At 72.7% G+C, this 112,717-nt stretch carries 102 protein-coding genes (2 of these 102 only partly in view); 49 read left to right on the top strand and 53 right to left on the bottom strand.

Going from position 1 to position 112,717, the window contains the following annotated elements; translation table 11 throughout:
- Positions 1–1,179, bottom strand: the 5' portion of a protein-coding gene (locus ACFYUS_RS31425) for an MFS transporter (RefSeq protein WP_388859750.1). It extends 42 nt beyond the left edge of the window; the window shows 1,179 of its 1,221 coding nt (coding positions 1–1,179); its start codon is at positions 1,177–1,179; its stop codon lies off the left edge, out of view.
- A 90-nt stretch (positions 1,180–1,269) separates the two neighbouring features.
- Here ACFYUS_RS31425 and treY point away from each other — a divergent pair, with 90 nt between their 5' ends.
- Together treY and ACFYUS_RS31415 are read left to right on the top strand one after the other, a co-directional pair.
- Positions 1,270–3,597 carry a malto-oligosyltrehalose synthase gene (treY, locus tag ACFYUS_RS31420; protein ID WP_388859660.1) on the top strand — a complete coding sequence of 776 codons (2,328 nt, stop codon included), beginning with the start codon at positions 1,270–1,272 and terminating at the stop codon, positions 3,595–3,597.
- A 34-nt stretch (positions 3,598–3,631) separates the two neighbouring features.
- Positions 3,632–4,186: a hypothetical protein gene (locus ACFYUS_RS31415; protein WP_388859657.1), complete on the top strand. Its 555-nt coding sequence runs from the start codon at positions 3,632–3,634 to the stop codon at positions 4,184–4,186.
- Here the strand turns inward: ACFYUS_RS31415 and ACFYUS_RS31410 are convergent.
- The 3 genes from ACFYUS_RS31410 to ACFYUS_RS31400 all read right to left on the bottom strand — a co-directional run bounded on the left by ACFYUS_RS31410 (position 4,164) and on the right by ACFYUS_RS31400 (position 6,610).
- A complete protein-coding gene (locus tag ACFYUS_RS31410) occupies positions 4,164–4,643 on the bottom strand; it encodes a hypothetical protein (RefSeq protein WP_388859654.1) in 480 nt (159 codons plus the stop codon). The genes ACFYUS_RS31415 and ACFYUS_RS31410 overlap by 23 nt on opposite strands.
- Before the next feature lie 86 nt (positions 4,644–4,729).
- Positions 4,730–5,821 (bottom strand): cytochrome P450, encoded by a 1,092-nt coding sequence (locus ACFYUS_RS31405; RefSeq protein WP_388859651.1) that lies wholly within the window; start codon positions 5,819–5,821, stop codon positions 4,730–4,732.
- 240 nt (positions 5,822–6,061) lie between these two features.
- Positions 6,062–6,610, bottom strand: coding sequence for an FHA domain-containing protein (locus ACFYUS_RS31400; RefSeq protein ID WP_388859648.1), 549 nt, complete (start codon positions 6,608–6,610; stop codon positions 6,062–6,064).
- 136 nt (positions 6,611–6,746) lie between these two features.
- Between ACFYUS_RS31400 and ACFYUS_RS31395 the strand changes: the two genes are divergently transcribed.
- Positions 6,747–7,736: a GNAT family N-acetyltransferase gene (locus ACFYUS_RS31395; RefSeq protein WP_388859645.1), complete on the top strand. Its 990-nt coding sequence runs from the start codon at positions 6,747–6,749 to the stop codon at positions 7,734–7,736.
- 55 nt (positions 7,737–7,791) lie between these two features.
- Positions 7,792–9,543 carry a malto-oligosyltrehalose trehalohydrolase gene (gene treZ / locus ACFYUS_RS31390; RefSeq protein ID WP_388859747.1) on the top strand — a complete coding sequence of 584 codons (1,752 nt, stop codon included), beginning with the start codon at positions 7,792–7,794 and terminating at the stop codon, positions 9,541–9,543.
- A 16-nt stretch (positions 9,544–9,559) separates the two neighbouring features.
- Here the strand turns inward: treZ and ACFYUS_RS31385 are convergent, their stop codons facing one another.
- From ACFYUS_RS31385 to ACFYUS_RS31370, 4 genes are all read right to left on the bottom strand, one after another.
- Positions 9,560–10,687: an aminopeptidase P family protein gene (locus ACFYUS_RS31385; RefSeq protein ID WP_388859642.1), complete on the bottom strand. Its 1,128-nt coding sequence runs from the start codon at positions 10,685–10,687 to the stop codon at positions 9,560–9,562.
- 102 nt (positions 10,688–10,789) lie between these two features.
- A complete protein-coding gene (locus ACFYUS_RS31380) occupies positions 10,790–11,749 on the bottom strand; it encodes a hypothetical protein (RefSeq protein ID WP_388859639.1) in 960 nt (319 codons plus the stop codon).
- A gap of 49 nt (positions 11,750–11,798) precedes the next feature.
- Complete coding sequence (locus ACFYUS_RS31375) at positions 11,799–12,680, bottom strand: LysR family transcriptional regulator (protein WP_388859636.1); 882 nt, start codon at positions 12,678–12,680, stop codon at positions 11,799–11,801.
- 7 nt (positions 12,681–12,687) lie between these two features.
- Positions 12,688–13,212, bottom strand: a complete 525-nt coding sequence (locus ACFYUS_RS31370) for a tetratricopeptide repeat protein (RefSeq protein WP_388859633.1) — start codon at positions 13,210–13,212, stop codon at positions 12,688–12,690.
- A gap of 96 nt (positions 13,213–13,308) precedes the next feature.
- Here ACFYUS_RS31370 and ACFYUS_RS31365 point away from each other — a divergent pair, with 96 nt between their 5' ends.
- Both ACFYUS_RS31365 and ACFYUS_RS31360 read left to right on the top strand, forming a co-directional pair.
- Positions 13,309–14,049, top strand: a complete 741-nt coding sequence (locus ACFYUS_RS31365; protein WP_388859630.1) for a hypothetical protein — start codon at positions 13,309–13,311, stop codon at positions 14,047–14,049.
- 68 nt (positions 14,050–14,117) lie between these two features.
- Positions 14,118–14,648 carry a hypothetical protein gene (locus ACFYUS_RS31360; RefSeq protein WP_388859627.1) on the top strand — a complete coding sequence of 177 codons (531 nt, stop codon included), beginning with the start codon at positions 14,118–14,120 and terminating at the stop codon, positions 14,646–14,648.
- 13 nt (positions 14,649–14,661) lie between these two features.
- Here the strand turns inward: ACFYUS_RS31360 and ACFYUS_RS31355 are convergent, their stop codons facing one another.
- From ACFYUS_RS31355 to ACFYUS_RS31330, 6 genes are all read right to left on the bottom strand, one after another.
- Positions 14,662–15,279 (bottom strand): HAD family hydrolase, encoded by a 618-nt coding sequence (locus tag ACFYUS_RS31355; protein WP_388859624.1) that lies wholly within the window; start codon positions 15,277–15,279, stop codon positions 14,662–14,664.
- 80 nt (positions 15,280–15,359) lie between these two features.
- On the bottom strand, positions 15,360–15,638 hold the full coding sequence (locus ACFYUS_RS31350; protein WP_388859621.1) for a hypothetical protein: 279 nt from the start codon (positions 15,636–15,638) through the stop codon (positions 15,360–15,362).
- A gap of 99 nt (positions 15,639–15,737) precedes the next feature.
- The gene (locus tag ACFYUS_RS31345) at positions 15,738–17,018 is read right to left on the bottom strand and encodes an MFS transporter (RefSeq protein ID WP_388859618.1); all 1,281 of its coding nucleotides are present in this window, start codon (positions 17,016–17,018) and stop codon (positions 15,738–15,740) included.
- Between the two features lie 41 nt (positions 17,019–17,059).
- Complete coding sequence (locus tag ACFYUS_RS31340; RefSeq protein WP_388859615.1) at positions 17,060–17,557, bottom strand: YcxB family protein; 498 nt, start codon at positions 17,555–17,557, stop codon at positions 17,060–17,062.
- 59 nt (positions 17,558–17,616) lie between these two features.
- The gene (locus ACFYUS_RS31335; protein WP_388859612.1) at positions 17,617–18,252 is read right to left on the bottom strand and encodes a nucleoside/nucleotide kinase family protein; all 636 of its coding nucleotides are present in this window, start codon (positions 18,250–18,252) and stop codon (positions 17,617–17,619) included.
- 28 nt (positions 18,253–18,280) lie between these two features.
- Positions 18,281–19,666 carry a YhgE/Pip domain-containing protein gene (locus ACFYUS_RS31330; protein WP_388859609.1) on the bottom strand — a complete coding sequence of 462 codons (1,386 nt, stop codon included), beginning with the start codon at positions 19,664–19,666 and terminating at the stop codon, positions 18,281–18,283.
- A 156-nt stretch (positions 19,667–19,822) separates the two neighbouring features.
- Here ACFYUS_RS31330 and ACFYUS_RS31325 point away from each other — a divergent pair, with 156 nt between their 5' ends.
- The 3 genes from ACFYUS_RS31325 to fusA all read left to right on the top strand — a co-directional run bounded on the left by ACFYUS_RS31325 (position 19,823) and on the right by fusA (position 23,412).
- Positions 19,823–20,503 (top strand): MerR family transcriptional regulator, encoded by a 681-nt coding sequence (locus ACFYUS_RS31325; RefSeq protein ID WP_388859606.1) that lies wholly within the window; start codon positions 19,823–19,825, stop codon positions 20,501–20,503.
- A 245-nt stretch (positions 20,504–20,748) separates the two neighbouring features.
- Complete coding sequence (locus tag ACFYUS_RS31320; RefSeq protein ID WP_388859603.1) at positions 20,749–21,156, top strand: VOC family protein; 408 nt, start codon at positions 20,749–20,751, stop codon at positions 21,154–21,156.
- A gap of 261 nt (positions 21,157–21,417) precedes the next feature.
- Entirely contained in the window at positions 21,418–23,412 is a 1,995-nt protein-coding gene (fusA, locus tag ACFYUS_RS31315) for an elongation factor G (protein WP_388859600.1), read from the top strand.
- Between the two features lie 58 nt (positions 23,413–23,470).
- Here the strand turns inward: fusA and ACFYUS_RS31310 are convergent, their stop codons facing one another.
- The gene (locus ACFYUS_RS31310; RefSeq protein WP_388859597.1) at positions 23,471–24,514 is read right to left on the bottom strand and encodes an SGNH/GDSL hydrolase family protein; all 1,044 of its coding nucleotides are present in this window, start codon (positions 24,512–24,514) and stop codon (positions 23,471–23,473) included.
- A gap of 167 nt (positions 24,515–24,681) precedes the next feature.
- Complete coding sequence (locus ACFYUS_RS31305; RefSeq protein ID WP_388859594.1) at positions 24,682–24,987, bottom strand: hypothetical protein; 306 nt, start codon at positions 24,985–24,987, stop codon at positions 24,682–24,684.
- 149 nt (positions 24,988–25,136) lie between these two features.
- On the opposite strand from ACFYUS_RS31305, the gene ACFYUS_RS31300 reads away from it, so the two are divergent.
- The 3 genes from ACFYUS_RS31300 (at position 25,137) to ACFYUS_RS31290 (ending at position 27,121) form a co-directional block, all read left to right on the top strand.
- Positions 25,137–25,970 (top strand): Scr1 family TA system antitoxin-like transcriptional regulator, encoded by an 834-nt coding sequence (locus ACFYUS_RS31300; protein ID WP_388859591.1) that lies wholly within the window; start codon positions 25,137–25,139, stop codon positions 25,968–25,970.
- Positions 25,967–26,206, top strand: coding sequence for a DUF397 domain-containing protein (locus tag ACFYUS_RS31295; RefSeq protein ID WP_388859588.1), 240 nt, complete (start codon positions 25,967–25,969; stop codon positions 26,204–26,206). The genes ACFYUS_RS31300 and ACFYUS_RS31295 overlap by 4 nt, the downstream gene beginning before the upstream one ends.
- A gap of 129 nt (positions 26,207–26,335) precedes the next feature.
- Positions 26,336–27,121, top strand: coding sequence for an SDR family NAD(P)-dependent oxidoreductase (locus ACFYUS_RS31290; RefSeq protein ID WP_388859585.1), 786 nt, complete (start codon positions 26,336–26,338; stop codon positions 27,119–27,121).
- Positions 27,122–27,135: 14 nt separating this feature from the next.
- On the opposite strand, the gene ACFYUS_RS31285 is transcribed toward ACFYUS_RS31290, so the two are convergent.
- Positions 27,136–27,609, bottom strand: coding sequence for an SUKH-3 domain-containing protein (locus ACFYUS_RS31285; RefSeq protein WP_388859582.1), 474 nt, complete (start codon positions 27,607–27,609; stop codon positions 27,136–27,138).
- A 55-nt stretch (positions 27,610–27,664) separates the two neighbouring features.
- A complete protein-coding gene (locus ACFYUS_RS31280; RefSeq protein WP_388859579.1) occupies positions 27,665–28,297 on the bottom strand; it encodes a hypothetical protein in 633 nt (210 codons plus the stop codon).
- 588 nt (positions 28,298–28,885) lie between these two features.
- On the opposite strand from ACFYUS_RS31280, the gene ACFYUS_RS31275 reads away from it, so the two are divergent.
- The 8 genes from ACFYUS_RS31275 to ACFYUS_RS31240 all read left to right on the top strand — a co-directional run bounded on the left by ACFYUS_RS31275 (position 28,886) and on the right by ACFYUS_RS31240 (position 37,717).
- On the top strand, positions 28,886–29,284 hold the full coding sequence (locus ACFYUS_RS31275) for a hypothetical protein (protein WP_388859576.1): 399 nt from the start codon (positions 28,886–28,888) through the stop codon (positions 29,282–29,284).
- 95 nt (positions 29,285–29,379) lie between these two features.
- Complete coding sequence (locus tag ACFYUS_RS31270) at positions 29,380–31,629, top strand: hypothetical protein (RefSeq protein WP_388859573.1); 2,250 nt, start codon at positions 29,380–29,382, stop codon at positions 31,627–31,629.
- 44 nt (positions 31,630–31,673) lie between these two features.
- Complete coding sequence (locus tag ACFYUS_RS31265; protein ID WP_388859570.1) at positions 31,674–32,912, top strand: hypothetical protein; 1,239 nt, start codon at positions 31,674–31,676, stop codon at positions 32,910–32,912.
- 209 nt (positions 32,913–33,121) lie between these two features.
- On the top strand, positions 33,122–34,237 hold the full coding sequence (locus ACFYUS_RS31260; RefSeq protein WP_388859567.1) for a serine/threonine protein phosphatase: 1,116 nt from the start codon (positions 33,122–33,124) through the stop codon (positions 34,235–34,237).
- A complete protein-coding gene (locus ACFYUS_RS31255) occupies positions 34,234–35,388 on the top strand; it encodes a protein kinase (RefSeq protein WP_388859563.1) in 1,155 nt (384 codons plus the stop codon). The genes ACFYUS_RS31260 and ACFYUS_RS31255 overlap by 4 nt, the downstream gene beginning before the upstream one ends.
- Positions 35,389–35,403: 15 nt before the next feature.
- Positions 35,404–36,114 (top strand): vWA domain-containing protein, encoded by a 711-nt coding sequence (locus tag ACFYUS_RS31250; protein WP_388859560.1) that lies wholly within the window; start codon positions 35,404–35,406, stop codon positions 36,112–36,114.
- Positions 36,111–36,662, top strand: a complete 552-nt coding sequence (locus ACFYUS_RS31245) for a hypothetical protein (protein WP_388859557.1) — start codon at positions 36,111–36,113, stop codon at positions 36,660–36,662. Before ACFYUS_RS31250 ends, ACFYUS_RS31245 begins: the two co-directional genes overlap by 4 nt.
- 20 nt (positions 36,663–36,682) lie before the next feature.
- A complete protein-coding gene (locus tag ACFYUS_RS31240) occupies positions 36,683–37,717 on the top strand; it encodes a hypothetical protein (protein WP_388859554.1) in 1,035 nt (344 codons plus the stop codon).
- Between the two features lie 26 nt (positions 37,718–37,743).
- Here ACFYUS_RS31240 and msrB read toward each other — a convergent pair whose 3' ends face one another.
- The 4 genes from msrB to ACFYUS_RS31220 form a co-directional block, all read right to left on the bottom strand.
- Positions 37,744–38,148, bottom strand: a complete 405-nt coding sequence (msrB, locus tag ACFYUS_RS31235) for a peptide-methionine (R)-S-oxide reductase MsrB (RefSeq protein WP_388859551.1) — start codon at positions 38,146–38,148, stop codon at positions 37,744–37,746.
- A 15-nt stretch (positions 38,149–38,163) separates the two neighbouring features.
- Entirely contained in the window at positions 38,164–39,555 is a 1,392-nt protein-coding gene (gene murC, locus ACFYUS_RS31230) for a UDP-N-acetylmuramate--L-alanine ligase (RefSeq protein ID WP_388859548.1), read from the bottom strand.
- 172 nt (positions 39,556–39,727) lie between these two features.
- Entirely contained in the window at positions 39,728–40,198 is a 471-nt protein-coding gene (locus tag ACFYUS_RS31225) for an indole-3-glycerol phosphate synthase (RefSeq protein ID WP_388859545.1), read from the bottom strand.
- A gap of 106 nt (positions 40,199–40,304) precedes the next feature.
- Entirely contained in the window at positions 40,305–41,066 is a 762-nt protein-coding gene (locus tag ACFYUS_RS31220) for a pyrimidine reductase family protein (protein WP_388859542.1), read from the bottom strand.
- A 36-nt stretch (positions 41,067–41,102) separates the two neighbouring features.
- On the opposite strand from ACFYUS_RS31220, the gene zapE reads away from it, so the two are divergent.
- The 4 genes from zapE to ACFYUS_RS31200 all read left to right on the top strand — a co-directional run bounded on the left by zapE (position 41,103) and on the right by ACFYUS_RS31200 (position 45,149).
- The gene (gene zapE, locus ACFYUS_RS31215; protein ID WP_388859539.1) at positions 41,103–42,188 is read left to right on the top strand and encodes a cell division protein ZapE; all 1,086 of its coding nucleotides are present in this window, start codon (positions 41,103–41,105) and stop codon (positions 42,186–42,188) included.
- 34 nt (positions 42,189–42,222) lie between these two features.
- A complete protein-coding gene (locus ACFYUS_RS31210; protein WP_123455978.1) occupies positions 42,223–42,648 on the top strand; it encodes an OsmC family protein in 426 nt (141 codons plus the stop codon).
- Positions 42,649–42,819: 171 nt separating this feature from the next.
- Complete coding sequence (locus ACFYUS_RS31205; protein WP_388859535.1) at positions 42,820–44,181, top strand: alkaline phosphatase PhoX; 1,362 nt, start codon at positions 42,820–42,822, stop codon at positions 44,179–44,181.
- Positions 44,182–44,264: 83 nt separating this feature from the next.
- Positions 44,265–45,149 (top strand): PPK2 family polyphosphate kinase, encoded by an 885-nt coding sequence (locus ACFYUS_RS31200; protein WP_388859532.1) that lies wholly within the window; start codon positions 44,265–44,267, stop codon positions 45,147–45,149.
- Here the strand turns inward: ACFYUS_RS31200 and ACFYUS_RS31195 are convergent.
- Positions 45,135–46,610 carry a helix-turn-helix domain-containing protein gene (locus ACFYUS_RS31195; protein ID WP_388859529.1) on the bottom strand — a complete coding sequence of 492 codons (1,476 nt, stop codon included), beginning with the start codon at positions 46,608–46,610 and terminating at the stop codon, positions 45,135–45,137. The two genes, ACFYUS_RS31200 and ACFYUS_RS31195, sit on opposite strands and share 15 nt — an antisense overlap.
- 112 nt (positions 46,611–46,722) lie before the next feature.
- Here ACFYUS_RS31195 and ACFYUS_RS31190 point away from each other — a divergent pair, with 112 nt between their 5' ends.
- Both ACFYUS_RS31190 and ACFYUS_RS31185 read left to right on the top strand, forming a co-directional pair.
- Positions 46,723–46,920, top strand: coding sequence for a hypothetical protein (locus ACFYUS_RS31190; RefSeq protein WP_369147173.1), 198 nt, complete (start codon positions 46,723–46,725; stop codon positions 46,918–46,920).
- 47 nt (positions 46,921–46,967) lie between these two features.
- Positions 46,968–47,831, top strand: a complete 864-nt coding sequence (locus tag ACFYUS_RS31185; RefSeq protein WP_388859744.1) for a polysaccharide deacetylase family protein — start codon at positions 46,968–46,970, stop codon at positions 47,829–47,831.
- Between the two features lie 12 nt (positions 47,832–47,843).
- Here ACFYUS_RS31185 and ACFYUS_RS31180 read toward each other — a convergent pair whose 3' ends face one another.
- Genes ACFYUS_RS31180 through ACFYUS_RS31170 form a run of 3 tightly spaced genes read right to left on the bottom strand, consistent with a single transcriptional unit; the run spans position 47,844 to position 50,232 of the window.
- Positions 47,844–48,494, bottom strand: a complete 651-nt coding sequence (locus ACFYUS_RS31180) for an ABC transporter (RefSeq protein ID WP_388859526.1) — start codon at positions 48,492–48,494, stop codon at positions 47,844–47,846.
- Positions 48,491–49,543, bottom strand: coding sequence for an ATP-binding cassette domain-containing protein (locus ACFYUS_RS31175; protein WP_388859523.1), 1,053 nt, complete (start codon positions 49,541–49,543; stop codon positions 48,491–48,493). The genes ACFYUS_RS31180 and ACFYUS_RS31175 overlap by 4 nt, the downstream gene beginning before the upstream one ends.
- Positions 49,544–49,554: 11 nt before the next feature.
- Positions 49,555–50,232, bottom strand: a complete 678-nt coding sequence (locus ACFYUS_RS31170; protein ID WP_388859520.1) for an AIM24 family protein — start codon at positions 50,230–50,232, stop codon at positions 49,555–49,557.
- Between the two features lie 71 nt (positions 50,233–50,303).
- Here ACFYUS_RS31170 and ACFYUS_RS31165 point away from each other — a divergent pair, with 71 nt between their 5' ends.
- The 5 genes from ACFYUS_RS31165 to ACFYUS_RS31145 all read left to right on the top strand — a co-directional run bounded on the left by ACFYUS_RS31165 (position 50,304) and on the right by ACFYUS_RS31145 (position 55,824).
- Positions 50,304–51,014: a peptidyl-tRNA hydrolase gene (locus tag ACFYUS_RS31165; RefSeq protein ID WP_388859517.1), complete on the top strand. Its 711-nt coding sequence runs from the start codon at positions 50,304–50,306 to the stop codon at positions 51,012–51,014.
- Positions 51,015–51,080: 66 nt separating this feature from the next.
- On the top strand, positions 51,081–52,235 hold the full coding sequence (locus tag ACFYUS_RS31160) for a hypothetical protein (protein ID WP_388859514.1): 1,155 nt from the start codon (positions 51,081–51,083) through the stop codon (positions 52,233–52,235).
- 318 nt (positions 52,236–52,553) lie between these two features.
- Positions 52,554–53,951, top strand: coding sequence for a DUF692 domain-containing protein (locus ACFYUS_RS31155; protein WP_388859511.1), 1,398 nt, complete (start codon positions 52,554–52,556; stop codon positions 53,949–53,951).
- A gap of 7 nt (positions 53,952–53,958) precedes the next feature.
- Positions 53,959–55,035 (top strand): TIGR04222 domain-containing membrane protein, encoded by a 1,077-nt coding sequence (locus ACFYUS_RS31150; protein WP_388859508.1) that lies wholly within the window; start codon positions 53,959–53,961, stop codon positions 55,033–55,035.
- A 48-nt stretch (positions 55,036–55,083) separates the two neighbouring features.
- A complete protein-coding gene (locus ACFYUS_RS31145; protein WP_388859505.1) occupies positions 55,084–55,824 on the top strand; it encodes a TIGR04222 domain-containing membrane protein in 741 nt (246 codons plus the stop codon).
- A gap of 348 nt (positions 55,825–56,172) precedes the next feature.
- Here ACFYUS_RS31145 and hemQ read toward each other — a convergent pair whose 3' ends face one another.
- Both hemQ and hemG read right to left on the bottom strand, forming a co-directional pair.
- Positions 56,173–56,886: a hydrogen peroxide-dependent heme synthase gene (gene hemQ, locus ACFYUS_RS31140; protein WP_041131776.1), complete on the bottom strand. Its 714-nt coding sequence runs from the start codon at positions 56,884–56,886 to the stop codon at positions 56,173–56,175.
- Positions 56,887–56,903: 17 nt separating this feature from the next.
- A complete protein-coding gene (gene hemG, locus ACFYUS_RS31135) occupies positions 56,904–58,391 on the bottom strand; it encodes a protoporphyrinogen oxidase (protein WP_388859502.1) in 1,488 nt (495 codons plus the stop codon).
- A gap of 139 nt (positions 58,392–58,530) precedes the next feature.
- Between hemG and ACFYUS_RS31130 the strand changes: the two genes are divergently transcribed.
- The 3 genes from ACFYUS_RS31130 to ACFYUS_RS31120 all read left to right on the top strand — a co-directional run bounded on the left by ACFYUS_RS31130 (position 58,531) and on the right by ACFYUS_RS31120 (position 61,527).
- Entirely contained in the window at positions 58,531–59,589 is a 1,059-nt protein-coding gene (locus ACFYUS_RS31130) for a DUF4349 domain-containing protein (protein WP_388859499.1), read from the top strand.
- A 9-nt stretch (positions 59,590–59,598) separates the two neighbouring features.
- Positions 59,599–61,020, top strand: a complete 1,422-nt coding sequence (locus ACFYUS_RS31125; RefSeq protein WP_388859496.1) for an FAD-dependent oxidoreductase — start codon at positions 59,599–59,601, stop codon at positions 61,018–61,020.
- Positions 61,021–61,086: 66 nt separating this feature from the next.
- Positions 61,087–61,527, top strand: coding sequence for a hypothetical protein (locus ACFYUS_RS31120; protein ID WP_388859493.1), 441 nt, complete (start codon positions 61,087–61,089; stop codon positions 61,525–61,527).
- A 24-nt stretch (positions 61,528–61,551) separates the two neighbouring features.
- Here ACFYUS_RS31120 and hemE read toward each other — a convergent pair whose 3' ends face one another.
- Positions 61,552–62,628, bottom strand: coding sequence for a uroporphyrinogen decarboxylase (gene hemE / locus ACFYUS_RS31115; RefSeq protein ID WP_388859490.1), 1,077 nt, complete (start codon positions 62,626–62,628; stop codon positions 61,552–61,554).
- A 90-nt stretch (positions 62,629–62,718) separates the two neighbouring features.
- On the opposite strand from hemE, the gene ACFYUS_RS31110 reads away from it, so the two are divergent.
- From ACFYUS_RS31110 to ACFYUS_RS31100, 3 genes are all read left to right on the top strand, one after another.
- On the top strand, positions 62,719–63,411 hold the full coding sequence (locus tag ACFYUS_RS31110) for a DUF3000 domain-containing protein (RefSeq protein ID WP_388859487.1): 693 nt from the start codon (positions 62,719–62,721) through the stop codon (positions 63,409–63,411).
- 230 nt (positions 63,412–63,641) lie between these two features.
- Positions 63,642–64,307 (top strand): response regulator transcription factor, encoded by a 666-nt coding sequence (locus tag ACFYUS_RS31105; protein WP_017242457.1) that lies wholly within the window; start codon positions 63,642–63,644, stop codon positions 64,305–64,307.
- Between the two features lie 80 nt (positions 64,308–64,387).
- Positions 64,388–65,671 carry a ribonuclease D gene (locus tag ACFYUS_RS31100; protein WP_388859484.1) on the top strand — a complete coding sequence of 428 codons (1,284 nt, stop codon included), beginning with the start codon at positions 64,388–64,390 and terminating at the stop codon, positions 65,669–65,671.
- A 49-nt stretch (positions 65,672–65,720) separates the two neighbouring features.
- Here the strand turns inward: ACFYUS_RS31100 and ACFYUS_RS31095 are convergent, their stop codons facing one another.
- Positions 65,721–66,845 carry an alpha/beta hydrolase gene (locus tag ACFYUS_RS31095; RefSeq protein WP_376594341.1) on the bottom strand — a complete coding sequence of 375 codons (1,125 nt, stop codon included), beginning with the start codon at positions 66,843–66,845 and terminating at the stop codon, positions 65,721–65,723.
- On the opposite strand from ACFYUS_RS31095, the gene ACFYUS_RS31090 reads away from it, so the two are divergent.
- From ACFYUS_RS31090 to ACFYUS_RS31075, 4 genes are all read left to right on the top strand, one after another.
- Entirely contained in the window at positions 66,832–67,185 is a 354-nt protein-coding gene (locus tag ACFYUS_RS31090) for a hypothetical protein (RefSeq protein ID WP_388859481.1), read from the top strand. The two genes, ACFYUS_RS31095 and ACFYUS_RS31090, sit on opposite strands and share 14 nt — an antisense overlap.
- 210 nt (positions 67,186–67,395) lie before the next feature.
- On the top strand, positions 67,396–71,025 hold the full coding sequence (locus ACFYUS_RS31085; protein ID WP_388859478.1) for a beta-galactosidase: 3,630 nt from the start codon (positions 67,396–67,398) through the stop codon (positions 71,023–71,025).
- A gap of 183 nt (positions 71,026–71,208) precedes the next feature.
- Positions 71,209–72,423 carry a thiolase family protein gene (locus ACFYUS_RS31080; RefSeq protein WP_388859475.1) on the top strand — a complete coding sequence of 405 codons (1,215 nt, stop codon included), beginning with the start codon at positions 71,209–71,211 and terminating at the stop codon, positions 72,421–72,423.
- Positions 72,420–74,558 carry a 3-hydroxyacyl-CoA dehydrogenase NAD-binding domain-containing protein gene (locus ACFYUS_RS31075; protein ID WP_388859472.1) on the top strand — a complete coding sequence of 713 codons (2,139 nt, stop codon included), beginning with the start codon at positions 72,420–72,422 and terminating at the stop codon, positions 74,556–74,558. The genes ACFYUS_RS31080 and ACFYUS_RS31075 overlap by 4 nt, the downstream gene beginning before the upstream one ends.
- 73 nt (positions 74,559–74,631) lie before the next feature.
- On the opposite strand, the gene ACFYUS_RS31070 is transcribed toward ACFYUS_RS31075, so the two are convergent.
- From ACFYUS_RS31070 to ngcE, 10 genes are all read right to left on the bottom strand, one after another.
- On the bottom strand, positions 74,632–75,714 hold the full coding sequence (locus ACFYUS_RS31070) for a hypothetical protein (protein WP_388859469.1): 1,083 nt from the start codon (positions 75,712–75,714) through the stop codon (positions 74,632–74,634).
- Positions 75,715–75,813: 99 nt separating this feature from the next.
- Positions 75,814–77,328, bottom strand: a complete 1,515-nt coding sequence (locus tag ACFYUS_RS31065; RefSeq protein ID WP_388859465.1) for an amino acid permease — start codon at positions 77,326–77,328, stop codon at positions 75,814–75,816.
- A gap of 119 nt (positions 77,329–77,447) precedes the next feature.
- The gene (gene dxs / locus ACFYUS_RS31060) at positions 77,448–79,367 is read right to left on the bottom strand and encodes a 1-deoxy-D-xylulose-5-phosphate synthase (RefSeq protein ID WP_388859462.1); all 1,920 of its coding nucleotides are present in this window, start codon (positions 79,365–79,367) and stop codon (positions 77,448–77,450) included.
- A gap of 233 nt (positions 79,368–79,600) precedes the next feature.
- Positions 79,601–80,890 (bottom strand): sugar ABC transporter permease, encoded by a 1,290-nt coding sequence (locus tag ACFYUS_RS31055; protein WP_388859459.1) that lies wholly within the window; start codon positions 80,888–80,890, stop codon positions 79,601–79,603.
- A complete protein-coding gene (locus ACFYUS_RS31050) occupies positions 80,887–81,675 on the bottom strand; it encodes an ATP-binding cassette domain-containing protein (protein ID WP_167352215.1) in 789 nt (262 codons plus the stop codon). Before ACFYUS_RS31050 ends, ACFYUS_RS31055 begins: the two co-directional genes overlap by 4 nt.
- A 277-nt stretch (positions 81,676–81,952) precedes the next feature.
- Entirely contained in the window at positions 81,953–83,017 is a 1,065-nt protein-coding gene (locus ACFYUS_RS31045) for a sugar ABC transporter substrate-binding protein (protein WP_388859455.1), read from the bottom strand.
- Positions 83,018–83,139: 122 nt separating this feature from the next.
- Positions 83,140–84,351, bottom strand: coding sequence for an ROK family protein (locus ACFYUS_RS31040; protein ID WP_388859452.1), 1,212 nt, complete (start codon positions 84,349–84,351; stop codon positions 83,140–83,142).
- A 162-nt stretch (positions 84,352–84,513) separates the two neighbouring features.
- On the bottom strand, positions 84,514–85,452 hold the full coding sequence (locus ACFYUS_RS31035; RefSeq protein WP_388859449.1) for a carbohydrate ABC transporter permease: 939 nt from the start codon (positions 85,450–85,452) through the stop codon (positions 84,514–84,516).
- Positions 85,452–86,381 carry a carbohydrate ABC transporter permease gene (locus ACFYUS_RS31030; protein WP_388859446.1) on the bottom strand — a complete coding sequence of 310 codons (930 nt, stop codon included), beginning with the start codon at positions 86,379–86,381 and terminating at the stop codon, positions 85,452–85,454. The genes ACFYUS_RS31035 and ACFYUS_RS31030 overlap by 1 nt, the downstream gene beginning before the upstream one ends.
- A 105-nt stretch (positions 86,382–86,486) precedes the next feature.
- Positions 86,487–87,929, bottom strand: a complete 1,443-nt coding sequence (ngcE, locus tag ACFYUS_RS31025; RefSeq protein WP_388859443.1) for an N-acetylglucosamine/diacetylchitobiose ABC transporter substrate-binding protein — start codon at positions 87,927–87,929, stop codon at positions 86,487–86,489.
- Positions 87,930–88,460: 531 nt separating this feature from the next.
- On the opposite strand from ngcE, the gene ACFYUS_RS31020 reads away from it, so the two are divergent.
- On the top strand, positions 88,461–89,378 hold the full coding sequence (locus tag ACFYUS_RS31020) for an FG-GAP repeat domain-containing protein (protein ID WP_388859440.1): 918 nt from the start codon (positions 88,461–88,463) through the stop codon (positions 89,376–89,378).
- Between the two features lie 109 nt (positions 89,379–89,487).
- On the opposite strand, the gene acnA is transcribed toward ACFYUS_RS31020, so the two are convergent.
- On the bottom strand, positions 89,488–92,202 hold the full coding sequence (gene acnA, locus ACFYUS_RS31015) for an aconitate hydratase AcnA (protein ID WP_388859437.1): 2,715 nt from the start codon (positions 92,200–92,202) through the stop codon (positions 89,488–89,490).
- Positions 92,203–92,470: 268 nt separating this feature from the next.
- On the opposite strand from acnA, the gene ACFYUS_RS31010 reads away from it, so the two are divergent.
- Both ACFYUS_RS31010 and ACFYUS_RS31005 read left to right on the top strand, forming a co-directional pair.
- Complete coding sequence (locus ACFYUS_RS31010; RefSeq protein ID WP_388859434.1) at positions 92,471–92,827, top strand: VOC family protein; 357 nt, start codon at positions 92,471–92,473, stop codon at positions 92,825–92,827.
- A gap of 50 nt (positions 92,828–92,877) precedes the next feature.
- A complete protein-coding gene (locus ACFYUS_RS31005; RefSeq protein ID WP_388859431.1) occupies positions 92,878–94,407 on the top strand; it encodes a helix-turn-helix domain-containing protein in 1,530 nt (509 codons plus the stop codon).
- A 62-nt stretch (positions 94,408–94,469) separates the two neighbouring features.
- Here the strand turns inward: ACFYUS_RS31005 and ACFYUS_RS31000 are convergent, their stop codons facing one another.
- The 3 genes from ACFYUS_RS31000 to ACFYUS_RS30990 form a co-directional block, all read right to left on the bottom strand.
- Positions 94,470–96,026 carry an MFS transporter gene (locus tag ACFYUS_RS31000; RefSeq protein WP_388859428.1) on the bottom strand — a complete coding sequence of 519 codons (1,557 nt, stop codon included), beginning with the start codon at positions 96,024–96,026 and terminating at the stop codon, positions 94,470–94,472.
- A 121-nt stretch (positions 96,027–96,147) separates the two neighbouring features.
- Entirely contained in the window at positions 96,148–96,546 is a 399-nt protein-coding gene (locus ACFYUS_RS30995; RefSeq protein WP_388859425.1) for a RidA family protein, read from the bottom strand.
- Positions 96,543–97,766 carry an acyl-CoA dehydrogenase family protein gene (locus ACFYUS_RS30990; RefSeq protein WP_388859422.1) on the bottom strand — a complete coding sequence of 408 codons (1,224 nt, stop codon included), beginning with the start codon at positions 97,764–97,766 and terminating at the stop codon, positions 96,543–96,545. The genes ACFYUS_RS30995 and ACFYUS_RS30990 overlap by 4 nt, the downstream gene beginning before the upstream one ends.
- Before the next feature lie 162 nt (positions 97,767–97,928).
- Between ACFYUS_RS30990 and ACFYUS_RS30985 the strand changes: the two genes are divergently transcribed.
- Positions 97,929–99,557, top strand: a complete 1,629-nt coding sequence (locus tag ACFYUS_RS30985) for an AMP-binding protein (RefSeq protein WP_388859419.1) — start codon at positions 97,929–97,931, stop codon at positions 99,555–99,557.
- Positions 99,558–99,582: 25 nt separating this feature from the next.
- Entirely contained in the window at positions 99,583–100,404 is an 822-nt protein-coding gene (locus tag ACFYUS_RS30980) for a PaaX family transcriptional regulator C-terminal domain-containing protein (RefSeq protein ID WP_388859416.1), read from the top strand.
- Here the strand turns inward: ACFYUS_RS30980 and ACFYUS_RS30975 are convergent.
- A complete protein-coding gene (locus ACFYUS_RS30975; protein WP_388859413.1) occupies positions 100,401–100,916 on the bottom strand; it encodes a hypothetical protein in 516 nt (171 codons plus the stop codon). The genes ACFYUS_RS30980 and ACFYUS_RS30975 overlap by 4 nt on opposite strands.
- Complete coding sequence (locus tag ACFYUS_RS30970; protein WP_388859409.1) at positions 100,913–101,827, bottom strand: arginase family protein; 915 nt, start codon at positions 101,825–101,827, stop codon at positions 100,913–100,915. Before ACFYUS_RS30970 ends, ACFYUS_RS30975 begins: the two co-directional genes overlap by 4 nt.
- A 141-nt stretch (positions 101,828–101,968) precedes the next feature.
- On the opposite strand from ACFYUS_RS30970, the gene ACFYUS_RS30965 reads away from it, so the two are divergent.
- Positions 101,969–102,619, top strand: a complete 651-nt coding sequence (locus ACFYUS_RS30965) for a CGNR zinc finger domain-containing protein (RefSeq protein WP_388859406.1) — start codon at positions 101,969–101,971, stop codon at positions 102,617–102,619.
- A 4-nt stretch (positions 102,620–102,623) separates the two neighbouring features.
- Here the strand turns inward: ACFYUS_RS30965 and ACFYUS_RS30960 are convergent, their stop codons facing one another.
- Positions 102,624–103,199 (bottom strand): ester cyclase, encoded by a 576-nt coding sequence (locus ACFYUS_RS30960; RefSeq protein ID WP_388859403.1) that lies wholly within the window; start codon positions 103,197–103,199, stop codon positions 102,624–102,626.
- A 105-nt stretch (positions 103,200–103,304) separates the two neighbouring features.
- Here ACFYUS_RS30960 and ACFYUS_RS30955 point away from each other — a divergent pair, with 105 nt between their 5' ends.
- On the top strand, positions 103,305–103,922 hold the full coding sequence (locus ACFYUS_RS30955) for a TetR/AcrR family transcriptional regulator (RefSeq protein WP_388859400.1): 618 nt from the start codon (positions 103,305–103,307) through the stop codon (positions 103,920–103,922).
- 9 nt (positions 103,923–103,931) lie between these two features.
- Here the strand turns inward: ACFYUS_RS30955 and ACFYUS_RS30950 are convergent, their stop codons facing one another.
- Both ACFYUS_RS30950 and ACFYUS_RS30945 read right to left on the bottom strand, forming a co-directional pair.
- Entirely contained in the window at positions 103,932–106,202 is a 2,271-nt protein-coding gene (locus ACFYUS_RS30950) for a bifunctional salicylyl-CoA 5-hydroxylase/oxidoreductase (protein WP_388859397.1), read from the bottom strand.
- Positions 106,187–107,014, bottom strand: a complete 828-nt coding sequence (locus tag ACFYUS_RS30945; protein WP_388859394.1) for an enoyl-CoA hydratase family protein — start codon at positions 107,012–107,014, stop codon at positions 106,187–106,189. The genes ACFYUS_RS30950 and ACFYUS_RS30945 overlap by 16 nt, the downstream gene beginning before the upstream one ends.
- Positions 107,015–107,242: 228 nt before the next feature.
- Here ACFYUS_RS30945 and ACFYUS_RS30940 point away from each other — a divergent pair, with 228 nt between their 5' ends.
- Positions 107,243–107,749, top strand: coding sequence for an ATP-binding protein (locus ACFYUS_RS30940; protein ID WP_388859391.1), 507 nt, complete (start codon positions 107,243–107,245; stop codon positions 107,747–107,749).
- A gap of 3 nt (positions 107,750–107,752) precedes the next feature.
- Here ACFYUS_RS30940 and argF read toward each other — a convergent pair whose 3' ends face one another.
- The 4 genes from argF to ACFYUS_RS30920 form a co-directional block, all read right to left on the bottom strand.
- Positions 107,753–108,766, bottom strand: a complete 1,014-nt coding sequence (gene argF, locus ACFYUS_RS30935; RefSeq protein ID WP_388859388.1) for an ornithine carbamoyltransferase — start codon at positions 108,764–108,766, stop codon at positions 107,753–107,755.
- A gap of 116 nt (positions 108,767–108,882) precedes the next feature.
- Entirely contained in the window at positions 108,883–110,115 is a 1,233-nt protein-coding gene (locus tag ACFYUS_RS30930) for an arginine deiminase (RefSeq protein ID WP_388859385.1), read from the bottom strand.
- Positions 110,116–110,164: 49 nt separating this feature from the next.
- A complete protein-coding gene (locus tag ACFYUS_RS30925; protein WP_388859382.1) occupies positions 110,165–112,243 on the bottom strand; it encodes a hypothetical protein in 2,079 nt (692 codons plus the stop codon).
- Positions 112,240–112,717 carry the 3' end of a hypothetical protein gene (locus ACFYUS_RS30920; RefSeq protein WP_388859379.1) on the bottom strand. 1,787 nt of this gene lie beyond the right edge of the window, so the window shows 478 of its 2,265 coding nt (coding positions 1,788–2,265); the start codon falls outside the window, past its right edge; it ends in the stop codon at positions 112,240–112,242. The genes ACFYUS_RS30925 and ACFYUS_RS30920 overlap by 4 nt, the downstream gene beginning before the upstream one ends.

Here is a 112,717-nt window from a genome sequence, read left to right as displayed (position 1 = left end):
GGGCCCGGCCACCCGCACCGACCAGGAGAGGGCCGCGCAGGCCGCGGCCGCCCCCACCGCCACCGCGAAGGCGGCGGGGGCGCCCTCGCCCTCGGCGAGCCGGCCCGAGACGGCGAGGGCGAGGGCCTGACCGCCCACGATGCCGCTGGTGAGGAAGGCCATCGACTCGGCGAGCCGGGCGGCCGGCACGGTCCGCTCGGTGAGCCCGAAGACGGTGATCAGATGCGGGGCGTAGGCGGCGCCGAGGACGACGACGACCGCGTACAGCGCGCCCAGGGAGCCGACGAACGGCAGCGGTACGGACAGGACGACGAGCCCGGCGGTCGCGGCCCGCCAGCGGGTCGTGAGCCCGATCCGGGCGGGCACGGCGGCCATGGAGAGGCCTACGGCGGCGCTCATGACGCCCATGGCGGCGTAGACGAGCCCGGCCTGGGCGGGGACGCCGAGCCGCTCGGTGAGGGCGGTGATCCCGGCCTGCGAGGCGCCGAACATGGCGCCCTGGAGGACCATCGTGGCGCGCAGGGCGTACGCGGATCCCGGCAGCCGCGTCCGTTCGGCGGCACTCGTACGGGTGGATGTCACCGGTGCCGCCGCCCGGGCCGTCGGATGGAGGGCGAAGGCCGTCCCGCAGGCGGCCAGCAGGAGCGCCGCCAGGAGCAGCGCGGCGGCCGGGTGGGCGAGGGCGGCGGCGAGGCCGACGAGGGCGGGGCCGAGGACGAAGGAGACCTCGTCGAGGGTGCCCTCGAAGGAGAGCACCGCGCCGACGAGCCGGTCGTCCGCGCCGGAGCGTCGGGCGAGGGCCACGGAGCGGGTCCGGGCGAGCGGCCCGACCTGCGGGACGGTGGCCCCGGCGAGCGCCCCCAGCACCATGAGCGGGCCGGTGGCGGCGCCGGCGAGGGCGGCGAGGACCAGGGCGGTGACGGCGACCGCGTTGGCGAGGGAGGCCGCGAGGACCACCCCGCGCTGGCCGTGCCGGTCGGCGAGCCGGCCGATGACGGGCCCGGCGACGGTCTGCCCGGCGGCGAGCGCTCCGCCCGTGAGCCCGGCGGTGGCGAGCGAGCCGCTCGTCTCGGCGACCAGGAGGAGGCTGCCGAGCTGGCACATGGCGGTGGGCAGCCGGCCGAGGAACGAGACGACGGGCAGGGCCGGTCCGAGCAGGGACAGCGTGTCGCGATACATCCGGAGCATCACGCGAACGTAACGCGATGCACTCGAACGGGTGCATGGGGCGATGACACAGAAGCCTTCCGGCGGGGTACGTACGTTCGCATGACGCCCATTCCACCCACGTCGACCTACCGGCTCCAGCTCCAGCCGGAGTTCCCGTTCGCGGCCGCCGAGCGCGCCGTGCCGTACCTGGCCGGCCTCGGCGTCTCGCATCTGCACCTGTCCCCGGTCCTGGAGGCGGTGCCCGGCTCGACCCACGGCTACGACGTGACCGACCACGGCTCCGTACGGGCCGAACTGGGCGGCGAGGAGGGGCTGCGGGCGCTCGCGGCGACCGCGCGGGCGCACGGCCTCGGTCTGGTCGTGGACCTGGTGCCCAACCACATGGCGGCCTCCCCCCGGCACAACCGCGCGCTGCGCGCCGTCCTCAGAGACGGCCCGGACTCGCCGTACGCCCGCTGGTTCGACATCGACTGGCGGGCCGGGGACGGGCGGCTGCTGCTCCCGGTGCTGCCCGCGCGGCTCCCGGAGGTGCGGGACCGGTTCCGGGTCTCGGGCGGCTCCCTGCACCTGGACGGCCAGGAGTTCCCGCTCCGCCCGGGCACCGAGGACCTGCCGCCGGACGAGCTGCTCGACGCCCAGTGGTACCGGCTCGGCTGGTGGCGGCTGGCCCGCACCGAGCTCAACTACCGGCGCTTCTTCACCGTCTCGGAGCTCATCGGGGTGCGGGTGGAGCACCCCGAGGTGTTCGCGGCGAGCCACGCGAAGATCGTGGAGCTGGTCGCGGACGGGGTGATCGAGGGGCTGCGCATCGACCACCCGGACGGACTCGCCGACCCGCAGGGCTACTTGGAGGACCTGGCGGCGGCGACCGGCGGGCGCTGCTGGACGGTCGTCGAGAAGATCCTCACGGGCGCGGAGACGCTGCCCGCCGCCTGGCCGGTCGCGGGCACCACCGGGTACGACGCGCTCCGGCAGCTCGACGGGGTGTTCACCGACCCGGTCGGAGCCGACGAACTCACCGATTCCTACCGGGAGTTCGTCGGCAAGGCCGGGGACCGGGGCGGCCACTGGGAGGCGACCGGGCGCCGCGCGGCGTACGAGGTGGTCACCCATGACCTGGCGTCCGAGACGGCCGCGCTGACCCGGATCGCCGGCCGGATCTGCGCCGCCGACCCCGCGCTGCGGGACCACGCCCCCTGGGCGCTGCGCACCGCGATCCGCGAGCTCCTCGTCCGCGTCCCCGTCTACCGGACCTACCGGACCGGCGGCAAGGAGGTGCTGACCCCGGAGGCGGCGCGCGGCGCGAAGGCCGCGTTCGCGGTGCCGGAGGAGGCGACGGCGGTCGACCTCGTACGGGACCTGGCGCTCGGCACGCTCGGCAACGGTCCCGAACACCGTTCTTTCCGCGCGCGGTTCGCGCAGACGTCCTCCGCGCTGCGGGCCAAGTCCGTGGAGGACACGGCCTTCTACCGGTACACGCCGCTGCTCTCGGCGAACGAGGTCGGCGGGGACGCGGGCCGTCCGGCGGTGCCGGTGGAGGAGTTCCACGCGTACTGCCTGCGGATCGCCCGGGACTGGCCGGGCACCGGCACCGTGCTCTCCACGCACGACACCAAGCGCAGCGCGGACGTCCGGGCCGCGATCGCGGTGCTCGCCCAGTGCCCCGAGGTGTGGGCGGAGCTCCTCGCGGAGGTCTCGGGGGTGCCCGCGCCCGATCCGCACGTGGCGTGGACGGCCTGGCAGACGGCCTTCGGCTTCGGCACCCCGGACCCGGACCGGCTCGGCCCCGCGATCCTCAAGTCCGTACGGGAGGCGGGGCTGCGGACCAGCTGGACCGAGCCGGACGCGGCGTACGAGCGGGCGGTGGCCGAGTTCGCGGCGGCCGGGCCCGGCCGGATCCCGCTCCGGGCGGCCTCGGCGGCGGCCTTCGCCCTGGAGCCGCACATCCGGGCGCACGCCCTCGGCGCGGCACTCGCGCAGCTGACGATGCCGGGGGTGCCGGAGCTGTACCAGAACACGGAGCGGGAGTACCGGGCGCTCGTCGACCCGGACAACCGGGCGCCCTTCGCGGTCGGCCCGGACGACGAGCGCACGGCCCTGGTCCGGGCGGCGCTGCGGCTGCGGCGCGCGCATCCGGAGGCCTTCGGCCCGGGCGGCACGTACGTCCCGCTGGCGGCGGAGGGCCCGGCGGCCGCGCACTGTCTGGCCTTCGCCCGCTCCGGCCGGGTGATCACGGCCGTGACCCGGCTCTCCCTGCGGCTCGCCCGGGCGGGCGGCTGGCAGGACACGGAGCTGGTGCTGCCCGAGGGGCGCTGGACCGACGCGCTCGACGGCGTGCGGGAGTTCACGGGCGGCCCGGCGACGGAGGTCAAGCTGGCGGAGCTGTTCGCGGAGCGGCCGGTGGCGCTGCTGGTCCGGGGGGAGTGAGTCTTGATGCCACGGCCATGACAAGCTGACGATCATGACGAAAGATCAGACCGGGCGGATCATCGGCGCCGCGTTCGGACTCGTGTTCATCCAGGCCAACGCGGTCGCCCTGCCGACGGCGGTCGCCGCGCCGCTGCGGCTGCTGTCCCTCGCCGCGTTCCTCTGGGTGGCCGTCCTCGGGCGGCGCGGCCGGGCGACGGCGACGGCACCGGCCGAATCCGGCACCCGGTTCGGCCGGCGCTACTGGTACGTGGTGGCGGTCGAGGTGGCCGGCCTCGCGGCCGGACTCTTCGTGATCGCCCGCGTGCTGCACACCCCGGCGGCGTCCGTGGGCTGGATCGCCTTCGTCGTCGGCGTGCACTTCTCCGGCCTGGCGGTCGCCTGGCGCAGGCCCGCGCTCCATGTGCTCGGAGCCTCGATCGCGGTCTGCGGCGCGGCGGGCGTGGCGCTCGCGGCCTTCGACCTCCCGGTCGTCGCGGTCAGGACCGTCGCCGGGGTCCTCCCCGGCGTCCTGCTGCTCGCCTCGGTGCTGCGGCCGGGCCGCACGAGCCCGGCCGCGGCCGAGGTCAGGAGCGGGACGCCCGCGTGACCCAGCACTCGGTGTACTCGGAGGCGTCGCCGGTTCCGGGGTACCGGGTGGACACGTCGACGCTCTTGGAGGCGCCCGCGGCGACCGCGACGGCGGTCGTCCTCGCGGTCGCCGGGGTGACGCCGGCGCCCGTGTCGCCCTTGAACTCCGTCGTGAAGTCGTAGTCGTAGTCGAACGTGTTGTCGTTCTTGATGGTGACCCGGGCGACCAGGTTCTTGCTCGCCGGGTCGTACGTGCACGAGTCGATGGTCAGATCGCGAACGGCCTTGTCGGAGCTGCCGGTGCTGCCGGACACGGAGCCGCTGTCCGAGGTGCTGTCGTTGTCGCTGTGGTTGCTGCCGCTGCTGTGGCTGCCGGAGCTGTGGCCGCCGCCGCAGCTGCCGCCGTGCGAGCCGCGGGCACCGGTCAGGGCGACGACCGCGATGCCGAAGACGGCGATGGCACGGACATGGCGCATGTTCATATGTAAATCCCCGTGAAAAGTGGCGGTTCGAGCGTCCGTTTGACGGGCGCACGTCACCCTAGCAGCGGGGGCGGGGCCCCTCAGCCGCCCGGCCGGACGATGAGACTGCGGGGAGCGCGGGTGATGAGGCCCGTGGACACGGGACGGAAGCCGTCGGCGAGGCGCAGGCGGGGCATGGCCGTGAAGAGGGCGCGCAGGGCGTACTCGGCCTCGAATCCGGCCAGGAGGACCGCCGGGCAGAAGCCCGCCCCGTAGGTGAGCTGGCCCGGGTCGTTGCGAAAGGGATCGAAACGATCGGGCGCGCGGAAGCGCTCCGGGTCGCGTCCCGCCGAGCCGACGAGCAGGGCGACGGACGCGCCCGCCGGCACGACACCGCCGCTCACCGGCACCTCGGCGGCGGTGCGGCGCACCGCGATCTGCACGGGCGGGTCCCGGCGCAGCGACTCGGTCCAGGCGCGGGAGACGAGTCCGGCGGGCGCGTCGCGGAGGGCGGCGACCTGGTCGGGATCGGCGAGGACGTTGCCGAGGAAGGAGGCGAGCGCCTTCTCCCGTACGGCGATCTGGGCGCCGCACTCCCCCGCGAGCGCGCCCGCCGCCCGGCCGCGGACGAGCCGCATCATGTCGCGGTAGGGCACGCCGACGGCCGCGGCGACGGTTCCGGCGGGCAGCCAGTGGCAGAAGTCGGCGACCAGGTCGGCCTGGGGCCGTTCGGCGATCCGGCGGGCCAGGACGTAGGCCGTTCGTTCGGTGACCGCGCGCAGGGTCTCGACGTCGACGTCGACGTGGGCCCGCGCGCAGGGCGGGTCGCCGGGCCGGTGCCCGTGCGTGAAGCGTTCGTCGGTGAGGGCGGCGGCCACGTCCGCGTACCGGCTGAGGACCCAGGCCCGCAGCAGCGGGTCGTACGTGAGCGGGAACTCCTCGCGCAGGGTGCGGTGGATCCCGTGCGGGTCGCGTGAGGCGCCGGGGTCGAGGGGGCTGGGCGCGACGGTCCGCCCGCCGGGCGGGACGGGTCCGGCGGCGGCCCGGTCGGCGAGGGTCCGGACGCGCCCGGGGGCGGGGGACCCCGGGGCGGCTCCGGCCGGCGGCGGCGCCGGTGCCATCGACGGCAGTCGTGTCCAGGGGTCCCCGGAAGGCAGGCCGTTCCCCGTGCCCCGCTTCGGCTCGTCGCTCATCGCGCCCCCTGTCGGTCGGCGGTGGGTGCCGCGGCCGGAGATCGTGGCGCGCGTCTGCCCAGCCCATCATCGCGCGGGCCCCACCGCCCGCCGCGTACCGCCGAACGGGTGAACGCCCACGTCGTGCGATTCAGCCCACGCCATGCGATGCGGACTCGGCCCACGCCGCGCTCGGGCTCAGCCCACGTCGTGCTCGGGCTCAGCCCACGTCGTGCTCGGGCTCGGCCCGCGTCGTGCGATTCAGTCGTGCGACAGCCGGAAGGACATCTGGCCGAAGCCGACCACGTCCCCCGGCCGGACCGCCACGGCGCCGGTGACCCGCCGCCCGTTGACGGTGGTGCCGTTCGTCGAGCCGAGGTCGCGCAGCACCCACGTCCCGCCCTGGAGCGAGAGTTCGGCGTGCAGCCGCGAGGCCGTCTCGTGGCTGAGCCGCAGGCCGTTGACCGGGTCGCGGCCGATCCGCAGCGGATACGGGCCGGGGTGCGGAAGGAGCAGCTTCGGCAGCCGCTCGGCGGTCCAGGCGCGTCCGATCCGCGCCGTGAACGCGGACATCTTCTCGACCGCCCCGACGACGCGCCGGGTCCAGGTGCCGTCGGTCCTCAGGTCGGCGGTGAGCAGGGCGAGTTCGTCGGGCCGGCGGGCCTGGAGCGCGCGCTCCATCCGGAAGAGGAAGGTGTCGTGCGAGAGGCGGCCCTGAGCGGCGCCCTCACGGAGCAGCCCCAGCGCCCGGTCCCGCTCGGCGTCGGTCAGCCGAGGGGAGTTCGCGGGAAGCTCGAAAGGGGTCGTCACGCGAGTGATTGTCCGCCGGTCGGGCCCGAGGTGTCCAGAAGGACCCCGGACCTGGGGAAACTCCGTACCGGTACGGCGACATCGCTGTTACGGTCTGCGGGCTCGACGACGACAGACTTCCCGGGGGAACCACGACGTGACCACGTCTTCCGCACCGTCCACCACCGACCTCACCGTCCGCCCGCTCACCGGGCCGGAGGAACTCGACCTGTTCCTCCGCCTCACGTACTCGCTCGACCACGAACTCGCCGACGACCTCGCCACCGGCCGCCGTCTCCCCGGGTGGATGTGGGTGGCGCTCGACGGCGACCGGCTCCTCGGCCGGCTCTCCTGGTGGACGGGCACGCCGGGGGCCGAGCCGCAGGCGCTCGACTTCTTCGACCTCGCCCCGGAGCTGGACGCCGAGGAGCGCGCCGAGGTCGGTCTGCGGCTCCTGGAGACGGCGACGGCCGCGGTGGTCCCGGCGGGGGCGCGGCGCCCCGAGTTCGGACGGTTCATGCCGGCGGACTGGCGCGAGGTGCCGGAGACCCGGTCGCTCCTGGAGTCGGTGTTCTCCGTCCTGGAGCGCACGGGCGCGCGCCCGCTGGTCGAGCGGCTGCGTCTGGAGTGGCGGCCCGGCACCCCCGTACCGGAGCCGAAGGGCCGTCTGGAGTTCCGTCCCGTGCGGGACCGGGAGGATCTGGTCGCGCTGATGACGCCGGTGATGGAGGGCACGCTCGACGCGCACGGGCAGGCCGATCTGGCCTCGGGCCTGTCGGCGCGGGAGGCGGCGGAGCTGCACTTCGACGAGGAGCTCGGGACCTACTCCTCGCCCCGCGCGTGGTGGCGGGTCGCCCAGCTGCCGGAGAGCGGCGAGCCGGTCGGCTTCGTCGTCCCCGCGCGGAACAACTACCACCACACGATCGCGTACATCGGTGTGCTGCCCGCCCACCGCGGGCACGGACACGTCGACGACATCCTGGCGGAGGGGACCCGGGTCCTGGCCGCCGCCGACGTGCCGCGGATCCGGGCGGCGACGGACCTGGGGAACGTGCCGATGGCGGCGGCGTTCGCCCGCGCGGGCTACGTGACGTTCGAGCACGCGATCAACTACGTGTGGGACGTGCCGGGCGCGTCGGGGTCCTGACTGCCAGGATGGTCGCGGTAGCCGTGCTGGAGTGACCGTCGACGAGGGGATTCCCGTGCTCTTCGAGGTGTGGGCGCCGAGCGCCCGTGACCGGGTGACGCTGGAGCTGAACGGCTCCGACCATCCCCTGGACCGGGACGCGGAACGGGACGGCTGGTGGTCGGGCGTGGTGCCCGCCGGGGACGGCGACCGGTACGGCTTCTCGCTCGACGGCGGGCCCGTGCTCCCCGACCCCCGCTCGCGCCGGCTGCCCGACGGGCCCGACGGGCTGAGCGCGGTCGTCGACCACTCGGCGTACGCCTGGCGCCACGAGTCCCCGCGGCTGCGGCTGCGCGGCGCCGTCCTGTACGAGCTGCACGTCGGCACCTTCACCCCGGAGGGCACGCTCGACGCGGCGGCCGCGCGCCTCGGGGAGCTCGCGGGCCTCGGCATCACCCATGTGGAGCTGATGCCGCTGTGCCCGTTCCCCGGGGTGCGGGGCTGGGGGTACGACGGGGTGGCGCCGTGGGCGGTCCACGAGCCGTACGGCGGTCCGCAGGCGCTGAAGCGGTTCACGGACGCGGCGCACGGGCTCGGCATGGGCGTGGTCCTCGACGTGGTGCACAACCACCTGGGCCCGTCGGGAAACCATCTCCCGTCCTTCGGGCCGTACTTCACGGACACCCACCACACGCCGTGGGGCGCGGCGGTGAACCTGGACGCGCCGGGCTCGGACGAGGTGCGGGCGTACTTCCTGGGGAGCGCGCTCGCCTGGCTGCGGGACTACCGGATCGACGGGCTGCGGCTCGACGCGGTGCACGCCCTCGCCGACACGCGGGCGCTGACCTTCCTGGAGGAACTCTCCGCCGCCGTCGACGAGTTGGCGAAGGAGCAGGGCCGCCAGCACTTCCTGATCGGCGAGTCCGACCTCGCGGACCCGCGCACGACGACCCCGCGCACGCTCGGCGGCCTCGGTGTGCACGCCCAGTGGAACGACGACTTCCACCACGCCCTGCACACCGCCCTGACGGGCGAATCGCAGGGCTACTACGGCGACTTCGCGCGCGCCCCGATGGCGGCGCTCGCCAAGACCCTCACCCGGGTCTTCTTCCACGACGGCACGTACTCCACCTTCCGGGGCCGCCACCACGGCCGTCCGGTGGACCGGGAGCGCACCCCCGCCCACCGCTTCCTCGGCTATGCGCAGACCCACGACCAGATCGGCAACCGGGCCCTCGGCGACCGCCTCTCGGCCTCGCTCTCCCCCGGCCTGCTGGCCTGCGCGGCGACGCTCGTCCTGACCGGCCCTTCGGTGCCGATGCTGTTCATGGGCGAGGAGTGGGGGGCGGGCACGCCCTGGATGTACTTCACCGACCACACCGACCCGGAGCTCGCGGAGGCCGTACGGCGGGGCAGGAAGCGGGAGTTCGCGGCGCACGGCTGGTCCGAGGACGAGGTCCCCGACCCGCAGGAGCCGGCCACCCGCGACCGCTCGGTCCTCGACCGGACCGAACGCGAGCGGGACCCGCACAAGCGGCTCCTCGCCTGGCACCGCCAGCTCATCGCGCTGCGCCGCACCCTGCCGGACCTGACGGACCCGGACCTGGCGGGCGTGAAGGTCGCCTTCGACGAGGAGGCCCGCTGGATGGTCTTCCGGCGCGGGGACCTGCGGGTGGCCGTGAACATGGGCGGGGATCCCGCGGTGATCCCGCTCGGCTCCAACGGCCGCGACCGGGTCCTGGCCTCCTGGGACCCGGTCGACGCCCCGGCGGCGGACGGTGTCCTCCGCCTCCCGGCCGAGTCGGCGATCGTCCTGACGGACGGCTGATCCGGCCGGTACGGCGCTACTCGACGATCGCCATCTCGCGCGGGGTGTTGTTGAAGCGGCGGCCCCCGCCGTCCTCCGTGGCCGTGACGATGTCCTCGATGCGGACGCCGAAGCGGCCCGGGAGGTAGACGCCGGGTTCGATGGAGAAGCACATGCCGGGGACGATGGGGAGTTCCTCGCCCTCGATCATGTACGGGGGTTCGTGGGTGGTGACGCCGATGCCGTGGCCGGTGCGGTGGATGAAGTACTCGCCGTAGCCGGCGTCCGTGATGACCTTGCGGGCCGCGCGGTCGACCTCCTGGCAGGCGACGCCGGGGCGGACGGCCTCGAAGCCGGCCTGCTGGGCCTCGCGGACGAGGTCGTGGACGCGGCGCTCCTCGTCGGTGGGTTCGCCGACGTGGACGGTGCGGGTGGTGTCGGAGCCGTAGCCGTGCTTGAGGCCGCCGAAGTCGAGGACGACCATGTCGCCGCGCTCGATGGTCCGGTCGCCGGCCTCGTGGTGCGGGTTGGCGCCGTTGGGGCCGGAGCCGACGACGGTGAAGTCGACCTGGGAGTGGCCGAACTCCATGAGGAGCCGGGCGAGGTCGGCGGCGACGTCGGTCTCCTTGCGGCCGGCGAAGCGGACCTTGAGGATCTCGCCGTACGCCTGGTCGGCGGCGGCCCCGGCGGCCGCGATCCGGGCCAGCTCGTGGGCGTCCTTGACGCCCCGGAGCATCGGCAGGGCCTCGGTGAGGGAGACGTACGAGGTGCCGGGCAGGGCCTGCTGGAGGCCGAGGAGGTGCATGGCCCAGGCGTTGTCGCTGACGCCGAAGCGGCCGTCGGCGTCGAGGAGGGGGGCGGTGACGGCGTACGGGTCCGTGCCGTCGGTCCAGTCGCGCAGGGCGAGCGCGGCGGAGCCGACGGCCTTCTCGGCGTCGGGGGCCTCCAGGGTGGGGACGACGAGGACGGGTTCCTGGCCGGCGGCGAGGACGAGGACGGTGAGCCGCTCGGTGATCGCGGTCGGCTGGTAGCCGGTGAGGTAGACGAGGTCGGGGCCGGGGGCGACGAGCACGCCCGCGAGTCCGGCGTCGGCGGCGGATTCGGCGGCGCGGGCCATCCGGGCCCGGTAGTCGTCCGCGGTGAAGGGCACGACCTGTTCCGACATGGTGGCTTCTCCTCGACGTCTTCGTCTGCGTCCGGTGCGACGTACAGCATCCTGCCGGGCGGGGGCGCGGGCCGCGACCGGATACCGGAGCGGGGTGACCGGTCAGCGGCGGTCGGGGCCCTGCGCGATGAGCCGTTCCAGGAGCGCGTGGAAGTCGTCGCCGACGACGATCCGCAGCTCGCCGTGCTCCTCGTCGTGCTCGCTGAGCTGGGTGAGGGTGCCGCCGCGCCACCAGAAGACGTACGGGCTGATGGCGCCCGGCACGTCCTCGTACCCGGCGGCGGCGAAGGAGGCCATCGCGCCGAGGGCCGGGATGATCGAGGTGTCCCGGATGGGGTGGAAGGCGAGCTGGTGCCGGAAGGGCAGGGCGACGAGGGCGCCGTGCTCGCCGAGCGGGAGGCCGGTGACGCGCCGGACGACGCCGTCGAGGTCGAGGACGCGGCTGGCGGTGTAGAAGGAGTCGCCGAGGATGACCTCGAAGCACATGCCGTCGGCGTCGCGGACGGTCTCGTGCTCCTCGACGGGCAGCCCGCGCAGGTTGCGCAGGGCCCGGTCGCGGAGCTGCGCGTGGTCGCCGAGCCGTTCGAGGGCCTCGTCGGTGAGCATCATGACGCTCTCCGGCAGGTCGAGGGCGAGGACCTCGTAGAGGTTGGGGGCGACGGTCCTGGCGTAGCCGAAGGCGCCGGCGTCGATGCCGTCGCCGCTGACGACCCGGGGGTAGAGCTGGGCGCGGATCTGCTCGGGCGGCAGGGTGTCGAGCGCGGAGGGGCCGTCCATGGCGCGGACGACGAGGCCGACGTGGCGGTGGATCAGGCCGGGCCAGACGCGGGGGCCGCGCCGGTCCTGGTGGCAGACGGCGGCGAGGTTGCCGAGGCCGAAGCGGCGGGCCTTGTCGTCGACGACGTGGCCGGCGTAGACGGTGACCTCCAGGCCGAGTTCGGCGAAGGTCTCGCGGACCCGGCCGCGGAAGAGCGCGGCCTCGCGCTGGGAGAAGTACGCGAACTCGGGGTCCCTCGGTGCGTCGTCGCCGTCCCGCCTGGGTCCTCGTCGCAGCCACCCCACGCCCGTCCGCCTTCCGTCGCCGTTGGGCACAGGGTAGCGACTGCGGATGTCAGCGCTTGAGCCGTCGTACGAACTCGGCCACGGGCCCGGAGGGTTCGCGGCCCGCTCCCGCCGGGAGGAGGAGTTCGGTGCGGTGGACGAGGCGGGGCGCGACCAGGGGGACGGCCGCCGCGCCGGGGACGCCCCGCGCGGCGGGCAGCGGCAGGAGGGCCAGGCCGTGCCCGGCGGCGGCGAGGGCCGCGAGGGTGCGGGTGTCGGTGCCCTCGTAGCGCAGGGCGTCGCGGAAGCCGCGCCCGGCGGGCCCGCCGTGGACGGCCCGCAGCCGGTCGAGGGGGATGCCCGCGTCGGGCGCGTCCAGCCAGCGGGCGTCGACGAGGTCGTCGAGGCGGAGGCCGGGGCGTCCGGCGAGCGGATGGTGGGCGGGCAGGACGACGACGAGCGGTTCCTCGGCGACGCCGGTCGCGGCGAGCGGGGCGACGTCGGTGAGCCGCAGCGGGTCGCTGGGGGACGCGATGCCGTCGACGAGTCCGGCGTCGGCCTCGCCGGTGGCGACGGCGGCGGGCACCCGCTCGCGGGGCAGCCCGCGCAGGGTGGCCCCGGTGGCGGGCAGGGCGGCGAGGGTGTGGGGGGTGAGGGCGAGCGGGGAGGCGGCGACGTCCAGGGTCGCGCGGGGCGCGGCGGCGAACCGGTCGAGGTCGGCGCGGGCCGCGTCGAGGCGGAGCAGCAGCGCCCCGGCGTGTTCGAGGAGCCGTTCCCCGGCCGGGGTGGGGGCGACGGGCCGCCGGGTGAGCAGGGGCAGTCCGAGGTCGGTCTCCAGGGCGGCGATGTGCTGGGAGACGGCGGACTGGGTGTAGCCGAGGTCGCGCGCGGCGTCGGAGAAGGACGCGAGGCGGGCGACGGTGACGAAGGTGCGGAGGAGGTGCGGGTCCATGCGGCGGTCAGGACCCGAAGGGGGTCTTCAGGAGGTCCTTGGCGTAGTACGCGAGGGAGCGGTTGTAGCGGGGCAGGAGGGGTGCGAGGGCGCCGAGGGCGAGGGAGGCGGCCTCGCGGTCGCGGCCGGTGTCGGCGAGGGCGAGGGCGAGGAAGGCGTCGACGGCGCCGGAGAGGGCCTGCTCGTCGGCGTCGAGCTGTTCGGCGGGGAGGGCGCGCTCGGCGGTGAGGAGTTCGACGCCGAGGTCGGGGCGGCCGAGGTTGCGCAGGCTGCTGGCGAGCTGGATGACGGCCCGGCGGCGGCGCAGTCCGGTGAGGCCGAGGTCGAGGGCCCGCCGGTAGTGGACGACGGCCTCCTCGGGCATGCCGGTGGAGTCGTGGGCGGCGCCCAGCTCGAAGACGGCGGCCGCGTCGTCGGAGGACCGCTCGGCGGCGAGCTCGGCGACGCGGGCGCGGAAGTCGGCGGGCTCGTGCTCGTCGAGGCGCTCCCAGAGGGCGGTGACGCGGGCTTCCCAGTCGTGATCGTTCGTCATGCGCCCACCCTAGCCGGAGGGGCATAAGCATCCGTGATGGAAAGTGCAGCAATCATCGTTGGACGTGAACGAGGGGCGCCGCCCAGCATGGTGGCCATGACCACGAACACGCACACCCCCCGGATCGCCCTGGTCGGCGACCGCTCCCCGCACGTCCGCTCGCACGTCCGCATCCCGGTCCTCCTGGACGCCCTCGCCGAGCGGGACGACCTCGCCCTCGACGCGTACTGGATCCCGACGGTCGACGCGGAGGCCCCCGGCGCGGTGAAGGGCTTCGACGCGGTGTGGGTGCTGCCGGGCAGCCCGTACGCGAGCGAGGCGGGGGCCCTGGCGGCGATCCGTACGGCCCGCGAGGACCGCATCCCCTTCCTCGGCACCTGCGCCGGCTTCCAGCACACCCTGATCGAGTACGCGCGGGACGTCTGCGGTCTGGAGCGGGCGGCGCACGCCGAGAACGACCCCGCGGCCGACCCGGACGACCTGCTGATCGCGCCGCTCGCCTGCTCGCTCGTGGGCCACGAGGGCGTCGTACGGGTCACCCCGGGCTCGCTCGCCGAGAGGGCGCTCGGCGCGGAGCGGACGACGGAGCGGTACCACTGCAACTACGGCGCGGACAGCCGCCACCTGGACACCCTGCGGGCGCACGGCCTCCGCTTCACGGGCGCCGACGAGGAGGGCGGGATCCGGATCGCCGAACTCCCCTCGCACCCCTTCTTCCTGGCGACCCTCTTCCAGCCGGAGCTGTCGGGCGACGGCACCCGCCCGCACCCGCTGATCCGGGCGCTGGCGGTGGCGGCGACGGAACACGCGGGCGTCGGAGTCCTCCAGGCCCGCTAGACCCCGTCCGTGGATCATGCTCCGACGGCCGGCCGTAGGCTGTCGGCATGCTACTGATCCACGACGGAATGACAGCCGCCGATGCGCCCGTCCCGCGCACCGGCGGCCTCCCGCTCGTTCCGGACGGCTTCGTCTGGCCCCGGTGCCGCACGTGCGACGGGGCCATGCAGTTCCTCGTCCACCTACCGCTGCCGTTCGGCGTGGTGGCGGTCTTCTTCTGCCAGAACGACCCCGGCATGTGCGACGACTGGGACGCCACCTCCGGGGACAACGCCGCCTTCCTCTTCCGCGGCGACCTCTCCCCGGCCACCGCCCCGCCCCACGGCGAGACCACCCTCGGCGCGGTCACCGCCCTCCTCCCCCACCCCGAGCACACCCCCACCCGCCGCCCCGTCCTGGGCCGCCTGGGCGGCACCCCGGACTGGCTCCAGGACGACGAGACCCCCGTCTGCCCCGCCTGCGCCCGCCCCATGGCCTTCACCGCGCAACTGGAGGAGGGCCACGACTACGCCACCGCCGCCAACTTCGGCGGTGGCGGCCTCGGCTACGTCTTCAGCTGCCAGCACTGCGGCGAGGCCGCGTTCCTCTGGCAGCGCTGAGACCGCGGGACGGTCACACCCCCAGTGCCGCCGTGACACGACGGAGCCCGTCGACACCCCGGTAGTGGTGGCCGGTCAGCCCGGCCACCCGGGCGGCGGCCACGTGGCCGGCGGTGTCGTCGACGAACAGACACCGGTCCGCTTCGGCACCGACGCTCCGGGCCGCGATCTCGAAGACCCGGTGTTCGGGCTTGGCGACTCCGACACGGGCGGTGTTGACCACCGCGTCGAAGGCATCGGCCAGGCCAAGGGCGGCGAGATCGGCCTCCAGCCGTGTGGTGGCGTTCGACACCAGGACCACGGGCACCCGGCCACGGACCTCGGTCAGGAGTTCCAGGACGGCGGTGTCGACGCGGCCGGTCGACGCCGACCAGTCGCCGACGAGGCGCTGGGCGCGGTCCGGGGAACCGCAGACCTCGGCGAGGTCGTCGGCGACCCGCCGCCGCCACTGCTCGTCGCTGATCCGCCCCGTGACGGCCGCGTCCAGAAGCGCGGGGCGGAAGGCGGCACGCGCGAGCGTGCCCTCCGCCAGTCCGGCCGCCCGGTCGAGCGCGGTCATCCCGTCGGGGTCCCACAGGCGCAGGACCCCGTCGAAGTCGCACAGCACGGCGTCGATCGGCGAATCGCTCATGCACCCGATCTTGTCAGACGGCCCCGAGCAGCGGATTCACCGGGCCGTCGGACGAAGAGGCGGGCGCCGCAACCGGGTTGTCACGGTGTCGAGACCTGGAAGCAGGCCACGTCGTACTGGGAGACGGAGTGGGGGTTGACGGAGTTCTGGGGCTGTTCGCCCGCGTAGTGGGTGCCGGCGGTGCCGTCGGGGTTGAAGGCGGAACCGGGGGCGGACTGGGACTGGCCGGGGCGGGTGGGCTGGTCTTCGCAGGACTGGTTGGGCTGGCCGGCGAAGGCGGGGGCCGCCGAGACTCCCGCGGCGCCCGCCAGGAGGACGGCGGAGGCCAGCGCGAGGGCCGTGCGCTTCAGGGGATTCATGATCACCCCTCCTTTCACGGAGTGCCGGGGCATCCGGTGCAGGGGTTCCTGTTCAGTGGTACGTGCGCCGCGCGGAAAGGGATTGCCCGTCGGCCGCCACTAGGCGGCGTCGGGCTGTTCCTGGGTCGCGCGGGCCGTGTCGGGGTGGGGGCGGCGGGTGCGTTCCGCCCAGGCGGCCACCGGCGGGCCCGCCGCGCCGACGGCCGCGAAGAAGGCGCCGAGGAGCAGCCAGCCCGTGTGTCCGAGGCCGAGGACGACGGTCGTGAGGACCACCGGGGCGACGGCCTGTCCGGCGGCGAAGCCGATGCCGAAGAAGCCCTGGTACTGGCCCTGGGCGTGGTCGGGGGCGAGGTCGAAGGCGAGCGTGTAGCCGCCGGAGGACTCCCAGACCTCTCCGAGGCTGTGGACGCAGACGGCGAGGACGGCGAGGACCGGCGCGACCCAGACCGGGACGTCCGCCGTGAGGGCCATCAGGGGGCAGCTGACCAGGAAGAGCAGCCCGGCGATGCGGAACGCCCGGCCGCCCTGGCGCGGTGTCTCCACGCGGGAGCCGATCCTGCTCTGGAGCAGGACGCACACCCCGCTGTTGACCGCGTAGACCGCCGCGACGGTCCAGTGGGGGGCGTCGGTGTGGGCGGAGAGCCAGATCGGCAGGAGCAGGGAGACGGTCTGGTACTGGAGGCCCATGGCGCCGTAGAGCGCGGTGAAGGTCACGTACGGCCGGTCCTTCAGGACGGCCCAGCGGTGGTGCTCCTCGGGCCGGGGCAGGGGCCGGTAGTTCGGGACGCCGAGGAGGGCGACCAGGGCGGCGCCGGCGAAGCTGGCGGCGTTGGCGAGGATGAGCACGGTGTACGCGGCGCGGGTGTCGACCGAGACGGCGAAGGCGGCGCCGAGGGTGCCCAGGACCACGCCGAGGTTCACGAACGTGCGGAGCCTCGCCCGGAACGCGGCGGGACGTTCGCCGCCGGCGCGGGCGACGAGCGCGCCGCCCGCCGCGCCGCCCGCCGTCGCCGCCAGCCGGTCGAGGGTGGCGACGAGCGTGAACGTGAACCAGCTGTCGATGAGGACGAACGCGGCCATGGTCACGGCCTGGACGACGAAGGCCGTCAGGCAGACCGTGCGGGGCCCGTACCGGTCGGCCAGGTTCCCGGCCGGGATCCCGGCGAGCAGTCCGACGAGCCCGGCGATCGTGAGGCCGAGGCCGACCTGCGCGGCGGGCAGGTGCACCACCAGCGTGAAGTAGAGCACCGAGGCGGTGTTGAACAGGCCGTTGCCCACCCGGCTGATGAAGCTCGAGACGATGAGGGCGCGCTGCGGACCGCTCGACCCCGTTAAGCCGGATGTGCCAGATATGCGGAACCCCGCGCGTTTCCCGATCATGCCGAGCAGGCTAACAGCGCCCTCCGCGCACCCCCGGACCGTCAGAGACGGGGCAACTGCCCGTCCATCAGCGCCCGCAGCCGCTCCGCGTCCTCGGGCGCGCGCAGCCCGCGCAGCGGCAGCACCTCCACGAGCAGGATGTTCGGGTCGCGGCTGAGCAGGACGAGGTGGTCGCGGGTCTCACGGTAGCCGCGGAAGACCGACCAGCGCTGGAGGAGCGTCACGTGCGCGGTCTCGGCCGTGATCCCCTGCTCGCCCACGGACGTGCGGTACTCGCCCTGCCAGGAGACCGTACGCAGCGCGTGGTGCGCCTGGAGGTGGGGCATCGCCCAGATCAGGACGGCACAGAACACGGCGAGTACGAACGACACGGCGGAGGCCTGCCGCGCCGCCAGGGACAGCAGGGCGGCCGCGCCGAAGAGCGCCGTGAAGCCCCACCGGACGAGGTGGAGGCGGCGGAGGCGCTCGCGCACCAGGATCCCGGCGAGGATGTCGGCCCGCGTGGGCCGGTAGGTCAGCTCGATCATGTCCACGTCCATGGGACGGGGATCGTAGCCGTACCGCCGCCCCGCCCTCACGGCCAGGGGGGCACGGTCCCTCAGCCCATCCTCACGACCAGGTGGGCGCGGTCCCTTCCGAGGGCCACCAGCCGGGCGTTGACCTCGTCGGAGTCGTGGACCCAGCGTTCGGCGTGGGCCCGGTCCTTGCCGAAGCGGACGTGCCGCTCGACGAGCCGGGGGACGCGGCGGCGGGCGTCCAGGTCGAGGTACCAGGCCTCGTCGAGCAGGGGCAGGACGCCGGCCCAGGCCCCCTCGTCGTGCAGCAGGTAGTTCCCCTCGGTGACGACGAGCGGCACCTCGGGCGCGACGGGGATCGCCCCGGCGACGGGCTCCTCCAGGGAGCGGTCGAAGGCCGGGGCGTAGACGGTGGTGCCGGGGACGGGGGTACGGAGCCGGACGAGGAGCGCGGTGTACCCGGCGGCGTCGAAGGTGTCCGGCGCGCCCTTCCTCCCGGCCCGCCCGAGGCGCTCCAGCTCGGCCTGCGCCAGATGGAACCCGTCCATCGGCACGAGCACGGCGAGCCCGTCGAGCCGGGCGACGAGCCGCGCGGCGAGCGTGGACTTCCCGGCGCCGGGCGCCCCGGCGAGCCCGAGGACCCGCCGCCGCCCGGGCGAGGCGAGTCCTCGCGCCCGGGCGGCGAGCCGGTCGAACTCCTGCGCGTCCATGCGGGGCATTGTCGCATCGGGGCCCCGCACCGGACGTTCAGCCGACGGGGGCCGACTGCACCAGGTGCGGGGTCGAGCGGTGCAGGCCCCGGCGGTCGTACAGGCGGGTGAAGACGAGGCCGAGGACGAGCGAGACGGCGAAGCCGATGCCGACCATGGTCCAGGCGCGGCCGAGTCCGGCGTCGGTCTGGGCCCCGAAGTAGAGGATGGACCGGACGCCGTCGACGACCTGCCGGAACGGTTCGAACTCGGCCAGGAAGCGGTAGAAGTCCGGAAGCGCCTGGATCGGGATGGTGGCGCCGGCCGACGGGATGGCCAGGCCGATCAGGACCAGCATGGAGACGATGGGGCCCGGGGTGCCGAAGACGGCGAGCAGGGCGAGCGCGGTGACGCCCATGGCGGCCGTGGCGCAGGTCCCGAAGAGCCACAGCATCGGCAGGTGGGAGGCGTCGATGCCGATGACGCCGACGGCCGCGGCCATGGCGAGCGCGGAGGTCAGCATCGACAGGACGACCATGAGCACCGAGCCGACCAGGAAGTGGTGCACCCGGCTGGCGTGCTGGAGGGGCTTGACGATGCGGAACGGCCCCTTGTCGTTGGCGACGTAGCCGAGTGCGGCGTCCAGCTGCATGTGGATGACGTTGGCGCCGAGCATGCCGCCGAGGACGAGGATGAGCGCGTAGAAGAAGGCGCTCAGACCGAGGCCGCTGTGCTGTCCGAGGGGGTGCCCCTCCTGGACGGAGACGTGGATGGGGTCGGCGATCGTCAACTGCGCGGCGGCGGCGCCGGGCGTGGCGGGGGTGGCCTGCGCGGGGGCGGAGTGTCCGGCTGCGGTGTGCGCGGCGGCGGCCTGCGCCTTGGCGGCCTGCTCCGCCTGCTGCGCGGCCGCCTGCCCCAGCTGCTTGCCCACTTCCGCGGAGGTGTGCGCGACGACCCCGCGGTTGATCTCGGTGGCCATGGCGGAGCCGAAGCTTCCCGCGGCCGGGTTGGTGAGGACCGTCATGGTCGGCGGGTGCGGCGTGCGCTGCGCGGGCCCGGCGAGCGCGGCCACGGAGGCGGAGAAGTCGTCGGGGATGACGAGGGCGCCGAACACCTTGCCGCGGGCGAGCAGGTCGTCGGCGGTGCGGCGGTCGACCTGCTTCCAGTCGACCTTCTCCTTGAGGTCGGCCGCTCCGGTGACCTTCGCGGTGATCTGCGCGCCCAGGTCGATCCGCTTGCCGGCGACCTGGACGCCCTTGTCCGCGTTGACCAGGGCGATCGGCAGGTCCTTCGTGTAGCCGACCGGGTCGTTGTTGGCGCCCAGGTAGAGCAGCGACAGGACGAACGACAGCAGGCCGAGGATCACCGCCGACGGCAGCCACACGCCGCGCCGGCTCAGCAGCCCGCGTGCGCTCACGCGCAGCGGGTGGGGGGATTCGGACATGGCAGGGGCTCCCGCTTCGATGGAGTGTCGTCGCAGCTCGACGACACATTAGAAACCTTAACTTTCCAGCTAGAGAGTGGCACTATCTAACGGAGGTGTCCATCTGAGCCCCTGCGAGACTGCTCACACACGGAACTGCTTCGAGCGAGAGTGCCCATGAAGATCTCTGACCTGAGCCGTCTGTCCGGAACGCCGGTCGGAACGATCAAGTACTACCTGCGGGAAGGCCTGCTGCCGCCCGGCCGCCCGCTCGGGGCCACGCTGACCCTGTACGGCGACGAGCACGTCCAGCGCCTGCGCCTGATCCGCGCCCTGACCTCCCGCGGCGGCCTGTCCATCGCCGCCACCCGCGACGTCCTCGCGGCGATCGACGAGCCGCTCGACCCGCTCGCCACGCTCGGCGTCGTGCACTACGCGCTGCCGACGCCCGTCGACGCCGCCGAGACGGACGCGGTGGAGGAGCAGGCGCCCCGGGTCGACGAGCTCGTACGCGCCATGGGCTGGGACGTCTCCGCGGACTCCCCGCACCGCCGCGCACTCGCCGCGAGCCTCATGGACCTCAGCCGCCTCGGCGTCGAGTACGGCACCGAGGACCTGCTCCCGTACGCCGAGCTGGCCGCGGCCGCCGCGAAGCTCGACGTCGACCGGGTCGAGGAGCTCGACGACGCCGAGGACCGGCTCAGGCTCGCCGAGCACGCCGCCATCGTCGTCCTCCTGCTGGAACCGGTCCTGGCCCTGCTGCGTCGTATGGCGCAGGAGAACGAGACCCGCCGCCGGGCCGCGTGGGCGCGCACGCCCGGGAAGACCGCCGCGAACCCGTCGGCCGCCCCGCACTGACGGCCCCGCGCCGCGCGGGACCGCCCCCACGGACCGCCCTCGGAGCGCCCTCGCCGACGCGCCCGCGCCGCGCGGGCGGACCCTCGCCGACGCGCCCGCGCCGCGCGGGGCCGACCCCTCGGGCCGACCCTCCCCCACCCCTCCCCCGGACCCTCGTTCGCACCCTCCCCCCGCAAGGGTCGTCCCGGCCACGACGCGGGTCGAGGCGAATAGATTCCACCGGTTCCGCGCATTACGTTGGGGTAATGCCGTCCATCGCACTCGTCACTCTCGTCGTCCGTGACTACGACGAGGCCATCGCCTTCTACACCGACGCCCTCGGCTTCGAGCTCGTCGAGGACACCGACCGGGGCGACGGAAGCCGCTGGGTCGTCGTCCGCCCGCGCGGCGCGGCCGGCGTCGGCGGCCTCGGGAACACCGGACTGCTCCTGGCCCGCGCGAAGAACGAGGAGCAGGAGGCCTCGGTCGGCAACCAGACGGGCGGCCGGGTCGGCTTCTTCCTGCACACCGAGGACTTCGCCGGCGACCACGAGCGCATGACGGCGGCGGGCGTGAAGTTCCTGGAGGAGCCGCGCCACGAGCCGTACGGCTCGGTCGCCGTCTTCGAGGACCTCTACGGCAACCGCTGGGACCTCCTCCAGCCCGCGGCCTGAAGAACCGCAGCCTGAAAAACCGCTGTCGCCCGCTCCCCCCGGCTCCCTACACTCGCGGCACGGCGCACCGACCGGTGTGCCGTGCCGCGAGTGTCCACCGAGGAGAGCCGACCGTGCGTACGCGCCGCTTCGACGTGATCCTCGCCTCTCGCTCCGGCCGGTGGCGGCTGCGCGCCCGCCATCGCCGACCCGTGACGTGACCTGACCGTCCCGGGAATCGCGCTGCCCGTTCCTCTCCACGCAGCAGCGAAAGGCACCACCATGCGTACCCACAGCGTCCGCAACCTCGGCATCCTCGCCCACGTCGACGCCGGCAAGACCACCGTCACCGAGCGCGTCCTCTACCTCACCGGCGCCACCCACAAGCGCGGCGAGGTCCACGACGGCACGACCGTCACGGACTTCGACCCGCAGGAGCGGGACCGGGGCATCACGATCTTCGCGGCGGCCGTCAGCTGCGACTGGGCGGACCACCGGATCAACCTGATCGACACGCCCGGTCACGTCGACTTCTCCGACGAGGTCGAGCGCTCGCTGCGCGTCCTCGACGGCGCCGTCGCCGTCTTCGACGCCGTCGCGGGCGTCGAGCCGCAGAGCGAGACCGTGTGGCGCCAGGCCGACCGCCACGGCGTCCCGAGGATCGCGTTCGTCAACAAGCTGGACCGCGCGGGCGCGGAGCTCGACGGCGCCGTCGAGTCGATCCGCACCCGCCTCGGCACGGTCCCGCTCCCCGTCCAGCTCCCCATCGGCCGCGAGGGCGGCTTCACGGGCGTCGTGGACCTGGTCGGGATGCGGGCGTACGTGTGGGCCGACGGCGCCGACACGTACACCGGGCGGGAAGTCCCCCACGAACTCCGGGAGGAGGCCCTGCGCCGCCGCCACCGCCTGGTGGAGACGGTCGCGGAGCTGCACCCCGGCGCCCTGGAGGAGTTCTACGCACACGACACCCTCTCCGAGGAGACCCTGACGGCCGCCCTCCGCGACCTCACCCTCTCCGGGGACGCCGTGGTCGTGCTGTGCGGCTCGGCGTACCGCAACCGTGGCATCGAGCCGCTGCTCGACGCCGTCGTCGCGTACCTCCCGGCCCCGTCGGACATGCCGCCGGTGCGCGGCGAGGTCCCGGCGGACCCGCAAGCCCCGTTCACCGCGCTCGCCTTCAAGGTGAACGCGACCGCCACCGGCCGCATGACCTACCTCCGCGTCTACGCGGGCACGCTCAGGAAGGGGGACACCGTGCTCGACGCCACCACCACCCGCACCGAACGGATCGCCCGCATCCTCCGCGTCCAGGCCGACCGCGCGACCGAGGTGGACGAGGCGCGCGCCGGCGACATCGTCGCCGTCGTCGGCCCGAAGTCCGCCCGCGCCGGAGCGACCCTGTGCGCCCCGGACGCGCCGCTCGTCCTCGAACCCCCGACGACCGCCGACCCGGTCGTCTCGGTCGCCGTCGAGGCCCGCCGCAGCACGGACACGGGCCGCCTCGCGACGGCCCTCGCCCGGATGACGGAGGAGGACCCGTCACTGGTGGTGCGCTCGGATCCGGAGACGGGCCAGACGGTCCTGTCCGGCCTCGGCGAACTCCACCTGGAGGTCGCGGTGGAGAAGCTCCGGCGCGACCGTGACCTCGAGGTCACGGTCGGCCGCCCCCAGGTCGCGTACCGGGAAACGGTCACGAAGGGCGTCACCGGCCTCCTCTACCGCCATGTCAAACAGGACGGCGGAGCAGGCCAGTTCGCCCACGTGGTCATCGACATCGAACCCACGACCGACGGAGAGGAGTTCACCTTCGTGTCCACCGTCACGGGCGGCCGCGTCCCGCAGGAGTACATCCGCGCGGTCGAGGCCGGCTGCCGGGACGCCCTCGTCGAGGGCCCCCTAGGCGGCCACCCGGTCACGGGCGTCCGCGTCACGCTCACGGACGGCGCCACCCATCCGAAGGACTCCTCGGAGATGGCGTTCCGCACAGCGGGCCGCTTCGCCCTGCGCGAGGCGCTCCGCGCGAGCGTCATGACCCTCCTGGAGCCGGTGGCCGAGGTGACGGTCACCGTCCCCGCCGAGTCCGTCGGCTCCGTCCTCGGCGACCTCGCGGCCCGCCGCGGCCGGGTCACGGACTCCACGACCCGCTCCGGCACGGCCGTGGTCTCGGCGACGGTCCCGCTGGCCGAACTCTTCGGCTACGCGTCCCGCCTCCGCGGCCGCACCCAGGGCCGGGGCACCTTCACCACCCGTCCCGCGGGGTACGCCCCGGCGCCGTAGGACCGTCCGAAGGCCGCCGCCGGGCCCGCACGAGCAGTGCGGGCCCGGCGGTGGCCGGTCAGCGTTCGAGCAGGGCGATGCGGATCGCCCGCTCGACGTGGGCGGCGGTGTTGGCGTGCCCTGCGGCGTTGGGGTGGACCAGGGTGACGCGCTTGCCGATGACACCGCAGTTCAGCAGCGTGCCGGGGAGCTTGGCGGGCCAGTAGTCCTCGGCGTCGCCGCAGATCCCCTCCACCCACTTGGTGTCCGCGGGCTGGCAGGCGTCGTGGCCCACGCTGGAGGAGTAGACGTCGACGTAGCGGTCGCCGAAGAAGTTCGTGACCCGCTGGATCGTGCTGTTCAGCGGCTCGAGGACGTCGTCACGGAGCCAGTCGACGTCGGCGTGGGTGACGGAACCGAGCTCCGTGAGGGACGCGCGGTTGCAGGAGCTGCCCTCCTCCGGCAGGACGGCCGGGTAGCCGACCGTGATCACCTTGGCGTTGGGCGCGGCCTGGTGCACCAGGGCCAGCATCTCGACGTACTCGTCCTGGACCCGGGCGAGCTTGTCCTGGATGCCCTCCTCGCCCTCGGGCGGGTTGGTGTAGTACTCGCGGCAGGACTTGCCGACCAGGCCCCGTTCGAGGCACTTGAGGAGCATCCCGCCGAAGGGCAGGCTGTTGCCGCCGACACCGATGGTGACGACGTCGGTCGAGTCGTCGAGCTTCGCCCGCGTGATCTGCGGGTCCACCGCGGGCCAGCCGCCTTCGGGGGCCTGGACCGGGCTGATCGGCGTCTGCTTGGTCTTGGCGATGTCGGCGATGGTGGCGGCACCGCAGCTGACGTCGGTCAGGTGGACGGGCCTACCCGGCGGGAACTCGGCGAGCTCCCGGTCGACCAGGTCGGGGTAGGAGTTGGTGGTGCGGTCGCAGCCGTCGCGCGACGCGTCGCCCAGCGCGGGCCGCGGATCCCCGACGAAGACACCGGCGGTGTACGAGTCACCCAGCGCGGCCCATTCGTACTGATCGGCCGCACCGGCGGAGCCGGCGGGCGCGAGTGTGGCCGCGGCCAGCACGAGCCCGACGGCCAGGGCTCGCGTGCGCAGGCGGGAGACAGGGTGTCGCATGGATCCTCCAGGATGGGCGGAAGACGCCCGGGACCGGAACGTGGCACCGGGCGGAGGCACCTCGCCCAAGATCATCCATACCGTCGACCCGCCCCTTCGACCATTCGGGCTTACCGCCCCCGATCGAGCTAAATGATCAGATCTTTCGTGTCGGCGAGAGCGCCGGCTCACCGCCGGGCGAGGTCGAGCTCGGCCCGTACGGTCTTCCCGACCGGCACGCGGTCGAGCACCTCCCACCGCGAAGCCAGCGCCTCGACGAGCAACAGCCCCCGCCCACCCTCGTCGAGCGCGGCGAGCTCGGCGACGAGCAGCCCGGTGGTGTCGGAGGTCTCGGAGCCGTACGGGAGCCGCCAGCGGTCGAGTTGATGGAGAGCCAGCCGACGGGCGAGGCGGGCGCCGCGTGGAGTTGAGCTGAATCGCTGGGTGAACACACGTACGGTAACCGCGTGTTCGCGGGTCACGGGGGAGGTCATGGGGCCAATGTGGCGCCGCCCGGGGCCGGTTACCAGGTCAGAAACCCGTACGCTGCGCAGCGTACGGGTTCACGCTCTGGACTGTACCGGTGACTATCGGTGAGCCTTGTTCCGTTCAGCGCGAGCACACGGGTGCGGGAGGTGGCGGGGTGACGGACGAGGTCCCGAAGGGAAGCGAACCGGAGACGTCGGAGAGCCTGAGGGCTTTCGGGGAAGTGGTCAAGGCCTTCCGCAAACGGGCGGGCCTGACACAGGAACAGTTCGCCCCGATGGTGGGCTACTCGGTTCCGATGATCGCCTCGATCGAACAGGGGCGGCGTCTGCCCTCGAAGGGGTTCGTGGACCAGGCGGAGGAGGTGCTGGACGCGTTCGGGGTGATCCGGGCGGCGGCGAAGCATCTGACGCGCAAGGCGGGGCTCGCGAAGTGGTTCGAGGCGTGGGCGGAGCTGGAGCCGCTGGCGGTGACGCTGTACACCTACGAGCCTCGACTTGCGCCAGGGCTACTCCAGACAACCCCATACGCCCGGACGCTCTTCGAAAAGCAGCTCCCGGCGATGAGCGACGACAAAATCGAGTCGAACCTCGTCGCGCGTATGGAGCGGACGCGCATCCTCACCGAGCGCCCGGAGACGATCTTCAGCTTCATCATCGAGGAGCACGCGCTGCGCCGCCAGGTGGCCACCCCGGAGGTCATGCGCGAGCAGATCGACCACATCATCGAACTCAGCGAACGGCGCAACATCGACATCCAGATCATGCCGCTATCGCGCGGGCACCACGCGGGGCTCGACGGCCCCTTGTGTCTCCTGGAGACCGAGGAGAACACCTGGTACGCGTACAGCGAAGGCCAGGGCACCGGCCAGCTCACCTCCGACCCCAAAGAGGTCAGCATCTTCCAGCAGCGATATGCCAGGATGCGGGCACAGGCCCTGTCCGTAGAGGCGACCGTGGGCCTGTTGCGGGAGATCCGAGGAGCACTATGAGCACGACTGAACTGGCCTGGTTCAAGAGCAGCTACAGCACCGGCGACGGCGGCAACTGCGTCGAAGTCGCCCTCTCCTGGCACAAGTCCAGCTACAGCGGCGGCAGCGGCGACAACTGCGTCGAGGTCGCCTCCTGCCCCACCACCGTCCACGTCCGCGACTCCAAGCGCCCCACCGGCCCCCAGCTCGCCCTCTCCCCCGCCACCTGGACGGAGTTCCTCGGCCGGCTGGCCTGACGTCCTCCGCGCAGTCGCACCGGGCGGCCGCCGGTCCAGGCGAGCCGTCCGGTGCGCGAACGCGTGTGCCAGGATGCGTGTACCTGCCCGTCAACGGGCTTGTCGCCGCCGACACGAGGAGCGATCTCGATGAGCAGCACCCCCGCCGGTTACCTCTCCGAGCTGTTCTCGCTCGAAGGGCGTACGGCCCTTGTGACGGGCGGCAGTTCGGGGATCGGCAAGGCCATCGCCGGGGCTCTGGCGCGGGCGGGGGCGAGCGTGGTGGTCATGGCCCGCAAGGAGGCGGAGCTCGTCGCGACCGTCGACGAGCTGACGGCCGCCGGCTGCCGGGCGGCGTGGGTGAGCGCGGACCTGAGCACGCGGGAGGGCATCAAGGCCGGGGCGGAGGCGGCGACGGCCGTCTTCGGGGAGCCGGACATCCTGGTGAACTCGGCCGGGATCAACCTGCGTCCGGCGTTCGGGGAGCTGGGCGAGGAGGTGTGGGACACGACGATGACGGTGAACCTGGAGGCGCCGTTCCTGCTCGGTCAGCGGTTCGGTCCGGGGATGGCCGAGCGGGGCTTCGGGCGGATCATCCACATCACGTCTCAGCAGGCGCACCGCGCGTTCGTGCAGAGCGGGGCGTACGGGGTGTCCAAGGGGGCCCTGGAGTCGCTGGCCCGCTCGCAGGCCGAGGCCTGGTCGCCGTACGGGGTCACCGCCAACACCCTGGTGCCCGGCTTCGTGATGACCCCGCTCAACCAGCGTCTCTCCTCCGACCCGGAGAAGGTCGCGGCCCTGGCCGCCCGCACGATGGTCGGGCGCAACGGCCTGGCCGGGGACTTCGCGGGTGCGGCCGTCTTCCTGGCGAGCGCCTCCTCGGCGTACGTCACGGGTCAGTCCCTGTTCGTGGACGGCGGCTTCTCCGTCCACTGAGGGCCCCTGCCGGATCAGGCGTAGAAGTCCTCCGCGTCCTGCATGGGAAACGCGTAGAGGTCGATCATCGCCTCGTACTTGCCGGTGCCCATGTAGTAGTTGCCGGTGTGGTGCATGCAGAAGAACCGGCTCCGCTCGTCCATGACGATCACCTCCCCCTCCGAGGAGTCCCAGCCCACGGGGAAGAGACGCACGCCCAGGTTGCGGCTCAGCTCCGCGATCTCCTCGGAGGTGCCGCCCCAGACGACGCGCGGCGTGAAGTGCAGGTACTCCTCGCGGCGCGCGTCGATGGTCAGGCGGAGCCCCTCGTGCTCGGTGAGGAAGGCGGTGGCGGCGGCGAACGGCTCGACCGGAAACCCGTCGTTCCGGGTCTCCTCGACGACCTCCGCCATGCGTGCCGCGGCCTGCTCGGCGACGTTCCGCCCGGGGAACCAGCCGTGTTCGGCGAACCAGGCGTCGACGTCCGCGGGGACCTTGGGACGAGGCATGGGGGCGCTCCCGGGTCGGGGTCTTCGGGCAAGGCTCCCACACCCGGGGGCGGTGTCAGCCGCGGTTGATCGTCTCGCAGGTGTTCGTGACCGTGTCCAGGGCCGCGAGGTCCGCCGTGACGGTGTCGTTGCCGCCCTCGCACTCGACGCGGTCGTAACCGCCGTTGCGGCTGATGATGGTGTCGTTGCCGGCGAGGCCGCGGAAGGTGGCCTGGGTGGGGCGGGTCGGCCAGCCGTCGGGGTCCGTCAGGTGGTCGTCGGCCGTACCGCCGACGAGGATGTCCCGGCCGGGGCCTCCGTCGAAGTCGACGGGGATGTTGAGGTCCGCCCCGGCCGCGAGCCGGTCGTCCCCGTCTCCGCCGTCGGCGTGGATGCCGGTGATGCCGGCGATCTCCCCGCAGGTCGCCGTCTGCGGGCTGGTCTGGGTGCAGCCGGGGCCCGCCGTGATCCCGCCCGGGTCGGAGACCCGCAGGAGCGGGGCCGTGGCGACGTAGAAGGTGACCCGGTTGGCCGCACCCGCCACCGGCACGAACGTGACGGTCCCACCGGAGCGGCTGACCGTACCGGTGCCCGAGACGGGGTCGGGGCCGGGGCACGCCACGGCGGGGGTCGCGGACAGCAGGGGGATGGCCAGTGCTGCGGCCAGCGCGGGCATGACGACGCCACGGCGCCCACGGTCGGTACACAAGCGCATTCCTGACTCCTATCCAGATGTCCGAGATCTCCTGAAATGCACTCTTGATGGGCCGTCGGGGGATGTCAAACGCAGGCGGGCCATGTGACGGCCCGCCATTCGCGCGCCGCCGAGCACGGACACATGTCCGTCAGACCGTCGCGAACCGTCCCGCCGAGGAGCCAGGACCCTCCGGGACCGAGCATCAGGAGCCGGTCGCGCCCGGCGAGGGGGCCGGCGGCGAACGGCTCGATCGGGAACCCGGCGTTCCGGGTCTCCTCGACCGCCTCCCGCCACGAACACCGCGGCCCGCTCGGCCACGCCGCGTCCGGGAAACCAGCCGTGCTCGCCGAACCAGGCGTCGACGTCCGCGGGAGTCCGGGGCGGGGCATGCGCGGCTCCTGAGCTGCGCGGGCCGTGACGCCCCTCCTGTCCCTTCACGGACGACAACCCCGCGGAGGGCACACTCCACCGGGCAGATTCGGCCACATGCGCCCCCGGCGCCCCTACAATTTTCGGTCATTGTCGCCCGATCCCCTGGCGGTGCCCGCGTGGACCACTTGAATGGCCTCACTCGTGTGCGGAGAACAATCGGGGGTGCACATGGATCCACTGACCGCCATCGCGGCCGCGGGCGTCGCGCTCGTCGTCAAGGGCGCTCTTGAGGCCACCGGCCAGGAGGCCGGCCGCAGCGGCTGGAACGGCGGCGCCCGGCTCGTGGAGCGGATCAGGGCGCGGTTCCGCGGGGACACGGAGGCCGAGGCCGCGCTGGAGCGTGTCACCGAGGCGCCGGACGACGAGTCCCGGCAGCAGGTCCTGGAGCGGATGCTCGCGGCCCACATGCTGCGGGACCGGCAGTTCGAGGACGACCTGCGGCGCATCGTCGACGAGGCCGTGGCCGCCGGTGGGCACGGCGGTGCGCAGGTCAGCGCCGCCCTGATCAAGAACGCCCAGGTCTTCAACGAGAAGGTCGAGATCAAGGGCGACTGGAACGTCTCCTGACGGTGTGACCGGCGACGGCGGCGACGGGCGCCACCCGGTCATGCCGTCGTGCCGTCTCCCGTCGTACCGCCATCCCTCCCGGAAGTCCGTGTGCCATGAGTGAGGAAGCCACCGCCCCGTCCGGCGGGGCGAAGCCGGGCCCCGAGCCCTCCCCGAAGCCCCCCGCCTCCTCCCCCGCCCCCGAGGCCGGGAAGGCCGCGCCGGAGGACGAGCGACGGAGCGACGGACCGGAACAGGACGGTCCTGTCAGCGAGTCCGACGCACTGCGCTCCCTCGCCGAGGGCAGCGGGACCGACGACCCCGAACGTTCCGAGGCGCAGCGCGCGGGCGCCATCGCGGACCTGATCGCCCAGCGCCTCAGCGCCGACGCCTCCGGCACCCGGATCGGCACCCTGGCCCTCTTCAACGACACGGTCAGCTTCGGTGGCGGCTTCCACACGGACGGCGGGCGGGGCGCCCCCCGCCGCGGCGGCGGCTCCGTGTCGGCGCTCACCTCCGCCGAACTGACCGACCACACCGAGCTGTTCGTTCCGCCGGAGGGCTACGACTCCGCGCTCGCCACCCTCTGCGAGCGGCGGCTCCTGGTCCTCACCGGCCGTTCCGGCAGCGGCCGCGAGGCCGCCGCGGTCAACCTGCTCGCCGAGGCCCTCGTCCTGAGCGGGGCCGAGGGCGGTGGGATCTGCCACCGCCTCCTCGACCCCGCCGCCGTACTCACGCCCGGCTGGGAACCGCCGGTCAGGAACAGCGGCTACCTGGCCCTCGTCGAGGACGGGCCCGCCGGCGCGCGGGACTTCACGGCACTCCCGCGACACCTGCACGCCGTCGTGGCCGCCCTGCGCGCCCACGGCTGTCACCTGGTGCTCACCGGTGGCCAGGACCTCGCCGTCGCCGTGCGCGGCGACGGCGGCGAGTCCGTCCCGGAGCACGTCCTCACGCCCGTCGACCCGCTGGCCGTCCTCGAACGGCGGGTGCTCGGACACGGCGCCGCGCCGGAGGCCCGTACGAGACTGCATGCCGAGCTCGCCTCCGGCGGGGTCGTCGACACCCTGCGGGAGATGCCCGCCGCCCGGCACGCCGCCCGCCTGGCCGCCGACATCGCCGCCGGACGGGACGTGCCCGCCGCCGCGGCCGCGCTGCGCGACCCCAGCGACCAGGTCAGGGCCTGGTTCGACCGGCACCGGAACCCCGAGGCCGTGGCCTTCGCGCTCGCCGCGGCCGTCCTGGAGGACAGCGGATACCTCACCGTCGCCGAAGCCGCCGTCAGGCTCCGGGCCACCCTCGCGACACCCGAACCGGCACCGCCCGACGTCCGGTTCAGGGACCGGCTCGGCGACGAGCAGCAGTGGATCCGCCTCGACGCCGACGGCTTCGGCCCGCCCCGGGTCCGCTTCCGCGGCGCGATGCTGGGGCAGGCCGTCCTCGCATACGCCTGGACCCGTCTCGACGGCTGGCGCGAGCCGCTGCTCGCCTGGCTGCGCCGGCTCCTCGACCACAGCGACCTGGAGGTCCGCGCCCGGGCCGCCATCGCCGCCGGGGTGCTCGTCTGGGCCGACCACCACTACGCGGTGCACCGCTTCCTCACCGCCTGGGCCGCCGAGACGTCCTGGCCGCTGCGCCAGGCCGCCGCGACCGCGCTCGGCGTGGCCGGCAGCCGGGGCGAATCGGCCGAGGCCGTCTGGGAACTGCTGCACGGCTGGGCACGCGGCGGAAGCTCGGCGCGGCAGCGGCGGCTCGCCGGGACCGCCGCCAACGCGGCGGGCGGGCTCCTCGGCCGTGCGGCGCCCGAGCGTGCCGTGGCCGTGCTGCACGACGCCCTGGACCGCGACGACGACTGGGGCACCCTCCCCTCCGTGGCCTGGGGAGGGGTCCACCTCCTCCACCAGGGGCAGGCGGGGCCGCTCCTCGACGCCTACCTGGAGTGGTCCGAACCGCAGGACCTCTCCCCCATGGTCGTGAAGTCGCTCTCCGCCTTCCTCTTCGCCACGAGCCGGCCGTACGAAGGAGGAGTCGACGGCCCCGTGGACGGTGTGCCGGGGGTGCCTCTCCTGCTGAGCGGACTGCCCGCGCACCGACGCGCCGTCGGAGAGCTGTGGGCTCGGTGCCTCGCGCGCCGCCCGATGCAGGACACGGCCCTCCTCGCGCTGCGCGACTGGATCGACGTGTACGCCGACGAAGGCCGTCCGGGCACGCTCGACGCCCTGGGCGGTCTGCTCCGCGACATCGCCCACAAGCCCGGCTCGCACCGCGAACGGCTCGCGTGGTGGCTGAACAAGTGGGCGCACGACCGCGATCGCCCCTCCCGCAACGCGGCCCTGCTCCACCGCCGCCTGACGGCGCCGGCCTGACCCGAACGACGACCTCGAAGCTTCCGAGAAGGGAGGAGGAGCCCGTGGAACAGCAGACCTACGACCCGGTGCTGTCCAGTGAGGAGCTGCCCAAGTGGCGGCTGACGAAACCGGTGCGGCCGCCCGAGCCGGGGCGTGCGCTCGTCCTCGTCAGGGACAGCGGCTCCTCCCTGACGATCCGCAGCGGCGAGGAGATCCCGTCCTCGCGCTTCGGCGCGTACAGCGGGATGTTCACCGTCGACATGACCGAGCACCGGCTCGTCCTCGACATCCCCCTGCTCAGCCGCGACCCCGTGTTCTCGTTCCGCAGCCGCGTCGATCTGGTGTGCCGGGTCGCCGACCCGGCACAGGTCGTCTCGCGCGGCATCCGGGACATGAGCGGAGCCCTCCTCGGCTATCTGCGCAGGACGCTCCGCGAGGTGGCCCGCGACTACGACATCGCCGAGTTCCACCAGGCCGAACGGGCGCTGAACGCGACACTGGCCGGCTTCAGCGGCGACGACGCGATCCGGCTCCGGAACGTGCAGGTCGAACTCCTCGTCGACGAGGACGAGATCGCCACCAGCGGACGCGAGTACCGGGACGTCGTACGGGAGTCCCGGCTCGCCGGCATGCGCCGCGCACGCCACCTCGACATGATCCGCGAGGAGGGCCTCGACGGTCTCATCGCCGAGATCATGGAGAAGGAGGGGGCCCGGGCCGCGCTGACCTGGATCGAGAAGAACGAGGCCGAGAAGCGCGAGGTGAAGCGCGAGATCATGCGCCTCGTCCTGGAGCGCGGCGACGCCGACCGGGAACCCTTCGAGCAGGCCGAGCTGGAGCGCACCGTCCTGGAGGAGGTGCTGCGCGAGAGCGACGGCCTCTTCGACGGCGCCGCCCGGCGAGGGCGCCTGCGCGGCTCCCTCGCCCGCACCCCGGACCCGGCTCCGGCGCTCGGACCGGCCCCGGAGGACGACCGCGCGGAGCCCCGCCGGCCCCTGCGCGGCGAAGTGCTGCGGGAGGAGGGCCCTCGGGGCGGCCGGGGAGCGGGGGCGTACGGCTCCGGCCCCCGTGGCGCCGGGCGCTCGGGGCCACCGGAGGACGAACCCCTGCCGGACACCCGATCGGCCACGGACGGGGGTCGCGCCGGAGCGGGGTCCGTCCCTCCCGCGCGCCCCGCCCCGACGCCCGAAGGTCCGTCCGCCACCCCTCCCGCGGACCGGCCGGCACCCCGGGTGAGCAGGGTGAAGGGCACCACCAAGCGGGACACCCCTCGCCGCCCCGGACCCGACAGGGAGCGTTGATGCCAGAGCACGAGCACAGGGCACGGTACGCCGTCGGCAGACACCGCGCGGAGAGGGGGCCGCACGCAGCGGCGCCCTCTGGGCCACCCGTACCCTCCGAACACGGGGAACCGGGCGGCGCCCCGGCGGCGCCGGACACCGCGCCCGGAGTCGCCCTCGCCCCGGGGCAGGCTCCGACGGCCTCGAAGGGATCACCGGGCGTCCCGTCGATGCCGGGCCGGGAACCGGATCCGGTCTCCCCTCCCCGGCCCCGCCAGATGGTCTGGTCGACCCCCGGGGGCCTCCAGGGCGTCCACGCGCTCTCCGTGTGGACCGAGCAGGTGCACGGTCTCGGCGAGGACGCCGAGCCGTTGGTCGCACATCACTGGGATACCCAGCAGGGCATGATCGCCGTGTTCGACGGCTCCGGCGGCGCGGGCGCCACCCCCGCCTGGCAGGGGCCGGACGGCGGCTGGCGCACCGGGGCCTGGGTCGCGTCCCGGGTCGCCCGCCTGGCCACCGAATGCTGGTTCCGCGAGGTGGCCGGGAACACCGAGGATGCCGTTCCGAGGGTGCTGCACGGCTATCTGAACTGGTTCCTGGCCAACGCACCGCAGCGACCCAGCAAGATCGGCGGCACCATGCGCCGTCAGCTGCCCACCACCCTCGCGGGCGTGTACTACCGTCTCCGCGAGCAGGAAGCCGCCGTCGAGCTGCGCCCGCTGTGGGCAGGGGACTCCCGGGCGTACGTCCTCTCGCCCGAGAGCGGTCTGCACGTCCTCACCCGCGACCACACCCGCGAGAGCGACGCACTCGAACTGCTGCGCACGGACCCGCCCATGACCAACGTGGTGTGCGCGGACCGCGAGTTCACCGTCGACACGCAGTACATCGCCTCGTTCGCGCTTCCCTGCGTCCTGGTCGCGGCCACGGACGGCTACTTCGGCTATGTGCACACCCCCGCGGACTTCGAGTACCTGCTCCTGAGCACCCTGCGCCGCGCCAACGACGAGTACGAGTGGGGCGATCTGCTGCGCCGCGAAGTGGTGGCGTACACCGGGGACGACACCTCGCTCGCCCTGCTGGCCATCGGCCACCAGAGCTTCGAGCACATGCGCGCCCTCTACGAGCGGCGCTTCGCCGACCTCACCGAACGGCACCTGCGGGGCCGGCCCCGGATCCTCGACCGGACCGCCCGGCCCGGCACCGGGAGCGAGGCGGCGGGAGACCCGGAGGACCGGCGCGAGACGCACGCCCGCGTCCGCGCCTGGCAGGACCAGAGCTGGCAGAGCTACCGCGCCGGATACGAGACCTATCTGCCGCCCGCATCCGAGGAGTACCGATGAAGAAGGGCGACACGATCGCGGGCTACCGCATCGTCACCGACCCCACCAACGCCGATGGCGGCAAGTGCATCTGGGCGTTCGCGGAGAAGGACGGGGGACAGTACTTCATCAAGCAGTTCCTCGAACCCAAGCGCCCGCGCGACGACGCCGCCGATTCGAAGAGCGTACGGATCCGCCGCGAAGTCGCCCAGGAGTTCGAGCAGAGGCACCGCAAGATCATGAAGCGGCTGCGCCCGGACACGCTCGGCGGGGGCAATCTCGTGCTCGCCACCGACTTCTTCCACGAGGGCAGCACCTACTACAAGGTCACGGAAAAGATCGACACCTCCAGCCTGGAGCGGCCCCAGACCCTGGAACCCCGGCCGAAGATGGTGCTGCTCAAGACGCTCGGATCGAGCCTCAAGCAGCTCCATGAGACCGGCACCGTGCACGGCGACCTGAAGCCGTCCAACGTGCTGGTCCAGAAGAGGGAGGGAGCGGCTTTCCACTCCGCGCGGCTGATCGACTTCGACGACTCCTACGATTCCGGCGTCCCCCCGAGGCCGGAGGCCATCTCGGGCGACTTCGTCTACGGCGCCCCGGAGTGGCGGCGCTACCTCCAGGACAATGGATCGGCCGGCCCCGGGGACCTCACCTGCGCCGTCGACATCTTCGCGCTCGGCCTCATGACCCATGAGTACGTGGTGGGCGAACTCCCCAAGCGCGACCCGGGGTTCGAGTTTCCCGCCGATGCCGTGAACGCCGGGGAGGAGCTCCGGTTCGATCCGCGCCTCTCCGACGAACTGCTGGCCCTGCTGCGCCGCATGACGGCAGCCGACCCACGGGCCCGTCCGGACATCTCGGCCTTCCTCGCGGCACTCTCCGACCCCGCCGTGTGCACGCTCCAGCACCGCCGGCCGGGGACGACCGCTCCCCACGTCCCGGAGGCGAGGCCCGCGCCCGGCCCCGCGTCCGGCGAGCGCCGCCCGAGTCGCGTCCGTTCCACCTTCGGGCGCCGCGAGGGGACCGCGGAGACCCCTCCGCGCGCGGCAGAGCCCACATCTCCCCCCGCGGCGGCCGGAGAACCGGCACCGGCGCCCTCCCCGCCGCCGGGCACGTCCCGCGTCCGCATCAACCTCGGCGGTCGCCGCGGCGACCGCCGCACCCCCTGACAAGGAGAGCCACCCATGAACGACGCCCTCGGGCAGTACCAGGGCAATCTGCAGTACGCCGTCGACATCGCCCTGTGCATCGACGCGACCGGCAGCATGCACCCCGTGCTCGGCGCGGTGAAGTCCAGCGCCCTCCAGTTCCACCAGCGCCTGGACGACGTGATGGCCAAGAAGGGCAAGTCCATCAGCCAGCTGCGGCTGAAGGTCATCGCCTTCCGTGACTTCGGCGACGACCCCTCGGACGCCATCGAGGAGACCGACTTCCTCCACCTTCCCGCGCAGGCGGAGGAGTTCGAGCAGTTCGTCAGCGGGATCGACGCCGGAGGCGGTGGCGACATCCCCGAGTCCGGCCTCGAAGCCCTCGCGCTGGCGGTCAACTCCCCCTGGGAGACCGGACTCGACCGCAGGCGCCATGTCATCGTGATGTTCACGGACGCCCCCGCGCACGCCCTCGGCACGGTCGGCGCGGACGCCGCCACGTACCCGACGCACATCCCCCGCACCATGGACGACCTCTTCGAACAGTGGGGCTACACCCGCAGCCAGACCTCGGTCATGGAGCAGTCCGCCAAGCGGCTCGTGCTCTTCGCGCCGGACGAGGCCCCCTGGTCCGACCCGATCGCCGAGGAATGGGACCTCACCCTGCACTTCGCCTCCAAGGCGGGAGAGGGCCTGGAGGAGTTCGAGATGGACGAGATCATCGAGACGATCGCGAACAGCCTGTGAGTCTGGAGTGGGACGGTTTCCGCCTCGCTCTGGGACCTGAGGGACTGCAGTTCGCCTGGGCCGGCAGCGGGTTCTTCGAGGCGGGCGTGACGTACTGCGTCTCCACCTCCCTCCGTCGTCCCGAGCCGCCGGCCGAGCACCACCGGCTCGTCTTCCGGTTCCGCTTCCCCGGCACCGCCCCGGGGGGCGAGTCGGCCGTGATCCACGTGGATGTGCCCCCGGGCGCGGTGGAGCAGGCCGAGCGCTTCCAGAACCTGCTCTGGCAGGAGTACTCCGTCATGGTCGAGCCCGACACGGAGACGGAGCCCGGGGCCGAGGTGGAACCCGGGGCCGAGGCGGAGCCCGAAGGGGACACGGAGGCGGCGGCCGAGGCCGAGGAGACCCCGGACACGGACGCCGACGCGGGGGCGGCGCAGGAGGAGGCCTCGGCCCCGGCCGAACTGGGGCGCATCCCGGACACCCACGCGTGGATCATCAGCCCGGCCCAGGAGAGGTCGGAAGAACTCTTCCAGGACGTGATGGCACGCCTGGCCAACAGCGACCATTAGGAACCAGGAGGGACACGGGAGTGGCGGGGGCCAGATGGAGATGCAAGGACTGCGGCAGCAACACCGGGCCGGGAGAGACACCGTGCGTCAACTGCGGATCGACCCGCAAGGACCCGATCGCGCCGCCCGCCGCCCCGTCGCGCCCGGCGGCGAAACGCCCGTCCCCCGCCCGCCCGTCCGGCGACTGGCAGTGCCGGACGTGCCGCGCCACCAACCCGGCACGACGGCTCGACTGTGTCGGCTGCGGCAAGAGCTGGAAGACGAGCGGCGCCTCCGCGCCCAAGAAGACCGCCCCGGAGAAGACGACGCCGACGACCCCGAGGACGACGGCGAAGAAGACCACGACCGCGAAGGCCGCACCGCCGCGGACGACACCTCCCCGGACGACGCCTCCGAAGAAGGCGGCCCCCAGGAAGACGGCCCCGCCGCGCACCGGCACCACGGACGGATCCACCGTCCGGCCGACGGGCGTCTTCTACCCGCCCCCGTCCACCACCGGCTACACCGCGCCCCGGGCGACGCCCCCTCCCTCGGACACCCCTCCCCCGCGGTACATCCCGCCCGCCTACACCCCGCCACCGTACCGACCACCGGCGAGGAAGAGGTCGAAGGGCTGTCTGTACGGCTTCCTCGGTGTCGTCGGCGCGCTCGTGCTGCTGGGGATCGTGCAGAAGGTGGTCATCGGCTCCCTCGACTCCGGCGGCGCGACCGACGCGACGCCTTCGCCGAGCGCCGACGGTACCGGCACCGCGTGCCCGTCCCGCATCGCGTCCGCGCTGCCGAGCGGTGAGGGCTCCACCCTGGTCGAGGCCTTCCGTACGGAGGACCACCGGATCACCCTCTGCCGCACGGCGGCGGGAAGGCTGTATTACTACGGCGAGTTCAGGGACCAGCGCGAAGCGGGCATCGCCATGCCGGCGAAGAAGACGAGCGACGGGTACGAGGCGAACAACGGCCCGTACCGCTACGTGATCAACGGGAGCACCGTCTCCATCTACAAGTCCGGGGCCCGAATCGGCCGCGAGGGGCTCACCCCGGAACCGAATCCGAGCTGAGCCCCCCGCACCCGTCGTAGCAGCCCCTACTCCTGCGGCTCCAGCCGCAGCGAGATCGAGTTGATGCAGTACCGCTGGTCCGTCGGGGTCGGGTAGCCCTCGCCCTCGAAGACGTGGCCCAGGTGGGAGCCGCAGCGGGCGCAGCGGACCTCGGTGCGGATCATGCCGTGGGAGGTGTCCGCGACCAGCTCGACGGCGGAGCTGTCCTTCGGGTCGAAGAAGGACGGCCATCCGCAGTGCGACTCGAACTTCTCGTTCGACGTGAAGAGCTCCGCCCCGCAGGCGCGGCAGGAGTAGACGCCCTTCGTCTTCGTGTCGGTGTACTCACCGCGGAAGGCGGGTTCCGTGCCGGCCAGCCGGAGCACCTGGTACTCCGACGGGGTCAGCTGCGCCTGCCACTCCTCGTCCGGCTTCTCGACCTCGTACGCCATCGTTCGTCCACTCCCTCAGTTCGACAGGCGGGCGAGGATCTGCGGACCGAGGTCCGTGACGTCGCCCGCACCCATGGTGAGAACGAGGTCGCCGGGGCCGGCCATTCCCGCGATGACCTCGGGGACGGTGTCCTTGTCGTGGACGGCCGTCACGACGGCGCCGGCCCGCTCGGCGGCGGCGATGATCAGCTCGCTGGTGATGCCGGGGATCGGGTCCTCGCGGGCCGGGTAGATGTCGAGGACGACGGAGGCGTCCGCGAGGGCCAGCGCGTCGCCCATCTCCTTGCCCAGCTCCTGGGTGCGGGAGAAGAGGTGCGGCTGGAAGACGACGAGGAGGCGGGAGGCCCCGGCGGCGCCGCGCATGGCCTCCAGGTCGGCGGTCATCTCGGTGGGGTGGTGCGCGTACGAGTCGATGACCTGCACGCCCTTGGCCTCGCCCTTGAGCTGGAGGCGGCGGCCGACGCCGGTGTACGCGGTGAGGGCCTGGGCGAGCTCGGCCGGGTCGATGCCGACGCGGGCGCCGGCGGCGAGGGCCGCGGCGGCGTTGTGGGCGTAGTGGCGGCCGGGGACGGAGACGGTGAAGGTGTGCTCGACGCCGTCGAGGAGGACCGTCACCTCGCTCTTCATCCCGTTCGGGACGATCTTGAGGATGCGGGCGTCGGAGTCCTCGGACTCGCCGACGGTGACGATGTCCAGGCCCTCGCGGTCCGCGACGCGGCGGGCCAGCTCGCGGGCGCCCGCGTGCTCGCCGACGACCAGGGTGCCGCCGGGGCGGATCTTGGCGGTGAAGGCCTCGAAGGACTCGTAGATCTCGTCCATGGAGGCGTAGTTCGCGTGGTGGTCCAGCTCGACGTTGAGGACGATCGCGACCTCGGGGTCGTACTTCTGGAAGCTGCGGTCGCTCTCGTCGGCCTCGGCGACGAAGACCTCGCCGGAGCCGTGCAGCGCGTTGGTGCCGGGACCGTTCAGGTCGCCGCCGATCGCGTACGAGGGGTCGAGGCCGAGCTCGGTGAGAGCGACGGCCAGCATGGAGGTGGTGGTCGTCTTGCCGTGCGTACCGGCGACGGCGATCGCGCGCAGGCCGTCCATGAGGGAGGCGAGCGCGTCGGAGCGGTGGACGACGGGGATGCCGAGCTCGGCGGCGCGGGCCAGCTCGGGGTTGTCGGCGCGGATCGCGCTGGAGACGACGACGGCGGAGGCGTCGTCGGCGAGGTGCTCGGCGGCGTGGCCGATGTGCACGGTGGCGCCGAGGGCGCGCAGCGACTCGGCGGTGGCGGACTCCTTGGCATCGCTGCCGGCGACCTTGGCACCGCGCTGGGCGAGGATCTTCGCGATGCCCGACATTCCGGCACCGCCGATGCCGATGAAGTGCGGCCGTTCCATGGCGGCAGGGATGGCGGGTGCCATGCGGATCTCTCCCCGGGGTGTCTCGTGGCTGTCTCTTGCGTACGCAAGAGACAGGCGTCTGGAAGCCCCCAGCCTAGTGGCTCACCAGATCCGTGCCCTGTGGGGCGCGACGGCACCGGGCCCGCGCCCTCTGCACAGGGCGCGGACCCGGCTTTCCCGATCACCCGCTTCGTTACTCGCTGTGGGCGAAGAGCTTCAGGACGGGGACCCCGACCTTGTGGCGGGCCCGGGAGGCCCAGTCCCGGTGGAAGAACTCCTCCACGTAGTGCGGGGCGGTGAGGACGATCACCTCGTCCGCCTCCGCCTCGTCGACCACCGCCTTCATCTTGTCGAGCGGGTGGTCCTCGACGACCTGGCCGACCGCCTCGCAGCCGGCGTTCCTCAGGGCCTGGAGCGAGACCTCCAGGCCCTTCTCGGCCAGCGGCCGGGCCTCCTTGCCCTCCGGTTCGTCGCCCTCCCGGGCGGCTTCCTTCAGCTCGCCCATGGCGACGTCGTCGATGGCACGCAGCAGTACATCGGCCTGGTCACCACGCGGCTGCATGAGAACGATGAAGGACACGCCCTCGTCGCCATGCAGGGTGGTGACGAATTCCACGTCGACGGACGTGAGGGGCTTCTCGATCATCAGAACGCTTGTGAACACCTCAGGAGCCCTTCTGCGGAAACCATCCTTCCCCGTGCCCGCACGGGGTCTGCGACAGTAAGTGTGCCCAGCGGACGTTAAGCGGAACGACAAATTCCGCTGATTGTCAGATCCGACGGTAGCGGGTGAAGAGGAAGCCGTCCTGCTCCAGCACGGAAGCCACCTGGAAGCGTGTCGGGACGGCCACCGAAGGCCCCCCGGCGATCCGTTGGGCGCCACCCGCCGTCATCGTCGGCGAGACCGTCAGGCACAGCTCGTCGAGGACCCCCGCCGCCACGAACTGGCCGAGCAGCCGGGGCCCGCCCTCGGTCAGCTGGCGGCGCAACCCGCGCTCCGCGAGCGCCGCCACCGCGCGGGCCGGCTCCACCCCGGGCCCGTCGCCCGCGATCAGCACCACGGCGCCCGCCGCCCGGGCGGCCTCGATCCGCTCGGCGGGCGCGGCGGCCCCCGTGAGGACCAGGGTGGGCAGCAGCGGCTCCGTGAAGAGGGGCAGCGAGAAGTCGAGGCTCAGGGAGGCGCTGACCACGGCGATCACGGGCGCCGGGCCCTGTCCGGCGGCGGCCCGGCGGGCGGCGAAGGCCTCACGCGCGCGTGCCGGGCGGTAACCCTCCAGGCGGACCGTTTCCGCACCCACCACGACCACATCGGCGAGCCCGCGCAGGACGCCGAAGATCCGCATGTCCGTCTCGGAGGAGAGCGGCTGGGAGCGCCCCTCGTGCTGGCCGGCCCCGTCGAGGGAGGAGACCATGTTGGCCCGCAGCCACGGAGCACCCCCTTCCGGATACGCGTAGGCGTCGGCGAGGGCGTCGAGCGACCACTCCTGGTCACCGGAGGCTGTCATGTCCGTCACAGGGAAGAGCTGGCGCATGATCGAAGTCTGACACGGCGCTTACAGTGGGGAACTGTGTCGACCCGTGCCCTCATCGAAGCGGCTTCCCCCGAAGCGGCCCCGCTCTCGCTCTGCTCCCGAGAGCCCCACGTCCCCGCCGACCGCCTCGTCGCGGAGATGGTGCCGCCGCCACGCTTCGACTCCGTACGCTTCGACACGTACCTCCCCGACCCGAACCAGCCGAGCCAGACCGAGGCCGTCAAGATCCTGAGCACCTTCGCCGAGGGCCTCGGCGGGGCGCACGCCACCGGCGCCGGCAAGCGCCGCTGGTTCGCGAAGAAGCCCGCCGCCCCGAGCGGCCCGCGCGGGGTCTACCTGGACGGCGGGTACGGCGTCGGCAAGACCCACCTGCTGGCCTCGCTGTGGCACGCGACCCCCGCGGAGCCCGCGCTGAAGGCCTTCGGCACCTTCGTCGAGCTGACCAACCTGGTCGGCGCGCTCGGCTTCCAGCAGACCGTGAAGACGCTCGGCGGACACCGCCTCCTCTGCATCGACGAGTTCGAGCTCGACGACCCGGGCGACACCGTCCTCGTCTCCAGCCTGCTCAGCAAGCTCGTCGAGTCGGGCGTGGCCCTCGCCGCCACCTCGAACACGCTCCCGGGCAAGCTCGGCGAGGGCCGCTTCGCCGCCGCCGACTTCCTCCGCGAGATCCAGGGCCTCTCCGCCCACTTCCGGCCGCTGCGGATCGACGGCGAGGACTACCGCCACCGCGGACTGCCCGAGGCCCCCGCCCCGTACTCCGACCAGGTGGTCACCGAGACCGCGTACGCGACGCCGGGCGCCTCCCTCGACGACTTCCCGCACCTGCTCGAACACCTGGCCAAGGTTCACCCGAGCCGGTACGGCGCCCTCACCGACGACCTCAGCGCCGTCTGCCTCACCGACGTCCAGCCGGTCCCGGACCAGTCGACGGCCCTGCGGCTCGTCGTCCTCGCCGACCGCCTGTACGACCGCGAGATACCCGTGCTCGCCTCCGGACTCCCCTTCGACCGGCTCTTCAGCGAAGAGATGCTGAACGGCGGCTACCGCAAGAAGTACTTCCGGGCGATCTCCCGGCTCACCGCGCTCGCCCGCGACGCGAAGGGGCTCGTCGCGCAGTAGCTTGGTGGCCGTACCCGATCGAAAGGGATCCACCATGGCCACCGTGCGTCACGCCCACACCGTCTGGCAGGGCGACCTCCTCAAGGGCTCCGGCGTCGTCACCCTCGACTCCTCCGGCATCGGCTCGTACGACGTCTCCTGGCCGGCCCGGTCGGAGGAGCCCAACGGCAAGACGAGCCCCGAGGAGCTCATCGCGGCCGCGCACTCCTCCTGCTTCTCGATGGCCTTCTCGAACGGCCTGGCCAAGGCGGGCCACGCGCCCGAGCGCCTGGAGACGAAGGCCGACGTCACGTTCCAGCCGGGCGAGGGCATCACCGGCATCCACCTGACCGTGCGCGGCACGGTCTCCGGCCTGGACGCGGACGAGTTCCAGGCGCTCGCCGAGGACGCGAAGAAGAACTGCCCGGTCAGCCAGGCGCTCACGGGCACGACGATCACCCTCACCGCCGAACTGGCCTGACGCCAGGTCAGAACACGCGCCACATGAGGCAGTTGCGGCCCGCATAGTTCACGCGCCACGAGGGTGCGTGATACACACATGCGGGTCACACGTCACATCACATCCGTCCTGTCCTCCCCCTGGGCCCTGCGGCCCGGGGGGACCCCCAAACAGGAAGTGGGTCGTTGCCTCATGTCCGCAACACGACGTCAGATCCTCTCCCGCACCGGCGCGTCCGTCGCCGGTATCGCCTTCACGGGCGCCCTCTCCGAGCTCTTCGCCGGCAGCGCGAGCGCCGCGCCCCGAACGGCCGGCTACGGCCCCCTCGTACCGGACCCGGACGGTCTCCTCGACCTCCCGGCCGGCTTCCGCTACCAGGTCCTCTCCCGGATGGGCGACCCGCTCCGCTCCGGCGAGGGCCTCGTCCCCAGCAACCACGACGGCATGGGCGCCTTCGCCGGCCGGCGCGGCCGGGTGCACCTCGTCCGCAACCACGAGAACCGGGTCACCGGGAAGATCGCCGTCCCCACCGTCCCCGGCCTCACGTACGACCCGGCCGGCAAGGGCGGCTGCACGGCCCTCGAACTCGACGGCCGCAACAACGTCCTCGGCGAGCGGGTCGCCATCGCCGGGACCGCCGTCAACTGCGCGGGCGGGCCGACCCCCTGGAACACCTGGCTGACCTGCGAGGAGACCGAGGACCGGGCCGGCACCAACGGCTACACCAAGGACCACGGCTTCATCTTCGAGGTCGACGGCGCCGACCCGCACCGCACCGGAGCCGTCCCGCTCACCGCGATGGGCCGCTTCCAGCACGAGGCGATCGCCGTCGACCCGGCGAGCGGCATCGTGTACGAGACGGAGGACGCCTTCGAACGCCCCTTCGGCCTCTTCTACCGCTTCCTCCCGAACCGGCCCCTCGGCGGCACCGGCTCGCTCCGCGCGGGCGGCGCCCTGGAGGCCATGCGGGTGCCCGGCGTACCCGACCTCTCCGTCGTCCAGGAGACCGGCGCCCGCTTCGACGGCATCGAATGGGTCCCCGTCCCGGACCCGCTGGCGACCTCGACCTCCATCCGGCACCAGGACTTCGGCCCCCGGGGCATCACCCACGCCCAGAAGCTGGAGGGCTGCTACTGGGGCGGGCGCGCCGTCTACTTCGTGTCCTCCTTCGCGCGGGCCAAGGACGGCTCGGCGGCCACGCACTTCGGCCAGGTCTGGAAGTACGAGCCGCACAGGCGCCGGCTCACCCTCGTCGTCGTCTTCGGCCCGGACACCGACGTCCAGCTCCCCGGCGAGTCCCCCGACAACATCTGCCTGGCGCCGACCGGAGGCCTGATGGTCTGCGAGGACGGCAACGGGGCGCAGCACGTCTTCGGGGTGCGCGAGGACGGCGAGGTGTACGCGGTCGCACGCGGCGCCCAGAACATCGGCACCCCGGAGGACCCCGAGTGGGGCGAGTTCGCGGGCGTCACCTTCTCCCCGGACGGCTCCACGATGTACGTCAACTGCTACACGCCCGGCACGACCTTCGCGGTGACGGGCCCCTGGTGCTGAACCGACTGGACTAGCGGACGCCCGGGTTCCGTCGGAGGATCGGGAGAGGGAGAGGACGAGCGGCGCGGCGGAAGGGGCCCGAGGTGGCGAAGAAGAAGGACGACGGGAAGAAGAAGCCGAAGGCTCCGGAACCCGTCCTGCGCGACATCCTCCGGATCCCCGAGGGCGAGCGGATCGACCTCGCCGCGCAGGACGCCCGGGCGACCCCGGCCGGCCCCGCCGACAAAGCGGCGGGGCTGGCCGCCACCGCCGCCCTCGCGCCGCGCCTCACCGAACTCCAGGACCGCCTGTACGCGTCCAGCACCGCCGGCGACCGCCGGCGCCTCCTCCTCGTCCTCCAGGGCATGGACACCAGCGGCAAGGGCGGCACGGTCAAGCACGTCATCGGCCTCTTCAACCCCTCCGGCTGCCGCATCCGCGCCTTCAAGGCGCCGACCCGGGAGGAGCAGAACCACCCCTTCCTCTGGCGCGTCATGCGCGCCCTCCCCCAGCCCGGCGAGATCGGCATCTTCGACCGCTCCCACTACGAGGACGTCCTCATCGCCCGCGTCCGCGACCTCGCCCCACGCCGCCAGATCGCCCGCCGCTACGGCCAGATCAACCGCTTCGAGAAGTCCCTCGTCGAAGACGGAGTGACGGTGGTCAAGGTCTTCCTCCACCTCTCCTACGAGGAGCAGCGCGCCCGGCTCCTCGCCCGTCTCGACAACCCCGACAAGCACTGGAAGTTCAACGCGGGCGACATCGACGAGCGGGCCCTGTGGCCCGCCTACCGCCAGGCCTACGAGATCGCCCTCGAACGCTGCACGACGGACGAGGCCCCGTGGTACCTGGTCCCGGCGGACCGCAAGTGGTACCGGAACTGGGCGATCAGCAAGCTGCTGCTGGAGCATCTGGAGGGGCTGGATCCGAAGTACCCGCCGGGGGACTTCGACGTGGAGGAGTGCCGGGCGCGGCTATTGGCTTCGTGAGGCGCGCCGGCGAGCGACGGCCGTCTTCGGCTCCCTGAAGGCGGTGAGGTCGAGTCGGCCCAGCCGTCCCTGCTCGGCCATCATGGTGAGCAGTCGGTCGAGCAGTGCACGGTCGACGGCCAGGAACGTGGCGAAGGTGGTCAGGAGAGCGGTGTCCTCCAGCCGTGTCACCAGGCCGAGCAGGACGTCGATCTGTTCGGTGTCGAGTTCCTCCATCTCCCTGAAGAATTCGCTGAACGGACAGAACCGCAGGAGACCGGCGAGCACGCACTCCGCCACGTCGAACCTCCCGGCCTCCGCGAGCCCCGCCAGAACCCGGATTCCCAACCGGTCGGACGGACGCTTCACGGTCAGTACCTCCGCCACCCGGGTCAGTGGCCCCGGAGGCGAGGTCCCGGCCAGCGCCGCCACCACGAGGGCGACGACATCCGCGTCGCTCGCCAGGCGCCGCACCGCCACGGCAAGGACACGGTCGCCATCGCCACTCGGAAGCCCCTGGTGGACGACGGCGGCGTTGCGGTCGGTCAGCCGGTCGGCGACGGCGGCTGCCCATCCCTCGCGCATCCACGGCGCCAGCGCCGGGCCGAACGCCAGCACGTCCTCCAGAGGCCTCAGCCGCGCCACATCGGCGACGAACGTCTCGGCCGCCATCGCCGTCCTGCTCTCCTGGAGCCAGTCCAGCAGCTCGGTCGCCTCCGCCAGCGGACGCCCCCAGGCCGCCTCGGTCAGCTCCCGTGCCGCCCCTGGGAAGTCGTCCTCCTCCCACAGCGCGAGCAACCGGTTCTTGAGCGCTTCCAGAGGAAGGCCGCCGGGACTGATCCTCGACAGCTCCTCCTCCAGGTCAAGCACATGGTCCCGCAGCTCGCGGGTCTGGCGTTCCGCCTCCGCCCGGAGGTGTTCCGCGTCCTGGAGGTCCTGGCGGAGCTCGGCGACCTGGCGGAGGAGGTCCTCGCGGGCGCGGGCGAGGGCGGACCGTTCCGCGCCCCAGTCCAGACGGAGGCGCGTGAGGCCGTCCGCGACGTCCCGCGCCTCCGCCTCCTTCTTGTCGAGGAGCGCGTTCAGCGCCTCGATGTTGCGGTGGGCCCGCTCGGTGTCCCGCCGGGAGCGGGCCAGCTCGTCCCGCAGGCTTTCGAGGCGGTACTCGTCCGGGCTGCAGACCCGCAGCGCCTCCAGCCTCCGACCGCGCAGCGCCTCCTTGGCCTCCGGCTGGAGCGGCGCTCCGACGTGGTCCTCGATCTCCTGGACCAGGCGGTCGATGAAGTCCTGGGGCGCGACGCGACGGCCGGCGAGGTAGCGGGAGACGGCGGACTTGTCGAGGTGGACGCGGTAGGCGTACTGGCTCTGGCTGATGCCGAGCCTGGTGAACATCTCCTTCAACACGTTGCCGAGCGCCGCGACCTCGGGGACCTCTCCCCGCTCGACCTCCGCCGAACTCCCCTGCGTACGGGCCACTTCGGTCATCGCACCCCTCCCCCGGAGCGTTGCCACCGCACCGGCAACGGTTGCGGCTTCCGCAACGTACCCGATGCCGCCGACGGTGGGGGCTCGTCGATCCACTCCCCGGAGGAACTCCATGCGTACGCTCCGCTGGGCCCAGCGCGCCCTGATCGTCCTCGTCGCGACCCTGCCCCTGCTCCTCGTGACGCTCGCCTTCGTCCCCGCCCTGCTCGTCCTCCCCTTCCGCCGGGAGCGGGCCGCGCACGCCCACGCGATGGTGCGTCAGCTCAGTGCGTGGACTCGGGTGCTGCTGCTGTCGAGTCGCGAGCGATAATCACTTTGATCGGTTAACTTCCGATCGTGAACACTTCTGTACGAAAAATGGCGGCGCTTGGTCTTCTGGGCGCCGCCCTCGTCGGCTGCGGCAGCGGCGCGGCCGAGACCCCGGCCCCCCGGACGAAGGCGACGGCGGCCGTCGCGCAGAGCCCCTCCCCCAAGCCCAGCGCCGCCGCCCCCGGCCCGAAGCCCGCGCGCACCCCCACCGCCCCGCCGACCATGGCGCCCGGCCCGGGCGGCCTCACCCCGGTCTACACGCACCGCGCGAAGAGCGCCGAGAAGGTCGTCGCGCTCACGTTCGACGCCGACATGACGGCCGATCAGGGGCCCCGGGCAGCGCGGGGCGAGCACTTCGACAATCCCGAGCTCATCGCGACCCTGCGCCGGCTCAAGGTGGACGCGACCGTGTTCATGACCGGGCGCTGGGCGGAGGAGTACCCGGACCAGGCGAAGTCGATCGGCGGCGATCCGCGCTTCGAGATCGCCAACCACTCCTACAGCCACTACGCCTTCGCGACCCCCTGCTACGGCCTGCCGACCGTCGCCGGGCCCGACCAGGCGGCCGACGTGCAGCGCGCCTTCGACTCCTTCCGGGACGCCGGGGCCGTCAACGTCGTCCCGTACTTCCGCTTCCCCGGCGGCTGCTACGACGACGCGGCCCTGCGCGCCCTCGCGCCCGTCGGGGTCACCGCGGTCCAGTGGGACGTGGTCAGCGGGGACGCCTTCGCGAAGGACGCGGACGCCGTCGCCGAGCAGGTCCTCGACGGGGTGAAGCCCGGCTCGCTCGTCGTCATGCACTGCACGCGCAGCGCCGCCCCCGTGACCGAGCGGGCGGTCCGCCGGATCGTCCCGGAACTCCGGGCCCGCGGCTACCGCTTCGTGAAGGTCTCGGAGCTCATGAGCCGCTGACCCCGCACGGCCTCACTCCAGGCGCGCCGTGGCCCGGCACGCGAGGGCCGCGACCGCCGCCGCGAGGAGCAGTGCCCCGGCGCAGGCGGGCCAGGGCGGTTCGGCGGTCGCCGTGCGGGCTCCGGTGACCAGGGCGGTCATGGCGTACTTCGCCGGGGAGCCGGTGGTGACGAGCGCCAGGAGCGAGCCGAGGACCAGGGCCGCGACGGACCAGCCGGGGGCCCGCAGGAACGGGCGGGACGCCAGCGCGCCGACGGCGGCGCCCGTCAGGGCGCAGGCCAGTGCCGCGAGCAGCCCGGCGGTGACCGCCGCGAGCGGGGTGACCCCGCGCCGGTCGCCGATCGCCGTCACCGCGAGGACGGCGACCGCACCGGTGAGGACCGGCCAACCGGCCCCGGCGAGCAGCGCCGCGAGATGCGCGCGCCCCCGGCCCGCGGCCGCCGCGACCACGCTCCGGGCCGCGGGCGGCTCCTGGGTGAGGCAGATCCGTACGGACCAGGCGGACACCGGGAGCAGCGCCGCCGCGGTGAAGCCGAGCGCGCCGAGCACCGGTTCGCCGGCCTGGACGCCGACGCCGACGAGCGCCGCGTACAGGAGCAGCGGCGCCAGCCAGCGCTGGGACCGGAGCAGCAGACCCGACTGGTAGCGCAGCAGCGCCGTCATACCCGTACGCCTTCGGTGCCGAGGTGATGGATGTGCCAGGACGCGGCGAGCAGCGCGCCGAGGAGGGCGTCGGAGTGCGCCCCGTCCACGGTGAGGAGGGTGGTGCCGTCGGGGCCGGGGGCGATCGCGGGGTCGCCGGGCAGCCGGCCGGGAAGCGGTCGACCGCCGGAGGCGACGATGACGATACGAGCGGAGGCCCGGGAGCCGACGGAACCGGACACGGACGGGCCCACGGCACGACCGGGCCCGGTCCCGCCCGTCGAGAAACCGCCCGCCCCCGCCCCGGGCCCGCGCCGAGCCTCCCGAAGCCCCCCGTCCGTCGCCTCGGCCCCGGGCCCGGCCGGCGGAAGTCCCCCGCCCGTCGCCTCGGCCCCGGCCGTCGGCAGACCGTCCGCGGTCACCGCGCACTCCGGTCCGGCAGGCGGAAGTCCCCCCGGTCCCGCGAGCGCCCGCGCCGTCTCCCGTACCCGGCCGTCCTCCACCCGGTACACGACCCCGGCCTCCCCCTCCAGGCGGCGCGGATCGTGGTCGACGAAGACGACCGTCGCGCCGGCGGCGAGGCGTTCGCGGACGGCGGTGTCCAGTTCGGTGCGGGCGCCGGTGTCGAGGCCGGTCCAGGCCTCGTCGAGGACGAGGAGGGCCGGGTCGGCGAGGAGGGCCTGGGCGACGGCGACCTTCTGGCTGGTGCCCTTGGAGAGCTCCGCCAGAGCCGTACGCGCGTGCGTGCCGGCCCCGAAGCGCTCCAGCCACTCCCCCGCCCGGGTCCGCGCCGCCGCCCGGCCGAGGCCCTGGACGCGGCCGAGGTGGACCAGGTAGTCGAGGGCCGTGAACGGCAGGGCGACGGGGAAGCGTTCGGGGACGTACGCGGTGCGGGCCGGGCGGCCGGTGACACGGCCCCCGGTGGGGGCGTCGACGCCGGCGAGCAGCCGGAGCAGCGTGGACTTGCCGGTGCCGTTGGTGCCGACGACCCGCACGAGGGCGGCGGCGGGGAGGTCGAGCGAGACCTCCCGCAGCACCCACGGGCCGCGAAGCCCGTGGCGGCGCCCCACGTGCTCCAGCCTCAATGCGAGGGGTTCTTCTGCGGGGTGAGCTCGCTCGGCCGGACGACGACGAAGCCCTGGCCCTCCAGCTTGAGCTGCACGGCCTCGCCCGAGCCGCCGCGGATCATCGAGCCGAGGGACTGCGAGCGGTGCAGCGAGGTGTGGAGCTGCTCGCTCCAGCCGACGACGGCGTCGGTGTCGACGTACACCGGGGCCTGCGGGGTGACGGGGATGACGATCGGGTTGCCCTCGCACATCAGGGCGATCTTGCCGTAGCCGGAGAAGACGGAGTTGAAGAGGCCGCCGCCGGTCATGCCGGCGCCCTTCACGGTCTTGATGTCGTAGTGGAGGGTGGCGTCGAAGCAGAGGACGTTGCGGCCGTTGACGGTGAAGGCCTCGCCCTGCTCGATCTCGACGATGAAGCAGTTCTGCGCCTCGTGCGCGAACCAGGCCTCGCCCTGGCCGCGTACGGCCATCAGCGCCAGGCCCTCGCCGGTGACGGCCCGCTTGAGCATGCCACCGATGCCCTGGCCCTTGCGCTCGAACTGGAGGTCGCCGCGGAAAGCGATCATCGAACCCTGTCGGGCGTGCATCTCGCCGTTCACGGTGTACTTGACCGATTTGGCGTTCTGGAGGGTCATACCCGGGAAGGTCGCCGCCTCGGCGAGGTGTTCACCGGCAAAAAGATCGCTCTTCATGAGGGGCATCCTGTCCCGGAAGGGATGATTCCCACAAGATTCACTCCTCGACGCGATGGCAGACTTGCCGGGTGAGCAGCAACGAGACCGATCTCCGCGATGAGAAGCCCCAGTTCGTCCTCCCCCTGGTCGTCCGGATCGAGCGCGACGCGCCCCCGGCCCGTACCGACGCCCTGGAGACCGCGGCGCGGGCCGTCCTGGAGATCCTCACCGACGACCGCTCCCTCGGCGACGGCGAGTGGGCGCAGGCCATCACCGACTGGCAGGACGCCCGGATCCGCAAGGTCGTGCGCCGGGCGCGCGGCGCGGAGTGGCGCCGTGCGAACACACTGCCGGGCATCACGGTCACCGGCGCGGAGGCGGAGGTGCGGGTCTTCCCGCCGGTCCCGCTCGACGGCTGGCCCAAGGACCTCGCCAAGCTCCAGGTGTCGGGCACCGACCTCGACGACCCGGCCGCCCCCGGCCCCGTGCCGAACGGGGCGGCGGTCCTCTGGCTCAATCCGGAGCTCGACATGTCGGCCGGCAAGACGATGGCCCAGGCCGGCCACGGGGCCCAGCTCCTCTGGTGGGCGATGCCGGAGGCCGACCGGAAGGCCTGGCGGGAAGCCGGCTTCCCGCTCGCGGTGCGCACGGCACGCGCCGAGGACTGGCCGGTCCTGACGGCGAGCGGCCTCCCGGTCGTCCGCGACGCCGGCTTCACGGAGATCGCCCCGGGCTCGTACACGGTGGTATCCGAGGGCAGCGCCCTCTTCGCCCCGCAGCTGCGTCTCCCCCGGCCCTGACCGCGGCGCGACCGGGTGTCGGACCCGTGTCGTAGTGTGCGCGGTCCGTACTCCTGGGAGATCCGCATGTCCGTTCGCGCCCGGCTCCACGCCGCCGTCCCCGTCCCGCTGCCCTCGTCGGAGGCCGGCCCGCCGGAGATCGTGGGACGGCCGGGGCGCCGGCTGCTCGTCCAGCGGAGCGACGACGAGGTCGTGGCCCGTCCGCTGGACGACGCCTACGCCGCCCGGCCGGGAGCGGAGGTCCGCTTCCCCGCGCCCTGGCCGCGTCGCCGCGGGACGTGGGAGGTCTCTCCCGACGCGGGCCTGGCCGTCTTCGCCGGGGTGCACGCCGTGCGCGCCGTCGAGCCGTCGGGGGCGACACGCTGGGAGGTCCGGCACGCCTGCTGGTCCGGGCCGTGCGGGGAGACGCACGAGTCCTACGACGCGTACGCGGACCGCCAGGACCACCGCTACCCGGACGAGGGCTCCGTCGGTTTCTCGGCGGACGGAAGCCTCGTCTGGGCCCACGTACGCGGCCCGCTGGCCGGGGGCGAACCGCTCCCCGACGCCGTCGACGAGTGGCTGGTGATCGACGCCGTCGACGGCCGCGTACTCGCCCGGGCCGACGCCCGGGCCGCGGCGGCCGGCAGCGACCACCTCTCCCACCCGGCCGATCCCCGTCGGATGGGCCTCGGCATCGGCGAGGGCCAGGACGGCGCCCCCCTGCGCCTGGGCCGCTGGGACGGAGAGGAACTGCACGTCACCTACGTGGAGGGCGACCTCTGCCCGCTGAGCGTGAGCCCCACGGGCGATCGGCTGATGACCGTCTCCCACGACCAGGACTCGCTCAGCGTCCGCGACTTCGACGGACTCCTCCTGGACGGGCTGGACTGGGACGCCGAATCGGTCCTCCCCCTCCACCCCGACGCGCCCACGGACGATCCCGACGAGACCCCCGTCTGCTGGGACTGGGCAGGCGGCTTCGTGAACGGGACGACCCTGATCGCCTCGACCCACGAGTGCGACGACGAATGGGGTCCGGGCCGGCACTGGCTCCTCGACACCGCACGACCGCAGGCACTCCACCCCGTCGTCTACCCCTCACCGCCCTCCGGCCCGCCGGCCGCACTCGGCGACGGCACCTGGGTGACCCGCTCCGAGTCCGGCGACGCCTTGCACGTCTGGACGGCCGGGACTCCCGGGAACGTCTTCTCGGCCGTCCTTCCGGAAGCCCTTTCATAAAGGCGCTGGAACCAGTCCGGTGACTGGCCGTGAGGGCCGGTGAAGGCCACGGGGGCGGCGCCCGGCGGGGCCTGGGAGTCCAGCGCGCGGACCGCCTCCCGGGCTGTCGGCCGGGCCCGTTCGTCCGCGTGCGGCGCCGCGGCGTCGCCGCGCCCGCCCGGGCGATCGTCCCGCCGGGGCGGGACGGACGGGCACGACGACGTTCCTCCGCTCGCAGCGGCCGAACCTCAAATGAAGCTCTGAACGTCCCCCTCCTGGGATTCGAACGTCCCCCACCGGGCCATCAGGTGGGGGACTGAGTACCGAAGGAGGGGGACCATGACGGAACTCGGCATCGGCATCGGGTGGCGTCCGGAGATCGCCGAGGCGGTGGAGGCGCTGCCCGGAGTCGACTGGGTGGAGGTCGTCGCGGAGAACATCTGCGCGGACCATCTGCCCGACTCCCTGACCCGGCTGCGCGAGCGCGGCGTGACGGTCGTCCCGCACGGCGTCTCGCTCGGGCTCGGCGGCGCGGACCGCCCGGACCCGGCGCGGCTCGCGGCCCTCGGGGAGAAGGCGGTGGCGCTGGGGGCGCCGCTGGTCACGGAGCACATCGCGTTCGTACGGGCCGGGGGGCCGCTCACCGCGACTCCGCAGCTCGAAGCCGGCCATCTGCTGCCGGTGCCCCGGACCCGGGACGCGCTCGACGTGCTCTGCGAGAACGTGCGCGTCGCCCAGGACGCACTGCCCGTGCCGCTCGCCCTGGAGAACATCGCGGCCCTCATCTCCTGGCCGGGCGAGGAGATGACGGAGGGCCGGTTCCTGGCGGAGCTGGTGGAGCGTACGGGGGTACGGCTCCTCATCGACGTCGCCAACCTGCACACCAACCACGTCAACCGGGGCGAGGACCCGGCCCGGGCCCTGTCCGAGCTCCCGGTCGAGGCCATCGCGTACGTCCACGTGGCCGGCGGCGTCGAACGGGACGGCGTCTGGCACGACACCCACGCCCACCCGGTGACCCGGCCGGTCCTCGACATCCTGTCGGACCTCGCGTCCCGGGTGTCCCCGCCGGGAGTTCTGCTGGAACGGGACGACGACTTCCCGCCCGCGGAGGAGCTGGCGGCGGAGCTGGAGGCGATCAGGACGACTGTCGGTATCCGTCCCGCAAGGGCGGAACGGATGGGCGCAGCCCACGCGCACGGCGCCCTCGCACGTGTACCCGCACCCCGGCGGACGTCGCTTCTGATCGGTGCCGGGGCACGCGCCTCGGGTGGGGCCATGCCCGGCGTGGCCCCCGTCGCCGAGGAGCCCGAGCCCGTCGCCCGTGACGCCGCCCGGCAGCGCCTCGCCGTCACTCAGGCCTCCCTCCTGTCCGCGCTGGTCGCCGGCACCCCCGTCCCGGAAGGTTTCGACACCCGTCGCATCGGCATCCAGAGCCGCGCCCTCGCGGCCAAGCGGGCCGGGGTCGTCGCGAAGGTGGCGCCGGAGCTGCCGGAGATCCTCGGGAAGGACTTCCGGGCCGCGTTCCTCGCGTACGCGAAGTCGCGTCCGATGAGCGGCGGCTACCGGCGGGACGCCCTCGACTTCGTCGAGCAGCTGCTGATCGCGGGGCGGCCGGAGGATCCGGCGGCGCGGCGGCGGCTCACGGAGTGGTGGCAGGACCGTTCCGGCAGCCGGCCGCCGGGCCGGGCCACCCGTCTCGTACGGGCCGCCCGCCACGCGCTCGTACGGAGATGAGGCGGCCATGAACCTTCTGGTCCTCCTCGTCCACCTCGCGGCCGCCGTCGGGATCGTCCTCGTGATCGCCCGGGTCGTCCGGGCGCGCGGCGGTTCCGGCGGGCCCGTCCACGACCGGTACGAGCTCGCCTTCCTCAACGGCGGCCCGGCCCGTGTCGCCGACACCGCCCTCGCCGCCCTCCAGGCGGACGGCAGGCTCGCGATCGGCGGGCCCGGCATCGTCGCGGTCGTCCGTCCGACCGCGCACGACCCGGTGGAGCGCGCCGTCCTCCAGGAGCAGGCCGCCGCCCCGCACGGAGCCCTGCACCACCTGCGGCTCCGTGTGATGCGGCACCCGGCGGTCCAGGAGATCGGGGGCGGGCTCGCGGCGCGCGGGCTGGTCGTCGACCCGGCGACGCGGCGGGCCACGGCCCGCTGGTGCACCGGCCTCGTCCTGGCGGCCTTCGTGCTCTTCCCGGTCTCGATCGTCCTCACGGTGATCGACCTCGCGGGCGACCCGGACTTCCGGCTCCCGTTCGTCTTCAGGGTGGTGCCGGCGCTGTTCGCCGCCGGGATCACCGGCATCGTCTGCGGGTCGCTCTCCGCCCGGCAGACCACCCCGGCCGGCCGCCGTGCGGTCTTCGAGTACGGGCGGGCCCACGGCCCTCTCACGGACGCCGGCCATCTCGTGGCCCTGCACGGGCTGCGGGCCGTGCCGGACCCGGTGCTCCGGGAGCAGCTCGTCGCCGCCGCCCGGTTCTACGGGCCGCCCAGGGGGCACCTCCCGGACGGAGTCTGGGGGAGCAACGGGCGCGGCGGGCGGCCTTCGCCGACGCGCTTCCCGTCCTCGTCCCCGTCCTCGTCCTCGGACGCGGCCGTCCTCGGCGTGGCCGCCGAGTGGTGTGCGACGAATGCGTCCTGTGGCGGTGGAGGAGGCGGCGGTTCCTGTTCGGGCGGCGGCAGCTCCTGTTCCTCGGGCTCCTGCTCTTCAGGCTCCTGTTCCAGTGGAGGGTCCGGCTGCGGCGGCGGGTCGAGCTGCGGCGGCTCCAGTTCCAGCTCGTGTTCGAGTTCGAGCTCCAGTTCGTGTTCGAGCTCAAGCAGCTGAGGGGCCAATCGGGTGGCGGGCCCGGCCTTCGTCCCGTAGAACCGGGGCATGGTCTGGCTTCCGCTTCTCCTGGTGGCGTTCGTCGTGGCCGGTGTCGGCTGCGCGCGGGTCTGCCGTGCCTCGATGGCCGCCGCCCGGCCCCATGAGACGGACGGCGGTGCGGACCGGGAGCTCACCGTGTGCGAGGCGGCCTATCTGGCCGGCGGGCCGCTGCGGGTCACCGATCTGACCCTGGTGTCGATGCACCGGGCGCGGCGGCTGCTGCTCGCGCACACGGGCTGGGCGACGGTCGTGGACGCGGACGCCGCCGGGGACGAGCTGGAGCGCGCGGTGGTCGGTGCCATCGGGCCCGGGGGACAGTCGCCGATTCCCGCCGTGCGTCCGGTGGTCGCCGCCGCCGAGTCCGTACGGCTCCTCGCGGAGGGGCTCGTGGACCGGGGGCTGGCCGTGTCCGATGAGGACCGCCGGGAGGTCGCGGCCGGGGTGCGGGCGGTACGGGCGGGGTTCCTGCTGACGCTGGTGCTCGGGACGGTCGCGGCGCTGCTGGTGCCGGGGGACGAGCGTGCCCCGGTCGTGGCCGCGTTCGCGCTGCCGCTGCTGGCGTCGGGGCTGTGCCTGCTGATCGGGCGGGTCGAGGTGTATCCGTACACCCGCTGGGCGTCCCCGGCCGGACAGCGGCTGCTCTCCGGGCTCTCGCCGGCCGATCCGCTCGCCGATCCGCTCACGGCTCTCGCGACGCGTGGTCCCGCCGTCCTGGAACCGGAGCTCCGCGCGGCCCTGAAAGGCTGAGGCCCCACGGAAAGGTCCCGGAAATGACGCCGGTGCGGCGCGCATGACGCGCGCCGCACCCGGAGCCGGACCCGGTGTCGCTGGAGCGACGGGCAATGGTGCCGCCCGCCGTCTGATCTTCCGGGTCAAGGGGTGGGGGGGGGGGGGGGGGGGGCGGGGGGGCCCCCCCCCCGCGGGGGGGGGGGGGGGGCCCCCCCCCCCCCCCCCCGCCGCCCCCCCCCGGGGGGGCGCGGGGGGGCGGCGGCCCCCCCCCCCGCCCCCGCGCCCCCCCCCCCCCCCGCGCCGGGGCCCGCGCGCCCCCCCCCCCCCCCCCCCCCCCCCCCCCGCCACCAGGTTTTCGTAGGGCCGTCAGGCCAGGCCCGCCACCAGGTCGGCGACGCTCTTGCGGCGGCCGGTGAAGAACGGGACCTCTTCGCGGACGTGCATCCGGGCCTCGGAGGCGCGCAGGTGGCGCATGAGGTCGACGATGCGGTGCAGCTCGTCGGCCTCGAAGGCGAGGAGCCACTCGTAGTCGCCGAGCGAGAAGGAGGCGACCGTGTTGGCGCGGACGTCCGGGAAGCCGCGGGCCATCTTGCCGTGGTCGGCGAGCATGCGGCGGCGGTCCTCGTCCGGCAGCAGGTACCAGTCGTAGGAGCGCACGAAGGGGTACACCGAGACGTAGTCGCGCGGGTTCTCGTCGGCGAGGAAGGCCGGGATGTGCGACTTGTTGAACTCGGCGGGGCGGTGCAGCGCCATGTTCGACCAGACCGGCTCCAGGGCGCGGCCCAGCTTGGTGCGGCGGAAGAGGTTGTACGCCTCCTGGAGCTCGTCGCTCGTCTCGGCGTGCCACCAGATCATGACGTCGGCGTCGGCGCGCAGACCGGAGAGGTCGTACGTGCCGCGGATCGTGATGTCCTTGGCCGCGAGCTGGTCGAACAGCTCCTGGACCTCGTCGGCGTAGCCGCCGCGGTCCTCGGGGAGAACGTCGCGCAGCTTGAAGACAGACCACAGGGTGTAGCGGATGACCTCGTTGAGGTCCTTCGCCTTCTTACCGGCGTTCGGGATCTTTTCGGGCGCACTCATACGCCTATTCTCGCCCGTCACGAGGAGTGCCCCGCACCGGGGTGCCCCGTTCCGGACGTGGCGATGATCTCGTCGGCCGCGCGGTGGGCCGAGGCGATGGTGGCCGGGATGCCGACGCCGTCGTACGCGGCACCCGCGAGCCGCAGTCCGGGGAGGGCGGCGACGGCCGCGCGGACGCGGGCGACGCGGGCCAGGTGACCGACCGGGTACTGGGGCAGGCCGCCGGTCCAGCGGGTGACCGTGGACGCGACCGGGCGGGCGGCGAGGCCGGTGGCGGCGGCGAGGTCCTTGAGGGAGGCGGCGACGAGGTCGGCGTCCTCGCGGTGGACCTGCTCCTCCTCGCCGTGGCGGCCGACGGAGGTCCGCAGCACGAACAGGTCGGGGGCGCCGTCGGCGACCCACCGCCACTTCTGGGCGGAGAAGGTGGAGGCCTTGATGGTGTGGCCGTCGACGGGCGGGACGAGGAAGCCGGAGCCTTCCAGGGCGGGCACGTCGGAGCGGCGGAAGGCCAGGGTGACCAGGGCCATGGAGGCGTAGTCGATCGTGTCGAGCTCGGCGGCGGCGTCCGGGGCGTGGCCGCCGAGGAGTCCGGCGGCGATGCCGGCGGGGGTGGCGAGGACGACGGCGTCGGCGTCGAGGGTCCGGTGCGGAGTGACGACCTGCCAGCCGGTGGCGCCGGTGCGGATCAGGGCGGTCACGGGCGTGCCGGTGAGGATCTCGCCGCCGGCGGCGCGGATCGCGTCGGCGACCGCGCCGGGGAGGGTGCCGACGCCGCCCTCGATGCCGAGGAACACGGCGCCGCCGAGGCCGGTGGCGGCGCCCGCCACGTCGGCGGGGACGGCCGCGCCGGCCCGCTGGACGGCGTGGACGGCGGCGGTGAGCGTGGGGTGGACGCGGGCGGCCTCGAAGAGGGCGGGGACGGCTGCCTTCATCGAGATGCGGTGGGCGTCACCGGCGTACACCCCGCCGAGGAGGGGTTCGACGAGCCGGTCGACGACCTCGTGGCCCATGCGGGCGGCGACGTACGCGCCGATGGCGGTGTCCTCGCCGATCTCGGTCGGCGGCAGCTCCAGGTCTCCGGCGATCCGGCGGACGCCCTCGGCGGAGAGGAGGCCCTCGACGGCGGCGGGGTCGCCGGGGACGCCCATGACGTGCCCCTTGGGCATCGGGACGAGCTCGCCCCGGGACCAGACGGACGCGGTGGTCGTCGCGGGGGCCTGGAGCCGGTCGCCGAGGCCGACGGCCCGGGCGAGGGCGACCGCCTCGGGGCGGCGGGCGAGCAGGGACTCGGCGCCGAGGTCGACGGGCGCGCCCGCGATCTCCCCCGCGAGGAGCTTGCCGCCGAGCCGGGCGTCGGCTTCGAGGAGGGTCACCCGGTGGCCGGCGAGGGCGAGGCGGTGGGCGGCCGCGAGTCCGGCGATCCCGCCTCCGGCGACGACGACGTGAGGCCCGGCGTGAGGCCCGGCGTGCTGCCCGGCGTGGTGTCCCGTGGTGTCCGCGTTCATGGCACCACTCTCTCAAACCGCCCGCCCGCGCCCGTTCCGAGGCCGGACCGTGACCGCATCGCTACCGCCGGAGGGCAACCCGTGCCGGGGGCCCGTACGTCCAACGGGCACCACTCACCACCACCCTGGGGGGAACCTCGTGCGGGCAGTCAGAACGAGAACGACGGCCGCGGTCCTGCTGACCGCCTCACTGGTCCTGACCGGCTGCGGCGCGGGCGCCACGGAGTCGGCCTCGGACGCCAAGGGCGGCATGGCGGCGGCCAAGCCCGCCGACGGAGCCGCCGACGCTCCCGGAGCCTCGGGCGCGGCCGGGAAGCCCGCGGCGAAGGCGCCGGCCCAGCAGCACGTCATCCGTACCGCCTCGCTCTCCGTCGAGGTGAAGGACGCGTCGAAGGCGCTGGACACGGCCCGCCGGGTGGCGGCCGACGCGGGCGGGCACGTGGAGAACGAGTCGACGGAGCGGGTCGAGGGCACGCACCTCGGCTCGCTGATCGTGCTGCGGGTGCCGCAGGAGCGCTACGACTCCGTCCTCGCCGCGCTCTCGGGCACCGGGAAGCTGCTCGACCGCAAGGCGGAGGCCAAGGACGTCACCGACCAGGTGGTGGACGTGGAGAGCCGGATCGCCACCCAGCGGGCGAGCGTGGCGCGGGTGCGGGCGCTGATGGACCGGGCGGAGAAGCTGTCCGACGTGGTGACCCTGGAGGGTGAGCTGAGCCGCCGCCAGGCGGACCTGGAGGCGCTGCTCGCGCAGCAGGCCTCGCTGAAGGACCGGACGTCGATGGCGACGATCACCCTGCGGCTCTCCGAGCCGGAGAAGCCTCAGCCGGAGGAGGCGGCGGAGGGCCGTCCCGGTTTCGGGGACGCCCTGAGCGGCGGGTGGAACGCGCTGGCGGGCGCGGCGGCCTGGATCGGGATCGTCCTGACCGCCCTGGCGCCGTGGCTCGCGGTCGCCCTGATCGTCTTCGTCCTGTGGCGCCGCCTGGTCCGCCCGCGCCTCACGGCCCGCACCCCCCGGCCGGCGGGCGCCGCCCCCGGGCTGCCCGACATCCCGCGCAACGCCGCCGGAGCGCCCGTGGCCCCCGCGCCGTCGACGGCACCCGGACCCCGGGAGGCTTCCGGGGCCCCGACGACCCCGCGCCCTCCGGAGAAGCCCGAGCCTCCGACGACCCCGCGTCCCCGGGAGACTCCCGAGAAGTAGTTTCGTGCCATGAGTCTTACGAGCGAACGACTGGTGATCATCGGCGGCGACGCGGCGGGCATGTCCGCCGCGTCGCAGGCGCGCCGGCTCAGGTCCCCCGGGGAGCTGGAGATCGTCGCCTTCGAGCGCGGGCACTTCTCCTCGTACTCGGCCTGCGGCATTCCGTACTGGGTCGGCGGGGACGTGGCCGCGCGCGGGGAGCTGATCGCGCGCTCCCCCGAGGCGCACCGGGCCCGTGACATCGACCTGCGGACGCGGACCGAGGTGACGGAGATCGACGTTCCCGGGCAGCGGGTCCGGTCGCGGGACCTGGAGTCGGGTACGGAGGCGTGGACCGGCTTCGACAAGCTGGTGATCGCGACCGGGGCGCGGCCGCTGCGCCCGCCGCTGCCGGGGATCGACGCGGCCGGGGTGCACGGGGTGCAGACCCTCGACGACGGTCAGGCGCTGCTCGACTCGCTGACCGGTACGCCGGGGCGGCGGGCGGTCGTCGTCGGCGCCGGGTACATCGGGGTGGAGATGGCCGAGGCCCTGCTGAACCGGGGCTACGAGGTGACGGTCCTGACCCGGGGCGAGCAGCCGATGGCGACCCTCGACCCGGACATGGGGCGGCTGGTGCACCGGGCGATGGACGGTCTGGGGATCAGGACGGTCGTCTCGGCTCCGGTGACGAAGATCCTCACGGGTGAAGGGGGCACCTCCCTGCTCGAGCGCAGCCGAGAGCTTGGGGGAGGCCGGGTGCGGGCGGTCGCGACCGAGGCGGAGGAGTACCCGGCGGACGTGGTGGTCCTCGGCACGGGCGTGGTGCCGGAGACCTCGCTCGCGCGGGCGGCGGGGCTGCCGCTCGGGGCGTACGGGGGGCTGCTCACCGATCTGGCGATGCGGGTGCGGGGCCACGAGAACATCTGGGCCGGCGGGGACTGCGTGGAGGTCCTGGACCTGGTCTCGGGCCGGGAGCGGCACGTTCCCCTCGGCACGCACGCGAACAAGCACGGGCAGGTCATCGGCTCGAACGTGGGCGGCGACTACGCGACCTTCCCGGGCGTGGTGGGCACGGCGGTGTCGAAGGTGTGCGACCTGGAGATCGCGCGGACGGGCCTGCGGGAGCGGGACGCCCGGGAGGTGGGGCTGCGGTTCGTGACGGTGACGGTCGAGTCGACGAGCCGGGCGGGCTACTACCCGGGGGCCGCGCCGATGACGGTGAAGATGCTGGCCGAGAAGCGCACGGGCCGGCTGCTCGGGGTGCAGATCGTGGGCCGGGAGGGCGCGGCGAAGCGGGTGGACATCGCGGCGGTGGCGCTCACGGCGGGGATGACGGTGGAGCGGATGACGGCCCTGGACCTGGGGTACGCGCCGCCGTTCTCGCCGGTGTGGGACCCGGTGCTGATCGCGGCGCGCAAGGCGGTGGCGGCCGTTCGGGCGGCGGAATGACCCGAGCGGCAGAGCGACCGGTGGTCACGGTTCGCGATCGAACGGTCACGACGTGCCACCGATCGCATGATCAGACACACGCTGCGCACGCTCTGCGCCGCCACGCTCGTCATAGCCCCGGTCGCCCTGACGGCGACGCCCGCCCACGCGGTGGCCCCGTGCCGGGTCAACGGCATCCCCGTCAGCGGCACGAACGTCGTCGGCACGCCCGGCGCCGACTCCCTCACCTGCGGCTCCCTCGCCGCCGGTGACGTGGTCGACGGCCTGGGCGGCGCCGACCACATCCGCATCGGCGGCGACGTCGGCGGCGGTGCCACCGTCAGGGGCGGCACCGGCGGCGACCACCTCCGGGTCGACGGCTCGGTCGGGCCGATGGGCCGGGTGCTCGGCGGGGACGGCGGCGACTACATCGTCGTCGGCCCGAACGCGGGCGCCGTCAACGGCGGCGCCGGCGCCGACTACTGCCGGGTGGCCTCCGGCAACCCGGCCGCCGGCTGCGCGTTCTGAGCACCTTCCGCGCGCGGGCGGCCGTCAGACGGCCGTCCGCGTGTGCACGTACTCGACGAGCCGGGACAGGGCGTCCGGGTCCATCGACGGCATGACGCCGTGGCCGAGGTTGAAGACGTGCCCCTCCAGGTCCTTCGCGGCGGCGAGGACCTCGTCGGCCTTGGCCTCCACGACCTCGGTCGAGGCGAAGAGCACGGCCGGGTCCAGGTTGCCCTGGAGGGCCTTGCCGGGGCCGACGCGGCGGGCGGCCTCGTCGAGCGGGACGCGCCAGTCGACGCCCACGACGTCCGCGCCGGCCTCGCCCATGAGGCCGAGCAGCTCGCCCGTGCCGACGCCGAAGTGGATGCGCGGGACGCCGTGACCGGCGACCGCGTCGAAGACCTTGACGGAGGCCGGCATCACCGAGCGGCGGTAGTCGGCCGGGGCGAGGGCGCCGACCCAGGAGTCGAAGAGCTGCACGGCGGAGGCGCCGGCCTCGATCTGGACCTTGAGGAAGGCCGAGGTGATCTCGGCGAGGCGGTCGAGGAGGTCGGCCCAGAGCTGCGGGTCGCCGTACATCATGGCCTTGGTGCGCTCGTGGCTGCGCGAGGGGCCGCCCTCGACGAGGTAGCTCGCGAGGGTGAAAGGCGCGCCGGCGAAGCCGATGAGCGGGGTGTCTCCCAGCTCCTCGGTGAGCATCCCGATGGCCTCGGTGACGTAGTGGACGTCCTCGGGGGTCAGGTCGCGCAGCCGGTCCAGGTCGGCGCGGGTGCGGATCGGGTCGGCGACGACCGGGCCGACGCCGGGCTTGATGTCGAGGTCGAGGCCGATGGCCTTGAGCGGGACGACGATGTCGCTGAAGTAGATGGCGGCGTCGACCTTGTGGCGCCGGACCGGCTGGAGCGTGATCTCGGTGACCAGCTCGGGCCGCATGCACGACTCCAGCATGGGAATGCCCTCGCGGACCTTCAGGTACTCGGGGAGGGAGCGCCCTGCCTGCCGCATGAACCAGACGGGGGTGTGCGGCACCGGCTCGCGCCGGCACGCCTTGAGGAACGCGGAGTCGTACGTCCGCGACTGCTGCTTCGTCTGCTGGCCCTGCGGGCGGTCAATGGCACTCACGCCCAGAATCTTCGCATGTGACGGGAAGCCGCTCGTCCGGGCCGGGTGTCCTCCCTGCGCGGAGGCCCCGTTCCGCCTACTCTTCCCCGCATGGCTGCGGCTCAGGGACATTTTTCCGATCATTCCGACGGCGATCGAGGGACGGGCGAAACGGCGGACAGTACGGACACCAACCCGGTTCCGCCCGCGTTCCGGCGGGCGGTGGAGGCCTTGCGGTCGGCGAGGCTGCGGTCCGAGATCGAGATCGACCCGACCAGGCCGCCGCAGCGGCTCGCCCCGTACGCGTACGCGGTGGAGGCGGCCGTGGTGGAGGGCGAGGAGGACCTGGCGGACGGGCGGCTCGTGCTGCTGCACGATCCGGACGGGCACGAGGCCTGGAAGGGCACCTTCCGGCTGGTGACCCTGATCCGGGCGGAGCTGGAGCCGGAGATGGCGGCGGACCCGCTGCTGCCCGAGGTGTGCTGGTCCTGGCTGACCGGGGCCATGGAGGCGCGGGGGCTCTCGTACGGGGAGGCGAGCGGGACCGTGACGATGGCGGGCTCGCACTACTTCGGCGGCCTCGCGGACCGCAGACCGGCGACCCAGATCGAGATGCGGGCGTCCTGGACGCCGCGCGAGGGCCTGGGCGGGGTTCCGGACACGGGGGCGCACCTGGCGGCCTGGTGCGATCTGCTCTGCCAGATCGCGGGACTGCCACCGGCGCCGGCGGATCCGGGGGCGGGGACGGTGACGGGCGCGGGGGTCGTCTCGTTGCCCCAGCGCCGGGGCCCGCAGGGGGCCTGAGCCACCTCCCCCGAGGGGTCCCTCGTGGGGGTGACGGGGCGGGGTCCGCTCGTAGGATGATCGATCACGCGTCCGAATTGCCCTAATTGTTACTCACCAAATCGTGATCTTTCCCTAAAGGCGGGCGGCCCAGCTGCCGAAGGAGTCAATGACCCCTTCACAGCACGGGTTCGCCCCCGGCTTCTTCCCCGAGCCGGCTCCGTCCCGCACCCTTCCCCCCAGGAGGCCTGGTGTCCGTTCTCCTCGAGCAGCCCGCAAGCCTGGTCGCCTACCGCCCGAACAAGCCGACGGCCATGGTCGTCGTGGCCGACCCACGCGTCCGCTCCACCGTCACCCGCCACCTGTGGGCCCTCGGAGTGCGCGACGTGATCGAGGCGTCGTCCATCGCGGAGGCCCGTCCCCGCGTCGGCAACCCGCGCGACATCTGCGTTGCCGACGTCCATCTGCCCGACGGCAGCGGCCTGACCCTGCTGTCCGAGACCCGCGCCGCGGGCTGGCCCAACGGCCTCGCCCTCTCGGCCGCCGATGACATCGGCGCCGTACGCAACGCCCTGGCGGGCGGCGTGAAGGGCTACGTCGTCACCGGCACCCGGACCAACATCGGTCACCCGACCCGCCCCGGCGCCGCCCCCATCGGCTCCGCGGCGGCCCGCCTCGGCCACCGCCGCCCCCCGGGTGCCCCGAGCCACCCGGGCGGCTACCGCGAGCTCTCCGGCCGTGAGGTCGAGGTGCTGCGGCTCGTCGCGGAGGGCCAGTCGAACAAGGCGATCGGCGTCTCCATGGGCCTGTCCGCCCTGACCGTCAAGAGCCACCTCGCCCGCATCGCCCGCAAGCTGGGCACCGGCGACCGCGCCGGCATGGTCGCGGTGGCCCTGCGGACGGGGATCATCCACTGACCGCCGGTGGACACCGGCTCGCGCCTGTCGACGGAACGTTCCGTCGACAGGCGCGTGCCGTTCACCGATACCCTTGACGCGTGACCGACGCCCAAGAGACCGCAGCAGACACAGCACTGCGCACCACCGGGGGCGGCCCCCCGGACGACGATGTCCCTGCGAATGGGCTTCCGATCCCGTTGCTGGAGCCCCGCGAGGGGATTCCGCCCGTCGTCGAGACCGAGGACGCCCTCGCCGAGGTGATCGCCGCGTTCGCCGCCGGAAGCGGTCCCGTGGCCGTGGACGCCGAGCGTGCCTCCGGCTACCGCTACGGCCAGCGGGCCTATCTCGTCCAGCTCCGCCGCGAGGGCGCGGGCACCGCGCTCATCGACCCCGTCGGCTGCCCCGACCTCTCGGGGCTCGGCCAGGCGCTCGCCGGGACCGAGTGGATCCTGCACGCCGCGACGCAGGACCTCCCGTGCCTGCGCGACATAGGCATGCGCCCCACCTCGCTCTTCGACACCGAGCTCGCCGGACGCCTCGCGGGCTTCCCGCGGGTCGGCCTCGGCGCGATGGTCGAGTCCGTCCTCGGCTACGCCCTGGAGAAGGGCCACTCCGCCGTCGACTGGTCCACCCGCCCGCTGCCCGAGCCGTGGCTGCGGTACGCGGCCCTGGACGTCGAGCTGCTCGTCGACCTGCGGGACGCCCTGGAGAAGGAGCTCGACCGGCAGGGGAAGCTGGAGTGGGCCCACCAGGAGTTCGACGCCATCGCCTCGGCCCCGCCCGCCCCGCCGCGCAAGGACCCGTGGCGCCGGACCTCCGGCATGCACAAGGTGCGCCGCCGTCGCCAGATGGCGGTCGTACGGGAGCTGTGGACGGCCCGCGACAAGGTCGCCCAGCGGCGTGACGTCTCCCCCGGCAAGGTGCTGAGCGACGCGGCGATCGTGGAGGCGGCGCTCGCGGTCCCGGTGAACGCGGGCGCGCTCCTCGCGCTGCCCGGTTTCGGCAACCGGATGAACCGCCGCCAGCTGGAGCAGTGGCAGGCCGCCGTGGACCGGGCCCGGGCCCTCCCGGAGAGCGAGCTGCCCCAGCCGGGCCAGCCGGTCGCCGGCCCGCCCCCGCCGCGCGCCTGGGCGGACAAGGACCCGGCCGCCGCGGCCCGCCTCGCCGCGGCCCGCACGGCGGTCTCGGCCCTCGCGGAGGAGCTGAACCTCCCCCAGGAGAACCTGATCACCCCCGACACGGTGCGCCGGGTCTGCTGGGAGCCGCCGGCCCCGGGCACCCCGGACGCGGTCGCGGCCGCGCTGAACGGCTACGGCGCCCGCCCGTGGCAGGTCGACCTGGTGACCCCGCTCCTCGTGAAGGCGCTGACGGCGACCGCCTGACCGGACGGGAAGAGCCCCCGGCGCCCCTCGGGGCGCCGGGGGCTCTTCGCTAGGGCGCCGGGCTGAGGTTGCCGGCGGTGTCCATGTCGAAGACCCCGTTGGTCTTGCCGTCGACCTTGAGGTGCTTCAGCCAGTGCTTCGAGAGCTCGTGCACGTTCCCGTGCTGCATCTCCCACGGCACGGAATGCCCCGCGCAGGCCAGCTTGACCATCAGCTTGTGGGAGCCCGTGACCGCCTTGTAGAGCTCGGGGACGGAGAAGGCGAGTTCCGGGTTGGTGTTGGTCGTGTTCGCCTGCTTGTCGTACTCCCCGTAGACGATCAGTACGGGCACGCTTCCGCCGAGCACCCCGTCCTGCTTCGCGGTGGTCTCGTTCCACCCCCACCGGGTGAAGCTCCTGAAGCGGCTGAGCCCGTCGATGCCTCCCCAGACGCTGCCGACCGGGTCGCTCTTCAGCAGCGCGTCCCAGACCACGTCGACGATGCCGTCCTCGCGCTGACCCTCGCAGTGCAGTTCGCCGCCCCAGCCGCCCGGGGAAGACAGTCCGGCCTTCGTGCTGAGGTTGGTCGGGAAGCCCGACACCGGCAGCGTGGCCGGCGGAGTCGAGCTGCCCTTGGGCGGGAAGATCGGCGCCAGCAGGAAAAGGCTCTCGACCTTGCCGGGGTTCTTGACCGCGTACGGCCCCATCCAGAACGCGGCGGCGGACCAACCGATGAAGGCGACCTTGTCCGCCTCGCACAGCTCGCGGATGAACTCCACGACGGTGTGCAGCTCGCCCCAGTCGCTGTACGAGTCGTTCAGCTGGTACGGGTAGTGCGGCGGGCCCGGGACGAATCCCGGCGGCCTCGGCGTCAGCAGGTTCTGCTGGGCGGGGTTGACGTTGCGGGGGTCGTCCATCTCGGGTCGCGCCGAGAGGCCGGAGCCCTGGAGGTCCATCATGAAGACGTCGTAGCCGGCCTGCGCCAGCGCCCCGGCCCAGCTGTAGTCCTTGTACCGGAGGTCGAAGCCCGGGAGCACCGGGACGCTCCGGCCGTGGAGCATGAGGACCGGCTTGCGCTTCTGTCCGGGAGGCGTGCCGTTGCGCTCCCGTACGAAGAGCTCGACCTCCTCGTCCTTGTTCGCGGGGACGGTGGACGTGTGCCAGACCCAGTGATCGGTGGTGATGACCTTCGCCATGGGAATCCGTTCAGTGTGGGGGTCCGGGGCCGCGCGGCCCCGGCCCGGCCAGCGTGTTCCGGGCGGGTACCGGGCGCCACGGCAGGGCCGCCGCCCTGGGCCCATCGGGTTGCGGGTCCGTCCCAACGGAGGGGCGCGCGGAGGGGGCGCGCGCGGAGGAGCTGCACCTCCCCAGGAGAACCTGATCACGTCGGACACCGTGCGCCGGGTCTGCTGGGAGCCGCCGGCCCCGGCGACCCCGGCGACGGTGTCCGCCGCACCGTCCGGCCGCGGGGCGCGCCCGTGGCAGGTGGAACTGGTGACGCCGCTGCTCGTGAAGGCGCTGTCGGCCACCGCCTGACGAACGCCCCGGCCTCCCCACCGGCCCCCAGCCCTCCCGGGCTGGGGGCCGGACCCGTTTCGGGCCGGGGCCGGACCGGCTCTCGGGGAAGCCGCTTCCCCGACTGCAAGAATTCGCGCAAGTCTCCCCTATATTCAACAACTCTGAACATCGCTAGGGTGTGCAACGCACAAGATCTCTCATTGCGCCACAGTGGAAGGTGACATGCGCATGCCATTGACGTCGCAGAGCGGGAAGGGCCGACGACTCACCGTCGCACTCGCCGCGCTCGCGCTGAGCGCCGCCGGCCTCATCCCCTCAGCCCCGGCCCAGGCCGCGGCCCCGGCGGAGTCCACCGCCGCCACCGCCCACACCGTCGGCCACGACGACCACGCCTTCACCATCGACGGCAAGCCGCTGTCGATCTGGTCCGGCGAGTTCCACTACTGGCGGCTGCCCAGCCCGGACGCCTGGCGGGACGTGCTCCAGAAGATGAAGGCCGGCGGCTACAACGCCACCTCGGTCTACTTCCACTGGGGCTTCCACTCCCCCAAGCCGGGCGTGTACGACTTCCAGGGCCTCCGCGACGTCGACAGGCTGCTCGACATCGCCGAAGAGGTCGGCATCTACGTGATCGCGCGCCCCGGCCCGTACATCAACGCGGAGACCGACGGCGGCGGCTTCCCCGGCTGGCTGACGACCCAGCAGGGCAAGGCCCGCACGACCGCGCCCGACTACCTCGCCGCCGTCGACGAGTGGCTGGACCAGATCGACCCGATCATCGCCCGGCACCAGCTCAGCAACGGCACCGGGTCCGTGATCGCGTACCAGGTCGAGAACGAGTACTACCAGGACTCGGCCGACGCGCACGCCTACATCACGCACCTCGTCGAAAAGGCCCGCGCCCACGGCATCACCGTGCCCCTGACGGGCAACCACTTCGGCACCTTCACCGGGGAACTGGACATCGAGGGGTACGACTCGTACCCGCAGGGCTTCAACTGCTCCAACCCCGACGTCTGGTACGACCTGCCCGACTTCTCGGGACAGAAGAAGCCGGGCGAGCCCCTCTTCCTCGCGGAGTTCCAGGCCGGGGCCTTCGACCCGTGGGGCGGGCGCGGCTACGACAAGTGCCGGCAGCTCACCGGCGGCGACTTCGCCAAGGCCGCGTACGAGAACAACATCGCCTCCGGCGCGACCATGCAGAACTTCTACATGGCCTACGGCGGCACCTCCTGGGGCTGGCTGGCCTCACCGGAGTCCGTCTACAGCTCGTACGACTACGGCGCCCCGATCCGCGAGGACCGCCAGCTGACCGAGAAGTACCTGGTCATGAAGCGGCTCGGGTACATGCTCCAGTCCGTGACGCCGCTGACGAAGACCGACGCGGTCACCGTGACCGCGCCCGACGACGGCGCGCTGCTGCGCCGCGACCGGCGCAACCCGGACGACGGCACCCGGATCACGGTCGTGCGCCACAAGGACGTCAACGACAAGACGCGGGACAGCACGCACCTCGCGCTCGGCGCCTACCCGTCCGTGCCCCAGGAGCCGGGCACCGCGCTGACGATCGACGGCCGCGACTCCAAGCTGCTCGTGTCGGACTACGCGATGGACCACCAGCGGCTGCGCTACTCGACCTCCGAGATCATGACGCACGGCACCTTCGGCCGGCGCGACACGGCGCTGCTGTACGGGCGGCACGGCGAGGCCGGCGAGACCGTCCTGCGCTACTCGGGCCGGCCCAAGGTCCAGGTGCTCAGCGGCCGGGTCAAGCAGACCTGGAACGCGACCACCGGCGACCTGCGGCTGAACTACACGCACAGCGGCCTCACCAAGGTCCTCGTCACACCGCACGGCGGCACCCCGCTCCTGCTGCTGCTCGCGGACGACGCCACCGCCGACACCTACTGGCGCCTGGACACCCCCGAGGGCCCGGTCCTCGCGAGCGGCCCCGAGCTGCTCCGTACCGCCTCCGTCACGGGCGGCGTGCTCGCGCTCACCGGCGACACCGCCGCGGCGGCCCGCCTGAACGTGATCACCGGCGCGCCCGCCACCTCCGTCACCTGGAACGGCAAGCCCGCGCCGGGCGCCCTCGACACCACCGGGGCCCCGCTCGCCGGGCCGCCGCCCTTCTCGGTGCCGGTGCTCGGCGACTGGAAGTACCGGGCCGAGGCGCCCGAGGCACAGCCCGGCTTCGACGACGCGGCCTGGCGGGCCGCCGACGAGCAGGAGCTGTCGGCCGACCACTACGGCTTCCACTCCGGCTCGATCTGGTACCGGGGGCACTTCACAGCCGCGGGTACGGAGACGGCGGTGCGGGTCGACGCGGTCACCGGACGCGGCGGCGCGTACCTCGCCTGGCTGAACGGGGTCTACCTGGGCAGCGCCACGGACGCCACGCGCCGTTTCGACATCCCCGCCGGGGCGCTGAAGCCCGGCAAGGACAACGTGCTGGCCGTCCTCTCCGCGAACACCGGCCATGAGCAGGACTGGTCCGGCGACGACCACCACAAGCAGCCGCGCGGGCTGACCGGGGCCGGCCTGGTGGGCTCGACGAAGCAGATCGGCTGGCGGGTGCAGGGCGCGCTCGGCGGCGAGAACCCGGTCGACCCCGTGCGCGGGCACCTGAACACCGGCGGCCTGTACGGCGAGCGGCTCGGCATGTACCTGCCGGGCTACCCGGACGGGGACTGGTCCTCCGTCTCCCTGCCGCACGGCGGCGCGAGCGCGCCGGGCGTGGCCTGGTACCGCACGGCCTTCGACCTCGACCTGCCGAAGGGCCAGGACGTACCGCTGGGGCTCCGGTTCGCCGACGACAAGACGAAGAAGTACCGGGCGCTGGTGTACGTCAACGGCTGGATGGTCGGCCAGTACGTCAACAACGTGGGCCCCCAGACCTCCTTCCCCGTCCAGCCGGGCATGCTGCGCACCCACGGCCGCAACACGGTGGCGATCGCCGTCATCGGCGAGGACACGGGCGGCGACGGGCTCGGCGCGGTGACCCTGGAGGCGTACGGGAACCACACCACGCCCCTGACCTACGGCGACATCGCCTCGCCGGGCTGGTCGGCCGGGGTGTACCGCGACCCGCAGGCGACGGCCGACGTGCGGATCGAGGCTCCGGACACGCTCCCGAAGGGCGGCACCGCCGAGGTGACGGCGGCCTTCACGCCCCGCCGGGACACGGCGCACGACGCCTCGCTCACCCTGCGGCTCCCGGCGGGCTGGACGTCCGGGCCCGCGGTGGAGCAGCGGCTCGGGGACGTGCCGGCGGGCCGGACCGTGACCCGTACCTGGCAGGTCACCGCGCCGGCGGGCAGCGGACCCTGGTCGTCGGTGCTGTCGGCGGCCGCGGCCTACCAGGAGGGGACGGCCGCGGCCGCGACCCGCGTCGCCACGCCGCCCCCGGCGCCCGGCGCCGGCAGCCACGACCTGGCGTCCCTGGACTTCACGGCCACCAACGGCTGGGGTCCGGTGGAGCGGAACACCTCCAACGGCGAGGACCGGGCCGGGGACGGCGCTCCCTTGTCCATCGCGGGCACCTCGTACCCCAAGGGGCTCGGGGCGCACTCCGACAGTGACGTCACCGTGCACCTGGGCGGGAAGTGCACCCGCTTCACCGCGTCCGTCGGCGTGGACGACGAGACGAACGGCGGCGGCTCGGTGACCTTCACCGTGCTCGCGGACGGCCGGCAGGTCGCCGCCACGCCGGTGCTGCGGGGCGGGCAGGCGGCGGTCGCGGTCGACGCCGACGTGTCCGGCGCCCAGGTGCTCGACCTGGTCATCGGCGACGGCGGGGACGGGAAGGGGCTCGACCACGGCGACTGGGCGGACGCCTCCGTGAGCTGCTCGTCCTGACCCTCGGGCGCGGGTGCCCCGGCGCGCGGTCGCGCCGGGGCACCCGTGCGTCCGGTGTGACCTTCACCGCTCCGGCGCCGAGGACTGGGCAGCTTGGTTACTCACAAGTAGCATGGGGGTGCAAGCGCGCGCTTAGGCGCGTGCCCGCAGCAGTGCCATCCCGCACCCTGGAGGAGAGCCATCGTGCCTCGTACCGTCAGGGACGTCGTCTTCGTCGACGGCGTCCGCACCCCGTTCGGCAAGGCGGGCCCGAAGGGCATCTACCACGAGACCCGCGCCGACGACCTCGTCGTGAAGGCCATCCGGGAGCTGCTGCGCCGCAACCCGGCCCTCGACCCGGCGAAGATCGACGAGGTCGCCATCGCCGCGACCACGCAGATCGGCGACCAGGGCCTGACCCTCGGCCGTACGGCGGGCATCCTCGCCGGGCTGCCGCAGTCGGTGCCGGGCTACTCCATCGACCGCATGTGCGCCGGCGCGCTGACCGCCGTGACGACGACGGCCGGTTCGATCGCCTTCGGCGCGTACGACGCCGTCATCGCCGGTGGCGTCGAGCACATGGGCCGCCACCCCATGGGCGAGGGCGTCGACCCGAACCCGCGCTTCGTCAGCGAGAAGCTGGTCGACGAGTCCGCCCTCTTCATGGGCATGACCGCCGAGAACCTGCACGACCGCTACCCGAGCATCACCAAGCAGCGCGCCGACGAGTACGCCGTGCGCTCGCAGGAGAAGGCCGCCAAGGCGTACGCCGACGGCAAGATCCAGCAGGACCTGGTGCCGATCTCGGTCCGCCGCACCGACGCCTCCACCGGCGAGACCGGCTGGGGCCTGGTCACCGCCGACGAGCCGATGCGCCCGGGCACCACCCTGGAGTCGCTGGCGAACCTGAAGACGCCGTTCCGCGTCCACGGCAACGTCACCGCGGGCAACGCGGCCGGCCTGAACGACGGCGCCACCGCCTCGATCATCGCCTCCGAGGACTTCGCCCGCGAGAACAACCTCCCGGTCAAGATGCGCCTCGTCTCGTACGCCTTCGCCGGCGTCGAGCCCGAGGTCATGGGCTACGGCCCGATCCCGGCCACCGAGAAGGCCCTCGCCCAGGCCGGCCTGTCCATCGAGGACATCGGCCTCTTCGAGATCAACGAGGCCTTCGCGGTCCAGGTCCTCGCGTTCCTGGAGCACTACGGCATCGCCGACGACGACACCCGCGTCAACCAGTACGGCGGCGCGATCGCCTACGGCCACCCGCTCGCCTCCTCCGGCGTCCGTCTGATGACGCAGCTGGCCCGCCAGTTCGAGGAGAACCCGCAGGTCCGCTACGGCCTCAACACGATGTGCGTCGGCTTCGGCATGGGCGCGACGGTCATCTGGGAGAACCCCCACTGGGAGGGCAAGTGAGCACCACCGCCGAGCTTCTGAAGGGCGCCGCCGAGCTCTTCCCGGACGAGGTCGTCACCTCGGCCCACGTACGGCACTTCGAACTGCCCGCCGCCGCGGGCCGGTTCGCGCTGATCACGCTGGACAACGGCTTCGACCACACCAAGCCGACCACCTTCGGCCCGCAGTCCCTCGCCAACCTGAACGCGGCGATCGACCAGGTCGAGGCCGAGGCCGCGAACGGTGAGATCGTCGGCGTCGGCATCACCGGCAAGCCGTTCATCTTCGCCGTCGGCGCCGACCTCAAGGGCGTCGAGCTGCTCAAGAAGCACGACGAGGCGCTCGCCATCGGCAAGGGCGGCCACGACGTCTTCAAGCGCCTGTCCGCGCTCGCCGTGCCGACCTTCGCGTACTACAACGGCGCGGCCATGGGCGGCGGCGTCGAGGTCGGTCTGCACTGCACCTACCGCACCGTCTCGAAGGCCCTGCCGGCCTTCTCGCTGCCCGAGGTCTTCCTCGGCCTGGTGCCCGGCTGGGGCGGCTGCGCCATCCTGCCGAACCTGATCGGTGCCGAGAAGGCCGTCTCGGTCATCATCGAGAACTCGCTGAACCAGAACCGCCAGCTCAAGGGCAAGCAGGTCTTCGAGCTCGGCATCGCCGACGCGATCTTCGAGGGCGCCGACTTCCTGGAGCAGTCGCTCGTCTGGACCGCGTCCGTCCTCAAGGGCGACGTCTCCGTGGACCGCGCCGAGGTCGACCGCGGCGAGGCCTGGGACCAGGCCGTCGCCAAGGGCCGTGCCCTCGCCGACTCCAAGGTGCACGGCGCCGCCCCGGCCGCCTACCGCGCCCTCGACATCATCGAGGCCGCCAAGGACGGCGACCTGCAGAAGGGCTTCGACGCCGAGGACCAGGCCCTCGCGGACCTGATCATGGGCGGCGAGCTGCGCTCCGGCATCTACGCCTTCAACCTGGTGCAGAAGCGCGGCAAGCGCCCCGCCGGCGCCCCGGACAAGTCGCTGGCCCGCCCGGTCACCAAGGTCGGTGTCGTCGGCGCCGGTCTGATGGCCTCCCAGCTGGCCCTGCTCTTCCTGCGCCGCCTGGAGGTGCCGGTCGTCCTGACCGACATCGACCAGGAGCGCGTCGACAAGGGCGTGGGCTACGTCCACGGCGAGATCGAGAAGCTGCTCGGCAAGGGCCGCATCAACCAGGACAAGGCCAACCGTCTCAAGGGCCTGGTCTCCGGTGTCCTCGACAAGGCCGAGGGCTTCGCGGACGCGGACTTCATCATCGAGGCCGTGTTCGAGGAGATGGGCGTCAAGCAGAAGGTGTTCGCGGAGGTCGAGGCGGTCGCCCCGGCGCACGCGATCCTCGCCACCAACACCTCCTCGCTGTCCGTCTCGGAGATGGCCTCCAAGCTCCAGCACCCGGAGCGCGTGGTCGGCTTCCACTTCTTCAACCCGGTCGCGATCCTCCCGCTCCTGGAGATCGTCCGCGGCGAGAAGACGGACGACGCCTCCCTGGCCACCGCGTTCGGTGTCGCCAAGAAGCTGAAGAAGACCGCGGTCCTCACCAAGGACGCCCCGGCGTTCGTCGTGAACCGCATCCTGACCCGCTTCATGGGCGAGATCCAGAACGTCATCGACGAGGGCACGTCGGTCGAGACCGCCGAGAAGGCGATCGAGCCGCTCGGCCTGCCGATGTCCCCGCTGGTGCTCCTGGAGCTCGTCGGCCCGGCGATCGGTCTGCACGTCTCCGAGACGCTGAACCGCTCCTTCCCCGAGCGCTTCAAGGTCTCCCCCAACCTGAAGGCGGTCGTCGAGGCCGGCAAGCGCGGCTTCTACGTCTACAAGCCGGAGAACGGCTTCAAGCCGGAGCTCGACCCGGAGGTCGCCGCCCTCCTCAAGCAGGGCGACGTCGTCCTGACCGAGGAGCAGGTCCGCGACCGCGTCCTGGACGCGGTGGCGCAGGAGATCGGCCTGATGCTGGAGGAGGGTGTCGTCGCCGAGGCGCAGGACATCGACCTCTGCCTGATCACGGGCGCGGGCTGGCCCTTCCACCTGGGCGGCATCACGCCGTACCTGGACCGTGAGGGCGTCTCCGAGCGCGTCAACGGCAAGCGTTTCCTGGCCCAGGGCGTCGCGAGCGTCCCGGCGTAACACCAGGGCGTCATGACGGACGGCCCCGGCACCTCGCACAGGTGCCGGGGCCGTTCCCGTTGCGGGTGGGGCGTCATCGCCCTATGGAGCGCCAGCCTTCGAGCAGCAGCCCCTGGGCGTCCACCTTCTGACGGGTGGCCATCGGCGTGCGTCCGTCGGCCACGGCCATCGCGACCAGACCGCCGTCGAGGCTCCGGGTGAGGACGGTGTCCAGGTTCCCCTGCCGCTCCCCCGTCTCCGACCAGCCGAGGCCCTCCGCCTCCTGCTCGCTGGGGTAGGCGGCGAGGGCGAGCCGGCCGTCCTCGGACTGCTGGGCGAGGACCGTGCAGTCGAAGCCGTCGATGAGGCAGCGGGTGACGGACAGCCGGCCGGTGCCGACCGCCTTGCCCAGCGGCGTGGGCTCCAGCCCGCGCTCCGGCGACCAAGCGGTGACCTGGCCCTCCTGGTCGAGGTAGAAGAGCGTCACGTGCCCGGAGGGCCCGGTGACGGCCGCCAGGGAGCCCATGGTCACCGAGGCGGGCAGGAGCTCCTCGCGCAGCGGCTTCGCTCCGGCCTCGCGCTGGACGTAGCGGACGAGGCCCTTGGCGTGCGAGCTGTACAGCTCGACGAGTCCGGAGCCGTTGGTGACGGCGACCGGCGAGGGGTCGGTCCTGGAACCCATCAGGTCCCACCAGGGGTGCCAGCCGCCCGCGTCCTTCTGCGCGCGGACGCTGATGCCGCCGCCGCCGTTGCGCACGAAGACGTAGACGCGGCCCTGGGCGTCCACGGCGACGGCGGGGTTGCCCGTCCAGGGGCCCTTGCCGTTGGAGTGCCCCAGGGGGCGCCAGGCGGCCGCCGGACGGCCGGTCTGGAACTGGACGGCGTGCACCAGCTCGACGTGGCCCTCGTCCCCGCCCGTCGGCCGCAGGCCGACGAGGTGGACGTAGCGGTCGGCGCCCTGGCCGACGGCGAGGAACGGGGTCAGGCCGTCGCCGCCGAGGGAGACGGGGCCGGTCCAGCCGCCGCCGGGCTCCTCGGTCCAGCGCACCACCTCGCCGTCTTGGGGCAGGTAGGCGCTGAACCTGCCCTCCTCCCCCCTGGTCAGCCAGCCGCCCTGGAGCACGGGGGCGGCGGTGCCGTGAGAACGGTCGGTGGGGGCCTGGGATCGATTCGCCATGAGGGGATCCAGCACTCCGGTCGTCGGGAGCAGTTCGGGTACGAACCGACTGTAGTCGTCCTCCCGGATGCTCTCCGCCGCGCCTGCGGGATCGCCCGTTCAGGAGCGGGCCTCGCGGTCCTCCCGGCCGAGCCGGCTGTGACTGCGCCCGTACAGGGCGTACACGATGAAGCCGATCACCATCCAGACGGCGAACCGGAACCAGGTCTCGCCCGGCAGGTTGAGCATGAGCCAGACGGAGGCGGCCACGGAGAGGATCGGGAGGACCGGCACCCAGGGGGTGCGGAAGGCCCGGTGCAGGTCGGGGCGGGTGCGGCGGAGGATGATGACGCCGATGGCGACCATGACGAAGGCGAACAGGGTGCCGATGTTCACCAGGGTCGCGAGCTCGTTGATGCTGGTGAAGCCGGCGACGACGGCGATGATCGCACCGAGCAGGATGGTCGGCCGGTACGGGGTCTTGAACCGCGGGTGCGTGATGGAGAAGAAGCGCGGCAGCAGGCCGTCGCGGCTCATCGCGAAGAAGACGCGGGTCTGGCCGAGCAGCAGGATCAGACAGACCGTGGTGAGACCGACGGCGGCGCCGAAGCTGATCACGCCCGCGTACCACGGGTGTCCCGCCGCCTTGAAGGCGTCGGCGAGCGGGGCGCTGGTGGACAGCTCGGTGTACTTCTGCATGCCGGTGACGACGAGGGCGACGGCCACGTACAGCACGGTGCAGATGAGGAGCGAGCCGAGGATGCCCCGGGGCATGTCCCGCTGCGGCAGCTTGGTCTCCTCGGCGGCGGTGGCGACCACGTCGAAGCCGATGAAGGCGAAGAAGACGACGGAGGCGGCGGTGAAGATGCCCATGACGCCGAAGTTCGTCGGCTCGTAGCCGAAGATCAGCTGGACCATCGGCTCGGTCCAGCCGGAGCCTCCGCCGGGCGGGGTGACGGCCGGCGGGATGAAGGGCTTGTAGTTGTCGCCGACGATGAAGAACAGGCCCGCGACGATCACGATCATCACGACGGTCACCTTGATCGCGACGACGACCGCGGTGATCCGGGCGGACAGCTTCATGCCGAGGACGAGGACGACGGTCAGCACCAGGACGAGCAGGAAGGCCAGGATGTCGAAGGTGCCGCCCACGGCGTCGGGGCCTTCGAGCGAGGCCGGCAGGTGCCATCCGACGTTGTCCATCAGGGATCTGACGTAGCCGGACCAGCCGACGGCAACCACCGCCGTACCGAGGGCGAACTCCAGGACCAGGTCCCAGCCGATGATCCAGGCGGGCAGCTCGCCGATCGAGGCGTACGCGAAGGTGTACGCCGATCCCGCCACCGGCACCGTCGAGGCGAACTCGGCGTAGCACAGGGCGGCCAGGGCGCAGACGATGCCGGCGGCGACGAAGGCGAGGGCGGTGGCCGGGCCTGCGTTCTCCTTGGCGACCTTGCCGGTGAGGACGAAGATGCCGGTGCCGATGATGACGCCGACGCCGAACACGGTCAGATCCCAGGCGGAGAGGGATTTCTTGAGCGCGTGCTCGGGTTCCTCGGTGTCGCGGATCGACTGCTCGACCGACTTCGTCCGGAACAATCCGGTGTTGGCGCGTGGTTGCTGGTCCGTACTCACGTCGCACCTCCCTGCCGTGGGGCTGCCCGCCCTGTGGTCAGAATGCACGCGAAAGGGCCGGTCGGCACTCCGAAGAGTGAGCCGACCGGCCCAAAGGTGACGCCGGGTGACGGGGTCCGTCAGTCGCGGGCGGGCTCCACGGCCTGCGCGCTGCTCTCGAACCTTCCGTCGAGCCGCGAGACCAGACCGGTGACCTGGCGGGCGATGTCCGGGGCGGTCAGCCCGATCTCGGCCAGGACCTCGCCGCGGGAGGCGTGGTCGAGGAAGCGCGGCGGGATGCCGAAGTCACGCAGCGGCACGTCGACGCCGGCGTCGCGCAGCGCCTGGGCGACGGCCGAGCCGACACCGCCGACGCGGCTGTTGTCCTCGACGGTGACGACCACCCGGTGCTGCTCGGCGAGCGGGGCGAGGGCCTCGTCGACGGGCTTGACCCAGCGGGGGTCGACGACGGTGGTGGAGATGCCCTGCCGGTCCAGGAGGTCGGCGATCTCCAGGCACATGGGGGCCAGGGCGCCCACCGAGACCAGGAGGACGTCCGGCTTGTCGCTGCCGGCCTCGCGGAGCACGTCCATGCCGCCGACGCGGCGCAGGCTGGGGACGGCCGGGCCGACCGCGCCCTTGGAGAAGCGGACCACGGTCGGGGCGTCGGTGACCTCGACGGCCTCGCGCAGCTGGGCGCGGACCTGGTCGGCGTCGCGCGGGGCGGCGAGCCTGAGGCCGGGCACGACCTGCAGGATCGACATGTCCCACATGCCGTTGTGGGAGGCGCCGTCGGTGCCGGTGATGCCGGCCCGGTCCAGGACGAAGGTGACGCCGCACTTGTGCAGGGCCACGTCCATCAGGACCTGGTCGAAGGCGCGGTTGAGGAAGGTCGCGTAGACCGCGAAGACCGGGTGGAGACCGCCGGTGGCGAGGCCGGCGGCGGAGACCGCGGCGTGCTGCTCGGCGATGCCGACGTCGAAGACCCGCTCGGGGAAGGCCTTGGCGAACTTGTCGAGACCGACGGGCTGGAGCATGGCCGCGGTGATGGCGACGATGTCCTCGCGCTCCTTGCCGAGCGCGACCATCTCCTCGGCGAAGACGCCGGTCCAGTCGGCGCCGGAGGAGGCGATGGGCAGGCCGGTGTCGGGGTGGATCTTGCCGACGGCGTGGAAGCGGTCGGCCTCGTCCTGGAGGGCCGGCTGGTAGCCGCGGCCCTTCTCGGTGAGGCAGTGGACGATCACGGGGCCGCCGAAGCGCTTGGCGCGCGTGAGGGCGGACTCCAGGGCCTCGATGTCGTGGCCGTCGATGGGGCCGACGTACTTGAGGCCGAGGTCCTCGAACATGCCCTGCGGGGCGATGAAGTCCTTGAGGCCCTTCTTGGCGCCGTGCAGGGTCTCGTAGAGCGGCTTCCCGACGACGGGGGTGCGCTCCAGGATGTCCTTGCCGCGGGCGAGGAAGCGCTCGTAGCCGTCGGTGGTGCGCAGGGTGGCCAGGTGGTTGGCGAGGCCGCCGATGGTGGGCGCGTAGGAGCGCTCGTTGTCGTTGACGACGATGACGAGCGGGCGGTCCTTGGCGGCGGCGATGTTGTTCAGCGCCTCCCAGGCCATGCCGCCGGTGAGGGCGCCGTCGCCGATGACGGCGACGACGTGGTCGTCCTTCTTCAGGACCTCGTTCGCCTTGGCCAGGCCGTCGGCCCAGCCGAGGACCGTGGAGGCGTGCGAGTTCTCGATGACGTCGTGCTCGGACTCGGCCTGCGAGGGGTAGCCGGAGAGGCCGCCCTTCATCTTGAGCTTCGAGAAGTCCTGGCGTCCGGTGAGGAGCTTGTGGACGTAGCTCTGGTGGCCGGTGTCCCAGAGGACCTTGTCCTTCGGGGAGTCGAACACCCGGTGCAGGGCGATGGTCAGCTCGACCACACCGAGGTTGGGGCCGAGGTGCCCGCCGGTCTTGGAGACGGCGTCCACGAGGAACGTCCTGATCTCGTCGGCCAGCTGGTCCAGCTGCTCCGGGGAGAGCCGGTCCAGATCTCGCGGTCCCCTGATACGGGTCAGCAGAGCCACCCGTTCCTCCTTGCTTTGAGCTGGTCGAGCTTGCCGATTTGTCGAGTCTAATGTTCCGTCTTGGATCGTGGGCATCGGGCCGGGGGGTGAGGCATCACCCGCACGGCCGACGAGCCGATGATCTGTACGGCTCCGCACGCGCGCGTACACGACATTCGCACACGTCCCGGCACTGCTCCGGACGCGCCGGAGCCCGGCACCGGTTTCCCGGTGCCGGGCTGGTGTGACAGGGGTTACGCGCGTCCCGCGGTCTTCTGCGTGCGGCGGGAGACCGAGTCGATGATCACCGCGATGAGCAGGACCGCTCCGGTGATCATGTACTGGATCGCGTTCGAGGACAGGTTCATCTGGTTGAGGCCCTGGACGATCGACTGGATGACCAGGATGCCCAGGAGCGCCGACCAGACCTTGCCGCGTCCGCCGAACAGGGACGTGCCGCCGATGACGGCGGCGGCGATGCACATCATCAGCTGGTTGCCGCCGCCGAGGGAGCGGTCGGCGCCGCCGGTCGCGGAGGCGAGGAAGAGACCGCCGACGGCGCCCAGCGTGCCGGAGATCATGAAGACCGAGATCCGGATCCAGTCCACGCTGATGCCGGCGCGGCGGGCGGCCTCGATGCCGCCGCCGACCGCGAAGACCTGGCGGCCGTACGTGGTGCGGCGCAGGACGAAGTCGGTGGCGAGCAGGATCACCAGGAAGATCACCAGGGAGAGCGGCAGGCCCTTCTCCTGGTTGAAGCCGTACGCGGCGACGAGGACCAGGACCGCGAGGACGGCGGTGCGCAGGATGATCTCGCTCTGCGGGCGGTGCGGCAGCTCGGCGGCCTTGCGGCGGCGGGAGTCGCGCAGCTGGGCGAGGTAGAAACCGGCGATGACGGCCACGGCGAGGCCGTAGGCGGCGGCGACGTCGGAGAAGTAGTGCTTGGTGAGGTCCTCGACGAAGCTGCCGATCGGGGTGGGGATGGTGGACTTGTCCCCCATCACCCAGGTCTGCAGACCGGCCCAGCCGAGGAAGCCGGCGAGGGTGACGACGAAGGCGGGCACGCCGATCTTGGCGAAGACCAGGCCGTGGAAGGCGCCGAGGAGGGTGCCGGACAGGATGCCGAGGAGGATGGCGAGGCCGTCGGGCATGTCGGTGCCGAGGACGCCCCAGACCGAGCCGGCCAGACCCGCCACGGAGCCGACGGCGAGGTCGATCTCGCCGAGCAGCAGCACGAAGACGATGCCGACGGCCATGATGCCGGGGCCGACCGCGTACAGCGTGATCTGGTCGAGGTTGTACGAGGTGATGAAGTTGCCGGTGAGGGCCTGGAAGACGATGCCGATGACGATCAGGCCGACGACGACGGGCAGCGAGCCGATCTCGCCGGAACGGATCTTGCGCTTGAACTCGTCGACGTAGCCCTTGAGGCCCTGCTCGCGGACGAGGAGACGGGGGTCCACGGCGGGTACCGCGGCGGCGTCCGGGGCCTCCGTACGGGGCTCGGGCACGGTGTCCTCGGAGGTACGGGGGGTGGTGCTCACTTCGCTACCTCCGCGTTACGGGCCTGACGGCGGGTCACGGCGTTGTCCGTGGCACCGGTGATCGCGGCGATGATCTCTTCGTGCGTGGTGGTGGCCACCGGGAAGGTGCCGTTGTTGCGGCCCAGGCGGAGCACGGCGACGGTGTCGGCGACGGCCTTCACGTCGGCCATGTTGTGGCTGATGAGGATGACGCCGAGGCCCTGCTCGCGCAGCCGCTCGACCAGGTCGAGGACCTGCGCGGTCTGCTCGACGCCGAGCGCGGCGGTGGGCTCGTCCAGGATCACGATCTTGGGGTTGCCGACCAGGGCGCGGGCGATGGCCACGACCTGCCGCTGACCACCGGAGAGGGCGGCGACGGGGATGCGGACGCTGGGGATGCGGATGGAGAGGGTGGAGAGCAGGTCCTTGGCCCGCTTCTCCATGGCGACCTCGTCGAGGACGCCGCCCTTCTTGATCTCGCGGCCGAGGAACAGGTTGGCGACGACGTCGAGGTTGTCGCAGAGCGCGAGGTCCTGGTAGACGGTCGCGACACCGAGGTTCTGGGAGTCGTGCGGGCGCTGGATCTCGACGCGCTCGCCCTCCCACTCGATGACGCCCTCGTCGATGGGGTGCACGCCGGCGATCGTCTTGACCAGCGTGGACTTTCCCGCTCCGTTGTCGCCGACGAGCGCGACGACCTCTCCTGCGTGGACTTCGAGATCGACACCGGAGAGGACCTGGACCGCTCCGAACCGCTTGAAGATCCCACGCAACGCCAGCACGGGCGTCTGGGACACGTGAACCAACTCCTTCGCCGCCCGGAGGGGGCGACGGCATGGAGCGCCGTCGTGCGGCGCCGAAGTTTCGAGGGGGGCTGGGCTCGTCCGGCCCCCGGACCGACAGCGGGGTCTGGGTCGGCCGGGGGCCGGACGGGCTCTGGGGACGGATCCGGGCGTCGTGCGCCGCCTTGTTACCAGGGGTCTTCACCCTCTGTACGCGGGCGGCGGCGCCCCTGACTGGGCGCGGTGGGTGCCGGGATCCGTGACGCGGGGCCGGTGAGGGCCCGGCGGGGAGGCGCAGGGGTTACTTGATGCCCAGCGCGCCGCACTTGGCGGCGAGGTCGGCCGTGCAGAGGTCGGCGGTCTTGTAGATGCCGTCCTTGACCACCGTGGTCTGGATGTTGGTCTTGTCGACCACGACCGGGGTGAAGAGCGTGGAGGGCACGCCGTCGGTCTCGCCCTGGGCGCCGAGCTCCTTGCCCTTGAGCAGGTTCACCGCGAACTTGGCGGCCTCGGGGGCCAGCTGGAGCGGCGACTTGTAGATGGTGAAGGTCTGGGTGCCGGCGATGATGCGCTGGATGCCCGCGACCTCGGCGTCCTGACCGCCCACCGGGATGCCCTTGATGCCGGCGTTCTCCAGGGAGGTGATGATGCCGCCGGCCATGCCGTCGTTGGCCGAGTAGACGGCGGTGATCTTGTCCTTGCCGACCGAGGAGATCGCGGCGGACATCTTCTCGCCGGCGACCTTCGGGTCCCACTCGCCGGAGGCCTCGTAGGCGATCTTGCCGACCTTGCCGTCGAGGGCGGCGTGCGCGCCCTTCTTGAACAGACCGGCGTTCGGGTCCTTCTCGTCGCCGTTGATCATCACGACGTTGGCGGTGGCGGCCTTGGCGCCGAGGGCGGCGAGGAGCGCCTGGCCCTGGAGCTCGCCGACCTTGTTGTTGTCGTGGCTGACGTAGGCGTCGGCGCCCGCGACGGCACGGTCGTACGCGACGACCTTGACGCCCTTGGCCTTCGCGTCCTTGACCCAGCCCGCGGCCTTGGTGGCGTCGACCGGGTCGAGGGCGATGACCTTGATGCCGTCGGCGATCAGCTGGTCGAACTGCTGCTTCTGCTTCACGACATCGGAGACCGCGTTGTTGTAGACGACCTCGCAGTCGGAGCAGGCGGCCTTGACGGCCTTCTCGAACTGCGGCTTGTCCAGGGACTCGTAGCGCGAGGTCTTGTTCTCCGGAAGGAGCAGACCGATCTTGGTCGAGCTGCCCTTGTCTTCCTTGTCGCCGCCGCCGGCCTGGCCGCAGGCGGCGAGCGAGAGGGCCATCGAGACCGCGGCCGTTGCTATGACGGCACGACGCGTCACTGCGTTCATGTGGGGTTGCCTCCCTGACGAGGCCGCGACGTTGCGGCCGAGGTGGCACGAAGTCAACTCGGCTGAAACGTTGACGTCAAGAAGTAAATCCTTAACGAGATGACAACGACGGTTTTCGTTATCTAAGTGAAGGCAAGGCGGGAGGTCTGGGCGGACGCGGGCAGCGCGCTCTCCAACAGGGTCGAATCGCCCATTTCGCTCAACACGAGGGCGAGGGCGCCCAGCACCTCGGCGCGCCCGCCGAGGGCTCCCTGCGCCAGCGAGAGCTGCCGGGCGGCGCTGGGGATCGCGTACCGCGAGACGGAGTCCCTGATGGGTCCGAGGACCAGCTCGCCGGCCTCGGCGATGTCGCCGCCGAGCACCACCCGGCTGGGGTTGAGGAGGTTGCAGAGGTTCGCGATGCCGCTGCCGATGTGCCGTCCGACGTCGGCGATCACCCGGCGGCAGCCGGGGTCGCCCTCCCGGGCCAGCTGGACGACCCGTTCCATGGTCAGATCGGGGCCGTGGCTCGGCTGGAGCAGCGGAAGCACGTAGCGGGCGGCGGTGAAGGTCTCCAGGCAGCCGCGGTTGCCGCAGCGGCAGACGGGGCCCGACTCGTCCAGGGTGATGTGCCCGATCTCGCCGGCGGTGCCGCCGGGCCCCCGGTAGACCCGGCCGTCGATGACCAGTCCGGCGCCCACGCCGCTGGCCACCTTGATGTACGCGAGGTCCTTCACGCCCCGGCCGCTGCCCCAGACCAGCTCGCCGAGCGCGCCGAGGTTGGCGTCGTTGTCGACGTGCACGGGGACGCCGAGCCGGCCGGAGAGCTCGTCGGCGGGGTTGATGCCGCTCCAGCCCGGCAGGATCGAGGTCGAGCCGAGGGTCCCCGAGGAGACGTCGATCGGTCCGGGCACGCCGAGGCCGACGCCGATCACCTTGTCGTAGCCGATGCCGGTGGACCGGATCAGCCGCTTGACCAGCTGTTCCGCCCGGTCGAAGCCCTCGGCGGCGGAGGCGTCCACGTCGAGCGGCTCGGCCTCCTCGGCGAGGACCTGGTGGGCGAGGTTGCCGACGGCGACCCGGAGGTGGGTGTGGCCGAAGTCCACGCCGATCACGATGCCGGCGTCGCCGGAGAGCGAGACGCTGCGGGCCCGGCGGCCGCCCGCGGAGGTGGGCGTGACCTCGACGGTGCCGCCGTCCTTCAGCTCCCGCACGATGTTGGAGACCGTGGCGGCGGAGAGGCCCGTCGTCCGGGCGATCTCCGCCTGGGTGAGCGAGCCGGCCATGCGCACCGCCCGGACGACCCGTTCGAGATTGGCCCTGTGCAGAGACGTCTGCGACCCCGGAGTCTCCATCGACTCACTCACTCCCACCGTTTTCTCCAACATGTGAACTCTAAGGGGACTCTTTCGGCTTGGTCCCCGTCAAGGCCTTGAGTGTCGGACGGTGAGCGTCACACCACGCGCGGGGCCCCCGGCGCGGGTGCGCCGGGGGCCCCGGAGAGGTGCGACAGCGGGTTACTTCACGGCGCCGGCGGTCAGTCCGGCCACCACCTGCCGCTGGAAGACGATGTACGCGGCGAGGACCGGGAGCATGGCCATCACCAGGCCGGCGAAGAGGCCGGACCAGTCGCCCTTGTAGCCCTGGCTGACGGCCAGCTGGACGAGTCCCTGCGACAGCACCTTCTTCTCCGGCTCGGTGTTGAGCACGGTCGGCAGCAGGTACTGGTTCCACTGGCCGAGGAAGTTGAAGATGCCGACGCTGATGAGGCCGGGCCGGGCCATCGGCAGCATCACCTGGAAGAACGTCCGGGTGTGCGAGGCGCCGTCGACGAAGGCCGCTTCCGCCACCGAGGTCGGCAGGGTGCGGAAGAAGGCCGTGAGGAAGAAGACGGTGAACGGCAGCGAGTACGCGATGTAGACCAGGATCAGGCCGTGCAGCGTGTTGAGCAGGGCCATGTTCTGCATGACGTAGAAGAGCGGCACGAGCGCCAGGATGATCGGGAAGCTCATCCCTCCGATGAAGAGGAAGTAGATGAAGCGGTTGCCCGGGAACTCGAAGCGGGCCAGGACGTAGGCCGCCATCGAGCCGAGGAGGAGCGTGCCGACGAGCGAGCCGCCGACCACCAGAAGGGTGTTCAGGAAGTAGTCGCTCATGTGCGCCTCGGTCCAGGCGCGCGACCAGTTCTCGAAGTGCAGTCCGTCGGGCAGCGACCACGGCGAGGTGAAGATCGCCTTGTCGGTCTTGAAGGAGGTCATGACCGCCCAGAGCAGCGGCATGACGACCATGATCGCCCAGATGATCAGGACGCCGTGCGAGAAGACGTTGAGGGTCGCGCCCTCGGCCTTGGCGGTCCTGCGCGCGGCGGGCGGCGCGATCTCGGTGACCGTGGGGCCGGGGCCGGCCGGGGAGCCGGGGGTCCCGACGCCGGTGGTGGCAGTGTCGGTCGTCTTCATCAGAACTCCAGCCGCTCGCGCCGGCCCACCTTCATCACGACGGCCGCGAAGGCCAGCGTGACGATGAGGAGCGCGACACCGATGGTCGTTGCGTAGGCGGCCTGACCGTCCCGGAACGCCTTCTGGTACACGTACAGCGGAAGGACGATGGTGGAGAAGTCGGGCCCGCCGCCGTTGGGGCCGACGGTCATGATCTGGACGACGGCGAAGGACTCCGCGCCGAGCGCGAGGATGCCCATGTAGATCCAGCCCGACTGCACGGTGTCCCAGAGCAGCGGCAGGGTGATCTTGAAGAAGGTGGTGAAGCGGTTGGCGCCGTCGAGCAGGGCCGCCTCGTAGAAGTCCCTCGGAATGGACGCCATGCCGGCCGAGAAGAGGACGACGAAGAATCCGACCGTGGACCAGACGAGGACCGCCATCACGCAGATGAGGGCGAGGTCCGGATCACCGAGCCAGTCCGGCTGGATGCTGCCGAGACCGACGGCCTTCAATACGGAATTGATGGCTCCGCTGTTCGGGTTGTACGCGAACTGGAAGAGCAGCGCGACGATCGCGATCGACAGCACCTGCGGGAAGAAATAGACGATCTTGTAGAAAGAGGAACCGCGCACGCCCGCGATCGCCGCGCCCCCGCGGCGCCGACCGCCGACATTGAGCATGAAGGCGAAGAAGAGCGCGAGCCCGACGGTCACCAGCGGCAGCACCACCGCGAAGGTCAGACTGTGCTGGACCGATTTCCAGAAGATCTCGTCGTCCAGCATTCTGCTGTAGTTGTCGAATCCGACCATCTTGAAATCGGGACTCAGCCCGGTCCAGTCCGTGAACGAGTAGTAGATGGACTGGATGAACGGCCAGATGACGAACAGCGCGTAGAGCGCGAGGGGGGCCGCCAGGAACCCCACGATGAAACGGTACTTGCCGTGTTGCATTCCTACCGACCCCGATCTTTCCCGCGCCATGCGCGCCGCTGGTGCCGCGCGCGAAGGAGCCGGGGCCCGCTCCCGGTCGGCGGGAAGGGGCCCCGGCACTGTGCGTCAGTGCTTGTAGTGCTTGATGCTCGAGTCCTTGGCCGCTTCATCGGCGAACTTCTGGATCTTCTTGATCGTCTCGGCCGGGGTCGCGCGACCGGCCATCATCTCGCCGAGGCCGGCGACGCCGATCTTCTCCTTCTGGAGCGCGACGTACCAGTCCTGGAGACGCGGGTTGACGACGTTCTGCCCGGCCTTCTCCAGGGCGGCGACGCCGGACTTGAGGCCCGGGGTCAGCTCGATGCCGTCGGTGCCGCCGTTGAAGGCGGTCAGGGACTTCACGGACTGGGTGAAGTTCTTGGAGGAGGCCTCGCTGAGCATGATGCGCAGCTGCTCCAGACCGCCCTCCAGGTTCTTCGCCTTGGCCGGGACGATGAAGGGCTCGCCGCCGGAGGCCCAGATGGTGCCGAAGGGCATCTTGTCGGAGGAGTCGATGCCGGTCGGGGCGGAGACGGCCAGGTCGAAGTCGGCCGGCATGGTCTTCGCGGCCTCGTTCTCGACCCAGGAGCCGTTCGGGATGAACAGCGCCTTGCCCTCGGTCCAGGCGGTCTGCGACTGGATGTGGTCGAGGCCGGGGGTGCCCTTGAGGATGTAGCCCTTCTTGACGAGCTCGTAGTACGCCTCGAAGCAGGTCTTGACCGCGGGGTGCTCCCAGGCCTTCGGCTCCAGGTTGTCGATGGCGTCGAGGACCTCGCGGCCGCCGACCTTGCCGATCATCGGGTACAGCGAGAAGGGGACGTAGTACGGGTACTTGCCGGCGTACGTCCAGCCGGCGATGCCCTTCTTCTTGGCCTTCTCGCAGACGGCCAGCATCTCGTCCCAGGTCTCGGGGTACTTCGCGTCGAGGGAGTCGAGCAGCTTCTGCGAGTACCAGACGCCGTAGACCGTGTACGCGTAGTACATGATCCACACCGGGTCGCCGTCGAACTGGCCCATCTCGACGATGCCGGGCCGCAGGGTGTCGCGGACCTTCTTGCTCGGGTCGTCGATGGAGGGCGCGTCCAGGAGCGGGGTGAGGTCCGCCAGCTGCTTCTGGCCGACGAGGACGCCCATGTCCATCTGCTCGGCGCCGGAGTTGTCGATGAGGTCCGGCGGGGTGCCGCCGTTGAAGCGCGGCTGCAGCGTGGTGGTGATCTTCTGGGTGGGGGTGAACTTGACCTTCGCCTTGGGGTAATTCGTCTCGTAGACCTTGATCGCGTCCTTGGCGTACTGCTGTCCGAATCCACCGTCGAACAGGACGAATTCCATCCCTGCCGACTCGTTCACCCCGAGCGGGTTCTTATCGGACTTCGCGCCCTTCTCGACCTTTTCGTTGCCGCCGTCGCCGCTGCTCGCACAGGCGGACAGGAAGCCCATCGTCGGGACGGAGATCAGACCGATAGCGGCGGAACGCTTGATCAGATCGCGACGGCCGAGGCCCTCACCGTTGTGTGCGGAGGTGGATCCCATGCTCAAGTCCTCGCCTTCATTCAGGACTCAGGCGGTGTACCGGTCGCCCGTTTCTCACTCGCCACAGGCGAAGGGCCCCGCCACCGCGGTCATTTGCAGCCGGGTCGTGCACGCGTCGGGCCGTCGTCGCATTGCTCCGACTGGCTGGACGCCGACAGGTATAGTCCACTTCCCTTCACGGGAGCAAGATCGAAACCAGGTTTCCATGGCCATCTTTCCCGAGTTGAGACCTCCGGGATAAGCACGCGGGATCTGCGGCGTTTCGTCCAACCATTCGTCGCACAACACCCTTGACACCGCATCAAAGCCACCCTCCCTTCACGGCCGACGGGGGCGACGGAGGAAGACCTGCAGGAGGGAAGGGGCAAAAGGGGACATACGATCAGCATTGAAACAGCTGTGTCACAAACCAGTTGCCCGGTGAAGATCCCGTAAGAAGGATCCTGGATCATAGAGGTCCCGCCCGCCCCCTGCCTCCAGCACGGGCGCGCGGCGGGACCTGCCTCATTCCATACGGATCTGGAGTTCTACGTGGCCAACTCTTCTGGCCTGAACCGCACGGGCGTCCTGTCCCGTGTCACGGTCGCGGCGATAACCGCCGCGCTGGTGGGCACCACGACGGCCGCCGTCGCCGCCGACGCGCCGCAGGAGCGGTCCGCGACCGCCGCCGTGCAGCCCTCGTCGAACGCGAGCGCGTTCGCTGCCACCACCACCACCGACGCCCAGGTCAACGCCCTCTACGGCATCGACTCCCGCGGCGACATGTACGGCTACCCGCCGAACGGCACGGGCGGCCTCGACGCGCGCATCAACTCCGGCTACGGCTGGAGCACCGCGAAGTTCATGACCCAGGGCGACCAGAACCACGACGGCAGCTCCGACGGTGTCTGGGACATCACGGCCGGCCGCCTCTCGTACACGCCGTTCGGCGCGGACGGGTTCTCCGTCGGCACCGGCTGGTCCATCTACAACAAGGTCCTGTCCGCGGGCAACCTGGGCGGCGGCACCGCCGACGACATGCTCGCCCGTGACAGCTACGGCACCCTGTGGCTGTACCTGGGCTACGGCAACGGCAAGTTCACCTCCCGCTACAAGGTGGGCGGCGGCTGGGGCGCCTACAACCAGATCGCCGGCAAGGGCGACCTGAGCGGCGACGGCAAGGACGACATCGTCGCCCGCGACAGCAGCGGCACGCTGTGGCTGTACCGCGGCACCGGCAACTACAAGGCGCCGTTCGGCACCCGCACCAAGATCGGCGGCGGCTGGGGCGTCTACAACAACCTGGTCTCGGTCGGCGACATCGACATCGACGGCATCACGGACCTGCTCGCCCGTGACGGCTCCGGCGCCCTGTACCTGTACAAGGGCACCGCGAACGGCAACGCGCCGTTCAAGACGCGCGTGAGGATCGGCAGCAGCGGCTGGAACACCTACCGCCTGATGTTCTGATCCTCGCTCCCGTCGTGAGACGGCGCGTGTGACGCACGAAAGGGCCCCGCTCCTCGGAAGAGGAGCGGGGCCTTTCGTCTGCTACGCGACGCGTCAGCCGCGACCGTGCTTATCCGCGAATGAGGTTGCGGAGCACGTACTGCATGATGCCGCCGTTGCGGTAGTAGTCCGCCTCACCGGGGGTGTCGATGCGGACGACCGCGTCGAACTCGACACCCGTGTCGGTGGTGACCTTGACCGTGCTCGGCGTGGTGCCCTCGTTCAGCTCCGTGACGCCGGTGATGGAGAAGGTCTCCTCGCCGGTCAGGCCGAGCGAGTCGGCCGACTGGCCGGCCGGGAACTGGAGCGGGAGGACGCCCATGCCGATGAGGTTCGAGCGGTGGATGCGCTCGTACGACTCGGTGATGACGGCCTTGACGCCGAGGAGCGCGGTGCCCTTGGCGGCCCAGTCGCGGGACGAGCCGGAGCCGTACTCCTTGCCGCCCAGGATGACCAGCGGGGTGCCGGCGGCCTGGTAGTTCTGCGAGGCGTCGTAGATGAACGACACCGGCGCGTCGGCCTGGGTGAAGTCGCGGGTGAAGCCGCCCTCGGTGCCCGGCGCGATCTGGTTGCGCAGGCGGATGTTGGCGAAGGTGCCGCGGATCATGACCTCGTGGTTGCCACGGCGCGAGCCGTAGGAGTTGAAGTCACGACGCTCCACACCGTGCTCGGTGAGGTACTTGCCGGCCGGGGTGTCGGCCTTGATGGCACCGGCCGGGGAGATGTGGTCGGTGGTGACCGAGTCGCCGAGCTTCGCGAGCACACGGGCGCCCGTGATGTCGGTGACCGGGGTGGTCTCCATCGTCATGCCCTCGAAGTACGGGGGCTTCCGGACGTAGGTGGACTCGGCGTCCCACTCGAAGGTGGAGCCGGTCGGGATCGAGAGCGCCTGCCACTGGGCGTCGCCCGCGAAGACGTCCTCGTACGACTTCGAGAACATGTCCTCGCCGATGGCGTTGGCGACGACGTCGTTGACCTCGGCCTCCGACGGCCAGATGTCGGCCAGGTAGACGGGCTTGCCGTCCTGGTCGACGCCGAGGGCGTCCTTGGTGATGTCCACCTTCATGGAGCCCGCGATGGCGTACGCGACGACCAGCGGCGGGGAGGCCAGGTAGTTCATCTTGACGTCGGGGTTGATGCGACCCTCGAAGTTGCGGTTGCCCGAGAGCACCGAGGTCACGGCGAGGTCGTGCTCGTTGACGGCCTTGGAGACCTCCTCCGGCAGCGGGCCGGAGTTGCCGATGCAGGTGGTGCAGCCGTAGCCGACGAGGTTGAAGCCGACCTTGTCGAGGTACGGGGTGAGGCCCGCCTTGTCGAAGTAGTCGGTGACGACCTTCGAGCCCGGGGCGAGGGTGGTCTTGACCCACGGCTTGCGGGTCAGGCCCTTCTCGACGGCCTTCTTCGCGACGAGCGCGGCGGCGACCATCACGTACGGGTTCGACGTGTTGGTGCAGGAGGTGATCGCGGCGACGGTGACGGCGCCGTGGTCGATCGTGTAGGTCGTGCCGTCGGGGGCGGTCACCTCGACCGGGTTCGACGGGACGCCGTTGGAGACGGCCGGGGCGTCGGAGGCCGGGAAGGACTCCTCGCCCGCCTCGTCGGCGGTGGAGACGTAGTTGCGCACGTCCTGGGCGAACTGCGCGGCGGCGTTCGCGAGGACGATGCGGTCCTGCGGGCGCTTCGGGCCGGCGATCGACGGGACGACCGTGGAGAGGTCGAGCTCCAGCTTCTCGGAGAAGTCGGGCTCGGCGGCCGGGTCGAGCCAGAGGCCCTGCTCCTTGGCGTACGCCTCGACGAGCGCGACCTGCTGCTCGGAGCGGCCGGTGAGCTTGAGGTAGTTCAGGGTCTCGTCGTCGATCGGGAAGACCGCGGCGGTGGAGCCGAACTCCGGCGACATGTTGCCGATGGTGGCGCGGTTCGCGAGGGAGGTGGCGGCGACGCCCTCACCGTAGAACTCGACGAACTTGCCGACGACACCGTGCTTGCGCAGCATCTCGGTGATGGTCAGCACCAGGTCGGTGGCGGTGGTGCCGGTGGGCAGCTCGCCGGTCAGCTTGAAGCCGACGACGCGCGGGATGAGCATGGAGACCGGCTGGCCGAGCATCGCGGCCTCGGCCTCGATGCCGCCGACGCCCCAGCCCAGCACGCCCAGGCCGTTGACCATGGTGGTGTGCGAGTCGGTGCCGACGAGGGTGTCGGGGTACGCCTGGCCGTTGCGGACCATGACCGTACGGGCCAGGTGCTCGATGTTCACCTGGTGGACGATGCCGGTGCCCGGCGGGACGACCTTGAAGTCGTCGAAGGCGGTCTGGCCCCAGCGCAGGAACTGGTAGCGCTCCTTGTTGCGGCCGTACTCCAGCTCGACGTTCTGCGCGAAGGCGTCGTTGGTGCCGAACTTGTCGGCGATGACGGAGTGGTCGATGACCATCTCGGCCGGGGAGAGCGGGTTGATCTTCGCCGGGTCGCCGCCGAGCGCCACGACGGCCTCACGCATGGTCGCGAGGTCGACGACACAGGGGACACCGGTGAAGTCCTGCATGATCACGCGCGCCGGCGTGAACTGGATCTCCTGGCTCGGCTGGGCCTGCGAGTCCCAGTTGCCGAGGGCCCGGATGTGGTCGGCGGTGATGTTCGCGCCGTCCTCGGTGCGGAGCAGGTTCTCCAGGAGGACCTTCAGGCTGTAAGGGAGGCGCGCGGAGCCCTCGACCTTGTCCAGCTTGAAGATCTCGTACGACTCGTCGCCCACGCGCAGCGTGCTGCGGGCGTCGAAGCTGTTCGCCGACACGACAGTCTCCTTCATATATGTGCGCGTTTCACCACATCCTGCCGCCACGTACACGTCGTCGATCCGCTAAGGTAAGGCTAAGTTAGGTAACCCTTACCAGGGTGGCGGCAGCGGTGCGCCTCGGCAGATATCTCGATGTCGAGATAACTCTAGTACATCACCGCCGCCCGGTCATGCCTGGCATGCTGCGGATCGGCGGCGCGCTCGACCCCGCCCGTACGGACGCGGCCCGATTGCCGCGCCGGCTCCCCCGGCCGACGATCGATCCATGATCAGCGGCGCGCACGTGATTCTCTACACCCGGGACGCGGAGGCCGACCGGGACTTCCTCAGGGATGTCGTCGGCTTCGAGCACGTGGACGCCGGAGGCGGCTGGCTCATCTTCCGGCTGCCGCCCTCCGAGATCGCCGTGCACCCCACGACGGACGAGCCGAAGCACGAGGTCTACCTCATGTGCGACGACCTCACCCTGACCCTGACGACCCTGGAGGACCGGGGCGCGGAGATCTCACGGGCCATCACCGACCAGGGGTGGGGCCTGCTCGCCGCCGTCCGGCTGCCGAGCGGCACCGAACTCCCCCTGTACGAACCGCATCACCCGACCGCACACGCCGCCTCACCCTGATGGCCCACCCGATGTCGATCACCATCTCATATCTGAGATAACGTGACGCCATGGCAGACGACTACCTCGTACGCATCGGCAAGCTCATCCGTGACGCCCGGCAGCACCGCGGCTGGACGCAGACGCAGCTCGCCGAGGCGCTGGCCACGAGCCAGAGCGCCGTCAACCGGATCGAGCGCGGCAACCAGAACATCAGCCTTGAGATGATCGCCCGGATCGGCGAGGCCCTCGACAGCGAGATCGTGTCCCTGGGCTACGCGGGACCCATGCACCTCCGGGTCGTCGGCCGCCGCCGCCTCTCCGGCGCCATCGACGTCAAGACGAGCAAGAACGCCTGTGTCGCGCTGCTCTGCGCCTCCCTCCTCAACAAGGGCCGCACCGTCCTGCGCCGCGTCGCCCGCATCGAGGAGGTCTTCCGGCTCCTGGAGGTCCTCAACTCCATCGGCGTCCGCACCCGCTGGATCAACGACGGCGTGGACCTGGAGATCGTGCCGCCGGCCGAGCTCGACATGGAGTCCATCGACGCCGAGGCCGCGATCCGCACCCGCTCGATCATCATGTTCCTCGGCCCGCTGCTGCACCGCATGGACCGCTTCAAGCTGCCGTACGCCGGCGGCTGCGACCTCGGTACGCGCACGATCGAGCCGCACATGATCGCGCTGCGCCGCTTCGGCCTGGAGGTCACGGCCACCGACAACCTCTACCACGCCCAGGTCGAGCGCTCCGTCTCCCCCGACCGCCCGATCGTCCTGACCGAGCGCGGCGACACGGTGACCGAGAACGCCCTCCTGGCGGCCGCCCGCCACGACGGCGTGACCGTCATCCGCAACGCCTCCTCCAACTACATGGTCCAGGACCTGTGCTTCTTCCTGGAGGCCCTCGGCGTCCGGGTCGACGGCATCGGCACCACCACCCTGACCGTGCACGGCGTCCCCCGGATCGACGTGGACGTCGACTACTCCCCCTCCGAGGACCCGGTCGAGGCCATGAGCCTGGTGGCCGCGGCGGTGGTCACCGAATCCGAACTGACCATCCGCCGGGTCCCGATCGAGTTCATGGAGATCGAGCTCGCCGTCCTGGAGGAGATGGGCCTCGACCACGACCGCTCGGCGGAGTACGCCGCGGACAACGGCCGTACGCGCCTGGTCGACCTGACGGTCCGCCCCTCCAAGCTGGAGGCGCCGATCGACAAGATCCACCCGATGCCGTTCCCGGGCCTGAACATCGACAACGTCCCCTTCTTCGCGGCGATCGCGGCGACGGCCCAGGGCAAGACCCTCATCCACGACTGGGTCTACGACAACCGCGCCATCTACCTCACCGACCTCAACCGCCTCGGCGGCCGCCTCCAGCTCCTCGACCCCCACCGCGTCCTCGTGGAGGGCCCCACCCGCTGGCGCGCCGCCGAGATGATGTGCCCGCCGGCCCTGCGCCCGGCCGTGGTCGTCCTCCTCGCGATGATGGCGGCGGAGGGCACCTCGGTCCTGCGCAACGTGTACGTCATCAACCGCGGTTACGAGGACCTCGCGGAGCGCCTGAACTCGATCGGCGCGCAGATCGAGATCTTCCGGGACATCTGAGCGTCTGACCGTTCACGAGCGGTGCGCCGGGACCCCCGTACAGGGGTGTCCCGGTGCGCCGCTCAGCCGCCTCCCGGCATCATCCCGCCGCCCTTGAGGCGTTCGATGTCCGAGGGGCGGACCTGGATCGCCGTGAGGGCGATCACGAAGGCGGCGACGGCGAAGATCGCGGCGACGATGAAGCCGGCGGTGACGCCGGAGGTGAGGACCTGGTCGCTCCAGGGCGGGGGGAGCTGGCCGGTCTGGGCGAAGCGGGCCTTCTGCAGGGGGCCGGCCTGGGCGAGGAAGGCAGGGACCTGCTGGTCGGCCTCGTTGCGGCTGGCGGTGCCGAAGACGGTGACGAGGATGGAGAGGCCGAGCGAACCGCCGACCTGCTGGGTGGCGTTGAGGAGGCCGGAGGCCGCGCCGGCCTCGTGGGGCTGGACGTTGGACAGGGCCATCAGCGTCAGCGAGACGAACATCATGCCCATGCCGACGCTGAAGACGAGCATCGGGCCGAGGATCGAGCCGGCGTAGGTCGAGTGGATGTCGGTCCGCGTCAGCCAGGAGAGTCCGGCGGCCAGGAAGAGGGAGCCGACCACCATGAAGGGCTTCGGGCCGTACTTCGGCAGCATCTGGGAGGTGAACCCCGCGACGACCGCGATGACCGCGCTGATGGGCAGGAAGGCGAGTCCGGCCTTCAGCGGGCTGAAGTCGAGGACCGTCTGCACGAAGAGGGTCAGGAAGAAGAACATGCCGAAGATGGAGGCCGCGAGGCAGAGCATGATGCCGTAGGTGCCCGCGCGGTTGCGGTCGGCGAACATGTGCAGCGGGGTGATCGGCTGGCGCGAGCGGCGTTCCACGAAGATGAAGGTGCTCAGGAGGACGATCGCCGCCACGAAGGAGCCGATCGTGTAGGGGTCGCGCCAGCCTTCCTGGGCGGCCCGGATGAAGCCGTAGACCAGGGCCACCATGCCGAGCGTCGAGGTGAGCGCTCCGGCCAGGTCGAAGTGGCCGGGGTGCCGCTCGGACTCCTTGATGTGGCGGGGCGTCAGGAAGGCGATGATCAGGGCGATGGGGACGTTCACGAAGAACACCCAGCGCCAGTTCAGCCATTCGACGAGCACGCCGCCGGCGAGCAGGCCGATGGCGCCGCCGGCCGCCGAGACGCCCGCGAACACGCCGAACGCGCGGTTGCGCTCCGGGCCTTCGTCGAAGGTGGTCGTGATCAGGGAGAGCGAGGTCGGCGAGGCGATGGCGCCGCCGACGCCCTGGAGGGAGCGGGCGGCGAGGAGTTGCCAGGACTCCTGGGCGAAGCCGCCGAGCAGCGAGGCGAAGCCGAAGAGGAGCACGCCGAAGATGAAGACCCTGCGGCGTCCGAGGATGTCGCCCGCGCGCCCGCCGAGGAGGAGCAGTCCGCCGAAGGTGAGCGTGTAGGCGTTGACGACCCAGGACAGGCTGGTGGTCGAGAAGTTCAGCGCGCTCTGGATGTGCGGGAGCGCGATGTTCACGATGGTGATGTCGAGGACGACCATCAGCTGGCAGGAGGCGATCACGAACAGGGCGATGGCCTTGCCGTCTCCGCCGCCCTTGCCGGGGGCGGTCGGCGTGGTCGTCTTCGGCTTCGGGGTGCTACTCATGATCGCTCATGGCGCATCGCGCCCTCACCTGACGGGGCCGTGGGCCGGTCAGTCCACCTTTCGACCCTAAGCCCCGCCCCGGCAGGGGACCAGTTGATCAAGTAGGCCCTGTTCCCGGGCCTTATTCCAGGACCGCGAAGCCGTCCAGCTCCACCAGCGCCTGCTCGTCCCAGAGGCGTACGACTCCGATGACGGCCATCGCCGGATAGTCGCGGCCCGCCAAGCGGCGCCAGATCCGTCCCAGTTCGTGCGCGTGCTCGCGGTAGCCGTCGACGTCCGTGGTGTAGACGGTGACGCGGGCGAGGTCGGCGGGGGTGCCGCCGGCGTGGCGCAGGGCGGTGAGGAGGTTGCCGAGGGCGGTGGTGAACTGCTCGGTGAGCCCCTCCCCCACGATCTTGCCCTCGGTGTCCAGGGCGGTCTGTCCGGCGAGGAAGACGAGCCGGGTGCCGGTGGCGGTGACGGCGTGGGAGAAGCCGGTGGGCGGGGAGAGTTCGGCGGGGTTGTGCCGGTGCAGGCTCATGCGGTGGGCTCCTTCGCGGGCGACATCTTCATCTTCGCCGTGGGCTCCCTCACGTACGGCTCCCGCGCGGCGGGTTCCTGCGCGTACGGCTCCTTCGCGGGCGGCACCTTCGCGTACAGCTCCTTCGCGATGATCGTGCGCTGGACCTCCGTCGCGCCCTCGTAGATCCGGGGTGCGCGGACCTCGCGGTAGAGGTGTTCCAGGAGGTGGCCGCGCTGGAGGGCGAGGGCGCCGTGCAGCTGGACGGCGGAGTCGACGACGTACTGGGCGGTCTCGGTGGCGAGGAGCTTGGCCATGGCGGAGCGGCGGGGGACGTCCGGGTCGCCCTCGTCGTACGCGACGGCCGCCGCGTACACGAGGAGGCGGGCGGCCTCGGTGCGGGTGGCCATCTCGGCGATGCGGTGCGAGACGGCCTGGAGGTCGGCGAGGACGCCGCCGAAGGCGGGGCGGGCGGCGGTGTGGGCGAGGGCCGCGTCCAGCGCGGCCTGGGCCATGCCGACGGCGAAGGCGCCGACGCTGGGCCGGAAGAGGTTGAGGGTGTTCATGGCGACCCGGAAGCCCTTGTCCGGTGCGCCGAGCAGGTCCTCGGGGCCGACGGGGACGCCGTCGAAGGTGAGGGTGCCGAGGGCGTGCGGGGCGAGCATGTCGAGCGGTTCCCCGCCGAGGCCGGGGCGGTCGGCGGGGACGAGGAAGGCGGTGACGCCGCGGGCTCCGGCGCCGGGGGTGGTGCGGGCGAAGACGGTGGCGAAGTCGGCCTCGGGGGCGTTGGAGATCCAGCGCTTCTCGCCGTGCAGGCGCCAGCCGCCGCGCCCGTCGGGGACGGCTTCGAGGGCGAGGGCGGCGGCGTCGGAGCCGGCGTCCGGTTCGGAGAGGGCGAAGGCGGCGACGGCCCGTCCGGCGGTGGCCTCGGGGAGCCAGCGGGCGCGCTGGGCGGGGGTGCCGAAGGCGGCGACGGGGTGGGTGCCGAGGCCCTGGAGGGCGAGGGCGGTCTCGGCCTCGGTGCAGGTCCGGGCGAGGGATTCGCGCAGGAGGCAGAGGTCGAGGGCGCCGGCCTCGAAGAGGCGGGCGAGGAGGCCGAGCTCACCGAGGGCGGCGACGAGGGGGCGGTTGACCCGGCCGGGTTCGCCCCGGTCGGCGAGGGGCTTGAGGCGTTCGGCGGCGAGGGCGCTGAGCTCCGCACACCAGGTGGTCTGGACCGGATCGAGCGAGAATGCGGGCATGTGGGCCCTCTCTGACGCCCTCGGGCGTCTTCGTCCCTGCGCCGTCCGGCGCCTTCGTCCCGATGCCCGAGGGCACCCTTGTCGCGAACCGTTGACTGTCGTCACCAACACGATACGCTCGTGGAGCGTTGGACGACCCCACCACGACAGGGGGACGGACCCATGGAGCTGACACCCTCGGCCCACCTCGACACGTTCGCCCGCGACCGGCTGCCCTCGCCCGACCGGTGGCCGCGTCTCGTCTTCGACCTCCCCGAGCTCTCCTACCCCGACCGGCTCAACTGCGGCACGGAGCTCCTCGACCGCACGGTGGAGCGCTTCGGCGCCGACCGGCCCGCCTTCCACGACGGCGAGGGCGAGGTCTGGAGCTACGGGGAGCTGCGCGACCGGGTGGACCGCGTCGCCCACGTCCTCACCGCCGACCTGGGGCTCCTGCCCGGCAACCGGGTCCTCCTGCGCGGCCCCACCACGCCCTGGCTGGCCGCCTGCTGGCTCGCCGTGATGAAGGCCGGCGGCGTCGCCGTCACCGTCCTGGCCCAGCAGCGCGCCCACGAGCTGGCCGTGATGGCCGAGGCCGCCCGGTGCACCCACGCGCTCTGCGACGCCCGGGTGCTCGACGAGCTCCTCGCGGCCCGGATACCCGGGCTCCGGGTGACCCCCTTCGGCGGGGACGGACCGGACGACCTCCTCGCCCTCGCCGGGCCGAAGCGTCACGCCGGCCCGTACGAGGCGGTGGCGACCGCCGCCGACGACGTGGCCCTGATCGCCTTCACCTCCGGCACCACCGGGCGGCCCAAGGGCTGCGCCCACTTCCACCGGGACGTCCTGGCCGTCGCCGACACCTTCTCCGCGCGCGTCCTGCGCCCGCTGCCGGACGACGTGTTCGCCGGCTCCCCGCCGCTCGCGTTCACCTTCGGTCTCGGCGGTCTCGTCATCTTCCCCCTGCGGGCCGGGGCGAGCGCGGTCCTGCTCGAACAGGCCGGGCCCAAGCAGCTGCTCGCGGCGATCGAGCGGAACCGGGTGTCGGTGCTCTTCACCGCCCCGACGGCCTACCGGGTCATGCTCGACGAGCTGACCGAGGGCACCGCGCCGGAGGTGGCCTCGCTGCGCCGCTGCGTCTCGGCCGGCGAGAACCTGCCGGAGGCGACGTGGAAGGCCTGGTACGCGCGGACCGGGCTGCGCCTGATCAACGGCATCGGCGCGACCGAGCTGCTGCACATCTTCATCTCCGCCGCCGACGGCGACATACGCCCCGGCAGGACGGGCCGGCCGGTGCCCGGCTGGCAGGCCAGGATCGTCGACCGCGAGGGCAACGCCGTCCCGGACGGCGAGGAGGGGCTGCTCGCGGTGCGCGGCCCGGTGGGCTGCCGCTATCTGGCCGACCCCCGCCAGGAGGAGTACGTACGGAACGGCTGGAACGTCACGGGCGACACGTACGTCCGCGAACCCGACGGCTGGTTCCGCTATGTCTCCCGGGCCGACGACATGATCATCTCGGCCGGGTACAACATCGCGGGACCGCAGGTGGAGGAGGTGCTCCTCGACCACCCCGACGTGGTGGAGACGGCGGTGGTGGGCCGCCCGGACGAGCTGCGCGGCCAGGTCGTCGTGGCGTACACGGTGATACGGGACGGGGTGCCGCGCGACGCGAACACCGCCGCCGCGCTGCGGGCCTTCGTCCGCGCCCGGATCGCCCCGTACAAGTCGCCCCGGGAGATCGTCTTCCTCGACGCCCTGCCGCGCACGGCGACGGGCAAGCTCCAGCGCTTCCGGCTGCGGGACACCGCATGATCGGCGTACGGCCTAAAGTGATCACGTGGCCGAGCAGCACACTCCCCGATCCCTGATCGTCTCCCTCTACGGCGCGTACGGCCGTGCGCCCGACGAGTCGCCGGTGCCGGTGGCCGCGCTCATCCGGCTGCTCGGCGTGCTCGGCGTCGACGCGCCCTCCGTGCGCTCCTCGGTGTCGCGGCTCAAGCGGCGCGGGCTGCTGCTGCCGGGCCGGACGGCGGGCGGCGCCGCCGGGTACGCCCTCTCGGAGGACGCCCGCAGGCTCCTGGACGACGGCGACCGACGGATCTACGCCCGTACGGAGCCGAAGCTGTCCGAGGGCTGGGTCCTCGCCGTCTTCTCGGTGCCCGAGGCCGAGCGGCACAAGCGGCACCTGCTGCGGTCCCGGCTCGCCCGGCTGGGCTTCGGCACCGCCGCGCCGGGCGTGTGGATCGCGCCCGCCCGGCTGTACGAGGAGACCCGGAACGCCCTGGAGCGCCTGGAGCTCTCCCCGTACGTGGACCTCTTCCGCGGCGACCACCTGGGGTACGCGGCGACGGCCGGGGCGGTGGCCCGCTGGTGGGACCTGCCGGCGATCGCCGGGCTCCACGAGGAGTTCCTGGCGGCCCACGAACCGGTCCTGCGGGCCTGGCGGACGGCCCCGGCGGGCCCCGAGGACGCCTACCGGGACTACCTCCTCGCCCTGGACTCCTGGCGCCGGCTCCCCTACGCGGACCCGGTGCTCCCGGCGGAGCTCCTGCCGGACGACTGGCCGGGCCGCCGCTCGGCGGAGGTCTTCACGGCCCTGCACGAACTGCTCCGGGACCGGGGGGCGGAGTACGTCGGCCCGTTCCTCTCGGAGGGCTAGGACCTGCGGTCGCGGCGGGCCTCGACCTCCTGGTCGAGGCGCCAGGTGCGGCCGCCGTCGGTGGAGCGTTCGTTGCGCCAGTGGAAGGTGTCGGCGGTGATGCGGGCGAAGGTCCAGCGGACGAGGTCGGAGCCGACCGCGCGTTCCATGACGATCTCGTCGTCGATCTGGCGGGCGTACATCTGCACCACGTCGCCGCGGGAGGTGCCGTGGAAGGTGAACCGCCACAGTTGGAGGCGCGGGTCCCAGATGCGGACGCACAGACCGCACTCCTGGTCCGCGGCCCGGCCCTCGGCGGGGAGGTCCTCGCGCCCGGGCCACTGCCAGACGTCCAGGACCGCCCTGCCCTCCAGGGCGTAGCCGAACTCCCAGGAGCCGTCGACGGTGCGGGCCGGCGAGCCGTCGGCGGGGTAGTACGTGATCCGGGTCGGCCAGTGTCCGGCCAGCCGTCCGAACTGCTCCATCTCGGTGGGGTGGAGGTGGGTGGGGCCGTCGGCGAGCAGGGTCTTCACGCGGGGGCCTCCGTGGTCGCGAGCGGGGTGAGGGCGTGGGCGAGGCAGTCGACGACGGGGGCGGTGTACGCGCCTTCCGGGTCGAGTTCCGGGTCGTAGATGGCGACGTCGAGCCCGACGATCCGGCCGGTGCCGGCCAGGGTCGAGAGGAGCTCGGACAGCTGGGGGAAGTCCAGGCCGGGGCGGCCCGGGGAGTCCACGGCGGGCAGGACGCGCTCGTCGAGGACGTCGAGGTCGAGGTGGAGCCAGACGCGGTCGAGTCCGCGCCGTTCCAGGTGGCGGACGACCCGCTCGCCCAGTGCGGCGATGCCGGTGCGCTGGATCTCCCGGGCGGTGAACCGGGTGACCGGGGGTGTCTCCCCGCCCTCCTCCCGGTCGCCGATCTGGACGACGTCCTCGTCGGCGACGAGCGGCCGGCCCACCGCGGGCCAGTGGGTGAGCAGCAGTTCGCCGCGGCCGGTGGCCAGGGCCAGGTCCATGCCGGCCGCGGAGCCGAGGACGGCTCCGGCGTCGTGGTTGCCGGGGTGCCGGAAGTCGCTGTGCCCGTCGAGGTGGACCAGTCCGCAGCGTCCGTGGTGCCGGGCGCCGAGGAGGCAGCCGAGCAGGATGCTGCAGTCGCCGCCCAGGACGACCGGGAACCGGGAGGCGGCGAGGGCGCCCCGGACCGCCTCGGCGAGGCGCAGGGTGTGCTCGCGGATCGTCACCCCGTTGCGGATGCGGGTCGCGGGCTGCGGGTCGAACTCGTACGGCGGGCGGTCGAGCTCCACCACCCGGGCCGCCCGCAGACGTTCCTCCAGGCCCGCCGACAGCAGCGCTCGCGGGGTCCGCCACGTTCCCGGCTCGCGGCCCGGCGCGGGCGGCCGCAGGCCGAGGTTCCAGGGGGCCGTGATGAGCTCGACGGCGGCGGCCATGGGCTTCTCCTCATCGTCCGGGGGTGGTGTCCGGTGGTGACGTCCGGCGTGATGTCCGGTGGTGATCATCCAAAGATTCGAACCGGATAACATCAGTACACTGGTTGGATTCGAGGAGGCAAGCGCGAAAGGCGGTCGTTCGTGACGGGGACCATCCGGCCTCACACCTTCAAGCCCCGCGACCTGGTCGGCGGACATGTCGTCGTCGACCTCGTGAACACGGTCACGGCGCGCGACGCCGAGCCCGTCGACTGGCTCGACGGCTATCCGCGCCTGCTGGACTGGGCCGTCCTCACCGGCCACTTCGCCCCCGCCGACCTCACGGTCCTGCGCGGTCTCGCCGAGTCCGAGCCGGTACGGGCCGAACAGGCGCTGGCCCGCGTCCGTGAGCTGCGCGAGGCCCTGCACGATCTGCTCACGGCCCTGATCCACCAGGACGGCCCGGCGCCGGCGGAGGCGGTCGAGGGGCTGGAGGCCCACTGGAAGCAGGCGGCCTCCCGCGCGCGCCTCACCCTGCACGGGACCGCGCCGGAGCTCCGGGTCGACGTCGGGGCCTCGGGGCTCGACCTCCTCGGCCACGAGCTCGCCCTGCGGGCCTTCGACCTGCTCCGGGCGCTGCCGCTGGAACGCACCCGCGTCTGCCCGGGGACGCGCTGCGGCTGGCTCTTCGTCGACGGCTCCCGGGGCGGGCGCCGCCGCTGGTGTTCCATGGCCACCTGCGGCAACTCCGCCAAGGGCCGGACCCACTACCGGCGCAAGCGGGCGGACGGCGTGGATCCGGACCCCCGGTAGGGCTTCAGGCCCGGCCGGGCGCGTGCTCCCGGGCGGTGGCCGCCGCCTTCTCCGCCGCCTCGGAGACCACGGCGGCGGCGCGGGCGGCGCGCCCGTCCGCGTACCACTCCTCGATGCGCCGGACGGTGGGCCCGGCGGGGAGGACGCCGAGCTGTCCGAGCAGACCGAGGTCGTCGCGGACCGCCTCGTGCCGGACGACCTTGCCGTCCCGCAGACGCAGGATGTGGACCTGCTCGGAGTCGATCTCCTCCCCGGTGGGCGGGATCGCCTGGAGCAGCGCGCCGTCGCGGTAGTGGACGAAGGGGCCGGTGTGCCGGCCCCGCATGTGCAGCCGTATCCACACCTCGTCGCCGTCGCGGACCAGGTCGGTGACGGGGAAGCCCAGGTCGGTGAAGGCGGAGCGCAGCCACGCGCCGGAGGCCAGCACGCCCGCCGGGCCGGGGAGCGAGCAGGCGGCGGGCGAGACGACCGCCTCGCGGTTGCCGAAGTCCTCGTGCACGACCGCCGCGGCGAGCGCCGGGTCCCCGGTCGCCAGGACGGTGAAGAGTCCGCGGGCCGCGTCCTCGGGCGTCATTCCCATGGTTCGGTTCCTCTCGCGCAGGGGCGGTTCTCCGCCCTGACCGAGATTCAGGTTACACATCACCTATTGAATAGGTCATCCATTTCCCCGACTAGTCTGTCCCCCATGCCGACCACACCACGCAAGTACGTCTCGCCCCTGCGGGAGCAGGCCGCCGCCCGGACGCGCGCGGAGATCCTCCGGTCGGCGACCCGGCTGTTCGCCGAACGCGGCTACGGGCGGGTGACCGTCGCGGACATCGCGGCCGAGGCGGGCGTCTCCTCGAAGGCCGTCTTCGCGAGCGCCGGGAGCAAGGGCGACATCCTCGACGAGATCGTCGACACGGCCGTACGCGCCTCCGGTTACGAGGGGGCGATGCGCGCCGTACTGGCCGAGCGGGACCCGGAGTCCGCCCTCCGGGCGCTGGCCCGGGGCACCCGGGCGGGGAACGAGGGCCTGTTCACCGTGCACGAGGCGATCCACAAGGCGCTGCCCTCGCACGAGGACGGCGAGGCCCTGTGGGAGCGCGCCACCGCCGACTACCGCACCGCCCTCCGCGCCGCCGCGCACCACCTGCACACCCTGGCGCCGCCCGCCTGCCCGGAGGAGGAGACGGCGGACCTGCTGTGGTTCTGGTTCGGCCCGGGCGGCTGGCGCACCCTGGTCGTCGAGAACGACTGGCCCTGGGACCGCGCCGAGGCGTTCCTCCTCCGCACCGCCCTCGCCACCCTGCGAACGGCGTAGCCCCCGGACTCAGTCCCGGCGGCCGGTGGGCGGGCGGCGGCTGCCCGCGCGGTACGGGGCGGGCCAGGGGGCGGCGGGGCCCCGGTAGTCCTGCTCGGCCGCCGCGTGCAGGGTCCAGTGCGGGTCGTAGAGGTGCGGGCGGGCGAGGGCGCAGAGGTCGGCGCGGCCCGCGAGGAGCAGGGAGTTGACGTCGTCCCAGGAGGAGATCGCGCCGACCGCGATCACCGGGACGCCCAGCTCGTTGCGTATGCGGTCGGCGTAGGGGGTCTGGTACGAGCGGCCGTAGGCGGGGTCCTCGTCGGGGACGACCTGGCCGGTGGAGACGTCGATCGCGTCGGCGCCGTGCTCCGCGAAGGCGCGGGCGATCGTGACGGCGTCGTCGGCGGTCGTACCGCCCTCGGCCCAGTCGGTGGCGGAGATCCGGACGGTCATGGGGCGGTCGGCCGGCCACACCTCCCGCATCGCGTCGAAGACTTCGAGGGGGTAGCGCAGCCGGGCCGCGAGGTCGCCTCCGTAGGCGTCGGTGCGGTGGTTGGTGAGCGGGGACAGGAAGCCGGAGAGCAGATAGCCGTGGGCGGCGTGCAGTTCGAGGAGGTCGAAGCCGATGCGGGCGGCGCGGCGGGCGGCGGCGGTGAACTGCTCGCGCACGGCGGTGAGTCCGGCGCGGTCGAGGGCGCTCGGGACCTGGTTGACGCCCGCCCGGTACGGGAGGGGCGAGGCGGCGACGAGGGGCCAGTTGCCCTCGGGGAGGGGCTGGTCGATGCCCTCCCACATGCGGCGGGTCGAGCCCTTGCGGCCGGAGTGGCCGAGCTGGACGCCGAACGCGGTGCCGGGCGCCGAGGCGTGCACGAAGGCGGTGATGCGGGACCAGGCCTCGGCCTGCTCGTCGCTCCACAGGCCGGCGCAGCCGGGGGTGATGCGGCCCTCGGGGCTCACGCAGACCATCTCGGTCATGACCAGTCCGGCGCCGCCGAGGGCCCTGGAGCCCAGGTGGACGAGGTGGAAGTCGCCGGGGACGCCGTCCACGGCGACGTACTGGTCCATGGGCGAGACGACGACCCTGTTGCGGAGGGTCAGTCCGCGCAGCCGGAAGGGGGTGAACATGGGCGGGGTGCCGGGCGGGCAGCCGAAGTCCTCCTCGACGGCGGCCGTGAAGGCCGGGTCGCGCAGTCTCAGGTTGGCGTGGGTGACGCGGCGGCTGCGGGTGAGCAGGTCGAAGGCGAAGCGGCGGGGCGGCCGGTCGACGTGCCCGGCCAGCTCCTCGAACCAGCGCAGGCTGGCGCCGGCCGCGCGCTGGGTGGACTCGACGACGGGACGGCGCTCGGTCTCGTACGCGGCGAGGGCCTCGTCCGGGTCGGGGTGGGCGCCGACGGCGGCGGCGAGGGCGACGGCGTCCTCGACGGCCAGTTTGGTGCCGGAGCCGATGGAGAAGTGCGCGGTGTGGGCGGCGTCGCCGATGAGGACGGTGTTGCCGTACGACCAGCGGGCGTTGGTGACGGTGCGGAAGGCGGTCCAGGCGGAGTTGTTCGAGCGGAGCTCCCGGCCGCCGAGCGCCTCGGCGAAGACCTTGGCACAGCGGGCGGTGGACTCGGCCTCGTCGAGCTCGTGGAAGCCGGCGGCCCGCCAGACCTCCTCGCGCATCTCGACGATGACCGTGGACGCGCCGCTGGAATAGGGGTAGGCGTGGAGCTGCATCACGCCGTGCTCGGTCTCGGCGATCTCGAAGCGGAAGGCCTCGAAGGGGAAGTCGGCGGCGAGCCAGATGTAGCGGCAGCGGTGGGTGGTGATCCGGGGGCGGAAGTGCGCTTCGTGGGTCTCGCGGGTGCGGCTGTGGACGCCGTCGGCCGCCACGACCAGGTCGTGGCTCGCGGCGAGGACGGCGGCGGGCGGGGCCTCGGTGCGGAAGCGCAGCCGTACGCCGAGCTCGGCGCAGCGGGCGTGCAGGACCTCCAGGAGCCGGCGGCGCCCGAGGGCGGCGAAGCCGTGGCCCGTGGAGGTCGTGCGGTGGCCCCGGTGCACGACGTCGATGTCGTCCCAGCGCACGAGCTCCCGGCGCAGCGCCTCGTACACGACGGGGTCGGCGTCCCTGATGCCGCCGAGGGTCTCGTCGGAGAGGACGACCCCGAAGCCGAAGGTGTCGGAGGGCGCGTTCCGCTCCCAGACGGTGACCTCACGGGCCGGATCCTGGCGTTTGAGGAGCGCGGCCGCGTAGAGGCCACCGGGACCGCCGCCGACGACGGCGATGTTCCGGGGGCCCGGCACCGTCAGCACCCCCGCCATTTCGGGGCCCGTTTCTCGGTGAAGGCGGCGTGGAACTCGGCGTAGTCCTCGCCGTTCATCAGGAGCGCCTGGGTGGCCGCGTCCAGTTCGACGGCGGCGGCGAGCGGCATGTCGAGTTCGGCGGTGAGCAGGGCCTTGGTCTGGGCGAGGGCGAGGGCGGGGCCGTCCGCGAGGCGCCGGGCGAGGGCGGCGGCCCGCTCCCCCGCCGCACCCTCCTCGGTGAGCTCGCTGAGGAGTCCGATGCGCTCGGCCTCGGGGGCGTGGACGGGCTCGCCCAGCATGAGGAGCCGGGTGGCGTGGCCGAGTCCGACGACCCGGGGCAGCAGATAGGCGGCGCCCATGTCGCCGCCGGAGAGGCCGACCCGGGTGAAGAGGAAGGAGAAGCGGGTGGTGGGGTCGGCGATCCGGAAGTCGGCGGCGAGGGCGAGGACGGCCCCGGCGCCGGCGGCGACGCCGTGGAGGGCGGCGATGACGGGGAAGGGGCATTCGCGCAGGGCGCGGACGACCTGGCCGGTCATCCGGTTGAAGTCGAGGAGCCGGGCGGTGTCGAGGGCGAGGGTGGCGCCGATGATCTCGTCGACGTCGCCGCCCGAGCAGAAGCCGCGGCCCTCGCCTCCGAGGACGAGGGCGCGGACGGCGCGCTCGCGGGAGAGCTCGGCGAGGAGGTCGCGCAGATCGGCGTAGGCGCCGAAGGTGAGCGCGTTGAGTTTGGCGGGGCGGGCGAGGGTGACGGTGGCGACGCCCTGGTCGATGTCGAGGTGCAGGTGCCGCCAGCGTGACGTGCGGGGCGCGGAGCCGGTAAAGGGGCTCATTCGAGGGGCCTCCTTCCTCCGCACGGAGGGTATCACCGTACTGTGACTGTCGTCACGAGTACGCGATAAGGCAGATGGTCCCGGACCACCGGCGACCGAAGTCCCTACCGGAAAGGCGGGGGTGCTCTGGGAAGCGGATATTGCACCTCGTAAGGTTGAAAACAGGACGTCTAGGGATGCCTCCATCCCACTCGCCCCACCCGCCCCTCGGTGAAGGGAGCCCGCCCCATGCCCGAAGTCACCGGACCCGCCGACGCCGGCCCCGGAACCGCCGCCGACACCACGGCCGCCGGCCCCGGAACCTCCTGGCGCATCCGCCTGCCGCACACCACCGCCGCCGTGCCGATCGCCCGCGCCCTGATCCGTACCGCGCTCACCGACATCGACCCCGGCGCCGCCGACCGCCCCGACAGCGACACGGCGGAGCTGCTCACCGCCGAGCTCGTCGCCAACGCCGTCGAGCACACCGCCGGCGCGGGCCCCATCGAGCTGGTCGTCGAGCTGTTCCCGGCGCCCGGCGGCTGTCAGATCGAGGTCCACGACTCCCAGCCCGCCGGCCCCGGCGAGCTCGTCTGCCCCACTCCGGAGGCCGAGGTCGATCCCTGGCAGGAGCACGGCCGCGGCCTGCTCCTGATCCGGGCGCTCAGCAGCGACTGCGGCCACCGCCCCACCGCGCACGGCAAGGCGGTCTGGTTCACGCTCCCGGGGATACCGGCCCAGCGGCGCCGTCCCTGAGGGCTACTCCCCCGCCGGACCGGCGAGGGTCGCGACCAGGACCGCCTTGATGGTGTGCATCCGGTTCTCCGCCTCGTCGAAGACGACCGAGTGCTCCGACTCGAAGACCTCGTCCGAGACCTCCAGCTCGGTCAGGCCGTGCCGGGTGTGGATGTCCCGCCCGACGGCCGTGCCCAGGTCGTGGAAGGCGGGCAGGCAGTGCAGGAACTTGACGTCCGGGTTCCCGGTGGCGCGCAGCACGTCCATCGTGACGGAGTACGGGGTGAGGGCGGCGATCCGCTCGTCCCAGACCTCCTTGGGCTCGCCCATGGAGACCCAGACGTCGGTGACGACGAAGTCGGCCCCGGCGACCCCCTCGGACACGTCCTCGGTGAGGGTGACCCTGGCGCCGCTGGTCTCGGCGAGCCCGCGGGCCGCGGCGACGACCTCCTCGGCCGGCCAGTAGGCCTTCGGGGCGACGATCCGGACGTCCATGCCGAGCAGGGCGCCGGTGACCAGGTAGGAGTTGCCCATGTTGAAGCGGGCGTCACCGAGGTAGGCGAAGGCGATCGTGTCGAGCGGCTTGTCGGCGTGCTCGGTCATGGTGAGCACGTCGGCCAGCATCTGGGTGGGGTGCCAGTCGTCGGTGAGCCCGTTGTAGACGGGCACGCCCGCGAAGGCGGCGAGCTCCTCGACGTTCGCCTGGCTGTCCCCCCGGTACTCGATGCCGTCGAACATCCGGCCGAGGACCCGGGCGGTGTCCTTGACCGACTCCTTGTGGCCGATCTGGGAGCCCGAGGGGTCGAGGTAGGTGGTGGAGGCGCCCTGGTCGGCGGCGGCGACCTCGAAGGCGCAGCGGGTGCGGGTCGAGGTCTTCTCGAAGATCAGGGCGATGTTCCGGCCGCGCAGCCGCTGCACCTCGGCGCCCGCCTTCTTGGCGGCCTTGAGCTCGGCCGCGAGCGCGATCAGGCCGCGGAACTCCTCGGCGGTGAAGTCCAGCTCCTTGAGGAAGTGGCGGCCGATGAGGTCTGTGGCCATGGGACGCGCTCCTGTGGGTACGGTCGGGAGGACGGCGGTCGATACTCTGGAAGTGTATACACACTTCAACATTTCTATACAGCCCCCCCTCTCTGTTCCGCTCCCGCCCGTGGCGCTCAGGCGGCGTCCCGCTCCACCGGACAGCTCATACAGCGCGGACCGCCCCGCCCCCGGCCCAGCTCGCTGCCGGGGATCTCGATCACCTCGATGCCCCGCTTGCGCAGATGCGTGTTCGTCGTGACGTTCCGCTCGTACGCGACGACCACCCCCGGCTCCACGGCCAGCACGTTGCACCCGTCGTCCCACTGCTCGCGCTCCGCCGCGTGCACGTCCTGGGTCGCCGTGAGCACCCGGATGTCCTGGAGCCCGAGGGCCGCCGCGATGGCGCTGTGCATCTGCTCCGGCGGATGATCGGTGACCCGCAGGGACTGCCCCGCGTCACCCGGTTCGATCGTGTACGAGCGGAGCATGCCGAGCCCCGCGTACTGCGTGAACGTGTCCTGGTCGACCATCGTCATCACCGTGTCCAGGTGCATGAACGCGCGCCGCTTCGGCATGTCGAGCGCGACGATCGCGCGCGCCGAACCGGACGCGAACATCCTCCGCGCCAGCATCTCCACCGCCTGCGGCGTGGTCCGCTCGCTCATCCCGATCAGGACGGCGCCGTTGCCGATGACGAGGACGTCCCCGCCCTCGATCGTCGACGGATAGTCCGCCTGCCCCTCCGACCAGTGGTGGAAGGAGCCCGCCTCCGGGCCCGTGAACAGGGGGTGGTGCTTGTAGATCGCCTCGAAGTGCACCGTCTCGCGCTGCCGGGCCGGCCAGCGCATGGCGTTGATGGAGACGCCGTCGTAGATCCAGGCCGAGGTGTCCCGGGTGAAGAGGTGGTTCGGCAGCGGGCCGAGGACGAAGTCGTCCAGGTCCAGGGCGTGGAAGCGGACCGAGGTCGGCTCCCGGTGCACCGCCAGGAACTCCCGCTTCGTCATGCCGCCGACCAGCGCCTCGCCGAGCGCGGCCGCGTCCAGCGAGTCGAAGGCCGCGCGGAGGTGGTCGGCGGCGAGCGGCCCGTACTCCTTCTCGTCGAAGACCCGGTCGAGGACCAGCGCGCGGGCCGCCGGGACCTCCAGGGACTCGCGCAGCAGGTCCCCGAAGAGGTGCACCTCCACTCCCCGGTCACGCAGCACGTCCGCGAAACCGTCGTGCTCCTGCCGGGCCCGCCGCACCCACAGCACGTCGTCGAAGAGGAGGGCGTCCTTGTTGGTCGGGGTGAGCCGCTTCAGCTCCAGATCGGGCCGGTGCAGGATGACGCGGCGCAGCCGCCCGGTCTCGGAATCGACATGGAATCCCATGCGTCCATCCTGACGGAGCCGGGCGGCCCTGGCCCGCCTTTCGACACCGTCAGATGAGCCACCGGGCCACGTCGATCAGGACGATCGTGGCCAGCATGCCCCCGATCAGCAGCGCGGCGCGGCGCAGGAAACGGCGGGTGTAGCCGCTGCCGAGGTGGTCCAGGCCGGAGGGCGGAGGCGCCGGGGGCGCCGGGCGGGGCGCGGTGTGCGGCAGCCCGTACGCCTCCTTCAGGAGGTGGAGCCAGACCGCGTCCGGCAGCCCCGGCCGCTCCCCGTCGACGATCAGCCAGAACGTCTTCCACGCGGACGGCTCCGGGCTCGCGTGGAGCCGCGAGAGCAGCGTGGCGACCGCACCCACCGGGACGTCGCCGCCCCCGAGCAGCGGGCGGACCGCCCAGCGGTGCAGCTCGGCGGCGTTGACCGCGCGCAGGTCCTCCGACGGCTCCTCGGAACCGCCCCGGGCCGCGGACGGGCCGACGGCCCACAGCTCCCGGCCGATGACCACCGTGCACAGCTCCCGGCGCAGCCCGTGCCCCCACGACGGCAGGCGCCGGGCGACCTCCCCGAGGAGCACCGTGACGACCGCGTACGCCTGCTGCCGGCGCAGCGCGTCGAGCAGCTCCCGGTCCCCGCCGACCCCGACCAGCTCCCGCGCCTCCTCCACACTGCGCACGTCCCTCAGCTTGTGCACCAGCGAAGTCTCCGCCTCCCTCCTGCGCGGCCGCCCCGCCCCCTTCCCGGGCCCGGTCCACTGCGGCTCGACGGCCGGGAGCACGGGCGGGGCGTACGGGGGCGGGGGTACGGGTTCCGGCCGGGTCGTCGGTACGGGCGGCGCCACGGGCGCCGGTGGGGGCTCCGGGGTGCGCACGGGCTCGGGTACGGGATCGCGTACGGGTTCGTCCCGGGTGTCCGGCGGGACGGTCCGCTCCACCGGGCCCGCCCCGCCGGACCGGACCACCGGGTCCGGGTCCGGAGCCGGAGCCGGAGCCGGACCGGGGGTGCTGAACCAGGAGGGCCCCGGAGCGGCCGGGTGCTGCGAGCCGCGCGGATCGGACCGCCCGGCACCGGGCGAGCCGGGGCGCCGGGGGTCGGGGGCGCCCCGCCCTCCGGGGCCGGACCGGTCCCGGGGGTCGGGGCCGACCTGGCCTCGGGGGTCAGGGGCCGCCTGGTCCCGGGGGTCGGGGCCGGATCGGTCGCGGGAGCGTGAGGTCGGGGGCTTGGAGGCGTGGGGGGTGAGGGCGTCGAGGCGGTCGGCGGTTCGGGAGGCGGCGTCCAGGAGGGAGGTGCGGTGGGTGGAGGCGGTGGCGTGGAGGACGCGGGCGATCAGTTGGTCGCGGGTTCCGTCCGAGACGTCCTCCAGGTGGTGGTGGACGAGGCGGGCCGCGATCTCCTCCGCGCGGTCGCCGCATCGTTCGCGCGGGTCGACGCGGTGCCGCTCGGTGTTGCGGCTCGCCGCGCCGGACCAGCGGCCGACGAACGCGAAGCGGAGCGAGGCGAGTTCGAGGGTGTCGTGGGTGGCGAAGGTCCAGGGGCCCTTGAAGGTGCTGTGGAGCATGCTGTGCAGCCCCCACAGCACGGGGTGGGTGGTGTCGCCCCGTTCGTCGAGGACGGTGAGCCGTTCGCCGGGGTGGCGGAGGAACTCCGCGACCGTGCCGACGAGTTCCTCCGCCACGTACGGCAGGCGCGCGTCGAGCTCTCGCTGCCCGCGGCCCGCCGCCGGTACGAGGACCTCCTTCCGTACCGCCGGGAGACGCCCGCCGCGCACCTCCGTGAGGTCCACGGCGGCGGCGCCCTCCCAGGTCCAGGCGTGGAGCCCGAGGCAGACGGCGGGGTCGAGGAGGCCGGGCGCGCCGACGAGGGCGTGGCAGAGGACGGACGTCCTGCCGTCGGCGTCCTTGAAGGGGGCGCGCCGGATGAGCACCACGGAGGCGCGCTCCCGGAGCCGTATCAGGGCCGGCCGGGTCTCGTCGCCGGTGGCCCGCAGGACGGGGCCGTAGAGGCGGAAGACGTTCTCGGCGTCCTCGCGGGGCCCGGACCAGGCGACGGGGCCGAAGCCGGTGTTGCCGGTGGGGTTCTCGCTGTCCCAGCGGAAGACGATCTGGTCGGCCTCGTGCTCCGTCCGCGTCATCGGGCGTTCCCCTCCGTAGGTTCCGCCCCGGGCAGCAGCCCGCACAGGGCGAAGAGCGACAGCAGTGGTGCGAGGACCCGGCGCGGCCGGGCCCCGTGCGGAAACCGGTCGCCGCGTGCCTGCCCGCCGGTCGCGGCGACGAAGTGCAGGGTGCAGTCGGCGCAGTCGTCGAAGGGCTTGAGCCAGGCGGCGCCGGCGTGGTGGGCGAGGAAGGCGTACGCGTCCCGGCTCTCCGCCCGGACCGCGGCGGGGTCGTGGCGGCCGGGGAGCGCCCGGCCGAGCCAGCGGTCGACGACCGGTTCGAAGCGGACGAGGTCGCTCTTGTTGACGGCGAGCGCGGCGGGCGCGGCGACGAGTCCGCCGCGCTGCCGGGGGATGCGGTTGAGGACGGTGGTGAAGGCCTCGTCGCCGAGCTCGCGCCGCCGCAGCCCGCTCTGCTCGCGGACCGGGTCGAGGCCGGGCAGCGGGAGGGCG

Source organism: Streptomyces sp. NPDC004284 (genome assembly GCF_042874035.1).
GTDB lineage: Bacteria > Actinomycetota > Actinomycetes > Streptomycetales > Streptomycetaceae > Streptomyces.
This window is presented reverse-complemented; position numbering and strand designations above follow the sequence as displayed.

Bases quoted from the DNA above. Each gene is read 5' to 3' on its own strand.
- ACFYUS_RS31195 (WP_388859529.1), bottom strand. From the start codon at position 46,610: ATGACCGAAGTGGCCCGTACGCAGGGGAGTTCGGCGGAGGTCGAGCGG.
- ACFYUS_RS31350 (WP_388859621.1), bottom strand. From the start codon at position 15,638: ATGAATCCCCTGAAGCGCACGGCCCTCGCGCTGGCCTCCGCCGTCCTC.
- ACFYUS_RS31255 (WP_388859563.1), top strand. From the start codon at position 34,234: ATGAAGAAGGGCGACACGATCGCGGGCTACCGCATCGTCACCGACCCC.
- ACFYUS_RS31405 (WP_388859651.1), bottom strand. From the start codon at position 5,821: ATGAGCGACGAGCCGAAGCGGGGCACGGGGAACGGCCTGCCTTCCGGG.
- ACFYUS_RS30950 (WP_388859397.1), bottom strand. From the start codon at position 106,202: ATGGCGGGGGTGCTGACGGTGCCGGGCCCCCGGAACATCGCCGTCGTC.
- ACFYUS_RS31095 (WP_376594341.1), bottom strand. From the start codon at position 66,845: ATGGCGAAGGTCATCACCACCGATCACTGGGTCTGGCACACGTCCACC.
- ACFYUS_RS31310 (WP_388859597.1), bottom strand. From the start codon at position 24,514: ATGCGACACCCTGTCTCCCGCCTGCGCACGCGAGCCCTGGCCGTCGGG.
- ACFYUS_RS31325 (WP_388859606.1), top strand. From the start codon at position 19,823: ATGAAGATCTCTGACCTGAGCCGTCTGTCCGGAACGCCGGTCGGAACG.
- ACFYUS_RS31205 (WP_388859535.1), top strand. From the start codon at position 42,820: ATGTCCGCAACACGACGTCAGATCCTCTCCCGCACCGGCGCGTCCGTC.
- ACFYUS_RS31070 (WP_388859469.1), bottom strand. From the start codon at position 75,714: ATGGCGAATCGATCCCAGGCCCCCACCGACCGTTCTCACGGCACCGCC.
- ACFYUS_RS31290 (WP_388859585.1), top strand. From the start codon at position 26,336: ATGAGCAGCACCCCCGCCGGTTACCTCTCCGAGCTGTTCTCGCTCGAA.
- ACFYUS_RS30930 (WP_388859385.1), bottom strand. From the start codon at position 110,115: ATGGGATTCCATGTCGATTCCGAGACCGGGCGGCTGCGCCGCGTCATC.
- ACFYUS_RS31085 (WP_388859478.1), top strand. From the start codon at position 67,396: ATGCCATTGACGTCGCAGAGCGGGAAGGGCCGACGACTCACCGTCGCA.
- ACFYUS_RS30960 (WP_388859403.1), bottom strand. From the start codon at position 103,199: ATGGGAATGACGCCCGAGGACGCGGCCCGCGGACTCTTCACCGTCCTG.
- ACFYUS_RS31275 (WP_388859576.1), top strand. From the start codon at position 28,886: ATGGATCCACTGACCGCCATCGCGGCCGCGGGCGTCGCGCTCGTCGTC.
- ACFYUS_RS31125 (WP_388859496.1), top strand. From the start codon at position 59,599: ATGAGTCTTACGAGCGAACGACTGGTGATCATCGGCGGCGACGCGGCG.
- ACFYUS_RS31305 (WP_388859594.1), bottom strand. From the start codon at position 24,987: ATGACCTCCCCCGTGACCCGCGAACACGCGGTTACCGTACGTGTGTTC.
- ACFYUS_RS30925 (WP_388859382.1), bottom strand. From the start codon at position 112,243: ATGACGCGGACGGAGCACGAGGCCGACCAGATCGTCTTCCGCTGGGAC.
- fusA (WP_388859600.1), top strand. From the start codon at position 21,418: ATGCGTACCCACAGCGTCCGCAACCTCGGCATCCTCGCCCACGTCGAC.
- ACFYUS_RS31260 (WP_388859567.1), top strand. From the start codon at position 33,122: ATGCCGGGCCGGGAACCGGATCCGGTCTCCCCTCCCCGGCCCCGCCAG.
- ACFYUS_RS31375 (WP_388859636.1), bottom strand. From the start codon at position 12,680: ATGGACCCGCACCTCCTCCGCACCTTCGTCACCGTCGCCCGCCTCGCG.
- ACFYUS_RS31000 (WP_388859428.1), bottom strand. From the start codon at position 96,026: ATGAGTAGCACCCCGAAGCCGAAGACGACCACGCCGACCGCCCCCGGC.
- ACFYUS_RS31120 (WP_388859493.1), top strand. From the start codon at position 61,087: ATGATCAGACACACGCTGCGCACGCTCTGCGCCGCCACGCTCGTCATA.
- ACFYUS_RS31190 (WP_369147173.1), top strand. From the start codon at position 46,723: ATGCGTACGCTCCGCTGGGCCCAGCGCGCCCTGATCGTCCTCGTCGCG.
- ACFYUS_RS30955 (WP_388859400.1), top strand. From the start codon at position 103,305: ATGCCGACCACACCACGCAAGTACGTCTCGCCCCTGCGGGAGCAGGCC.
- ACFYUS_RS31210 (WP_123455978.1), top strand. From the start codon at position 42,223: ATGGCCACCGTGCGTCACGCCCACACCGTCTGGCAGGGCGACCTCCTC.
- ACFYUS_RS30990 (WP_388859422.1), bottom strand. From the start codon at position 97,766: ATGCCCGCATTCTCGCTCGATCCGGTCCAGACCACCTGGTGTGCGGAG.
- ACFYUS_RS31410 (WP_388859654.1), bottom strand. From the start codon at position 4,643: ATGCGCCATGTCCGTGCCATCGCCGTCTTCGGCATCGCGGTCGTCGCC.
- ACFYUS_RS31160 (WP_388859514.1), top strand. From the start codon at position 51,081: ATGTCCGTTCGCGCCCGGCTCCACGCCGCCGTCCCCGTCCCGCTGCCC.
- ACFYUS_RS31295 (WP_388859588.1), top strand. From the start codon at position 25,967: ATGAGCACGACTGAACTGGCCTGGTTCAAGAGCAGCTACAGCACCGGC.
- ACFYUS_RS31250 (WP_388859560.1), top strand. From the start codon at position 35,404: ATGAACGACGCCCTCGGGCAGTACCAGGGCAATCTGCAGTACGCCGTC.
- ACFYUS_RS31150 (WP_388859508.1), top strand. From the start codon at position 53,959: ATGAACCTTCTGGTCCTCCTCGTCCACCTCGCGGCCGCCGTCGGGATC.
- ACFYUS_RS31005 (WP_388859431.1), top strand. From the start codon at position 92,878: ATGGCAGACGACTACCTCGTACGCATCGGCAAGCTCATCCGTGACGCC.
- ACFYUS_RS31285 (WP_388859582.1), bottom strand. From the start codon at position 27,609: ATGCCTCGTCCCAAGGTCCCCGCGGACGTCGACGCCTGGTTCGCCGAA.
- ACFYUS_RS30995 (WP_388859425.1), bottom strand. From the start codon at position 96,546: ATGAGCCTGCACCGGCACAACCCCGCCGAACTCTCCCCGCCCACCGGC.
- ACFYUS_RS31010 (WP_388859434.1), top strand. From the start codon at position 92,471: ATGATCAGCGGCGCGCACGTGATTCTCTACACCCGGGACGCGGAGGCC.
- ACFYUS_RS30970 (WP_388859409.1), bottom strand. From the start codon at position 101,827: ATGGCCGCCGCCGTCGAGCTCATCACGGCCCCCTGGAACCTCGGCCTG.
- ACFYUS_RS31345 (WP_388859618.1), bottom strand. From the start codon at position 17,018: ATGATCGGGAAACGCGCGGGGTTCCGCATATCTGGCACATCCGGCTTA.
- ACFYUS_RS31145 (WP_388859505.1), top strand. From the start codon at position 55,084: ATGGTCTGGCTTCCGCTTCTCCTGGTGGCGTTCGTCGTGGCCGGTGTC.
- ACFYUS_RS31040 (WP_388859452.1), bottom strand. From the start codon at position 84,351: ATGGAGACTCCGGGGTCGCAGACGTCTCTGCACAGGGCCAATCTCGAA.
- argF (WP_388859388.1), bottom strand. From the start codon at position 108,766: ATGGCCACAGACCTCATCGGCCGCCACTTCCTCAAGGAGCTGGACTTC.
- ACFYUS_RS31335 (WP_388859612.1), bottom strand. From the start codon at position 18,252: ATGCCCCGCATGGACGCGCAGGAGTTCGACCGGCTCGCCGCCCGGGCG.
- ACFYUS_RS31385 (WP_388859642.1), bottom strand. From the start codon at position 10,687: ATGTCGGAACAGGTCGTGCCCTTCACCGCGGACGACTACCGGGCCCGG.
- ACFYUS_RS31220 (WP_388859542.1), bottom strand. From the start codon at position 41,066: ATGCGCCAGCTCTTCCCTGTGACGGACATGACAGCCTCCGGTGACCAG.
- ACFYUS_RS31180 (WP_388859526.1), bottom strand. From the start codon at position 48,494: ATGACGGCGCTGCTGCGCTACCAGTCGGGTCTGCTGCTCCGGTCCCAG.
- ACFYUS_RS31355 (WP_388859624.1), bottom strand. From the start codon at position 15,279: ATGAGCGATTCGCCGATCGACGCCGTGCTGTGCGACTTCGACGGGGTC.
- ACFYUS_RS31170 (WP_388859520.1), bottom strand. From the start codon at position 50,232: ATGAAGAGCGATCTTTTTGCCGGTGAACACCTCGCCGAGGCGGCGACC.
- murC (WP_388859548.1), bottom strand. From the start codon at position 39,555: ATGGCACCCGCCATCCCTGCCGCCATGGAACGGCCGCACTTCATCGGC.
- ACFYUS_RS31360 (WP_388859627.1), top strand. From the start codon at position 14,118: ATGACAGCCGCCGATGCGCCCGTCCCGCGCACCGGCGGCCTCCCGCTC.
- ACFYUS_RS31370 (WP_388859633.1), bottom strand. From the start codon at position 13,212: ATGACGAACGATCACGACTGGGAAGCCCGCGTCACCGCCCTCTGGGAG.
- hemQ (WP_041131776.1), bottom strand. From the start codon at position 56,886: ATGAGTGCGCCCGAAAAGATCCCGAACGCCGGTAAGAAGGCGAAGGAC.
- ACFYUS_RS31030 (WP_388859446.1), bottom strand. From the start codon at position 86,381: ATGCAACACGGCAAGTACCGTTTCATCGTGGGGTTCCTGGCGGCCCCC.
- hemG (WP_388859502.1), bottom strand. From the start codon at position 58,391: ATGAACGCGGACACCACGGGACACCACGCCGGGCAGCACGCCGGGCCT.
- treY (WP_388859660.1), top strand. From the start codon at position 1,270: ATGACGCCCATTCCACCCACGTCGACCTACCGGCTCCAGCTCCAGCCG.
- ACFYUS_RS31365 (WP_388859630.1), top strand. From the start codon at position 13,309: ATGACCACGAACACGCACACCCCCCGGATCGCCCTGGTCGGCGACCGC.
- msrB (WP_388859551.1), bottom strand. From the start codon at position 38,148: ATGGCGTACGAGGTCGAGAAGCCGGACGAGGAGTGGCAGGCGCAGCTG.
- ACFYUS_RS30940 (WP_388859391.1), top strand. From the start codon at position 107,243: ATGCCCGAAGTCACCGGACCCGCCGACGCCGGCCCCGGAACCGCCGCC.
- ACFYUS_RS31155 (WP_388859511.1), top strand. From the start codon at position 52,554: ATGACGGAACTCGGCATCGGCATCGGGTGGCGTCCGGAGATCGCCGAG.
- ACFYUS_RS31340 (WP_388859615.1), bottom strand. From the start codon at position 17,557: ATGGACGTGGACATGATCGAGCTGACCTACCGGCCCACGCGGGCCGAC.
- ACFYUS_RS30985 (WP_388859419.1), top strand. From the start codon at position 97,929: ATGGAGCTGACACCCTCGGCCCACCTCGACACGTTCGCCCGCGACCGG.
- ACFYUS_RS31330 (WP_388859609.1), bottom strand. From the start codon at position 19,666: ATGTCCGAATCCCCCCACCCGCTGCGCGTGAGCGCACGCGGGCTGCTG.
- ACFYUS_RS31035 (WP_388859449.1), bottom strand. From the start codon at position 85,452: ATGAAGACGACCGACACTGCCACCACCGGCGTCGGGACCCCCGGCTCC.
- ACFYUS_RS31185 (WP_388859744.1), top strand. From the start codon at position 46,968: ATGGCGGCGCTTGGTCTTCTGGGCGCCGCCCTCGTCGGCTGCGGCAGC.
- ngcE (WP_388859443.1), bottom strand. From the start codon at position 87,929: ATGGGATCCACCTCCGCACACAACGGTGAGGGCCTCGGCCGTCGCGAT.
- ACFYUS_RS31090 (WP_388859481.1), top strand. From the start codon at position 66,832: ATGACCTTCGCCATGGGAATCCGTTCAGTGTGGGGGTCCGGGGCCGCG.
- ACFYUS_RS31045 (WP_388859455.1), bottom strand. From the start codon at position 83,017: ATGAACGCAGTGACGCGTCGTGCCGTCATAGCAACGGCCGCGGTCTCG.
- ACFYUS_RS31270 (WP_388859573.1), top strand. From the start codon at position 29,380: ATGAGTGAGGAAGCCACCGCCCCGTCCGGCGGGGCGAAGCCGGGCCCC.
- ACFYUS_RS31320 (WP_388859603.1), top strand. From the start codon at position 20,749: ATGCCGTCCATCGCACTCGTCACTCTCGTCGTCCGTGACTACGACGAG.
- ACFYUS_RS31415 (WP_388859657.1), top strand. From the start codon at position 3,632: ATGACGAAAGATCAGACCGGGCGGATCATCGGCGCCGCGTTCGGACTC.
- ACFYUS_RS30945 (WP_388859394.1), bottom strand. From the start codon at position 107,014: ATGAGCCCCTTTACCGGCTCCGCGCCCCGCACGTCACGCTGGCGGCAC.
- ACFYUS_RS31110 (WP_388859487.1), top strand. From the start codon at position 62,719: ATGGCTGCGGCTCAGGGACATTTTTCCGATCATTCCGACGGCGATCGA.